The organism is Pannonibacter sp. I15F10I1 (assembly GCF_900185665.1).
Classification (GTDB): domain Bacteria; phylum Pseudomonadota; class Alphaproteobacteria; order Rhizobiales; family Stappiaceae; genus Pannonibacter; species Pannonibacter indicus.
Map to the genome: position 1 here is coordinate 1 of NZ_FYAN01000016.1, position 100,663 is coordinate 100,663.

General features: G+C 63.4%; 94 protein-coding genes and 2 tRNA genes. 35 read left to right on the plus strand and 61 right to left on the minus strand.

What is annotated here, in order from left to right; translation table 11 throughout:
* Positions 1 to 346 precede the first annotated feature (346 nt).
* The 4 genes from IF10I1_RS11260 to IF10I1_RS11275 form a co-directional block, all read right to left on the minus strand.
* Positions 347 to 874, minus strand: coding sequence for a glycine cleavage system protein R (locus IF10I1_RS11260; protein WP_123193466.1), 528 nt, complete (start codon positions 872 to 874; stop codon positions 347 to 349).
* A 92-nt stretch (positions 875 to 966) separates the two neighbouring features.
* Positions 967 to 1,380 carry a carboxymuconolactone decarboxylase family protein gene (locus tag IF10I1_RS11265; protein ID WP_186392853.1) on the minus strand — a complete coding sequence of 138 codons (414 nt, stop codon included), beginning with the start codon at positions 1,378 to 1,380 and terminating at the stop codon, positions 967 to 969.
* Positions 1,381 to 1,501: 121 nt separating this feature from the next.
* Positions 1,502 to 2,932 carry a PepSY domain-containing protein gene (locus IF10I1_RS11270; protein ID WP_186392854.1) on the minus strand — a complete coding sequence of 477 codons (1,431 nt, stop codon included), beginning with the start codon at positions 2,930 to 2,932 and terminating at the stop codon, positions 1,502 to 1,504.
* Positions 2,933 to 3,016: 84 nt separating this feature from the next.
* Complete coding sequence (locus IF10I1_RS11275; RefSeq protein WP_186392855.1) at positions 3,017 to 3,436, minus strand: DUF2946 domain-containing protein; 420 nt, start codon at positions 3,434 to 3,436, stop codon at positions 3,017 to 3,019.
* 553 nt (positions 3,437 to 3,989) lie between these two features.
* On the opposite strand from IF10I1_RS11275, the gene IF10I1_RS23090 reads away from it, so the two are divergent.
* The 3 genes from IF10I1_RS23090 (at position 3,990) to IF10I1_RS11290 (ending at position 4,950) form a co-directional block, all read left to right on the plus strand.
* Positions 3,990 to 4,118, plus strand: coding sequence for a hypothetical protein (locus IF10I1_RS23090; RefSeq protein ID WP_256387916.1), 129 nt, complete (start codon positions 3,990 to 3,992; stop codon positions 4,116 to 4,118).
* Positions 4,115 to 4,552, plus strand: coding sequence for a cobalamin biosynthesis protein (locus IF10I1_RS11285; protein WP_186392857.1), 438 nt, complete (start codon positions 4,115 to 4,117; stop codon positions 4,550 to 4,552). Before IF10I1_RS23090 ends, IF10I1_RS11285 begins: the two co-directional genes overlap by 4 nt.
* 68 nt (positions 4,553 to 4,620) lie before the next feature.
* Positions 4,621 to 4,950 carry a hypothetical protein gene (locus IF10I1_RS11290; RefSeq protein ID WP_186392858.1) on the plus strand — a complete coding sequence of 110 codons (330 nt, stop codon included), beginning with the start codon at positions 4,621 to 4,623 and terminating at the stop codon, positions 4,948 to 4,950.
* A 21-nt stretch (positions 4,951 to 4,971) separates the two neighbouring features.
* Here the strand turns inward: IF10I1_RS11290 and IF10I1_RS11295 are convergent, their stop codons facing one another.
* The 5 genes from IF10I1_RS11295 to cyoA all read right to left on the minus strand — a co-directional run bounded on the left by IF10I1_RS11295 (position 4,972) and on the right by cyoA (position 10,415).
* Entirely contained in the window at positions 4,972 to 5,682 is a 711-nt protein-coding gene (locus tag IF10I1_RS11295; RefSeq protein WP_186392859.1) for an SURF1 family protein, read from the minus strand.
* 481 nt (positions 5,683 to 6,163) lie between these two features.
* Positions 6,164 to 6,565: a cytochrome o ubiquinol oxidase subunit IV gene (gene cyoD, locus IF10I1_RS11300; protein ID WP_186392860.1), complete on the minus strand. Its 402-nt coding sequence runs from the start codon at positions 6,563 to 6,565 to the stop codon at positions 6,164 to 6,166.
* On the minus strand, positions 6,565 to 7,188 hold the full coding sequence (cyoC, locus tag IF10I1_RS11305; RefSeq protein ID WP_186392861.1) for a cytochrome o ubiquinol oxidase subunit III: 624 nt from the start codon (positions 7,186 to 7,188) through the stop codon (positions 6,565 to 6,567). Before cyoC ends, cyoD begins: the two co-directional genes overlap by 1 nt.
* Positions 7,189 to 7,193: 5 nt before the next feature.
* On the minus strand, positions 7,194 to 9,197 hold the full coding sequence (gene cyoB / locus IF10I1_RS11310; RefSeq protein ID WP_186392862.1) for a cytochrome o ubiquinol oxidase subunit I: 2,004 nt from the start codon (positions 9,195 to 9,197) through the stop codon (positions 7,194 to 7,196).
* Positions 9,198 to 9,209: 12 nt separating this feature from the next.
* Positions 9,210 to 10,415, minus strand: a complete 1,206-nt coding sequence (cyoA, locus tag IF10I1_RS11315) for a ubiquinol oxidase subunit II (RefSeq protein ID WP_094463439.1) — start codon at positions 10,413 to 10,415, stop codon at positions 9,210 to 9,212.
* Positions 10,416 to 10,655: 240 nt separating this feature from the next.
* Between cyoA and IF10I1_RS11320 the strand changes: the two genes are divergently transcribed.
* Complete coding sequence (locus tag IF10I1_RS11320) at positions 10,656 to 11,984, plus strand: MFS transporter (protein WP_122519146.1); 1,329 nt, start codon at positions 10,656 to 10,658, stop codon at positions 11,982 to 11,984.
* A gap of 73 nt (positions 11,985 to 12,057) precedes the next feature.
* Here the strand turns inward: IF10I1_RS11320 and IF10I1_RS11325 are convergent, their stop codons facing one another.
* The 3 genes from IF10I1_RS11325 to IF10I1_RS11335 form a co-directional block, all read right to left on the minus strand.
* Positions 12,058 to 13,389 (minus strand): cobyrinate a,c-diamide synthase, encoded by a 1,332-nt coding sequence (locus IF10I1_RS11325; protein WP_208977348.1) that lies wholly within the window; start codon positions 13,387 to 13,389, stop codon positions 12,058 to 12,060.
* A complete protein-coding gene (gene cobA / locus IF10I1_RS11330) occupies positions 13,386 to 14,258 on the minus strand; it encodes a uroporphyrinogen-III C-methyltransferase (RefSeq protein ID WP_186424271.1) in 873 nt (290 codons plus the stop codon). Before cobA ends, IF10I1_RS11325 begins: the two co-directional genes overlap by 4 nt.
* Before the next feature lie 128 nt (positions 14,259 to 14,386).
* A complete protein-coding gene (locus IF10I1_RS11335) occupies positions 14,387 to 15,196 on the minus strand; it encodes a WecB/TagA/CpsF family glycosyltransferase (RefSeq protein ID WP_208977347.1) in 810 nt (269 codons plus the stop codon).
* A gap of 329 nt (positions 15,197 to 15,525) precedes the next feature.
* Between IF10I1_RS11335 and IF10I1_RS11340 the strand changes: the two genes are divergently transcribed.
* Positions 15,526 to 17,538, plus strand: coding sequence for a GumC family protein (locus IF10I1_RS11340; protein WP_186415307.1), 2,013 nt, complete (start codon positions 15,526 to 15,528; stop codon positions 17,536 to 17,538).
* The gene (locus IF10I1_RS11345) at positions 17,516 to 18,889 is read left to right on the plus strand and encodes a UDP-phosphate alpha N-acetylglucosaminyltransferase (RefSeq protein WP_186392865.1); all 1,374 of its coding nucleotides are present in this window, start codon (positions 17,516 to 17,518) and stop codon (positions 18,887 to 18,889) included. The genes IF10I1_RS11340 and IF10I1_RS11345 overlap by 23 nt, the downstream gene beginning before the upstream one ends.
* Before the next feature lie 14 nt (positions 18,890 to 18,903).
* Here IF10I1_RS11345 and IF10I1_RS11350 read toward each other — a convergent pair whose 3' ends face one another.
* Together IF10I1_RS11350 and IF10I1_RS11355 are read right to left on the minus strand one after the other, a co-directional pair.
* Positions 18,904 to 20,061 (minus strand): glycosyltransferase family 4 protein, encoded by a 1,158-nt coding sequence (locus tag IF10I1_RS11350; protein ID WP_186392866.1) that lies wholly within the window; start codon positions 20,059 to 20,061, stop codon positions 18,904 to 18,906.
* Entirely contained in the window at positions 20,058 to 21,143 is a 1,086-nt protein-coding gene (locus tag IF10I1_RS11355) for a polysaccharide deacetylase family protein (RefSeq protein WP_208977346.1), read from the minus strand. Before IF10I1_RS11355 ends, IF10I1_RS11350 begins: the two co-directional genes overlap by 4 nt.
* Before the next feature lie 226 nt (positions 21,144 to 21,369).
* Between IF10I1_RS11355 and IF10I1_RS11360 the strand changes: the two genes are divergently transcribed.
* Genes IF10I1_RS11360 through IF10I1_RS11375 form a run of 4 tightly spaced genes read left to right on the plus strand, consistent with a single transcriptional unit; the run spans position 21,370 to position 26,861 of the window.
* The gene (locus tag IF10I1_RS11360; RefSeq protein ID WP_186392867.1) at positions 21,370 to 22,602 is read left to right on the plus strand and encodes a glycosyltransferase; all 1,233 of its coding nucleotides are present in this window, start codon (positions 21,370 to 21,372) and stop codon (positions 22,600 to 22,602) included.
* A complete protein-coding gene (locus tag IF10I1_RS11365; RefSeq protein WP_186392868.1) occupies positions 22,599 to 23,975 on the plus strand; it encodes a lipopolysaccharide biosynthesis protein in 1,377 nt (458 codons plus the stop codon). Before IF10I1_RS11360 ends, IF10I1_RS11365 begins: the two co-directional genes overlap by 4 nt.
* Positions 23,975 to 25,129 carry a glycoside hydrolase family 5 protein gene (locus tag IF10I1_RS11370; RefSeq protein WP_186392869.1) on the plus strand — a complete coding sequence of 385 codons (1,155 nt, stop codon included), beginning with the start codon at positions 23,975 to 23,977 and terminating at the stop codon, positions 25,127 to 25,129. Before IF10I1_RS11365 ends, IF10I1_RS11370 begins: the two co-directional genes overlap by 1 nt.
* A 49-nt stretch (positions 25,130 to 25,178) precedes the next feature.
* Complete coding sequence (locus IF10I1_RS11375) at positions 25,179 to 26,861, plus strand: alpha/beta fold hydrolase (protein ID WP_186392870.1); 1,683 nt, start codon at positions 25,179 to 25,181, stop codon at positions 26,859 to 26,861.
* Here the strand turns inward: IF10I1_RS11375 and IF10I1_RS11380 are convergent.
* The 6 genes from IF10I1_RS11380 to IF10I1_RS11405 form a co-directional block, all read right to left on the minus strand.
* On the minus strand, positions 26,849 to 29,296 hold the full coding sequence (locus IF10I1_RS11380) for a glycoside hydrolase family 2 protein (RefSeq protein ID WP_186392871.1): 2,448 nt from the start codon (positions 29,294 to 29,296) through the stop codon (positions 26,849 to 26,851). The genes IF10I1_RS11375 and IF10I1_RS11380 overlap by 13 nt on opposite strands.
* Before the next feature lie 352 nt (positions 29,297 to 29,648).
* Positions 29,649 to 30,647 carry a DUF1839 family protein gene (locus IF10I1_RS11385; RefSeq protein WP_186415306.1) on the minus strand — a complete coding sequence of 333 codons (999 nt, stop codon included), beginning with the start codon at positions 30,645 to 30,647 and terminating at the stop codon, positions 29,649 to 29,651.
* Between the two features lies 1 nt (position 30,648).
* On the minus strand, positions 30,649 to 31,557 hold the full coding sequence (locus IF10I1_RS11390; protein ID WP_050474359.1) for an amino acid--[acyl-carrier-protein] ligase: 909 nt from the start codon (positions 31,555 to 31,557) through the stop codon (positions 30,649 to 30,651).
* A gap of 31 nt (positions 31,558 to 31,588) precedes the next feature.
* On the minus strand, positions 31,589 to 32,770 hold the full coding sequence (locus IF10I1_RS11395; RefSeq protein ID WP_186392874.1) for an acyl-CoA dehydrogenase family protein: 1,182 nt from the start codon (positions 32,768 to 32,770) through the stop codon (positions 31,589 to 31,591).
* Positions 32,770 to 33,018, minus strand: coding sequence for an acyl carrier protein (locus IF10I1_RS11400; RefSeq protein ID WP_050474357.1), 249 nt, complete (start codon positions 33,016 to 33,018; stop codon positions 32,770 to 32,772). Before IF10I1_RS11400 ends, IF10I1_RS11395 begins: the two co-directional genes overlap by 1 nt.
* A 251-nt stretch (positions 33,019 to 33,269) precedes the next feature.
* Positions 33,270 to 33,803, minus strand: a complete 534-nt coding sequence (locus IF10I1_RS11405; protein ID WP_050474356.1) for a cytochrome b — start codon at positions 33,801 to 33,803, stop codon at positions 33,270 to 33,272.
* 281 nt (positions 33,804 to 34,084) lie between these two features.
* On the opposite strand from IF10I1_RS11405, the gene IF10I1_RS11410 reads away from it, so the two are divergent.
* The gene (locus IF10I1_RS11410; RefSeq protein ID WP_208977352.1) at positions 34,085 to 34,942 is read left to right on the plus strand and encodes a RibD family protein; all 858 of its coding nucleotides are present in this window, start codon (positions 34,085 to 34,087) and stop codon (positions 34,940 to 34,942) included.
* Here the strand turns inward: IF10I1_RS11410 and IF10I1_RS11415 are convergent.
* The 12 genes from IF10I1_RS11415 to IF10I1_RS11470 all read right to left on the minus strand — a co-directional run bounded on the left by IF10I1_RS11415 (position 34,933) and on the right by IF10I1_RS11470 (position 44,691).
* Positions 34,933 to 35,736, minus strand: a complete 804-nt coding sequence (locus tag IF10I1_RS11415; protein ID WP_186392875.1) for a class I SAM-dependent methyltransferase — start codon at positions 35,734 to 35,736, stop codon at positions 34,933 to 34,935. The two genes, IF10I1_RS11410 and IF10I1_RS11415, sit on opposite strands and share 10 nt — an antisense overlap.
* A gap of 20 nt (positions 35,737 to 35,756) precedes the next feature.
* Positions 35,757 to 36,842 (minus strand): glycosyltransferase family 4 protein, encoded by a 1,086-nt coding sequence (locus IF10I1_RS11420; RefSeq protein ID WP_186392876.1) that lies wholly within the window; start codon positions 36,840 to 36,842, stop codon positions 35,757 to 35,759.
* Entirely contained in the window at positions 36,839 to 37,240 is a 402-nt protein-coding gene (locus IF10I1_RS11425) for a 6-carboxytetrahydropterin synthase (protein ID WP_186392877.1), read from the minus strand. Before IF10I1_RS11425 ends, IF10I1_RS11420 begins: the two co-directional genes overlap by 4 nt.
* A 4-nt stretch (positions 37,241 to 37,244) precedes the next feature.
* Positions 37,245 to 38,255, minus strand: a complete 1,011-nt coding sequence (locus tag IF10I1_RS11430; RefSeq protein ID WP_186392878.1) for a zinc-binding alcohol dehydrogenase — start codon at positions 38,253 to 38,255, stop codon at positions 37,245 to 37,247.
* A 189-nt stretch (positions 38,256 to 38,444) separates the two neighbouring features.
* Positions 38,445 to 38,912, minus strand: coding sequence for a PTS IIA-like nitrogen regulatory protein PtsN (gene ptsN, locus IF10I1_RS11435; RefSeq protein WP_050474443.1), 468 nt, complete (start codon positions 38,910 to 38,912; stop codon positions 38,445 to 38,447).
* Between the two features lie 79 nt (positions 38,913 to 38,991).
* A complete protein-coding gene (hpf, locus tag IF10I1_RS11440) occupies positions 38,992 to 39,597 on the minus strand; it encodes a ribosome hibernation-promoting factor, HPF/YfiA family (protein ID WP_082206083.1) in 606 nt (201 codons plus the stop codon).
* 261 nt (positions 39,598 to 39,858) lie between these two features.
* Positions 39,859 to 41,427: an RNA polymerase factor sigma-54 gene (rpoN, locus tag IF10I1_RS11445; protein WP_186424507.1), complete on the minus strand. Its 1,569-nt coding sequence runs from the start codon at positions 41,425 to 41,427 to the stop codon at positions 39,859 to 39,861.
* A gap of 72 nt (positions 41,428 to 41,499) precedes the next feature.
* Positions 41,500 to 42,282 (minus strand): LPS export ABC transporter ATP-binding protein, encoded by a 783-nt coding sequence (gene lptB / locus IF10I1_RS11450; RefSeq protein ID WP_050474349.1) that lies wholly within the window; start codon positions 42,280 to 42,282, stop codon positions 41,500 to 41,502.
* A gap of 96 nt (positions 42,283 to 42,378) precedes the next feature.
* Entirely contained in the window at positions 42,379 to 42,924 is a 546-nt protein-coding gene (gene lptA, locus IF10I1_RS11455) for a lipopolysaccharide transport periplasmic protein LptA (protein WP_186392880.1), read from the minus strand.
* Positions 42,921 to 43,580, minus strand: coding sequence for an LPS export ABC transporter periplasmic protein LptC (lptC, locus tag IF10I1_RS11460; RefSeq protein ID WP_186392881.1), 660 nt, complete (start codon positions 43,578 to 43,580; stop codon positions 42,921 to 42,923). The genes lptA and lptC overlap by 4 nt, the downstream gene beginning before the upstream one ends.
* A 254-nt stretch (positions 43,581 to 43,834) precedes the next feature.
* Positions 43,835 to 44,455: a ribonuclease D gene (locus tag IF10I1_RS11465; protein WP_186392882.1), complete on the minus strand. Its 621-nt coding sequence runs from the start codon at positions 44,453 to 44,455 to the stop codon at positions 43,835 to 43,837.
* Between the two features lie 150 nt (positions 44,456 to 44,605).
* Positions 44,606 to 44,691: transfer RNA gene (locus IF10I1_RS11470), tRNA-Leu, on the minus strand.
* A gap of 174 nt (positions 44,692 to 44,865) precedes the next feature.
* On the opposite strand from IF10I1_RS11470, the gene IF10I1_RS11475 reads away from it, so the two are divergent.
* Complete coding sequence (locus tag IF10I1_RS11475) at positions 44,866 to 45,840, plus strand: complex I NDUFA9 subunit family protein (protein WP_186392883.1); 975 nt, start codon at positions 44,866 to 44,868, stop codon at positions 45,838 to 45,840.
* A gap of 202 nt (positions 45,841 to 46,042) precedes the next feature.
* On the opposite strand, the gene IF10I1_RS11480 is transcribed toward IF10I1_RS11475, so the two are convergent.
* Positions 46,043 to 46,291 carry a DUF1127 domain-containing protein gene (locus tag IF10I1_RS11480; RefSeq protein WP_050474345.1) on the minus strand — a complete coding sequence of 83 codons (249 nt, stop codon included), beginning with the start codon at positions 46,289 to 46,291 and terminating at the stop codon, positions 46,043 to 46,045.
* A 155-nt stretch (positions 46,292 to 46,446) separates the two neighbouring features.
* On the opposite strand from IF10I1_RS11480, the gene IF10I1_RS11485 reads away from it, so the two are divergent.
* Positions 46,447 to 47,448: a YafY family protein gene (locus tag IF10I1_RS11485; protein WP_186392884.1), complete on the plus strand. Its 1,002-nt coding sequence runs from the start codon at positions 46,447 to 46,449 to the stop codon at positions 47,446 to 47,448.
* Between the two features lie 71 nt (positions 47,449 to 47,519).
* Here the strand turns inward: IF10I1_RS11485 and IF10I1_RS11490 are convergent, their stop codons facing one another.
* The gene (locus IF10I1_RS11490) at positions 47,520 to 47,813 is read right to left on the minus strand and encodes a response regulator transcription factor (protein ID WP_058898160.1); all 294 of its coding nucleotides are present in this window, start codon (positions 47,811 to 47,813) and stop codon (positions 47,520 to 47,522) included.
* A gap of 161 nt (positions 47,814 to 47,974) precedes the next feature.
* Between IF10I1_RS11490 and IF10I1_RS11495 the strand changes: the two genes are divergently transcribed.
* Complete coding sequence (locus IF10I1_RS11495) at positions 47,975 to 49,411, plus strand: short-chain fatty acyl-CoA regulator family protein (RefSeq protein WP_186392885.1); 1,437 nt, start codon at positions 47,975 to 47,977, stop codon at positions 49,409 to 49,411.
* Between the two features lie 283 nt (positions 49,412 to 49,694).
* Here IF10I1_RS11495 and IF10I1_RS11500 read toward each other — a convergent pair whose 3' ends face one another.
* On the minus strand, positions 49,695 to 50,402 hold the full coding sequence (locus tag IF10I1_RS11500) for a GntR family transcriptional regulator (RefSeq protein ID WP_058898161.1): 708 nt from the start codon (positions 50,400 to 50,402) through the stop codon (positions 49,695 to 49,697).
* Positions 50,403 to 50,506: 104 nt separating this feature from the next.
* On the opposite strand from IF10I1_RS11500, the gene uxaC reads away from it, so the two are divergent.
* The 9 genes from uxaC to IF10I1_RS11545 all read left to right on the plus strand — a co-directional run bounded on the left by uxaC (position 50,507) and on the right by IF10I1_RS11545 (position 59,660).
* Entirely contained in the window at positions 50,507 to 51,916 is a 1,410-nt protein-coding gene (gene uxaC / locus IF10I1_RS11505) for a glucuronate isomerase (RefSeq protein ID WP_123193436.1), read from the plus strand.
* A gap of 30 nt (positions 51,917 to 51,946) precedes the next feature.
* Complete coding sequence (locus IF10I1_RS11510) at positions 51,947 to 52,927, plus strand: TRAP transporter substrate-binding protein (RefSeq protein ID WP_186392886.1); 981 nt, start codon at positions 51,947 to 51,949, stop codon at positions 52,925 to 52,927.
* Between the two features lie 74 nt (positions 52,928 to 53,001).
* On the plus strand, positions 53,002 to 53,514 hold the full coding sequence (locus tag IF10I1_RS11515; RefSeq protein ID WP_208977344.1) for a TRAP transporter small permease: 513 nt from the start codon (positions 53,002 to 53,004) through the stop codon (positions 53,512 to 53,514).
* 1 nt (position 53,515) lies between these two features.
* Positions 53,516 to 54,796: a TRAP transporter large permease gene (locus tag IF10I1_RS11520; protein WP_122519122.1), complete on the plus strand. Its 1,281-nt coding sequence runs from the start codon at positions 53,516 to 53,518 to the stop codon at positions 54,794 to 54,796.
* 13 nt (positions 54,797 to 54,809) lie between these two features.
* Positions 54,810 to 55,124 (plus strand): cupin domain-containing protein, encoded by a 315-nt coding sequence (locus IF10I1_RS11525; RefSeq protein ID WP_094463429.1) that lies wholly within the window; start codon positions 54,810 to 54,812, stop codon positions 55,122 to 55,124.
* A gap of 27 nt (positions 55,125 to 55,151) precedes the next feature.
* Positions 55,152 to 55,976 (plus strand): 5-dehydro-4-deoxy-D-glucuronate isomerase, encoded by an 825-nt coding sequence (gene kduI / locus IF10I1_RS11530; RefSeq protein ID WP_186392887.1) that lies wholly within the window; start codon positions 55,152 to 55,154, stop codon positions 55,974 to 55,976.
* Positions 55,973 to 56,713, plus strand: coding sequence for a 2-dehydro-3-deoxy-D-gluconate 5-dehydrogenase KduD (gene kduD / locus IF10I1_RS11535; protein WP_186392888.1), 741 nt, complete (start codon positions 55,973 to 55,975; stop codon positions 56,711 to 56,713). The genes kduI and kduD overlap by 4 nt, the downstream gene beginning before the upstream one ends.
* Positions 56,703 to 58,124, plus strand: coding sequence for a mannitol dehydrogenase family protein (locus tag IF10I1_RS11540; protein WP_244284698.1), 1,422 nt, complete (start codon positions 56,703 to 56,705; stop codon positions 58,122 to 58,124). The genes kduD and IF10I1_RS11540 overlap by 11 nt, the downstream gene beginning before the upstream one ends.
* A gap of 12 nt (positions 58,125 to 58,136) precedes the next feature.
* On the plus strand, positions 58,137 to 59,660 hold the full coding sequence (locus IF10I1_RS11545; RefSeq protein WP_186392889.1) for a UxaA family hydrolase: 1,524 nt from the start codon (positions 58,137 to 58,139) through the stop codon (positions 59,658 to 59,660).
* A 192-nt stretch (positions 59,661 to 59,852) separates the two neighbouring features.
* Here IF10I1_RS11545 and lepA read toward each other — a convergent pair whose 3' ends face one another.
* Both lepA and IF10I1_RS11555 read right to left on the minus strand, forming a co-directional pair.
* Positions 59,853 to 61,658, minus strand: a complete 1,806-nt coding sequence (lepA, locus tag IF10I1_RS11550) for a translation elongation factor 4 (protein WP_186392890.1) — start codon at positions 61,656 to 61,658, stop codon at positions 59,853 to 59,855.
* Between the two features lie 101 nt (positions 61,659 to 61,759).
* A complete protein-coding gene (locus tag IF10I1_RS11555) occupies positions 61,760 to 62,686 on the minus strand; it encodes a LysR family transcriptional regulator (protein ID WP_186392891.1) in 927 nt (308 codons plus the stop codon).
* Positions 62,687 to 62,774: 88 nt separating this feature from the next.
* On the opposite strand from IF10I1_RS11555, the gene IF10I1_RS11560 reads away from it, so the two are divergent.
* Entirely contained in the window at positions 62,775 to 63,302 is a 528-nt protein-coding gene (locus tag IF10I1_RS11560; protein WP_186392892.1) for a GNAT family N-acetyltransferase, read from the plus strand.
* A gap of 67 nt (positions 63,303 to 63,369) precedes the next feature.
* Here IF10I1_RS11560 and phnE (IF10I1_RS11565) read toward each other — a convergent pair whose 3' ends face one another.
* The 4 genes from phnE (IF10I1_RS11565) to phnC all read right to left on the minus strand — a co-directional run bounded on the left by phnE (IF10I1_RS11565) (position 63,370) and on the right by phnC (position 67,459).
* Complete coding sequence (gene phnE, locus IF10I1_RS11565) at positions 63,370 to 64,701, minus strand: phosphonate ABC transporter, permease protein PhnE (protein WP_208994274.1); 1,332 nt, start codon at positions 64,699 to 64,701, stop codon at positions 63,370 to 63,372.
* Position 64,702: 1 nt separating this feature from the next.
* The gene (phnE, locus tag IF10I1_RS11570; protein WP_174235445.1) at positions 64,703 to 65,581 is read right to left on the minus strand and encodes a phosphonate ABC transporter, permease protein PhnE; all 879 of its coding nucleotides are present in this window, start codon (positions 65,579 to 65,581) and stop codon (positions 64,703 to 64,705) included.
* A gap of 77 nt (positions 65,582 to 65,658) precedes the next feature.
* A complete protein-coding gene (phnD, locus tag IF10I1_RS11575) occupies positions 65,659 to 66,558 on the minus strand; it encodes a phosphonate ABC transporter substrate-binding protein (RefSeq protein WP_186392893.1) in 900 nt (299 codons plus the stop codon).
* Between the two features lie 64 nt (positions 66,559 to 66,622).
* Positions 66,623 to 67,459, minus strand: a complete 837-nt coding sequence (phnC, locus tag IF10I1_RS11580) for a phosphonate ABC transporter ATP-binding protein (protein ID WP_050474329.1) — start codon at positions 67,457 to 67,459, stop codon at positions 66,623 to 66,625.
* 372 nt (positions 67,460 to 67,831) lie between these two features.
* On the opposite strand from phnC, the gene IF10I1_RS11585 reads away from it, so the two are divergent.
* Both IF10I1_RS11585 and IF10I1_RS11590 read left to right on the plus strand, forming a co-directional pair.
* On the plus strand, positions 67,832 to 69,553 hold the full coding sequence (locus IF10I1_RS11585; protein WP_186392894.1) for an FG-GAP-like repeat-containing protein: 1,722 nt from the start codon (positions 67,832 to 67,834) through the stop codon (positions 69,551 to 69,553).
* 335 nt (positions 69,554 to 69,888) lie between these two features.
* Entirely contained in the window at positions 69,889 to 71,073 is a 1,185-nt protein-coding gene (locus IF10I1_RS11590; RefSeq protein WP_186424508.1) for a helix-turn-helix transcriptional regulator, read from the plus strand.
* A 227-nt stretch (positions 71,074 to 71,300) separates the two neighbouring features.
* On the opposite strand, the gene IF10I1_RS11595 is transcribed toward IF10I1_RS11590, so the two are convergent.
* Positions 71,301 to 72,359, minus strand: a complete 1,059-nt coding sequence (locus IF10I1_RS11595) for an aromatic ring-hydroxylating dioxygenase subunit alpha (protein ID WP_186392896.1) — start codon at positions 72,357 to 72,359, stop codon at positions 71,301 to 71,303.
* Between the two features lie 130 nt (positions 72,360 to 72,489).
* A complete protein-coding gene (locus IF10I1_RS11600; RefSeq protein ID WP_058898172.1) occupies positions 72,490 to 73,086 on the minus strand; it encodes a hypothetical protein in 597 nt (198 codons plus the stop codon).
* Between the two features lie 132 nt (positions 73,087 to 73,218).
* Between IF10I1_RS11600 and IF10I1_RS11605 the strand changes: the two genes are divergently transcribed.
* From IF10I1_RS11605 to IF10I1_RS11620, 4 genes are all read left to right on the plus strand, one after another.
* Positions 73,219 to 73,596, plus strand: a complete 378-nt coding sequence (locus IF10I1_RS11605) for a tautomerase family protein (protein WP_050474326.1) — start codon at positions 73,219 to 73,221, stop codon at positions 73,594 to 73,596.
* Between the two features lie 224 nt (positions 73,597 to 73,820).
* Positions 73,821 to 74,639 (plus strand): class II glutamine amidotransferase, encoded by an 819-nt coding sequence (locus IF10I1_RS11610; RefSeq protein ID WP_122519115.1) that lies wholly within the window; start codon positions 73,821 to 73,823, stop codon positions 74,637 to 74,639.
* 64 nt (positions 74,640 to 74,703) lie between these two features.
* Entirely contained in the window at positions 74,704 to 75,276 is a 573-nt protein-coding gene (locus IF10I1_RS11615; protein WP_186392897.1) for a helix-turn-helix domain-containing protein, read from the plus strand.
* 136 nt (positions 75,277 to 75,412) lie between these two features.
* Positions 75,413 to 75,949, plus strand: a complete 537-nt coding sequence (locus IF10I1_RS11620) for a GNAT family N-acetyltransferase (RefSeq protein WP_186392919.1) — start codon at positions 75,413 to 75,415, stop codon at positions 75,947 to 75,949.
* A 16-nt stretch (positions 75,950 to 75,965) separates the two neighbouring features.
* Here IF10I1_RS11620 and IF10I1_RS11625 read toward each other — a convergent pair whose 3' ends face one another.
* The gene (locus tag IF10I1_RS11625) at positions 75,966 to 77,582 is read right to left on the minus strand and encodes a pyruvate kinase (protein ID WP_186392898.1); all 1,617 of its coding nucleotides are present in this window, start codon (positions 77,580 to 77,582) and stop codon (positions 75,966 to 75,968) included.
* A gap of 205 nt (positions 77,583 to 77,787) precedes the next feature.
* On the opposite strand from IF10I1_RS11625, the gene IF10I1_RS11630 reads away from it, so the two are divergent.
* Together IF10I1_RS11630 and mepA are read left to right on the plus strand one after the other, a co-directional pair.
* The gene (locus tag IF10I1_RS11630; protein WP_082675872.1) at positions 77,788 to 78,879 is read left to right on the plus strand and encodes a patatin-like phospholipase family protein; all 1,092 of its coding nucleotides are present in this window, start codon (positions 77,788 to 77,790) and stop codon (positions 78,877 to 78,879) included.
* A 147-nt stretch (positions 78,880 to 79,026) separates the two neighbouring features.
* A complete protein-coding gene (mepA, locus tag IF10I1_RS11635; RefSeq protein WP_058898175.1) occupies positions 79,027 to 80,040 on the plus strand; it encodes a penicillin-insensitive murein endopeptidase in 1,014 nt (337 codons plus the stop codon).
* A 35-nt stretch (positions 80,041 to 80,075) separates the two neighbouring features.
* On the opposite strand, the gene IF10I1_RS11640 is transcribed toward mepA, so the two are convergent.
* The 10 genes from IF10I1_RS11640 to phnG all read right to left on the minus strand — a co-directional run bounded on the left by IF10I1_RS11640 (position 80,076) and on the right by phnG (position 88,727).
* Positions 80,076 to 81,119 (minus strand): sulfate/molybdate ABC transporter ATP-binding protein, encoded by a 1,044-nt coding sequence (locus IF10I1_RS11640; protein ID WP_186392899.1) that lies wholly within the window; start codon positions 81,117 to 81,119, stop codon positions 80,076 to 80,078.
* Positions 81,116 to 82,021, minus strand: a complete 906-nt coding sequence (gene cysW / locus IF10I1_RS11645) for a sulfate ABC transporter permease subunit CysW (RefSeq protein ID WP_050474320.1) — start codon at positions 82,019 to 82,021, stop codon at positions 81,116 to 81,118. Before cysW ends, IF10I1_RS11640 begins: the two co-directional genes overlap by 4 nt.
* 3 nt (positions 82,022 to 82,024) lie before the next feature.
* Entirely contained in the window at positions 82,025 to 82,849 is an 825-nt protein-coding gene (cysT, locus tag IF10I1_RS11650) for a sulfate ABC transporter permease subunit CysT (RefSeq protein ID WP_019963628.1), read from the minus strand.
* 124 nt (positions 82,850 to 82,973) lie between these two features.
* On the minus strand, positions 82,974 to 83,981 hold the full coding sequence (locus tag IF10I1_RS11655; protein WP_186415304.1) for a sulfate ABC transporter substrate-binding protein: 1,008 nt from the start codon (positions 83,979 to 83,981) through the stop codon (positions 82,974 to 82,976).
* Positions 83,982 to 84,189: 208 nt separating this feature from the next.
* Positions 84,190 to 84,873 carry a phosphonate C-P lyase system protein PhnL gene (phnL, locus tag IF10I1_RS11660; RefSeq protein ID WP_122519106.1) on the minus strand — a complete coding sequence of 228 codons (684 nt, stop codon included), beginning with the start codon at positions 84,871 to 84,873 and terminating at the stop codon, positions 84,190 to 84,192.
* Positions 84,874 to 84,876: 3 nt separating this feature from the next.
* Entirely contained in the window at positions 84,877 to 85,638 is a 762-nt protein-coding gene (gene phnK, locus IF10I1_RS11665; RefSeq protein WP_208977349.1) for a phosphonate C-P lyase system protein PhnK, read from the minus strand.
* 14 nt (positions 85,639 to 85,652) lie between these two features.
* Positions 85,653 to 86,543 (minus strand): alpha-D-ribose 1-methylphosphonate 5-phosphate C-P-lyase PhnJ, encoded by an 891-nt coding sequence (locus IF10I1_RS11670; RefSeq protein WP_186415303.1) that lies wholly within the window; start codon positions 86,541 to 86,543, stop codon positions 85,653 to 85,655.
* Positions 86,540 to 87,640 (minus strand): carbon-phosphorus lyase complex subunit PhnI, encoded by a 1,101-nt coding sequence (locus IF10I1_RS11675; RefSeq protein ID WP_186424509.1) that lies wholly within the window; start codon positions 87,638 to 87,640, stop codon positions 86,540 to 86,542. The genes IF10I1_RS11670 and IF10I1_RS11675 overlap by 4 nt, the downstream gene beginning before the upstream one ends.
* Positions 87,640 to 88,266 carry a phosphonate C-P lyase system protein PhnH gene (phnH, locus tag IF10I1_RS11680; protein WP_186424510.1) on the minus strand — a complete coding sequence of 209 codons (627 nt, stop codon included), beginning with the start codon at positions 88,264 to 88,266 and terminating at the stop codon, positions 87,640 to 87,642. Before phnH ends, IF10I1_RS11675 begins: the two co-directional genes overlap by 1 nt.
* A complete protein-coding gene (gene phnG, locus IF10I1_RS11685; RefSeq protein ID WP_058898183.1) occupies positions 88,266 to 88,727 on the minus strand; it encodes a phosphonate C-P lyase system protein PhnG in 462 nt (153 codons plus the stop codon). Before phnG ends, phnH begins: the two co-directional genes overlap by 1 nt.
* A gap of 154 nt (positions 88,728 to 88,881) precedes the next feature.
* Between phnG and phnF the strand changes: the two genes are divergently transcribed.
* Together phnF and murJ are read left to right on the plus strand one after the other, a co-directional pair.
* On the plus strand, positions 88,882 to 89,592 hold the full coding sequence (phnF, locus tag IF10I1_RS11690) for a phosphonate metabolism transcriptional regulator PhnF (protein ID WP_055454415.1): 711 nt from the start codon (positions 88,882 to 88,884) through the stop codon (positions 89,590 to 89,592).
* A 116-nt stretch (positions 89,593 to 89,708) separates the two neighbouring features.
* Positions 89,709 to 91,244, plus strand: coding sequence for a murein biosynthesis integral membrane protein MurJ (murJ, locus tag IF10I1_RS11695; protein ID WP_094463416.1), 1,536 nt, complete (start codon positions 89,709 to 89,711; stop codon positions 91,242 to 91,244).
* A gap of 79 nt (positions 91,245 to 91,323) precedes the next feature.
* On the opposite strand, the gene IF10I1_RS11700 is transcribed toward murJ, so the two are convergent.
* Genes IF10I1_RS11700 through IF10I1_RS11710 form a run of 3 tightly spaced genes read right to left on the minus strand, consistent with a single transcriptional unit; the run spans position 91,324 to position 96,568 of the window.
* The gene (locus IF10I1_RS11700) at positions 91,324 to 94,416 is read right to left on the minus strand and encodes an efflux RND transporter permease subunit (protein WP_186392908.1); all 3,093 of its coding nucleotides are present in this window, start codon (positions 94,414 to 94,416) and stop codon (positions 91,324 to 91,326) included.
* Positions 94,413 to 95,498, minus strand: coding sequence for an efflux RND transporter periplasmic adaptor subunit (locus tag IF10I1_RS11705; protein WP_186392909.1), 1,086 nt, complete (start codon positions 95,496 to 95,498; stop codon positions 94,413 to 94,415). The genes IF10I1_RS11700 and IF10I1_RS11705 overlap by 4 nt, the downstream gene beginning before the upstream one ends.
* On the minus strand, positions 95,495 to 96,568 hold the full coding sequence (locus IF10I1_RS11710) for an efflux RND transporter periplasmic adaptor subunit (RefSeq protein WP_186392910.1): 1,074 nt from the start codon (positions 96,566 to 96,568) through the stop codon (positions 95,495 to 95,497). Before IF10I1_RS11710 ends, IF10I1_RS11705 begins: the two co-directional genes overlap by 4 nt.
* Before the next feature lie 108 nt (positions 96,569 to 96,676).
* Here IF10I1_RS11710 and IF10I1_RS11715 point away from each other — a divergent pair, with 108 nt between their 5' ends.
* Positions 96,677 to 97,288 (plus strand): TetR/AcrR family transcriptional regulator, encoded by a 612-nt coding sequence (locus IF10I1_RS11715; protein WP_186392911.1) that lies wholly within the window; start codon positions 96,677 to 96,679, stop codon positions 97,286 to 97,288.
* An 87-nt stretch (positions 97,289 to 97,375) separates the two neighbouring features.
* Here the strand turns inward: IF10I1_RS11715 and IF10I1_RS11720 are convergent, their stop codons facing one another.
* The 4 genes from IF10I1_RS11720 to IF10I1_RS11735 all read right to left on the minus strand — a co-directional run bounded on the left by IF10I1_RS11720 (position 97,376) and on the right by IF10I1_RS11735 (position 100,208).
* Positions 97,376 to 97,804, minus strand: a complete 429-nt coding sequence (locus IF10I1_RS11720) for a hypothetical protein (protein ID WP_186392912.1) — start codon at positions 97,802 to 97,804, stop codon at positions 97,376 to 97,378.
* 35 nt (positions 97,805 to 97,839) lie between these two features.
* The gene (gene tcmP, locus IF10I1_RS11725; RefSeq protein ID WP_186392913.1) at positions 97,840 to 98,982 is read right to left on the minus strand and encodes a three-Cys-motif partner protein TcmP; all 1,143 of its coding nucleotides are present in this window, start codon (positions 98,980 to 98,982) and stop codon (positions 97,840 to 97,842) included.
* Positions 98,982 to 99,749 (minus strand): DUF5131 family protein, encoded by a 768-nt coding sequence (locus IF10I1_RS11730; RefSeq protein WP_186392914.1) that lies wholly within the window; start codon positions 99,747 to 99,749, stop codon positions 98,982 to 98,984. Before IF10I1_RS11730 ends, tcmP begins: the two co-directional genes overlap by 1 nt.
* A 369-nt stretch (positions 99,750 to 100,118) precedes the next feature.
* Positions 100,119 to 100,208 (minus strand) — tRNA-Ser (locus tag IF10I1_RS11735).
* Positions 100,209 to 100,663 lie beyond the last annotated feature (455 nt).

A 100,663-nucleotide genomic window follows, 5' to 3' on the forward strand; every position in this document is an offset into this window, starting at 1 on the left:
CGCACGTTGCTGCTGCGCGGATCAGGCAAAGCTTCAAAACAAGCGGCAAATCTACTCATCGCAACCTCCCGGGACGGAGAACTCATGAATCGATTTGCCTCAGTAAAACAACCCCTTATTCGACATATGCGATTCCCCTGCCCTGGTGGGGAGGGGTGAGGGGTGGGGGGCTCTGACCTTGCAAATATCTGAAGCATCGATGTTTTTCTGAAGAGATATCGACAGGAACGGGCGTCCTGAAACAATGAGTTCCCTGCCAGACGGAAAGGCTTTCCCCCCACCCCTCACCCCTCCCCACAAGGGGGAGGGGGGCTGAAACGCCGTGCCGTGGTGCCCAAACAGCCTCTCAGTCCTCCGTGTCCTCGCTCATCTCGATGTCCGCCATGATGTCGGCGGCAATCGCCTGGATGGCGGCTTCGAGGCTGGCGATGCTGGTGCTGTCCGGAAGGATCAGGTCGGCGCTGGCACGGAAGAGCAGTTCACCCGACATGGAGCCCGGGGAGACGATTGTTTCCAGCGTCTCGATGCTGGCGCCTTGCGCGGCAATCACCTGCGTGACTGCACGCAGGATGCCCGGCTGGTCCTGACAGACCAGATCCAGCCGCAGACGGCGCCCGATGGCGCCATTGCCGCCACCGCCGCGAACCACACTGACGGAAATGCCTTGTTCCGACAGCGCAGCAAGAGCTGCTTCCAGCTCCGCCGCCCGGTCTTCCGGCACATCGACGCTGACGATGCCCGCAAATTCGCCGCCGAGGCGCGCCATGGAGCTTTCCAGCCAGTTGCCGCCTGCTGCGGCGATGACACCGGCCAGCGCATCCACAAGGCCCGGCCGGTCCTTGGCAATGGCAGTCAGAACGATATGGCGGCCCATGGCTTTTCTTCCTCTCGATGTGTCCGGCAGGCCGTCATACGGCCCACCCCTTCTGCTCGCACCTTAGGCATGCTCCGGGCTGGAGGCAAAGCCTATCGGGCGTCTGCGCCCGCATCAAACGCAGGATCAACGGGAACCTGCAGCGCCGTCACCAGATGGTTGGTCTTGGCGGCAAGGCCGATGACGGACAGCAGCTCGCCATATTGCGCCTCGCTCATGCCCTTGGCGCGGGCGGCAGCGGTGTGCGAGTGAACGCAATAGGAGCAGCCGTTGGCCACCGATACGGCGATGTAGATCATCTCGCGGGTGAGCGGATCAAGGCTGCCTGGCGCCGCCATGACCGCCTTCACCTCGGCCCATGTGCGCTCCAGTGCGGCCGGGTCAGCCGCCAGTGCCCGCCAGAAATTGTTGATGAAATCGGTGCCGCGCGTCTTGCGGATATCGGCAAAGACCGCCGCCACCTGCGGCCCGGCCTCTGCATCGGAAATCAGTCTGACTGTCGCCATGTCGGTCCTCCCTTGGACGGTCAGACTAGACCGCTTTATGGCGGCAGGGAAACACCTGCTGACAAAGACAAAAGGGCGCGGCAATCCCCTGCCGCGCCCTTTCATCATCATGCCCTCAGGCTCAGCGCAGGGCGCGGGCCAGCGGCGAAATGCGGGAAATGACCAGAATGTCCAGCGCCAGCACCGCGATCAGCGTCAGGCCGACCAGCGGGAAGAACAGGGACACGGCCAGCATCACCAGCATGGCGCTGCGCCAGTGCGGCAGGTTGGCCGGCACCTGCGGCGCGAACAGACGGGCACCGCCGCGCGCCGGGCGGCGCTTCCACCACAGAACCACCGAGCTGAGGGACAGGAAGATCACCGACAGGCAGATCACCGTGTTCAGGGCAAGGTTCCACAGGCCCGTGAGCCCCATGTGCAGCGGAACACCGACGGCCATCACCTTGCCTGCAACCGAGTAGTCCTCGAAGCCGACGCTGGCGAGAATGCGGCCCGTATAGCGGTCCACATGCACGGTGCGGTCGGAGAAGGGATCAGCCGCGTCCGAGCTCATGGTGTCCTGGTTGATGGTCCAGACGCCGGTTTCGCCCTTCGGATAGGAGATGCGATAGCGGGCGTTGAAGCCCACGGCCCTGGCCAGCGAGGCAAGGCTGTCGATATCGACGGCAACGCCCGGCGCCACACCGATCACGCCGCCGGTGGAACCGGAGGCAGGCATCATCGTCTGTTCCAGAGCCCAGGGCACATTGGCAACGCCGTCATGGTTCAGGGCTTCGGCATGGGTGATATCAGACAAGGGCACGTTGTCCCACTTGGCAGCGGGGAATGTGCTCCAGGCCTGTGTCAGCTTCGAGCCCCAGACGCCCGTCCAGGACATGCCGGAGAGAAGGAACAGCAGCAGGAAGGCGGAGAGATAAAAGCCCACGGTGCCATGCAGCGTCTTCCAGAAGGCACGGCCCTTCTGATTGAAGCGCGGCAGCAGAACGGCGCCGAGCCCGCCCTCGCGCGGCCACCACATGTAAAGGCCGGTGATGATCAGGATGATGCCGAAACCGGCGGCGATCTCCAGCATCCGGTCTCCGGGCGTGCCCAGCAACAGGTCGCTGTGGATGTTGTCGGCCATGTCGTACCAGCCGGCCCGGCGGCCCCAGGTCTCCACCACATCGCCCGTGTAGGGGTTGATTGCCACCATCTCCTGTCCGGCATCGGTGCGGATACGGAAGACGCCCACCCGGTCTTCAGCCTGCGGGCTGAGCCATTCCACCATGGTGCCGCCGCCAAGCGCGGCAACGGCCTTGTCCGCCTGTTCGGAGACAGCCAGCGCCACCGCACCCTGCGGCACGTTCACGCGGATGTTCTCGCCATCCCGGCCATCGAAGTAGCCGATGTACATCATCATCATGCCGGTGACGGCCAGAATGCAGAAGAAGGGCACGACAAACAGGCCCGCATAGAAATGCCAGCGCCAGGCGGCACGGTAGAAAGCTGCGAGAAGAGAAGCATCGGCGGCGCGGTCTGCGTCCTGCGCGGTGCCGGAAACAACATCGGTCATGGTCTGATCCTCATGGCCGGAGACGCGCGCTTCAAGGCACGCAGCATCAACCGGTAGGGTGTTCTGGAATGAAAGGTGAGGGGATCAGATCAGAACGGGCGGCGCGCGCGCCCCGGCACCGGCATATATGCCCGCCGTGTGGCCTGCATTGTCGAATACAGAGAGAAGACGCCCCCCGGAGAGAACCGGCAGAGGCAGGGCGGGAGAGGCTTCAGGAGTGGCCAGTGCCAGAACGGCAGAGAAGGAACAGGGCGCAGCCTGCCCCTTGCCCTTGCGCTGGTCTTCCGGGCCTGCGGGCTTTTCCTCGCCAGACGCATCCATCGTCATGGTCTGCAGCCCTTCCATCATGGATGGAGAGCAGATGACGATCGTAAACTCGCCGCCGCTGGAACGGCCGGGCATGAAACCGGCTGGGATGAGAGCATGAAACAGCACGGCGAGCAGTGCAATCCACACCGCCAGCACGCGCGCATCATGGCGCAGATCTGTCCATAGGGAAGACAAATGCGTAAGCCCCCAGCCTGCCCGGTGCAAGCTTTCCTCTCTTGCTGTCTAGCCGATCACCTCCTTTGGAACAATAGGGGAAACCCGGACCTTGCGAGGACAGGATGGCTCAACTAGGGTCGGGCCTGACGGCGCGCAGGGGCTCTTGCGCGCTCTTTTTCCGGTGTGTGACCTATCCGGCGCGGCTTCTGGCGGCGCCCCGCCAGCAGGAGAGACTGACGTGAAGGGACTGGGAAGCAGGCAGGGCAGAGGACTGGGCAATGGCCCTGATGGCTCCGGTCTGCCAGAGGGCGAAACAGGCACCCTGCCATCCAGACGGCGGGCGGGCGTATCTGCGCTTGCCAATCAGGCAGGGCCGCTGCCCCGGCAGGCTGCGCCCTCCCCCGCACCTGAAGCTCCGGCTCCCATGCGGTCAACCCGCAGCGCAGCAGCGGCGCCTCAAGGCGTGCAGGCAAGCAAGGCTGGCAACCCGAAGGGGCTGAGGTCCCTCGGTTTCCTGTCTCACGGCGGTTCGGCCTCCGGTGAGCCCCCCCGCAAGGCAAGGGGGCGCAAGATGCATACGCAGGTGGTCACGGCACCGCCCGCCCCTGACGAAGCCGCCAAGCCCGGCGATCTTTCCATAAGGCCCAAGCGCCTGCCTTCCCTGCGCGAGGAAAAGGCGCAGGACAAGCAGGACCCATGACCGCCGGAGCCGCATCCGGGCACCAGCCACACGGGGCCCGGCGGGTGATTGTTGGAGCAGGCTGCAGCCAGGGCTGCGCTTCTGCGGAGCTGATCAGTCTGGCGGGCGCCGCATTGGAGGAGGCAGGCCTTCCGGCGGAAGCTGTTGCCGCCGTCGCCACTCTGGACCTCAAGGCCGGGGAGACGGCCATCGGCGCGCTCGCGGCGCATTTCGGCGTGCCGCTGCTTGCTTTCGGCGCAACGCGGCTGGAGCAGGAAACGCCGCGTCTGGCCACCCCTTCGGCGCGTGCTTTTGCAGCTGTCGGCTGCCACAGCGTCTGCGAGGGCGCCGCGCTGGCCGCCGCAGGACCGGGCGGGCATCTGGTGCTTGCCAGACGCAAGTCAGCACGGGCGGCCATCGCTCTGGCTGCGGCCATGGCATTGCCACAAGAATAGGCAAGAGAAGGACTGCAAGTCCCTGTCCAGAAGGGCGGGACGCCTTGCGAATGATGGGAACCTCAGACATGTCTGCGACAAAATATGCCCTGATCGCCCTCACCCTCGCCTCTGGCGGCTGCGCCGCAACGACAGGCGAGAAGCGGGCGGAAGGCACGGACCAGCCGGTTGCGATCACCAGCACCGCCTTCGACCGCCAGTGCCCTGCCAATGCCGGCGGCATCGTGATCCGCAACAACACGGCGCAGAAGCAGAGGGTGACCTACGAGCGCTCAGGCAACCGCAAGAAGCCGCTGCGGGTCGCCGTCAACATCGCGCCGGAGCCGGGCAGCAAGTGGATCGGCTGCGAGGGCGACGGCTACAGCTACCGCGTTCTGCGCCACGCACCGCGCAAGTGAGCCGCCACGGCAGGGGAAGCGTCAGTCTTCCCCGCTCCTGCGGAACGCCCAGAACAGCAGGAAGGCAAGGCCGCCGGAGAGGGCGAACCAGGTCAGCGCATATTGCAGGTGATTGTTGGGGAAGCTGACGACGGTGAGCCCGCCAATGGGCAGGCTGCCAGCCGCCCCCTCCGTCACACCCGCATCGAGGAAGTAAGGCGCGGCCTCGCCAAGCCCGAGGCTTTGCGCCATGGCTGCCGTATCGCGCGAGAACCAGCGCCCGCCTTCAGGATCATTGGAACGCAGGAAGGCGCCATCCGGCTGGCTGAGGCGCAGAAGGCCTGAAACCTCAACCGCTCCCTCGGGGCGCGGCCGGTCTTCCGGGTTCTGCCGGTCCTGCGGCACGAAGCCCCGGTTCACGAACAGCCGCCAGCCGTCCTGCGTCTCGAAGGGTGACATGACCCAGAAGCCGGGTCCGCGCGCCGTGACCGCCATCACCAGCAGGTCGGCTTCCGGCAGGTAATGACCGCGCGCGGTGATGCGGCGGTATTCGGCGCTGTCGAAGGTGATTTGCGGCCAGTCTGCCGGACCGGGCGCGGCAACGGGCTGCGCCGCAAGACCGGCCTCAACCCGTGCGATGAGCGCATTCTTCCAGCCAAGCCGTTGCACCTGCCAGATGCCAAGGCCGGCCAGGATGACCACGGCCAGAAGGCCGGGGCCAAGAAGCAGCCATTTGCGCGTTCCGGCAGACATCACGCCTCCTCTGGCTGGCGTTTTACGGGCACTCGACAAGAACCGCAGAACCCCTCTCCCTGTTGGTCTACAGCATGCACACATCGTGTTTGAAGCCAAAGACGGTTTGGGGACAGGCAGCAGTCTGGTTACTCTGGTGCGGCGTTTCAGCCCCCCTCCCCCTCGTGGGGAGGGGTTAGGGGTGGGGGGTAAGCCTTTCCGGCTGGCAGGGTGTCCATTGATTTCAGACAGCTGCTCCTCGTGAGGCCTTTTCAGCTATCTATCTGTTTTTCATATAGTTTTCTGCTAATTCCCCCCACCCCTCACCCCTCCCCACCAGGGGGAGGGGGGCGGCACGCGTCCCCCCGAAAAGCAAACGTCTCATTGCGGGCAGTTTCCAGACCTGATGTGTGAATCTGGTAGCCCTCGTGGTGGAGGAGGAAGGGTCCCTTTACCAGAGGTAATGCAGATGCCTCTTGCAGGCATCTGCATCATATCAGGATCAGGAGCCGAAGCCCTGCATCTGGGTGTGGTCCATCTGCGGCATCATGTTGGTGTTGAGGTTGTACATCACCCACAGGGAGCCAGCGAGCATGATCACCACCACGATGACGGTGAAGATCATCGACAGCATGGTCCAGCCCTCATCCGAACGGCTGTTCATGTGCAGGAAGTAGACCATGTGCACGAGGATCTGCACGACGGCGAAGCCGATCACGATCACCGCCGTCACCGCGCGGCTTTCGAAACCGCCGGTCATGACGATGGCGAACGGGATCGCCGTCAGGATGACCGACAGAATGAAGCCGATCAGATAGGACTTGTAGCTGCCGTGGTCATGGCCAACGTTGCCCTGCCCATGATCGCCATGATGGCTGTGGGGTTTGATGGAATGTGCGGACATCAGATCATCCCCAGAAGATAGACGAAGGTGAAGACACCGATCCAGATCACGTCGAGGAAATGCCAGAACATGCTGAGGCATTCCATGCGCCGGGTGTTGGCCGGAATGAGACCCTTCCGGTTCACCTGAACCATCAGCGTCACAAGCCAGATGGAGCCGAAGGCAACGTGCAGGCCGTGGGTGCCGACCAGCGCGAAGAAGGCCGACAGGAAGGCAGAGCGCTGCGGCCCGGCCCCCAGGTGGATCAGATGGTGGAACTCGTAGATTTCCAGCGCAAGGAACGCCAGACCCAAGACCAGCGTTACCGCCAGCCACATCTGCATGCGGGCCTGACGGCCCTCATACATCGCCAGCATGGCAAAGCCGAAGGTGATGGACGACACGAGCAGGAAGCCCGTGTTGATCGCGATCAGGGTCAGGTCGAACAGGGCCTTGGGGCCGGGACCGGCCGCATAGCTCTGCCCCAGCACGCCGAAACAGGCGAAGAGGACTGCGAACATCAGGCAGTCGCTCATCAGGTAGATCCAGAAGCCGAGCTTGGTCGACGCGCCTTCCGGATGATGATGCGGCTCGGTTTCCCAGTAGGTTGCGGCAGCGCCTGCCGAATGGGCCGTGGTGCTCATCGGATTCAGGCTCCAATCTTCGCAAGTTCGAGATCACGGGCACCTTCCACCCGCTCGACCTCATCGACCGGCACGTAATAGTCGCGGTCATAGTTGAACGTATGGGCAATCGCCACGGCGATCAGCGCCAGGAAGGACAGGGCCGCCAGCCACCAGATGTACCAGACGAGGGCAAAGCCGCAGAGCGTGGCAAGACCCGAAAGGATGACACCCGTGCCGGTGTACCGCGGCATGTGGATCGGCATGTAGGCTGCCTTCGGGCGCGTCTGACCGGCCTGCTTCATGTCATGCCAGGCGTCCATGTCATGCACCACCGGGGTGAAGGCGAAGTTGTAGGCCGGCGGGGGCGAAGAGGTTGCCCATTCCAGCGTACGGCCATCCCAGGGGTCGCCCGACAGGTCCATGTTTTCCTTCCGCTTCCAGATGGATACACCGATCTGGACAAAGAAGGCGGCGATGCCGGCGGCGATCAGCGCAGCACCTGCGGCGGCGAGGATGAACCAGATCTGCAGGTCCGGATCATCGAACACCCGCATGCGGCGCGTCACGCCCATCAGGCCGAGGATGTAGAGCGGCATGAAGGCCAGCCAGAAGCCGACAACCCAGCACCAGAACGACACCTTGCCCCAGAACACATTTAGCTTGAAGCCGAAGGCCTTGGGCCACCAGTAGGCGATGGCGGCAAAGCAGCCGAACAGCACACCGCCGATGATGACGTTATGGAAATGCGCCACCAGGAACAGCGAGTTGTGCAGCACGAAGTCGGCCGGGGGAACGGCCAGCAGAACGCCCGTCATGCCGCCGACCGTGAAGGTCAGCATGAAGGCGACAGTCCACATCATCGGCAGTTCGAAGCGCACCCGGCCCTTGTACATGGTGAAGAGCCAGTTGAAGATCTTCGCGCCTGTCGGCACGGAAATGATCATCGTGGTGATGCCGAAGAAGGCATTCACCGAGGCGCCCGAGCCCATGGTGAAGAAGTGGTGCAGCCAGACGAGGTAGCTGAGAACCGTGATACAGACCGTGGCATAGACCATGGAGCTGTAGCCGAACAGCCGCTTGCCGGAGAAGGTGGACGTGACTTCCGAGAAGACGCCGAACAGCGGCAGGATGAGGATGTACACTTCCGGGTGACCCCAGATCCAGATGAGGTTGATGTACATCATGGCGTTGCCGCCAAGGTCATTGGTGAAGAAGTTCGTGCCGATGTAGCGGTCAAGCGTCAGCAGGATCAGCGTCATCGTCAGCACCGGGAAGGAGGCGACGATGAGCACGTTGGTGCAGAGCGAGGTCCAGGTGAACACGGGCATGCGCATCAGGGTCATGCCGGGGGCGCGCATCTTGATGATGGTCACCAGCAGGTTGATGCCCGATAGCGTTGTTCCCACACCGGCAACCTGCAGGCCCCAGATGTAGTAATCGACACCCACCCATGGACTGTAGCCAATGCCCGACAGTGGCGGGAAGGCCAGCCAGCCGGTCTGCGCGAATTCACCCACGAAGAGCGAGGCCATGACCAGCACGGCGCCGCCGACCGTCATCCAGAACGAGAAGTTGTTCAGGAAGGGGAAGGACACATCGCGCGCCCCGATCTGCAGCGGCACCACATAGTTCATCAGGCCCGTGACGAAAGGCATCGCCACGAAGAAGATCATGATGACGCCATGAGCCGTGAAGATCTGGTCATAGTGGTGGGCGTTGAGATAGCCCTCCGAGCCGTTGAAGGCCCAGACTTGCTGGATGCGCATCATGATGGCGTCGGCAAAGCCGCGCACCAGCATGATCAGCGCAAGGATGATGTACATGATGCCGATCTTCTTGTGATCGACGGTCGTGAACCATTCCTTCCAGAGATAGCCCCAGAGGCGGAAGTAGGTCAGGCCCGCAAGAAGCGCGATGCCGCCCACCGCCACAACGGCGAAGGTTGCCCAGACGATGGGGTCCTGGGGGATTGCACTCCAGTTGAGGCGCCCCAGAAGAAATGTGGTCGAGTGATCTATCGTGGCCATGCCCGGATCCTGTCAGAGCTGGGGCGCAGAGCCGGAGAACGGCAGTGCGTAAGTGATGGAACGGTCATCGCGCTGACCGAAGAGCGAAGCAGGCTGGGAGAGCCCGTGGCCGCGCAGCGGGCCGGAGATGACGGGGCGTGCATCTGCCCAGGCCGGCTTCACCGACAGCATCTGCTGCAGTTCTTCGGTGGAGCAGAAGCCAACCACCTGGAACGGCGCCCAGCCCAGCACCGGCGCGCGGGTGCCGCGGCGGTCATACTTGTCATAGATGAGCGAGGACATGTTGACGGTGCCGGCAAGACCGGTGCCGCCCTGTGCATCCAGCGCCATCATCTCGGCCATGCAGATCTTGCCGTTTTCGACGCACATGTTGACGATGCGCGGGAAAAGCTCCGGATCGACGCTGGCGAAGGTGGCCGGTGCCACGTTCTCGCTGGGGCGTTCCAGCTCCAGATAGGACGGGCGGTCAAGCGTCTGGTCCCCTGCACGTGCAGCCTCGACCCAGGCCTCGAAACCGGCGGCATCACTCGCCAGAGCCTTGAAGCGCATGCCGGAGAAGCCGGCGCCGGAGTAGTGCGAGGCGAGACCCTGATAGGTGCCCTCTTCGTTGAAGACGCCGTGCAGCGTCGTCTGCATGCCCGGCATCGCATAGATCATGCCGGCCATGGCGGGAATGTAGAAGGCGTTCATCACTGAGGAGGAGGTCAGCGTGAACTGGATCGGCCGGTCCACCGGCGCCGCCAGCTCGTTCACCGAAGCCACGCCATATTGCGGGTAGATGAAGAGCCACTTCCAGTCGAGAGCTACCACCTGCACCTGCAGCGGCTCCACGTCCGGGCTCACCGGCTGACCCTTGGCGATGCGGTCGAGCGGGCGGTAGGGATCAAGAAGATGGGTGCCAACCCAGGTGATCGCGCCCAGCGAGACGATGATCAGCAGCGGAATGGCCCAGATGACCAGTTCCAGCTTGGTGGAATGCGACCATTCCGGCTCGTAGGCCGCCTTCCTGTTCGCAGAGCGGAAGTGCCAGGCGAACCAGCAGGTCAGCAGCATCACCGGAATGATGATGATCAGCATCAAGAGCGTGGAGATGACCAGCAGGTCGCGCTGTTGCGCTGCAACATCACCGGATGGTGCAAGGACCTCGGCCTTGCATGCGGACAGCAGCAGAAAGGCGCCGCACGCAGCGAGTATTCTCGGGAGGCGAAGCTTCGACATGGTTTACCCCGACAGTTTGCCGCACCCGTCAGCTGCCTCCCCCCGAACGCAAACTGACGCGATTTGATCTTGCGCAATGCACCTAGAGCGATTTTGTGCGTGCGCACATACGACAATTTGTCACCTGTAAAAAAATTTCGCACTGCGGCATTGAGCCCTAAATACGTATTTACCGGTGCAGCAACAGGCCGCAGGCTTGCAGCCGCACTCCGTCAGTCCTCATGAAAGTGGCCGGATCCGATGGCGAACACAGCCGATATCTCATCCACGAATTCCTCTTCGAGCGGGCGCGGCACGTCGGAGCATGATGTCTCCCCGTCCGATATCGCGGTCGGCGTGATCATCGGGCGCACGTCGGAGTTCTTCGACTTCTTCGTTTTCGCCATCGCCTCGGTCATCGTGTTTCCGGCACGGATTTTCCCGTTCGTTGATCCGCTGACCGGCACGCTCTGGTCTTTCGCCCTCGTGGCGCTTGCCTTCGTCGCCCGTCCGCTGGGCACGGCGATGTTCATGGCGCTCGACCGGCGCCATGGCCGTGTCACCAAGCTGACGGTGGCGCTCTTCCTGCTCGGCACCTCCACGGTGGCCATGGGCCTCGTGCCGTCCTATGAGACGGCGGGCTGGTGGGCCGTCGGCATGCTGGTGCTGCTGCGCTTCGGCCAGGGCCTGGCTCTGGGCGGCACGTGGGACGGTCTGGCGCCGCTGCTGGCCATTACCGCCTCGAAGAGCAGCCGTGGCTTTTACGCCATGATCCCGCAGCTTGGGGCCGTCGCCGGCCTTGCGGTTGCGGCAGTCATGTTTGCCTATCTGGTGATGACGCTGTCTTCCGCCGACTTCCTCGACTGGGGCTGGCGCTATCCGTTCTTCGTGGCCTTCGCCATCAACGTGGTGGCGCTGTTTGCCCGCCTGCGCATTGTCGATACGCCGGAGTTCACCGAGCTGTTCAAGTCGAACGAGCTGACGCCGACGCGGCTTTCCACCACCCTGTCGCAGGATGGGCGCACGATGCTGGTCGGCATTTTCGTGCCTCTGGCGAGCTTTGCCATGTTCCACATGGTCACGGTTTTCCCGCTGTCGTGGATCTTCCTCTACACCGATGAGACCCTTGGCTCGTTCCTGCTGATCGAGGCTGCCGGAGCCGGGCTTGGCATCCTCGCCATGCTGTTCTCCGGCTGGCTGTCCGACCGTATCGGCCGCCAGAAGATCCTCGTCTGGGGCGCCTGGGCCATCGCAGCCTTTGCCCTCAGCGCGCCGCTGCTGCTGAATGGCGGATCGGCCGGTGTCACGGCCTATCTGATGATCGGCTTCCTGATCCTCGGCTTCAACCTGGCCCAGTCCTCCGGCGCCGTGGCATCGCTCTTTGACCAGCGCAACCGCTACACGGGTTCGGCCTATGTTTCGGCCCTGTCGTGGATGTTCGGCGCAGGCTTTGCGCCGCTCTGCGCGCTGCTGCTCTCCACCTGGTTCGGCCTCTTTGCCGCTGGGCTCTATCTGCTCTCGGGTGCTGTCTGCACGCTGCTGTCGCTGGCCGTGGCCCGGCAGATCGCCCTGCAGCCGCGCGAAGGCTGAGCGGCGCACCATTGAAACAGAAAGGCCGCCGGTTCATGCCAGAACCGGCGGCCTTTTGCATGTCCGGGAGGGATCAGACGCGGGCGATCAGATGGGCATATGAGCCCGAAACCGTTCCGCACCGCAGCCCCATTGCAGGAAGTTCATCCCCCAGCGCATCACGGGCGGCAAACAGCCGCTCAGCCTCGCCCTCATGGATGATGCTGGCGTAGTGGAATTCGTGCCCGGCGAGCGCCGCGCCTTTTTCCACTCCCCCAAAGGGCAAGCCACCCAGCGCGGTCAGCCGCCGGTAGCCCAGATGCAGCTTGCGCGCGGCAAAGCTGGTGACGAGCGGCAGCAGGCCTAGCATCGCATGCCTGTCACCGCCTGCATCGATCAGGCCCTCGCCCAGCACCATGTAGCCGCCGCATTCGCCGTAAACCGCAGCGCCGCGTTCCGCCGCCTGCTGCATCCCGGCCTTGAAGCGGGAGGCTGCCGCGAGCCGGCCTGCATGAAGCTCCGGATAGCCGCCCGGCAGATAGACCGCATCGGCCCCTGCGTCCGGCGCCTCGTCCGCAAGGGGCGCGAAGGACAGGATTTCAGCCCCCGCCGCCTGCCAGCCTTTCAGAAGGTGCGGATAGGCAAAGGCAAAGGCAACGTCACTGGCAACGGCAATGCGCTGCCCTGGAGGCGGCAGCAGAATGGGCCAGCCGGACGGCACACCCTCAGCTACCGCAAGCGGACGGGCAAGCGCGGCCAGCGATGCAAGGTCAACGGAGCGGGAAGCGGCATCCGCTGCTCCTGCAAGAAACTGCGTCAGATCCTCCCGCTCGGAGGCCTGTACCAGCCCCAGATGCCGTTCGGCCAGAACCAGCGCCCCGCTGCGCGGCACCTCGCCCAGCACCGGCAGGCCAAGTGGGGTGAGCGCCGCCCGGAGCATGGCACCATGCCGGGCAGAGCCCACCTTGTTGAGGATAACGCCCGCCACCTCCACATCGGCGCGGTGATCGCGGAAGCCGCGCACAACAGCGGCCACCGACTGCGCCTGACGGCCGCAATCGATCACCAGCACCACCGGCACACCCAGCGCAGCCGCCACATCGGCGGCACTGCTGGAGCCATCGGAAGCGCCATCGAAAAGGCCCATGGCCGCCTCGATCAGCAGCAGATCTGCCCCCTGCCCGGCTTGCGCTGCAAGCTGGCGCAGCACGGGCGGCGGCATGGAGAAGGGGTCGAGATTGACGGAAACCGCGCCTGCGGCTGCCTCATGGAACTTCGGATCGATGTAATCCGGCCCGCATTTGGCCCCGCGCACGGCAAGGCCGTTGCGCCGCAGGGCGGAGAGCAGGGCAAGGGTCAGTACCGTCTTGCCCGAGCCGGAGGACGGCGCAGCCAGCATGAGTGCAGGCGGAAGAGGCGGGCTCATACGCCGTTGCCTGCAGCCTGCTGCGGATCGCCGGACAGGCCCAGCGGATCGGACACGAGCACCCGCCCCGCCATGGCGCCGATCCAGTCGAGCCCCTCACGCAGGCGCACCACTTCGCCGACACAGACGATGGCGGGCGGCTCCAGCCCGGCAGCCTCTGCATCCTGCGCGCAGCGGCCCAGCGCTGTCACCAGAACCTTCTGGTCCGGCTGCGACGCATTGCACACGATAGCCACAGGCTCATCCACAGGCCGTCCAAAGGTTATCAGCGCCTGCGAAATCTCCGGAAGATGCTTCATCGCCATATACATGATGATCACCGGCGAGCCTTCGGCGATGCCCTTCCAGTTGATCGCCTCCGGTGCAAGACCTGTCTGGTCGTGCCCGGTCAAGAAGGTGACCGCCTGATTGGTGTCGCGGTGCGTGGCCGGAATGCCCGCATAGGCCAGACCGCCGATGCCGGCGGTGATGCCGGGAATGATGCGGAAGGGCACATGCGCGCCGGCAAGGCCCAGCGCCTCCTCCCCGCCCCGGCCAAAGACGAAGGGATCGCCGCCCTTCAGCCGCAGCACCCGTTTGCCCTCGCGGGCAAGTTCAATCAAACGCAGGGTGATGTCGCGCTGCTTTGGGCTCGGCTTTCCGCCGCGCTTGCCGGCATATTCCAGCAAGGCGCCGGGCCGGGCGAAATCGAGGATGCTGGTATCGACCAGTGCGTCATAGACCACGGCATCTGCCTGTTGCAGCCCGTTGAGGGCATGAAGCGTCAGAAGCCCCGGATCGCCGGGGCCGGCACCCGCCAGCCACACCCAGCCGGGTTCGAAAACCGGAAGGGCAAGCGGCAGCGCAAGGGATGTGGCAGAACGTGTCATGCCCCCGTTCTACCCGCCTTGCCGCCAGCGGCCAAGCCGGATGCACCGGCCTCCGCCGAATGTCTGATGCAGCGGCCACAGATGTCCGTGCGGAGGACCTTGCGCTCTCGTGCGAACCGGAGCGGGCGTTACAGCAGAGGCATGGCCCGGCCACCCGGCCGGTCACGGCGGGCTTCGGCGCGCAGCCGCAAGACAGCAGAAAGGAAACGGTAGATGCCGACCGTGTAGCGCTTGCCCAGGCGGCGCGGCTCCTGCATCAGGCGGAAAAGCCACTCGAGACCCGCAGCCTGAAGAAAGCGCGGCGCCCGCACCACTTCCCCGGACAGGAAATCGAACAGAGCTCCAACACCGATGCAGATGGTCGGATTAAGCTTGTCCCGGTTCTCGACAATGAAGCGTTCCTGCGCCGGATTTCCCATGCCGACGAGCAGCAGGTCCACATTGGCGGCGTTGATCCGCGCAATGACCGCATCCCTTTCTTCCCGCGCGAAGTAGCCGTCATGGAAACCTGCGACGTGATGCTGCGGGTAATGCGCAGCAATATACTCTGCCGCTCCTGCCACCGAACTCGGCTTTGCTCCCAGCAGATAGATCCGCAAGGGCAGCCCAATGTTCTCCAGAATCGCGGGCACAAGGTCGGTGCCGTTGAGATTTGCCGGAAACGCCTTGCCCGTGATGGCACGCGCAGCAATGTCTACGCCGATCCCGTCATTGAACAGCGTCATGCGGGATAAGGTCTCCGCATATTCCGGATGATCAAGAGCCTGCAGGACCGTGTGCGCGTTGCAGATGGCGACATCCATCTTGATCCGCAACAACTGGGATGTGCGCAGCATATCAATGGCCTGCGCGCGTGATAATCTATTGATACCAAGCGGACCAATTTGCGCGACCCCAGCCCCCAAAGGCATCCCCAAGGTCAATTCAGGCATCAACATCCCCAGCGCCCCACATCAACAGAGTTTTGCATGAGGGAAACTGGCTAAAACAACTCAACAACGCCTTAACTCCCAAGACAAAGGCATTTTATAGATTACTGGCCGTCAACGCCACCCCAAGAATTCTTACATTCTCGTCATGGTTTCATTTACCATGACGCCCCGGTCCGTTTGCAAACGCTAGGGTAGCCTCAATCCGGGATAGCACCGCATTTTCCAAATGTTAATCATATCTCTTCATCTTTTCTAACATTACGGCACGGGCATGCCCGCCGCCCCGGTCAGCTCCAGAGGTTTGCCGCCCATCGCCTCGCCAACGGTTTTCAGTCATGGTTGAAGTTTCTGACATTCCGGCAATTCTCGCGCGCCGCCTGCGGTGGATCATTGTTGTTCCCGCGCTGCTGACCGGCTTGGCTGTGCTTTTCGCGCTGACGCGTGCTCCAGCCTACACGGCGTCGGCCGAACTTCTCGTGGAACCGCCGAGCCTGCAGATCCTTGGGCGGGAGTTCTCCGGCCGGGAAGGTGCATCACCTCTTGAGGGTTTCGACGTGGACAGCCAGGCCTTCGTGCTGATGTCCACCCCGGTTCTTGACCGGGTGGTGTCCTCGCTTGAGCTGGAAAATGATCCGGCCTTCTCCGGCAAGGGGTTGCGGCAGACCTTGCTGCCTTTCCTGTTTTCCGCGCCCGATCCCGCAGGCCGGCGGATGGCGGTGATCGAGGCGCTGCGCAAGCGGCTGCAGGTGCAGCGGATCGAAAAGACCTTCATCTTCCAGATCGCCGCGACACATCCCAACCGGGACCGGGCTGCCGACATCGCCAATGCCACCGCTGCGGCCTATCTGGCGGAAGCCGCCAAAGCCCGGTCGGAAGGCTTCCAGCGCACCAGCCAGTCGCTGAAGACGCAGGCCGACCAGCTGCAGGCACAGGTGCAGCAGGCCGAGGCTGCGGTGGAGAAATACCGCGCCGAAAATGGCCTGATCTCCACCACACAGGGCGGCCTTGTGGTGAACCAGCAGCTGCAGGACCTCAACACCCAGCTGACACAGGCGCGGGTGGACCTGGAAAAGGCCAAGAACACCTTCGAACTGATCCGCCGCCTGAGCCCCTCCGACATCGAGGCGGGAGCCATTCCGGTGGATGTGGCCAACACGGTGCTGAGCTCGCTGCGGGTGCAATATGCGAATCTTGCCGAGCAGGAGGCCCGCGCTTCCACAACACTGGGCGCCAATCATCCGCAGATGCGTGAGATTGCAGCGCAGATGCAGAACACCCGCCGCCAGATCTCGGATGAGCTGTCCCGCGTCCAGCGCAATATCCGCAGCGACTTCGAGCGGGCGCAGGCCAATCTCAACGGACTTGAGGCCCGGATTGACCAGCTGAAATCCGCCAATTCCACCCAAAGCCGGGCGCAGATCGAATTGCGGCAGCTGGAGGCGGAGGCCGACACACGCCGGGGCGTCTATCAGCTCTTCATGAAGCGCGCGCAGGAACTGGCCGAACAGCAGAACGTGACGGCCACCAATTCCCGCATCCTCTCCGCTGCCCAGCCGCCGCTCTCGGCCAACGGGCCGTCTTCCGTGCTCATCATCGCCGCTGCAGCCATCTTTGGGCTTGTGCTGTCCGCAGGCGGGGCTGTCGGCGCCGAGATCGTCAGCGGGCGTCTCAACTCCGAGCGGGACCTCGTGGACTGGACCGGCGCTCCCGTCCTCACAAACCTGCCGGTTCTGGCAACCGCCCCCGCACGCAAGCTTCTGGGCAAAAGTAGCGGCAGCAAGCCGCTTGCCTTGCGCAACGAGGCGCAGATGGGCATGACCCGTGTCGCCTATGCCCTGCGCTATGCTCTGTCGGAAGAGCTTCCCGCCAATATTCTCATCCTGCGCACTTCTGACATGCTGGACACCCGGCCTGTCGCCCGGGGCATCGCCGAGGCGCTGCATGAGATGAACGAGGATGTGCTGCTGGCCCAGGCCCTGCCGCAGTCAGAACAGGGCACGCCGGACGACCGGCCCAAGCCGCGCAAGGGCGATCTGGCCAGGACAACCGGTGAAGCACCGGAACGCAATGCCGCCCTGTCGCGCTATCTCAGCGTCGAACGGGTCAATGAACGGCGCAAATACGCCGGGCCCGCCTCGCTGATGGACGAAGGCCAGGATTTCCTGCTGATCGACTGCGGCCCGTCCGAGAGCAATCCGATCCTGCCGGTGCTTCTGAAGAACTGCGATGCCATCGTGCTGGTGAGCCAGCTGGGCGCCACGCGGATGGCGGACCTCGACCGGGTGCTCGCCTATATCCAACCCTGGCAGGACCGGGTGATCGGCAATGTCGTCCTTGAAGCGGCCTGACGGAACGGCCCACGCCCGTTTCCGCCTGCCCCCGGCCGGCGCAAGGGCGCTCCCCGCACGTCCGCAGGAGCGCAGCCCCGCCTGGCTGATGGCGGTTTATGCCGTCATCTTCGGCACGCTGATCTTCAACCTTGGCCTTGCCTTCCTCAACACCCGGGTGATGGGCATCTCGCAGAACCATGTGGTGCTGAGCGAGCTGCTGCTGACCGCCTGCGCCCTGCTGCTGGCCATGACACGCCGGGTAAACCTCTATGTGGTCATCGGAGTCTACCTGGCCTACATGCTGATGATCATGGCCCTGCGCGGGGTCATTGATCCCAAATCGGTGCGCGATGCGCTGGTGCCGGTGATTTTCTATTTCATCGGCCGCCAGATCCATGACATCCGGCAGGTGGACCGGCTGGTGCTCTGGTCGGCCCTGCTCGTCATCGCCGTCGGCCTGATCGAGTACCTGTTCCTCGACCTGTTTCTCCAGAACATCAACATTTTCGACTATTACGTCGCACGCGGCACGATCACTGCAGACAGCAATTTCCTCGGTGAGGACAGTCCCCTGTTCCACAGCGGTGTGCGGCTTGGCGGGCGTAATTTCTTTGCCTTTCTTGGCACCCACCGTGTTTCGTCGGTGTTCCTGGAACCGGTGTCGATGGGCAACTTCGGTGCCTTTCTCGTCATGTGGGCGGTGTTCCGGCAGGACATGCAGGGCCGTCTGCTGCTGTTTGCACTGGCCTTTGCGGTGATCATCCTCGGCGATGCCCGCTTCGGCATGTTCGTGTCGCTGAGCTTCTTCCTCATCGCCCCGCTCAACCGCATCACCCCGCGCGCCGTGCTGGTGGCAGCGCCCATCCTGATCGTGCTGCTGCTCATCATTTATGCCGCTGCCAGCAACAGGCTCGGCTGGGACGACACGCTGACAGGCCGCTGGCTCTACTCTGGCCAATTGCTGATGAAGCTGGACTGGAAGGGCATTCTCGGCATTTCCACCATGGAGACCTATCTGTCCGACAGCGGCTATGCCTTTGCCCTGTTCCAGACGGGGGCCATCGGCCTTCTGGGCCTTTGGGTGCTCTATGTCTACGCCCCGGCCGAATCGGATGCGGGCTGGCGCTTCAAGGTGCTGATGGTCGCCTACATCTGCCTGCTGATGATCGTGTCCTACTCGCTTTCGACCATCAAGACCGGCGGTCTGCTCTGGCTCTGCGCCGGGGCTGCCGATGCCTGGAACGGCAAGCACCCTGCCGGAGCCAACCGCCTTGCCATGCCCGCCCTGTTCCGCCGCAAGCGGCCTCAGCCCGCCGTCTCCAGCCGCTGGAAGCTTCCGCCCGGCTTCGAGAAGGGCCGCAAGGCCTGAGCGGCCCTGGATCACTAGGCAAGTTTCAAGGCATCCGCATAAAGCCGCTCATAGGCGGCTGCCGTTTCCGCCCAGCCGTGCTGGGCCGCCGAGGCAATGGCCGCCTGACGCTGCGCCGAAGGATCAGCCATCAGCGCCGTCCACGCCTCTTCCACCGCCTGCGCCGCCCTGGCCGGATCGCCAAACCCTGCGAGGCGGACCATCGGATGCTTGCGGGCGAGTGAAACGAAGGCCGTATTGGGCTCCACCACCGGCAGGAGACCGGCACTCAGCCCCTCGATCATGGCAACGCCGAAGCCCTCGTAATTCGAAGCGCTGACGAACAGGCTGCAGCTGCCCATGACCTCGCGGATACGGGCGTTGGACGGATTGCCGTGCAGCGACACCGCAGCGTCAAGCCCGCGCTCCGCGATCATGCCCCGCACATCCGCCTCGCTCCAGTCCGAGCCGCTGCCCGCGATGTGCAGATGCCACGCGCCGTCTTTTGCCAGCAGCACCTTCATCATGTCGAGGAGCGCATCGAGCCGCTTGTTGTGGGAGAAGCGGCCGATGGTCATCAGCCCCTTCACCGGCACGGGCGAGGCAGCGCCGCCGAATTTTTCCAGATCCGCCGCATTCTCGATCAGCCGCACGCGGGAAGGCGCAATGCGGGAGAAGGTCGCCAGATCGCTTTCGCTGCAGCAGGCGATGCCCCGGTAACGGCTGGCGGAAAGCCGCGTGACGGTGTTGAACCAGAGCGTCTTCAGCCGCTTGTGATCAGCAGTATGAAAAAAGCCGCCATGGGTGGTTGCCACCATCGGCGTGCGGCGGAAGGGCGATGTCCAGGCAAGGCTGTCGAAGAAGAAATCGACCGCATGCACGTGGATGAGATCGGCTCCCGCAATTTCAGCGAAAACGGACGGTGCCACCGGATAGCGCGGCGAGCCCCGGAACGGAATGCGCCGCACCTCGAAGCCGTCAATCATCTCCTGCGCAGGCAGCAGACGGTCCGGCTCGATGAACAGGCGGTTCAGCGTCACCACCTTCACCCGGCCAAAGCGCCCGGTCTGGCGGCCTGCGAGATTGCGCACCACATCCTCCAGCCCGCCGATCATCGGGTAGAACTGGCGCACCACATGGACAATCGTCTTGCCTGCGAAAGGCGGAACAGACGCGGGAAGCTGTGCCGTCATGAAGAAGGTCCTGAAGTTGGGCGCGTGTGCACGGCGGGCTCGCCCCAGCCGCTGCGCAGCGCCCGGAAAACACCATGGGCACCGCTCAGCGCCTGCGGCACGGCATGAGCGGCGAACTCGCCATTCTGCCGTGGCCAGAGCCAGCGCGCCTGCGCATGTTGCGGAAAGAGGCAACCCGGTTCAGTGGTTACTGCGCCATGGAAGCCAAGCCTGCGCAGGATCTCCGCCTCCCGGGTGCCGCTGATCGACGGCGCGCCATAGGGATAGGCGAACCAGCGGACCTCATGGCCGAGCAGGGCTTCGAGATAGGTCTTGTTGGCGGCGATATCCGCCTCCGCTTCAGGCTCTGAAAGCAGCGCCAGCGCCCGGTGGGTGGTGGTATGGGCACCGATCTCGACGAGCGGGTGCCGGTCGATGGCCTTCACCTCATCCGTCGTCATCGCCAGCCGCTCCACGAGGCCCGGCATGTCCAGCCCGTGGGCCGCAAAGACATCCGGCAGCAGAGCGGCTCTGGCGAAATCCGCCCAGACCCAGGCGGTCATATGCTCCAGCGCCGCTGCCTTCTCAGCCCGGGTACGGCTCTCGATGATCTGGCCCATAGGCTCGATGGCGAGCCTGTCATGATGCAATGCCAGTTCGCGCAGGCCCAGCCACCAGGCATTGATGGACCGGTTGAGCATGTCCGTTGGCACGAAGATGGTGGCAGGCGCGCCGTGGCGCTCCATCACCGGCAGGGCCAGGTCCACGTTGGAGCGGTAGCCATCATCAAAGGTCAGCGCAGCGAAGGGGCGCGTATCCCCGGCCTCAAGCCGCCGCTGCGCCTCGTCCAGCGTAACAAACTCCCGGCCCTGACGCCGAAGTCCGGTCAGGATGGCTTCGAAATCATCGATCCGGCAGCCCTGCCCCAGCGTCTGTGCGCTGTCGCGGACGAATTCGTGGAACATCAGCACCACACCGCTGCCGCCATAGCGCCGCCCCACGGCGGCATCCAGACCAAGGCCATGCAGAAGGCGCGCGGTTCCCGAAAGAACCGACGCCCTGATCCTCGCCTTCAGGGGAATGCCGGGCACCACTGGTGTCATGAGGGCCTGTTTCCGTTTCCGATCTGCCGCATCCAGCTGCTGCCGTCATCTGCGGGAGACAATCGCACAGCTGTTTTAACAAGCGCTTGATCGCGCCCGTATTTACCGCAAGGTCAGATTTGGCCAATACGCGCGGCCTGTTCGTGTCTGCTCTGCGGCTGACCTTACGTTTCCTCAAGACTCCTCTGCTATCGAGGACCAACCGAAACGACGACGAGCCCAGACTATGCGCATCCTGATGGCCTGTGCCGCCTTCCCCCCCAACCTGCCCGGAGGAGCCCAGACGTCCTCCTTCATGCTGGCGAAGATGCTGCAGTCGCAGGGAGCGGACCTGACCGTCGTCAATGTGGGCGATACGGATGCGGAGGAAGAGGTGTCCGGCATCCGGGTGCACCGGATCGCCAGCCCGAATGTCTATTGGGACTACATGAAGCGCAAGGCAGGCTGGAAGAAGCCGGTCTGGCATGCTCTGGAGAACGGCAATCCCTTCGCCTTTGCTGCCATGCGCCGGCAGATTGCGCGCACGCAGCCGGATCTGTTTCTGACCGTCAGCATCGAAAACATCAATGTGGCAAGCTGGGCCGCGGCGAAGATGGCCGGCCTGCCGGTGGTGCATACGGCCTTCAATTCCTTCCTCATCTGCTGGAATTCGGTGATGCAGAAGCGGTCGGAAAATTGCGCACGCCAGTGTACCAGCTGCAAGCTGACCTCTGCGGGCAAGCGCGGCTTCACCCGCTTTGTCGACGGGGTGGTGGGAGAATCGGAGGATGTGCTGAACCGGCACCGGCTGGAGGGTTATTTCCCCAACGCGGAAATGCGCCGCATCCCCGCCGTGCTGCCCGGACTTCAGACCTCCGCGCCGCGCTCCTTTCCCAAGGGCCGGCCGCTCAGGGTCGGCTTTCTGGGGCTGCACAGCCACTTCAAGGGACTTGCCCATCTCGCCGGTGCCGCCCGCCTGCTGGCGGATGACCGCAGCATCGAGTTCCACATCGCCGGAGAAGGCGCCTCGCGGGACAATTACGCCGAAGAGGTCCGCGCCCGCTTTCCTCAGCACAATACGGTCTTTCACGGTTGGGTGAAGGCTGACGAGTTCCTTGCAGGCATCGACGTTCTGGCCTATCCGTCCATCGGGCGCGAGGCATTCGGCCGGTCATCGATCGAAGCCTTCGCCCATGCCATTCCTGTCATTTCGACCAATATAGGCGGCGTGGCCGAAAACATCGTAGATGGGATCAATGGGTTCCATGTTCCGCCGGCCGACGCAGCCGCCCTCAAGGAGGCAATCCTGAAAACTGCTGCTTGTGCAGACCGCTATGCCGCGCTGAGTGCCGGCGCGCTGGCCTCCGCCCGGACCTATCTGCCTGAGGTGATCGGACCGCAGTTCAGCGGCTTCCTGGACCATGTCCGCAGACGCAAAATGGCGGCGCTTCCGGTGCTGAAAGAGGCCGACGCCGAATGAATGCGCTTCGCCAATTGCTGTTGCGGGTCAATGTGAAGGAATTTCTCTGGTCGCTGGTCAGCCGGCTGGCCTCACCCGTGCTCAGCTTTTCCGTGCTGCTGATGGCCAGCCGCATGCTGACCATCGAGGAATATGGTCTCTACAACTTCCTCTTCTCGGTCGGCTCTTCGCTGGGCCTTGTGCTGGTGCTCGGCCAGAACGTGCTGCTGCTCAAGCATTACCGCAACACCGGCAATCCGGAAGATGCGCCCGGCAACGCGGCCCTGTTGCGGATGAATGCGGTCTGGCTTGCCGGTGGCGCCCTTTTTCTGGCGGCCGCCACGGCCCTTATCTATCCGTTCCGGCAGGGTCTTGAGCTGCATTATCAGGCCCTGCATGTGGCCTTCGTGTTCGCTGCGGTTTTTTCCGTCAGCGAGTACATGCAGTATTATTTCCGGGTGAAAGGCAATGTCGGACTGGCCCTGACGCCGCGCGAGAACATCTGGCGCATCCTCACACTTCTCTGCTTCCCGTTCTTCACCTGGACCGGCTTCATGGATTCAGGGGCCAGAGCGATGGAGATCACCACGGTGCTTCTGGTGCTGGTGGTTGGCTATCAGGTGCTGCGCATGCTGGCGCTGGAGGGCCGGGGCTTCCTGCGCCAGACGCATATGGCGGGCGGCAGCAGCCAGAAGCGGGAATGGACGCATGAAAGCCTGTTCTTCACCGCCAACAGCTTCTTCGTCTCGGCTTCGCTCTATCTGGAAACCATCCTCATCGGCATCTTCCTGAGCCTTGAGGCCGCCGCTTTCTATTTCGTCGCCTTCCGCCTTGCCGCGCTGCTGATGCTGCCCGTCACCATCATCGACACCGTCGGCGTGCCCATGGTTTCTGCAAAGCTGCAGGAGCGGAACACAGCTGGCGCGCAACGTCTGACCTCGATCCTCTCCGCCGCCAGCTTTGCCGGAACGCTGCTCGCCTATGTGTTCATGATGCTGATCGGCAAGTTTGCGCTTGGCTTGTTCGAGCCGAGCTTTGCCGAACATTTCAATGTTCTGGCGATTCTCTGCCTGCTGCCGGTGCTGCACTCATTCTTCGGTCCCGGCACCAACCTGATGATGATCGGCGGCGGCGAGCGCTATTTCCTGGCCATGCGGTCTGTCGCCTTTGCTTTCTATATCGGCGCGCTGGCGCTGGCCGCTCCGGTTTATGGCATGGCCGGAATCGCGGCCATCGGCACGCTGCACGCCGTTGCCGTGCTCTATCTCTGCCGTAACTGGTCGCTGAAGCATATGGGGGTGGACAACATGGCCAGCACCATCATCACCGTGCTGCGCGACTGGCGGCAGGGCAGCGTGGCAGGCTCCACCTCCGGCCCCAGGGACGGACAGTGATGGCAGGGCGCGCAGCGGCCGGGCCTGCGCCCGCAAGGCTCATCACCAGCCTGCTGGCCACCCTCTTGTGGCTGCCTGCTGTTTCCGCCGCATCAGCCCAGACCCTCACCTGCCTGCGCGGCGCCAATGTGGCCGGGGCAGAGTTTGGCGACACGGTTGGAAAGCTCGGCACCACCCATTTCTATCCGACGCAGAAGACCCTCACCTATCTGGCCGGCAAGGGCATGAACATCGTCCGCTTTCCCTTCAAGTGGGAGCGGCTGCAGCCCGAACTCTACGGCCCGCTGGATGACCGGGAACTGACGCCGCTTCTGGCCAGCGTTGCCATGGCGCGGCAGATGGGCTTCACCGTCATTCTCGACCCGCACACCAACGCCCGCTTTGCCGGCAAGCAGATCGGCTCGCCGGAGGTGCCAACCGCCGCCTTCGTGGATTTCTGGCGCCGCATGTCCGCCTTTCACGCGGGCGATCCTCAAGTCATGTTCGAGCTGCAGAACGAGCCGGATTACATGGATGCGGCCTTCTGGCTGCCCTCCGTCAATGCGGCCATCGCGGCGATCCGGGAAAATGGCGCGGACAACATGATCCTGGTGCCCGGTACCATCTGGACCAGCGCCTATCACTGGTTCGCGGAGCAAAACGGCGGCAGCAATGCTGAGGTGATGACCGGCGTCATTGATCCTCTGAACAATTTCGCCTTCGACATCCACCAGTATCCCGACCACGATTTTTCCGGCACCAACCGCACCTGCCCGGCAACGGATACGGCGATTGAATCCCTCAGCCGGGTGACGGACTGGCTGAAGGCCACCGGCAACCGGGCGCTGCTGGGCGAATTCGGCGGCACCGCCAGCCCGGACTGTCTCGACGCCATCGGCCGCATGGCCGGTTTCGTCAATGACAACCCGGACACCTGGATCGGCTGGACCTATTGGGCCGCCGGTGACTGGTGGGGCGATTATCCGCTCTCCATCCAGCCCGATGACAATGGCATCGAGCGGCCGCAGATGCGGGTGGTGCAGCGCTATATCCTTGATCCCGTGACCGGGAAGATCCCGGCCTGCGCTTCGCTGGCTCCGGCTGATGCATGGCAGCTGCGCGGCCCGGACGGGCACCAGAAAGGGACCGGTTCCGCCGATGCCCCCGCACGCTGATACTGTGACGGCACAGACCCCGGTTGCCCTGACGCATGAACCCGCCCTGATGATGGGACCTCCCGCAGAAACGGGCGTGATCCTGATCGAGGACTGGGGCTACACCGGCCTCTGCGCCCGGCGCAGCATGCGGCTTCTGGCCGAGCGGCTGGCCGCGGCCGGCTATCCGGTGCTGCGGTTCGACCTGCCCGGCATGGGCGCTTCCTTGCGCAATCCGGAAGAGATCGACGGGCTGGAACAGGCCGCAACCGCCCTTGATGAGGCGGCCGAAGCCTTGAGCGCCGCCCGCGCCTGCAACCGTTTCATCTTCGCAGGGCTCGGCCTTGGCGCGCTTCTGGCGCTGGACCGGATGGCCCGTCAGCCGCAGAGTGCCGCCGCGCTGATCCTCATGGCCCCGCCCGTTTCGGGCCGCAGCTGGCTGCGGGAGAACCAGCTGAATGCGGCCATGATCGCGGAGCGCACGGGTGTTTCCACGCCGCCGTTGCCGGGCATCGCCTTTCATGTGGCCGGGATCGCCATGCCTGAGGGGCTGGCGGGCGCCATCCGCTCACGCCGGATGACTGCGCAGGACATTCCGGCCAGCCTGCCTGTCCTCGTCATGCCCCGTCCCGGACGGACGGCCGAAGAGGACTTTGCCTCGAATCTTGCCACCACGCATGCCAAGGCAACGCGGTTCGACTTTACCAGCTATGACGCCATGGTCACGGACCCGACCCTGTCGCAGGCGCCGCTGGATGATCTCGCCGGACTGGCCCTGTGGCTGGAGCAGGCCTTGCCGCCCGAGGCCCCCGCCCGCGCTGCTGCCCCGGCAAGTCCGGCGATCCTGTCCGCCGCCAGCTTCACCGAGGAAACCGTCATGCTGGGCCGGTACGGCCAGATGGCCGGAACCTGGTGCAAGCCTGTGAGCCAACCGGAAACAGCCGGCCCCGTGGTTCTGGCCTTTTCCGCAGGCGGCACGCCGCGCACCGGCTGGGCGCATGGCATGCGGGACATGGCGCGGGCTCTGGCCGCGCAAGGTATCGCCTCGCTGCGGGTCGATGCTTCCGGCATTGGCGACAGCGTGGCCGCACCCGAGGGGCTGTATCCTGTCCACTACAGCGCGCCCCAGATGCAGGATGTGACGGATGCGCTGGACTGGCTGAGTGCACACGGCTACTCCCAAGTCATCGCAACGGGTGCCTGCAGCGGCGCCTATCTCGCCCTTCGCGGGGCTGTGGCAGACACACGGATCAAGGCGGCTGTCTGCGTCAATCTGCAACGGCTGCTGTGGGACCGGCGCGAGGATATCGCCGACCTGCTGCATTTCGGCCATGACGATGCCGCCGGCTATGCGGGCAAGCTGCTGGACCCGGACAAGCTGCGCAAACTGTTCTCCGGTGGCGTGCCGGTGCTGCGGCTGCTGAAATACATGGCCGGACGGGCACTGCAAAAGGCCGAAGAGAAAACGGCGCCCTGGGCCATGGGCCTGACGCCCTCATCCCGCCTGCAACGGCAGATCGCCAGAGATCTGGCGCTTGTCTCCGGACGCGGACAGACCATAGACCTGATCTACAGCCCCAACGACCCCGGCCTGCCCTATCTGGAACAGGCACTTGGACCCGATGGCGCCAAGGCAGCCAGCCTGCCGGGTGTGTCCGTTAGCTTCCTCGAAAAGGCGGATCACAATCTGACACCGCCTGAGGCACGCGCTGTGTGGCTCGCTCACCTGCTGAAGGCGGCTCAGCCCTCGTAGCCCGCACCTGCCAGCGCATTGACCGCCGAGACCAGACCGCGCGGTGCCGCATCAGCCGGAGCAGAGTCTCGCCGCCTGAGGCGCACACGGCGCGGTGCTCCGGGCGCAAGGTGGAACCAGTTGTCTTCCGCGATGAAGCTGGGATCCTCCACATGCAGGCTTTCGGCAAGGCGGCTCGCCGTCACCTCCAGCGCCCAGTTGCCGTCCTCGCATCTCTCTGCCGCCACCGTCAGCCCCAGATCCTGCGGTGGCAGATTGCGGCCAGCGGGGAAATGGAACGCCTCGCTGAGGCATTCGCCCGTCTCCGCATCCGTGAGGCGCAGCACCGTGACGGAATGCGCCAGCGGGCCGAAACGGTAGGCATAGGTGATGTCGAAGAAGCTGCCGATGAGATCAACGGCAGGGATGATCTGCCCCGAACGGGCGGCAAGCTCCATCTCGCGGGCAGCACTCAGCACCGGCACATGGCCGTCCCGCAGAGCCTGCAAGGAGAGCTTCACCCGGCGCGGCTCTGCCGTCTCATTGAGAAGATGAACATCAAGGCCGTTGGTGCCCTCGTCCAGGGCCAGCACCTGAAGCGGGCGCAGCACATGCGCCAGGGCCTGCAACGCCGGCTTGGGCTCTCCGCCCGCCGCGATCAGACCCCAGCCGCAGCCGGGGGCAAGATCGCTCAGAGCCAGCACCAGCGCGCCCCGGCAGGAAGAGCCAACCCGCCGCCACTCGGCAAAGGTCTCCGCCATCACGGCACCACTGACAGCACGCGACAGTATAAGATAGCGCGCCAGGTCTTCCGCCGCGAGCGCCTGCGGGTCCACCCGGTAAAGCTCCCTGAGATAATGATCCCGCACATCCGCGAAATCCCAGTCTGCACCCCGGTCTTTGGGAGCCAGCGCCTTCCAGTCCGCATCTGACGGTTTGCGGCCTGCAAGGCCCGCGTCATCCGGCAGATTGGCGAAGGCAAGGCACTCTCCGGCAAAGCGCACATTGGCGCGGCGGACATCTTCCAGCGGGCGGCGGTAGGCCCCGGTGCCGTAGTAATGGCCGATGCCTTCCCCCGGATAGAACGGCAGGCTGCCGCCAGAAGGGGAGTTGGGCACATAAGGGATACCGGGCGCCTCTTCCGCCGCAAGGCGCGGCAGCAACTCTCCCGAAAGCGAACAGGCGCGCCGCTCTGCAGGCAGACCCATCATCGCCGCCTGCTGCTGCATTTCGCTGCCGCCGCACAGCACGGTGAGGCAGGGATGCGGGCTGAGACGGGCCAGCGCCTGCCGCGCCTCCACCTCGACGGAGGCGGCAAAGGCCTCGTCCGCCATCGGATAATCGAAATTGGCGAACTGAAAATCCTGCCAGAGCATCAGCCCCAGTTCATCGCACAGATCGAGCAGATCATCGCTGGCATAAACGCCCAGGCCCGGCACGCGGATCATGTTGAACCCGGCCGCCACCGCCGCCTCCAGATGCGGGCGGCAGACCTCGCGGTCATCGCGCAGCGCCAAGAGATCCGCACTGGTCCAGACCGCGCCACGGGCAAAAACCGGCAGGCCATTGAGGATCAGGCCGAAGCCCTTGCCATCCGCTCCCCGGTCCACCCCGATGCGGCGGAAGCCGGTGCGGCCAAGCCGGGTCTCAATGCCGCCCTGCTCCAGCACCACATCATGCAGAGCCGGGGTGCCATGGGTTACGGGCCACCAGGGGGCCACGCCGGGCAGATGGAGATGAGCCGTGAATGTGCCGGGGCCGGTCTGCTTCAGCTCCGCAGAGTGACCGGCACAGTGGATCACGGCGCCCGTCATCCGTCCAGCTGCGCACATGTGCACAACGAGATGCCCAGTGCCGTCTTCATCCAGATGTGCCGCCATGCTCTGCAGAACCGGCGCATCTGCATCCGCCCTTTCGATCCACACCGGCTTCCACGGTCCCACGGCCTCGATCTCCGGGCACCAGCCGGGCATATGGCCGAGCAGCGTGGTGCGGATGCCGCGCAGCGCAGGCTCATCAATCAGCATGGTCTTCCAGCGGGCGCGCGGCAGCTTGCGGGCCAGCAGCCCGGTCAGAGCCCGGAAGACGAGAACAAGCGTATTCCGGGCCTCAGCCTCCACCTCAACGGCGTAGCTTCGGAACATATTGTCCGTCTCCAGCACGCAGGTGCCGTTCCACCAGATCTCACAGAGCGTCGCCAGCCCCTCGAAGATGAGCCGGTGACGGCCGGGTTGGGCGGTGACCTCAGCGCTGTAGCAGACATCCCGGTCCTGCAGCGGCATGGGGACTGCCGGATCAAACCGCCCCGCCCGCGCAAGCGCTTCCGCCGCCGTTCCGGGCACGGGCGCGGGAATGCTCTCCAGCCCGGCAAGCTCTTCGGGCCTTGCAGCAGTGCCAACCGGCAGCACCACCATGCGCCAGTCTGCGGTGATCGGTTTCCGCCCAGCCAACTTCATGCGCCCTGGCCTCCATGGGTGGCCTCAAGGACCGTTTCCTTGGCACAGCCTCTCCGCTCCCCTCCCCCTCGTGGGGAGGGGGTAGGGGTGGGGGGATACGGCCTCTCCTGGCGGCAAGAAATTGCATGATTCCGAACCGCCATACCGCTTCCCCACCACTCAATAAAACAACGGTTCATCAGGTGATTGCGAGCTTAGAGCCCCCCACCCCTTACCCCTCCCCACGAGGGGGAGGGGGGCTGAAAGGCAGTGCCTGAATGACTTGGTGCCGCCTTGTCCTAGCCCACGACCGGCTTCAAACAAGGTGTTTACATGCCATGGCACACCAAGAACAGAACGGCAGCGCGTACCCTCAAACAGATGTATCACAAACCGCCACCAGCCCCGCCGCCAGCTCATCCCAGGCATCGGCAGCCGGCATCAGCGCCGGTGTCAGCCGGTCGAAGGATTTGCGCATCACGGCGCGGGCGAGCTGGAACTGCACCGACTTGGCACAGGCCGAAATGGTGCGGGCATGAGCGGCAAGCGGCGCCAGGCCGCCAAGCTGCGCGTGGTTGGCGGAAAGCCAATCGAGATGAGCAGCGAACAGCTCGAAATTCGCGCCCAGCTGACGCAGGGTGTTGAAGGCATAGAGGTGGAAGAAGCCGAAGGGCCGTTCCGCAATCGCCTCCACCTGCCCGGCAAAGACAGCGGCAAAGCTGCGCACCGGGTTGGCAGCGGGCCTTGCGGCAACATGGCGGGCGAGGATCTTAGCAGCGCGCTGCGCAATCTCCGGCCCCTGCGGCAATGCAGCCGGGAACTTGACGAACTCGGTATAGGGCAGCAGCGGCAAGGCGTCCGGCGCGGCATTGCGGTGGAAGATGCCGTCGAAATCTTCCCCCTCCAGCCGGTGCAGGCCAAGATTGTGGAAATAGTCCATCTGCCGGGCTTCAAGGTCGAGCCGGTTGATGGCCACCGTCGTCTTGCCATGCTCCTTGCGGTACGCGGTGCCCTGCGTGTCCGGCAGGAAGAAGCTGTCCAGCTCGACAAGGCACAGCCGCCCGCGGCGGATCTGCTCTGCCACATGCAGCTCCACCCGGTCGTAGATGGCAAGCTCCGTCACCCGCAGGCCGAAGAGCGTTTCCAGATCCTCCAGCGGCACCTTGAAGAAGGTGAACTGATCGCCCTCGAAATCCTGCGTGATGGCAAAGCCTAGCGCTGCCTCCGGCGGCAGGCCGAGCGCGGCCAGAACCTCGATCCATATGTCGAGATAGCAGTTGGTTTCCGGCCAGTCGCGCGACAGGTCATGCAAGGCATGGCGCTGATAGGTCTCGGGCGAGAGCGCCGGAAACACCTTGTCCGTCACGGCCATCTCAGCCCCACAGCACCTTGCGCACCCCGGCCGGCCAGCTGCCGGTGTCGAGGCCATGGTGAGCAAACAGCGCCAGCGCCACGCGCTCCAGGCCGAAGCCGACGCAGGCCGTATGTGCCACTTCGCCGTCCGCCGTGGTCAGGCCCCAGGTCTTGCCGAAATGGTCCTGATGGTAGTTGAAGGACAGGCATGCGGTCGGCTTTTCGGTGGAGGTCACCGGCACCAGCAGCTCGAACTTCAGGTTCTGGTCGCGCTGGTTGTTGGAGAGCATGCGCCCGGCGCGGCCGAAGAACGGGTCATTGGCCACATCGATGGCGACCGGCAGGCCGACGCTGGCAATCAGCTCCTGCCCGCGCTCCATCCACGACTGGCGGAAGGCCATTACTTCGTCCGGCGTGCCCATGCGCACATATTCGCGCATGCGGAACAGCTGCATGCGTGCCGGATCCTTCGACGGCTCATGACGGAAGCAGTAGGACTGAAGATCGAAGATGCCGCCGCGCTCCGGCAGCTGCCCGCGCCGCGCCACGGTGGGATAGAGCGGATAGCAGGCGGCCGGCGTCAGCACGATATCCGTTGCCTCCTGCCCCTTGGTCCAGTCACCGCCCTCGGCCATGCATTGCAGCAGGTTCACATGGTCCAGCTCGCAGCCGCAGAAACTGTGTACGGTTCCAGCCAGCTGCGGGAAGCTCTTCATATAGCCCGAGCCCTCGAAATGGGCGCGGTTCATGCCCGGCGGAAAGCGGATGACCTCGGCATGCTGGTCCGCCCCGAAGGCCGACACAAGCGCATCGAAGCGCTGGATCACATCCTCGAACACCCCGCCCCGGCCATAGAGGCCATCAACGCCCGTGTCGATGAGATGACCGGCAGCAAACAGCCGGTCGAGAAGGGAAGCCTGCATGTCCATGTGTCCCCCAGAGGTCTGTGTCTGGAATGTCTCAGCCGAGCAGGCTGGTGTCCTGCCGGTTCATCAGCAGAAGCGTGGAGGTATTGCCGAGAATGCGGTCGTTGGAAATCATCAGCTGCGCCGAATGCGCATCGCGCAGATGGCGGCCAAGGCTGTAGGGCGTGCCGTTCTTGTAGCCCATGATGCCGCAGACCAGCAGGCAGTGATTGATGATGTCGAGGATCGTCTGCGAGGAGGCGATCTTCACATTGTTCATGGAGACGGCAAAGCTGATGGAGGACAGCCGCGTCTCGTCTTCCCGCGCCGCCTCATACTGCTGCAGCGCCGCCAGAATGTTGGACTTCACCAGCTGCAGCAGGTTGGATGCTTCAGCCAGGCGCAGCGCACCGGGCGGCACGGTGCCGGGGCTCTTGCGCGCTGCGGCCTTCACGAAGGCCTGTGCCCGCGCAAAGGCATCGGCGGCAATGCCGAACCACACGCCGCTCCACAGAATGTGCGAATAGACCAGCATGGACTGGGCCGCGATCTCGGCAAAGGGCTTGGGCAGAATCTGGCAGGCCGGTGCCTCGCCCTTGAACAGAAACCCGTCGGAGCGGGTTCCGCGCATGCCCAGCGTGTCCCAGTGATGGGTCTTGTCGAGGCTGTACTGGCCCTTCAGAAACACGGTCATCACCTGATCGGACGGTGCGCTGTCGGCCTTTGCCCGCGAGGTGACGAGGATGGCATCCGCTGCCTCCGCATAGGAAATGACCGTCGCATCCTTCTCAAGCCGGCAGATCCCGTCCGCCACCTCGACGGCGCAGATGGAGTTGCGCAGGTTGCCGCCAATGCCGCCTTCGGTGGTGGCGGAGGCGAGCAGAAGCTGTTCGGCCGCGATCCGGCGCATGAAGCCTTCGTGCCACGCATCGCCCTGCCCGTGCGCCACAAGGCTCGACACCTTGATCTGGTGCATGGCGAAAATCATGCCCGCCGCTGCGCAGGCCTGACCGAGAACGGAGCAGACTTCCGCCAGCTCCGCCGTGGAGGCGCCTTCGCCGCCGAGGGCCACGGGGATCTGCAAGCCAAGCAGAAGCTCGGCCCGCATGGCATCCAGCGCCTCCTGCGGGAAGCGGCCGGAGGCATCCACATCATCCGCATGGGCGCCAGCCACGGCCGCAGCACGCTTTGCACGCTCCGCCAGGGCCAGGGCACGAACCGGCCGCAACTCGTTCATCACGCCACCTGTCCGGCTGTCAGCGAGGCAACGGCCGCAGAAATCGCCGCGATCGAGGCAAAGGTCTTGCGGTTCAGCAGCGTCTCGGGAAACTCTACATCGAAGGCATCTTCCAGCCCCAGCATCAGTTGCACGGAAGCAAAGGACGACAGGCCCGCTTCGTAGAGGTCATCCTCATCGCGCAGCGTATCGACGGGCACAGGCAATCCGCCATGCCGGGAAATCAGGTCACGGATCGTAGCAGTCATGAATTATCAACCCCAAACAACGCCAGCCCTACCCTCTCGCACCGGGCCAGTGATGGAACTTGGCGGTGAGGATAGGCAATCGCAGGGATCATGGCACGCGCAAAGATACAATACAGTTAAATCAAGACTGCAATTCGTCCGTTTTCATTAACCTGCGATAAACTTACTCTGCGTGCTTAGGTCTTTTCCCTTAGGAAACCGCCAAAGCAGCATACCCGCATGAGGCCTTCGAGCAGAACAGCAGCCTTGCCTCATCCCAGCATCCGGCGCAGCGTATCATCCCGCAGCACGAAATGATGATGCAGCGCCGCTCCGATATGCAGGAAGATGAGCGCGGTGAAGGCCAGCCCCAGCGCCATATGCAGGCGGAAGAGACTGGCCGCCAGTTCCCGGTCCTGCCCCGTCAGCGGCGGCAGGGTGAAGAGGCCGAAAACCTCTATCGCCGCGCCAAAGGCCGAGGTCGCCACCCATCCGACCAGCGGATTGAGCAGCAGAAAGCCATAGAGCAAGCCATGGACGATGCCCGCCGCCCGGCGCTGCCAGACAGGCATGGCATCAGGCAAAGGCTGCGGCGGATGGCGCAGCCGCCAGAAGAGGCGCGCCAGCGTCAGCACCATCAGCACGACGCCGACCGAGCGGTGAAAGTCGAACAGGCTGTTCTGCAGACTTCCGGGGCCGACACGGATCATGACAAACCCGGCGGGCACCATGGCGAGCACAAGCCCCGCCGTTACCCAGTGAAACAGGCGGGCACCGCCACCATACCGGAACGTATCCCTGCTCATCACAGCCTCTCCCTGCTGCCTTTGCGTCACACAGGATCGCATGCGGGACGCCGAAGGCAAGGCCTGTCACGATTACGTGAGCCTTGCATCGGAACGCCTCCGCCATGCGTAGTGTCGACAAAGGCAAGGTAAACCCTATTTACCTCTGCTAAAACTGGTTCGGGGGCGAACTTCGGGACAGCGTGTGCCAGAGCGGCGCTTGAGTATTTCAGGGCAGAATGCCGCAGCAGCACTGGCCCTGAAACCAGAGGGTGGAGAGGCGCAAGGTGAGGTCAACACGGATGCCAGCGGCCCTGACGGCAGGCCAAACGACGCAGACGGCGACGCAAGCGGCGACGCTTCGGCCTCAGCGTGATCCTGCTCTCCGCCTGACCGCCTTTGCCGATGACGAGGATTGGCGAGCCGTGCTGGCCGCCGCCCGCGCGCCCGGAAAGCCCCTGCCGCAACGGTGGGACAGCCTCTTCGGTCCGCTGGTCCACCTGAGACCGGATGAAACCCGCGTGGTGGGCCAGCTTGGCCAGTCCCTCGACGGGCGTATCGCCACGGTCAGCGGTCATTCCAAGTATATCAACGGCTCCGGCTGCCTGTCGCATCTGCACCGGCTGCGCGCGGTCTGCGATGTGGTGGTGGTTGGCGCCGGAACGGCCATTGCCGATGATCCGCAGCTGAATGTGCGCCTTGTGGAAGGGCCGAACCCGGCCCGGGCCATCATTGATCCAAGTGGCCGCGTGCCGTGCGGCCTGCGCCTGTTCGAGGATGACGGCGTGCGCCGTCTCGTCATCACGGCGGCAGACACGCAAGGAGACTGGCCCGAAGGGGTGGAGGTGCTGCGGCTGGAGCGCCTTGCCTGTGGCGGGCTCTGCCCCTCGGCCATCGTGCGGGCACTGGCAAAGGCGGGTTTGCGCCGTATCCTCGTCGAAGGCGGCAGCCAGACGATTTCCCGCTTCATCGCGGCCCGCACTCTCGACCGGCTGCACCTGCTCATCGCACCGATGATCATCGGCGCGGGGAAGATGGGGCTGGAGCTTTCGCCGATCCAGACCCTGCAGGAGGCCCTGCGCCCGCGCATGACGCCGCATCAGGCCGGTGACGAGGTGCTGCTCGACTGCGACCTGCGGTCCTGCCCGGTTTATTCCTGAGGCAAGGCAGCGATGTCGAGATGACCAACCTGAAGGGTTGAGCGGCCGGCGGCAATCTCCGCCAGCCGGAAGGCAAGCCAGCCCGCAATGCCCGCAGCATCGACGCCCATCTCGCCGGCGGCATCCGCCCAGCCGCGCACAAGCGCTTCCTGAAAGGCACCATGCTCCGGCCCGGCCTGCCAGTCGGATGTGCCCTGTACCACCCGGTAACCAGCTCTCTCGAAAGCACGCGCAGCATAAGGCGCAGCATCCGGGCCCAGCGCCGGGCCAAAGCCCTTGTCCGTCTGCTGATGCGCATTCATCGCAAGACGCACGGTTTCATCCAGCGGATGGGGCGGGAAACACACGGCCCGGCCATCATAGGTGAGACTGGCGAGAAAAGGCTTGCCCGCAGCGCTGACCGCAGCGGCAAGAGCATCGGCAAATCCGGCCGTGACCAGATCCAGAAAGGCCGAGGTCGTCACCCCATCCGTTGCAGTCAGATCAAGGCCTCCAAAACCTGCAGAAAGATCGGTTTCCCGGCACTCGATGGCAACTCCCGCCAGCCCCGAAAGCCGTGCCCTGGCCTGTGCCAGCAGGGCCGGATCATGATCGGTCAGCAGCCAGCGCTGCCCCTCGCCCAGCCTGGGCGCAAGCGCGGCCACGGTTGCGCCAGTGCCGCTGGCCAGATCCGTCAGATGCGGCAGCCGCCCCTCAGGCAGGGCGTCAAGAAACACCCCTTCCACAGCGGCGTTGCGCGCCGCCTCATCCAGGGGGAAGCGCAATGCCAGCCATTCAGCTGAAAATCCCGCCATCCGTCTTTCCTTTCTCCTGATCAGGCCGGGATGCGGATCGCAGCAGCGTCGAGCGCAGCCGAGAACTGGCGCGCGGCCTCTGTCCAGTCCGGCATGCGGTCAGCTGCTTCGCACGCCTCTGCGGCCAATTGCCGGCGCAAGGCGCTGTCCGCCATCAGCCTGCGCAGTGCTGAACGCAAACCTTCTACGCTGCCGGGCGGCACATAGATCCCGCCGCCACCGGACAGGCTGCGCTCCACCGCAGGGCCGCCACTGCCGATGACCGGCAGCCCGCGGGCCAGCGCTTCGGTGAAGGCCATGCCAAAGCCCTCATAGTGGCTGGCGAGCACAAAAAGATCTGCCGCTGCATAGGCGGCCTCCAGCACGGTGCTGGACAGTGCGCCGTGCAGGGTGATCCGCCGCTCCACCCCATGCGCCGTGATCTGCTGCACCAGCGCAGCGTGACAGGCTTCGTCCAGAACGCCGCCCGCCACGTCCAGCTGCCAGTCAAATTCCGTCAGGCCCGCCAGCGCCTCCACCAGCACGTCATGCCCCTTGCGCGGCACGATGGAGCCAACGGACAGGAGACGCAGGCCCGGCCCGCCGCTGCCCAGCGCCTGCGGCGCCCGGTCCGTGCCCGGCTCCACCACATGCAGATGCGCAGACGGCACGGCAAAAAGCTCACGCACCCGTGCCGCCGTCGCATGGCTGGTGACGATCACCTCATGGGCATGGCGCAAGGCCTCGCGTTCGGCGGCTTCCAGATGGCGGGCGAGTTGCGGGTCCAGACCGTTTTCGAGGCACAGCGGATGATGCAGCAGGCAGACGAGCGTGATGCGGGGTGCCAGCCGCGCCGCAACAGCCCCAAGCACCGCATAGGCAAGGCCATCCACCACCAGCAGCGTGTCGTCCGGCAGGGCCTCAAGGGCCGTTTCAGCTTTGCGCAGCACCTCCGGCTCCGGACAGGGAAACCCCTCGCCCAGTTCCAGCAGCTCCACGTCCCGGCCAAGCTCCCTCAGCCCGGCGATGATGCGCCGGTCATAGCCGTAACCACCGGTCGGCGTGTCGAGATTGCCCGGAAAGGCGAAGACAATGGGGACTTTGGGAGCAGAGGCCTCACGTGTCATGCCACAGGCGCCTCATACCAGGCGCGGGCCACATGCGACTCGGAGATGGTCACCCGGATCACCCGGATTTCGGCTCCGGGACGGCCCAGCCGGTTGTCCCTTGCGGCCTGTGCCAGATGGTCATGCACATGCTTGGTCAGGAACTCCGTCGTCGTGTTGATCCCGGCGAACTCCGGCACCTCATCGAGGTTGCGGTAGTTCAGCGGTAACAGCACTTCCTTCAGCGCCTCATGGGCCCGGCCGATATCGATGACAACGCCATTGGCATCAAGGCTGTCGGCCAGAAAGGCGGCATCGACCACAAAGGTCGCCCCATGCAGCGCCTGCGCCGGGCCGAACAGCTCCCCCTTGAAGGAGTGGGCAATCATCACGTGGTCGCGAACTTCAACGGCAAACATTCACTCACTCCGGTTGGTCATAAACAACAAGCGGCGCCAGAGCCGAACGGTCGTGCAACAACACATGCGGCAGGCGCTCGGGCAGGCTGGAAAAGGCAAGACGGGGGTATAGAAGTGCATCGAGGCGGTCATCAGCCAGCAGCGACAGCGCCGTCTCCAGCCTGCGGCGGAAGGTCCAGCGGTTGCGGCGCTGCGCCGGGATGCGCCCGACCTGCGTTGATTTCAGCACCAGACGGCGGCTGTGAAAATCCGCCCCCAGCGGCACGGATACCGGCTTTGCGCCATACCAGCTCAACTCCAGCACGGTGGCTTCATCCCCGGCGCAGGTGAGCGCGGTGGCAAGCCCTTCGGGCGAGGCGCTGGCGTGGATGACGAGATCCTGATCCCCCGGCGCCTCTGTGGGCAAGGCAAAGCCAGCCCCAAAGGACGCAGCAATCTCTGCACGGGAGGGATCGATGTCCACAAGCGTCACGCGGGTGCCGGGAATGCCTGCCGCCAGAAACACGCAAAGCAGACCCAGAACGCCACCACCCACCACGCAGATGTGATCACCGGGGGCGGGCGCACCGTCCCACAGGGCGTTGAGAGCGGTTTCCATATTGGCCGCCAGAATGACCCGCTCCGCCGGAATGACCTGCGGCACCGGCACCAGCATCTCCAGCGGCGCGTCGAACAGATCCTGATGGGGATGCAGGCAGAAGACGGTCTGGCCAAGCAGTTCCGGCGGACCAGCCTCCACCCGTCCCACGGCGGCATAGCCATACTTGACCGGATAAGGAAAATCGCCCTCCTGCAGTGGCGCGCGCATGCGCTGCCATTCAGCTTCCGGCACCAGCCCGCTCAGCACCAGCCGTTCCGTCCCCCGGCTGACACCGCTTGCCAGTGTGCGCAACCGTGCGCGGCCGGGTTCCAGAAGAGCAAGCTGCTCTCGGCGCAGCTCGCAGGCACCACTAGCCACATACCAGAGCGCCGTGGCTGCCCGCTGCCCGTTCCCGGCGTTCTCATCAGCTGTCATTGCTGCCTGTCCTGCAGTTGGCATGTCTTGCTTCTCATACGCAGGGTCGCACAGACTGGAGCAGTTCGCACAGGTCCTGAGGGCGCAAAATATAGATCATACAAAAACACCCCGCCTAGGATCCCAGGCAGGGTGTTTGAAAACTCTTCGGTGCTTGAGCGGGAGGTGCCCGCCCAAAGTGCCCGCCGGTCAGGCCGCGTTCGAGGACGACTGCGGCTGGGTCAGAAGCACAAAGGCCGCTTCCGCGTCGATGGCCGTGCGCAGGCCGCTCGCAATCTTGGTGTCGCGCAGCTGGCGGGCGATCCGGGCCAATGCCTTGAGATGGTCCGCACCTGCCCCTTCCGGGGCTAGCAGCAGGAAGATGAGATCGACCGGCTGGTCATCCAGCGCATCGAAGTCGACCGGCTTCTCCATCCTTGCGAAGACTCCGACCAGCTTGTCGAGTTTCACCAGCTTGCCATGGGGAATGGCCACGCCATGCCCAACGCCGGTGGACCCAAGCCGCTCACGCTGCAGCAGCGTGTCGAAGATTTCGCGTTCAGACAGGCCCGTCAGTTCCGCGGCCTTGGTGGCCAGCTCCTGAATAGCCTGCTTCTTGCTGCTCGCCTTCAACCCGACGACAACCGCTTCCTGAGATATCAGATCGCTCAGATCCATCATTCTTTTCCGTTTGGTCCTCAAAAACGCTCCCGGCAGGTTGCCCCGCCGGGAGTGCAGAACTTGAGGACAAGATGGCCTAGTTGGCCGCTTGCTGTCCAATCAAGGCTGGGTCAATCCAGCCGATATTGCCGTCCGGGCGCCGGTAAACGACGTTCACCCCGCCATTCGCGGCGCTCTTGAAGACGACGACCGGAGCTTCGGACAGATCCAGCTCCATGACCGCCATGCCGACGGTGAGGGTCTTGATCCGGGCCGAGGTCTCGGCAATGACCAGCGGATTGAAATCCGCCGGAACTTCCTCATCCTCCTCCGGCGAAGCCAGCACGTAGGACGGGGCTTCGTAGAACTCACGCGCACCATTGGCGCTGTTATGCGCCTTCAGTTTGCGCTTGTAGCGGCGAAGCCGCTTCTCAATCCTGTCCGCAGCGCGGTCGAAGCTCGCGCGCGGATCATGGTCCTCTCCGGACACCTGCAACACGATCCCCGTGTCGAGATGCAGCGAGCATTCCGTCTTGAAGCCCGCGCCTTCGCGCGTCAGCGTGACGTGCCCGTTAAAACCGCCGTCGAAATACTTCGACAAAGCGTCGGCGATCCGGTCGTTGACATGGACGCGCATTGCATCGCCAACATCAACGTTCTTACCCGAAATCCGCAGTGTCATGGGGACCTCTTCTTGTTTCATGGACCGTTTCCTGCCGGCGGGAGCCGGCTCACGGAGCTTTCGCCCCGGACGGAACAGCATGACCCAAACGGCACTTCGGCGCCACACCCCAGACATTGCTTTCGCGGGCGGTGCTATAGGCGGCACTGCCCATAAAGTCAATTGGCGGCTCTGACAGCCTCAGTGGCCGGGCGGATCAAACCTCCCGTCCAAAACATATAGGATCACAATTTGGCTTTGTGAGCACCTACTGGACGAGAGTCCGATTAATTTTTGCTGTCTTCAGGACAAGCCCTTCTTTTCCCTGCGTCTTTGCACGGAAGAGCCGAGGTGCATGGCCTCGCGGTATTTGGCCACAGTGCGGCGGGCGATGTCCACGCCGTCGTCCTTGAGGCGCTTCACGATCGTGTCGTCGGAAAGTATATCGTCCGGCGATTCGGCATCGATCATCTGCTTGATGCGGTGGCGCACGGCTTCCGCCGAATGGGCATCGCCCCCTTCCGTCGCCGAGATGGCGGAAGAGAAGAAATACTTCAGCTCGAAGATGCCGCGCGGCGTTGCCATGTACTTGTTTGAGGTGACACGGCTGATCGTGGATTCATGCATGCCGATGGCATCGGCAATGGTCTTGAGGTTCAGCGGCCGCAGGTGCTCGATGCCATAGGTCAGGAAGCCATCCTGCTGGCGCACGATTTCGGTCGCAGCCTTGAGGATGGTCTTGGCCCGCTGGTCGAGGCTCTTCACCAGCCAGTTCGCTGTCTGCAGGCAATCGGTCAGATAGCTGCGCTCGGTCTCGTTGCGAGCCGTGCGGGTGATGGAGGCGAAATAGGTCTGGTTCACCAGCACGCGCGGCAGTGTTTCGGTGTTCAGTTCCACCGTCCAGCCGCCGTCAGAGGCGGGGCGCACCAGCACGTCCGGCACCATTGGTTGCACGATCGACGAGCCATAGGCGCGGCCAGGCCTCGGGTCCAGCGCCTTGATCTCGGCGATCATGTCGGCAAGGTCTTCCTCATCCACGCCGCAGATGCGGCGCAGCGCCGGATAGTCATGGCGCGCCAGCAGCTCGATATGCGCGATCATGGCTTCCATCGCCGGGTCGAAGCGGTTGCGCTCCTTCAGCTGGAGGGCCAGGCACTCGGCCAGCGAACGGGCAAAGACGCCGGACGGCTCGAACCCCTGCATCACGGCAAGAACGGCCTCGATGCGGGCCGCAGGAATGCCGAGCTGCGCAGCAGCTTCCTCCAGATCGAGATGCAGATAGCCGTTCTCGTCGAGGCTGTTGATCAGGTGCTGGCCGATGATCTTGTCCACCGGATCGGCAAAGGCCAGATGCATCTGGTCCATCAGCACCTGAATGAGGGATTCTTCCTCCGCCACGAAGGCTTCGAGATTATAGTCCTCGGAGGAGGCTGAGCTGCTGGCCCGGTGGCTGTCGATGCCCAGAAGCGAAGCCGGTTCCGGCGCTGCGGAGACGCCGGGCTCATCGGGAAATACATTGCCGAGGTCGGTGTCCATCTGCGACGCGATGCTCTCGGCCTGCGGCTCAAGGTCGCTCTTCAGCCACTCGGAGGGGGCACCATCGCTGCTGCTGAACTCGCCGCCGCCGGCCTCGAAATCATCCCCGCCGGATGCATCGGAGGCGCCATCGTGGTCACCGCCCTGCCCGTCGGCCGCCCCAGAGCCGTCGCCACTTTCCGTGCGCTCCAGCAAGGGGTTACGCTCCAGCTCCGCCTCCACATAGGCAACCAGATCGAGATTGGACATTTGCAGCAGCTTGATCGCCTGCATGAGCTGCGGCGTCATGATCAGCGACTGGCTTTGCCGCATCTCAAGCTTGGTCGAGATTGCCATGGGCGGGGGGCGTTTCCTATCCTGGTGCTTTTTGGTCCGTTTCTTGCTTATAACCTAGCACCACCGCCCTGTTCAAAGCGTAAATTGCTCTCCGAGGTAAAGACGGCGCACATCCGGGTCCGCCACGATGTCATGCGGGGCCCCTTCCGTCAGCACTTCGCCCGACGCGATGATATAGGCGCGGTCGATGAGGCCAAGCGTTTCGCGGACATTATGGTCGGTGATCAGCACGCCGATGCCGCGCTGGGTGAGATGGCGCACCAGCTGCTGGATGTCGCCCACGGCGATGGGATCGATACCGGCAAAAGGCTCGTCCAGCAGCATGAAGGACGGGCGGGTGGCCAGCGCGCGGGCAATTTCCACGCGGCGGCGCTCGCCGCCCGACAGGGCGATGGAGGGCGACTTGCGCAGATGGGTGAGGCCGAATTCGGCCAGAAGCTCGTCCAGATCGGCTTCGCGCTGGCGCTTGTCCGGTTCCACCACTTCCAGCACCGCGCGGATGTTGTCTTCCACGTTGAGGCCCCGGAAGATCGAGGCCTCCTGCGGCAGGTAACCGATGCCGAGGCGGGCGCGGCGGTACATGGGCAGGCTGGTGATATCGAAGCCGGACAGGGTGATCTGCCCCTGATCCGGGCGGATGAGACCCGTGATCATGTAGAAGGTGGTCGTCTTGCCCGCCCCGTTCGGCCCCAGCAGCCCGACGGACTCGCCCGGGTTGACGGTCAGCGAGACGTATTTGACCACCTGGCGCTTGCGGTAGCTTTTGCCGATGCCTTCGACCGTCAATGCGCCGCCGGCATAGGCTTCGTCGGATACAGGACCGGCGGCGTCACGGCCGGAGAAGGGGAAGGGCAACCATTTCACGCGGGAAGCATCCTGACGGTAAGAGACAGCTCTTGCACACACCCTGGGCCAGCCGGCCGCCGCTCTCCCTTGCGGCGGAAGACAGGCTCAGTTTCCGGCGGGCGGAGTGTTGTTCAGGCTGTTGGGCTGAATGAGGACCTTCACACGGCCCGACTTGGGCGCTTCAAGATCCGCCTGACCGGTGGTGAGATTGACCGTCAGCTTGTTGCCGACAACCACATTCGGCCCCTGGCTGAGCACGACCTCACGGCCGGTCATCACCATTCTATTGGTCTTCATGTCGAAGTTGGCTTCATCACCCGTTGCCGTCTGATCCTTCGAGGAGATGAAAACACGGCCGGAGGCCTCGAGGCGGGAAATGTTCTGTTGGGCACTCTGGGTAGCCGAGCCATCGTAGAACACCTTGAGGCGCTGGGTCTTCAAAGTGGTCTCCCCCTGCACCACGACCACGTCGCCGGTAAAGGTTGCCACCTTGGAATTGTCCTCGACCTGAAGCTCCCTGGCCTCGATCTGAATGGGCTTGTCATTGTCCTGACCAAAGCCCTGGAATGCATTATTGAAGGTCTGGGCGGAGGCCCCGACGGGTACAATCGCCAAAGTGGCGAGTGTCAGCAAAGTGCGGATACCCTTCATTGCGGTTTCTCCGTGTTCGAAGCACCGGGTCTCAATACCATCTTGATACCATCGGTGAATCGGGCAATGCCATTTTCCTGATCATATGTGAAGCCATTGGCGGCAATATCTCCGCCACTGGACACGACCTGCATGGATCTGTCTGTTACGACCTGTCCTGACTTCATGTCCACGTCAACGCTATTGAACTCAATCTGGTACTTGCCGCTCCAGTTGATCCGGACACCTTCGAACAATCTAAGCGTCTCGGCGCTGCTGTCGTATGTGCCCTTGTCGGACGTGATCTGTGCTTTTTCTTCCGGATTGGAGACGATCTCGGCCGTGATCATTTCCAGGTCAATGATGCGCGGATTGGTCAGGCGCTGGATCGCACGCTCGGCCAGAACCCGGTAGGTGCGTTCACCGTCATTCCCCGACAGCTCCGGCCGGTCCATGACCAGCCCCTCGGAAGTCAGCGTCACATTGCCAATGCCAAGGCTGTTGAGGAGATTGAAGACGAAGATCAGCCCGCCCATGCCCAGCAGCACGATCAGCCCGAGCACAGGCAGCAGGATGCGAAGGGCGCGCACACGGCCTGAGTGACGGCGCGCGTTTGCACGGGCCTTGTCGACCCGCCCGTCTGTCACATCCCCGGAGCGCTGTGTCGTCTGATCCATCTTCTCTCCCGGCTCACGGCCGCGTCACACCGTCATGCGAGCCCCGCCTGCAAGGGGCCGACCCCATTCACCTGGCGCAGACTTGCGCCGGATTCATGGCCGCACCCACAGGCTCACCGCACCGTGATCGCGCAACTGCACGCCATGCGGGGATTGCGTCACTCTGCCGTCCAAGCATGCATCCGCATATGGGGTATGCAGCGAACGTTAAAAAGATGCAACGCAGCGATAATCAGGCAGAAGGAGTCACCCGTTCAGCTATGTGCAAAAATATCCTGTTCTTCCCAGCCAAGCAGATCAAGCCTTGCACGGGTGGGCAGGAACTCAAAACAGGCCTGCGCAAAACCGGTGCGCTCTTCACGCTCCAGCATCATCTGCAGCTGGGCGCGCAGCGCATGAAGGTGCAGCACGTCGGAAGCCGCATAGGCAAGCTGCGCATCCGTCAGCGTTTCAGCCGCCCAGTCCGAGCTCTGCTGCTGCTTCGACAGGTCCACACCCACCAGTTCACGGGTGATGTCCTTCAGGCCGTGCCGGTCCGTGTAGGTGCGCACCAGCTTGGAAGCAATCTTGGTGCACCAGACCGGCGACACGGTGATGCCGAGATACTGGTAGAGTACCGCCAGATCGAAGCGGGCGAAGTGGAAAATTTTCACCTTGGCCGGATCGGTGAAGAGGCGGGCGAGATTCGGCGCCGAATTCTGGCCGCGGGCGATCTGCACCACATCCGCCGTGCCATCGCCGGGCGACAGCTGAACCACGCAGAGCCGGTCGCGGTGCGGGTTGAGACCCAGGGTTTCCGTGTCCACAGCCACGGCCTCCACACCCTCATAGTGGGACAGATCGGGCAGGTCGTGCTTATGGTAACGGATGGTCATCGGCGGAAATCCTGAAGTTGCGTCGGGTTCTTTCAGCACATTCCCCGGCACCGGGCAAGATCCGGCGCAGTCATTGGGAGGGCCTGAAAGCGAAAAAGGCCCGCTTTCGCGGACCTTTTCGATCTGAACCTTGGTAGTGATCCAGAAATTTGGTGCCCAGGAGAGGACTCGAACCTCCACGCCTTGTGAGCGCTAGTACCTGAAACTAGTGCGTCTACCAATTCCGCCACCTGGGCTGTGAGGAGGGCTTTTAGGGGTGCTCTGAGGGCTTGTCAATCGTCCTTTTGAGAGAAAAATGCATTTGCACACATGCCGCCTTCACAGGCGGGGAGCAAAGGGCTAAGAACCCAAGGTGCGCCGCCATCCGGGCGGCCCATTGCTTCAAGTGACGCGACAAGGAGCCGGCCGCTATGCATTCGGCGCTCAATGGAAAACTCGTTACCGTCTTCGGTGCTTCCGGCTTTCTCGGCCGCCATGTGGTGCTTGCACTGGCACGCCGCGGCTACCGGATTCGCGCAGCCGTGCGCCGTCCGGATCTGGCCGAGCACCTGCAGCCGCAGGGCGGCGTTGGCCAGATCATGCCGGTTCAGGCGAACCTGCGTTACCGCTGGTCTGTGGACCGCGCCGTCGAGGGGGCGGATGCGGTCGTCAATCTGGTGGGGATTCTCTATCAGTCCGGCCGCCAGAGCTTTGATGCCGTGCAGGGCTTCGGACCGCGCGCCATTGCGGAAGCCGCCCGCGCTGCAGGCCTGAACGGCATCGTCCATGTCTCGGCCATCGGCGCTGACGCAGCATCCCCCGCCGCCTATGCCCGTTCCAAGGCAGCCGGCGAGGCTGGTGTCCTGGAGACGCTGCCGGACAGCGTCATCCTGCGCCCGTCCATCGTGTTCGGCCCGGAAGATGATTTCTTCAACCGCTTCGCCGCCATGGCGCGCATGTCCCCGGTCCTGCCGCTCGTCGGCGGCGGGGGCACGAAGTTCCAGCCGGTCTACGTCGGTGATGTTGCCGCCGCGGTTGCCAAGGCTGTGGACGGCGGCTGCAAGCCGGGCACCGTCTACGAACTGGGCGGCCCGGAAGTGAAGAGCTTCAAGGAATGCCTTGAGCTGATGCTGGAGATCACCCGCCGCAAGCGCCTGCTGCTGCCGCTGCCCTTTGGTGCGGCCGAAATGCAGGCCCGGGTGCTGCAGCTGCTGCCCAAGCCGCTGCTGACGGTGGACCAGGTGAAGATGCTGCGTGTGGACAACGTGGTTTCGGCAGCTGCCGAAGCCGAAGGCCGCACTCTGGCAGGCCTCGGCATCAACCCGTCCTCGCTCGCCGCCATCCTGCCGTCCTACCTGACCCGCTTCCGCGAGCACGGGCAGTATGATGCCCACCGCGTGGCCTGAAGGGCCACGCAGAGAAAGGGTTTCTGGGTGGCCTGAAGGGCCACGCAGATAAAAGACTCTGGGTGGCCTGAAGGGCCACGGAACACGGTTGAATTTGCAGGGGCGTCATTTGGCGCCCCTCGTTTTTTGCCCCCATCGTCATCCCGGCTCGCGCTTCGCTCCGTCCGGTATGACGATCGAGAGGGGCGATTCTCTGGGGGCGTCATTTGACGCCCCTGTTCTTTTGGGTGCTCGCCCCCTTTTTCCGCCTCGGCTCCAGCCAGTGGCCCGATGGCGTCAGCCCGACGTCCTTGAGCAGCCGCTCGTCCAGATGCGCGATGTTGCGGCGGCGTATGCGGCGCAGGCGCTCCTCATGGAGCCAGTCTCTGAACTGTGCCAGAATGCCCGCCAGATACGGCAGGAACCCTGATGCTGCGGATGCCTTGCGGTCTGAAGTTTCGTTTCCATGCATCGTCCTGTCTCCTCTCACACGCCCGCTCAAGTCCCTTCTTGCCGGGCCAGTGAAAGCAAGGATGCCAGCCCAAACCTGACAGCTGCGAGTCAGGTTTGATCCTGTTATGTTCTCATTCTGATTCTTTTTTGTTACCTGAAAACCGGCAGGCCGACATGAACCCGATCGAACGTGCCCTTGGCATCCTGCTGCTGCTTGGCAGCGGCAAGCTGGTGACGGCCACCGCCCTGTCGGAGCGGTTCCAGGTGTCGCTGCGCACCATCTACCGGGATGTGGACCGGCTCATTGCGCTTGGCGTGCCGGTGGAGGCAGAGCGCGGGGCGGAGGGCGGTTACCGCCTTGCCAAGGGCTACATCCAGCCGCCCGTCGCCCTGACGCGCCGCGAGACGGCGGCGCTGCTGATCGTGCTGTCGGTGGCGCGCGGCCTGCGCACCACGCCGCTGGCGGCTGATCTTGAAACGGCGGAGCGCAAGCTCATCGCCTCCCTGCCCCGCCCGGCGCAGGAGCTGCTGACAAACGGCGAGCGGATCGTCGGGGTCGAGCCGCTGCCGCCGGACATTTTCCATGATTCGCCCTCGATCGAGCCCAATGCAGGCTGGCAGGAGGCGCTGGACCGGTTCATGGAAGGCCTGCTGGAAGGCCGCCGCGTGCGCTTCGAGCATCATAACCCCAGCCGGACGGAACCGCGCGCCCATGAGGTGGAGCCGCTGGGCGTCATCTTCGACCGGGATCTGTGGTATCTGGCGGGCCGCTCCGTCGAGGCGGATGACCTCAGGATCTACCGGGCCGACCGCATCTTCAACATGGAGGTGAGCGGCCTGCGCTTCCGTCCGCCGAAGGAGTTTTCGGTGCAAGCCCTGCTGAATGGTGCCTGGCTGTCCCGCGCCATGCGGCGCTGGCAGTCGGAAGACCCGTCCGGCATCATTCTGGTGAGTGATGAGCAGGCCCGCAGGCTGGCGCGGGACTGGTACTACCGGCATGCGGTGTTTTCACCGGCGGGAAACGGCAAGGTGAGAATCACCCTGACGGACACAACGCAGGCCCGGCTGTTCCCGCTGCTGCGCTGGCTGGGCCCGGGCGCCGAGCTCATCGAGCCCAGCGCCCTCCGGCCTCTTTTCGCGGCGGAACTCGCCGCGATGTCCGCGGCCCATCAGTGATGAGCGGCGGCTTCCTCCCAGAAGCTGTTTGCCTGGCGGCCCTGGCAAGGCTCAGGCGCCACGCGGGCTTGTCAGCAGCCCCCCTCGGCGCGAATCAGCATTGCCACCGCGTGAATGCGGTTCTTGGCGCGCATGCGGCGCACGGCGGCGGCGATGTGGGTCTTCACGGTGGCGACGCTGATGTCGAGACGGTGGGCGATCTGCTTGTTGATCAGACCGTCGGCCAGCATGCGCATCACGTCCTTCTGGCGCTCAGTGAGCAGGGCAACCCGCTCCTGCGATACCGTGAGCCCGGCAACAGGCTTCGGCATCATCGGATGCAGTTCGACCGGATGGTGCCAGCTCTCCACGACTTGATCCAGCATGTGCGCTCCCTTTCGTTGCAGGCCCGTCCGGCGGCGCCTCCCGGGCAACCACCTCCTCCCGGGCCTGTGTGATGCAAGGACCATAGCCATTTGGCGGGCCTTCTGCGATATGCAAAAGTGTGTCATGTTAAACTGTAAAATCTTCGCAATTTGAGAAACCGATGGCCAGAAAGCTTTTCGCCGGACATGTGCTGCGCAAGCTGCGCGAACGGGCAGGTCTCACGCAGGTGGCCTTTGCCAGCCGGCTGGATCTGTCGCCCTCCTATGTGAACCAGCTGGAGAGCAACATCCGCCCGGTTTCGGCCTCGGTACTGATTGCCGTCAGCCGCGAGTTCGGTGCCGATCTTGCCAGTTTCGAGGCAAGCGACCTGGACCGGCTGGTGGCCGATCTTGGCGAGGCTCTGGCGGATACGCGTTTTCATGACGGCAGTGTCGGGTTGCAGGACCTGAAGAGCGTCGCCACCCACACGCCGGACTTCGCCCGCGCCTTTCTGGATCTCTACGGCACCCTCCGGCGCATGAGCGAACAGCAAGCCTCGCTGGACGATGCCATTGACGCCCATGGGGAGAGCAGCGGCCGTGCCCCGCGCATGACGCCGCCCTATGATCAGGTGCGCGACCATTTCCACTACATCGACAACTACGTCGATGCGCTGGATGTGAGCGCCGAGGAACTGGCCAGCAAGCTCGGGCTTGCCTGGACCCCGGACCGTTTCGGCCGGCTCAGCGCCTGGCTGCGGGACACCCACGGCGTGCGGGTGGACGTCACCGAACGGCAGGCGGCAGATGGCGCCATCGTCGCCTTTGATGCCCGCGCAAGGCTCGTGACGCTGGACCGGGGCCTGCCGCGCCCGGCCATGGAATTCCAGCTGGGCTGTATCGTTGCGGACCTGACGGCGGAGAAGCTCATTTCCAGTCATATGGAAAAGGCCGGTTTCTCCACGCTGGCGGCACGGGAGATCTGCCGCCTCGCCTTGCGCAACTATTTCGCGGGCGCCCTGCTGCTGCCTTACGGCGCCTTCCTGTCCCTCGCCAAATCCTACCGGCATGACCTCGACCGGCTGATGGTGACGACGGGGGCAAGCCTTGAACAGATCTGCCACCGGCTCTCCAGCCTGCAGCGAACGGGGGAAAAGGGTGTGCCCTTCTATTTCCTGAAGGTGGACCGGGCAGGCAATGTCATCAAACGGCACAGCGCCACCCGCTTCCAGTTCGCCCGCTACGGCGGCTCCTGCCCCGTGTGGAACGTACATGAGGCCTTTGAGCTGAACGAGGGCCGCGTCTCGGCGCAGGTGGGCGAGATGCCGGACGGCACGCAGTATCTCTGCCTGGCCCGCAGCATTTCCAAGCCCGCCACCCGGTTCGGCGAGCGCGAGCGGCGCTATGCCCTCGGCCTTGGCTGCGAGCTGAAATATGCGGACATGCTGGTCTATGGCGATGAACTGGGCCTGACGGACCGGGTGAACCCGGCCCGCATCGGCATCAACTGCCGCATCTGCCCCCGCGCCAGCTGCCCGGAACGGGCCTTCCCCGCCCTCGACAAGGAAATCCAGGTGGAACGCGACTCCCGCGGCATCGTGCCGTTTTCGCTGCGGTGAAGCGGGAGAAGAGATGAAAGGCCGGTACTGTGGAGCACACACTGGCGGCAGGCACCGAGTCACCCCGGCCAAGCGGAGCGCGAGCCGGGGTCTACTCGTTTGCAGAGAGCTTCCGTTGTCTCAAGCCGCAGTGCAGAGCGAACTTAAGTTAGCCCCTGCGCCACGCTTCAGTTTCACCGCTCTGGAAGCGAGTGGCCCCCGGATCTCCGCTCCGCAGCGTCCGGGGCGACGCCGAGCCTGTGGCGGGGCAATTCCGTCTCATCCCCCCTGAAACCGCTTCCCCTCACGCCTCGCCCGTCTCGTGGGCGAAGTACTTCATGTGGCCGGCGCGGATGCGTTCCAGTTGCTGGCGGATGCGGGCAAGGTGGCTGCGCATCTGGGCAACCGCCGCATCGGCGTCGCGCTGGCGGATGGCCTCCAGCACCCGGCAATGATCGTCAAAGGCATCCTGCGAGGCGAAGGCCAGCGACAGAAAGCGCACCCGGTCCATATGCGCCTTGTTCTCGCGGATCATTTCCCAGGCATGGGCGTGACCGGAGCGTTCGCAGATCTCCTTGTGGAAGAGATCGTCCAGCGCATGAAAATCCAGCGGCCGCTGGCCTGTGACGGCTTCGCGCTGCTGCTCGATGATATCCACCAGCGCCTGATGATCTGCCTCCGTCAGCTGGGCACAGGCCACGCGCACGGTTTCCGCCTCGATGGCGGTGCGGATGAACTGCGCCTGAAACACGGCACGCTCGGAAATCACCGACACGGATGTGGCCCGCTGCGGCCGGATGTGCAGGAAGCCGAGCTTGGACAGACGGTAGAAGGCATCGCGCACCGGCTGGCGCGAAACACCCATGGCCCTGGCCACGTCGATCTCCGAAATCTTGGCGCCGGGCGGCAGTTCCAGCGACAGGATCTGCCGGTGGAGCTGCTCGAAAACCGCATCGGCGACGAGCGGCCGCCCGACAGGTTCCAGCGCTTGCAGGTGTAGCGAATCCGGCATTTTTTCCTCCCATTGACTCCTTTTGGATACTAGCATATTAGCTGAAATACGCGAAGAAAAGAGCCGTTCTCCGGCTTAAGTCATCATTCGGGAGGAGAGCAAGCGTGGCGCTGCTGGATTCTGACAGATTGTTCCCCGTTGAACCCGGCGTTCGCAGCATTGCGCGCGGCCTTTACGAAGGCGTGAAGGATCTGCCGATCATTAGCCCGCATGGTCATACGGACCCGCGCTGGTTTGCAGAAAACAATCCCTTCCCGGACCCGGCCCAGCTCTTCGTCACCCCGGATCACTACGTCTTCCGCATGCTCTGCTCGCAGGGCATCAAGCTGGAGAGCCTCGGCGTGCCGCGCGCCGACGGCGGCTGGACGGAGACCGATGGCCGCAAGATCTGGCGCATCTTTGCCTCCAACTATCACCTGTTCCGCGCCACTCCGTCGCGCATGTGGCTGGATCATGCTTTCCAGGACGTGTTTGGCGTGACCAAGCGCCTGTCGGCCGAAACCGCGGACGAGACCTATGATCACATCGCCGATTGCCTGCAGCGTCCCGAGTTCCGCCCCCGCGCCCTGTTCGAGCGCTTCGGCATCGAGGTGATCGCCACCACGGAAGGCGCGCTGGACGATCTGAAGTGGCACCGCATGATCCGCGAAAGCGGCTGGAAGGGGCGTGTCGTCACCGCCTACCGCCCGGATCAGGCCGTTGACCCCGAATATGCCGGCTTCACCGAGACCGTCGAGAAGCTGGGCGAGCTGTGCGGCACCGATGCCACCACTTGGTCCGGCTATCTGGAAGCGCACCGCATCCGCCGCGCCTATTTCAAGGAGCAGGGCGGCGCCACCTCGAGTGATCATGGCCATGCCACGGCCCGCACCGAGAATCTGAGCGAAGCTGAGGCGGCTCATCTTTTCGACAAGGCGCTGCGCGGCGCATGCACTGCGGAGGAGGCAGATGCATTCCGCGGCCAGATGCTGACCGAGATGGCCCGCATGAGCATTGACGACGGCCTCGTCATGCAGATCCACTGCGGCAGCTCGCGCAACCATTCCGGCCCGGTGCTGAGCACCTTCGGCCGCGACAAGGGCTTCGATATCCCGAGCCGCACCGACTATGTGCGCTCGCTCAAGCCGCTGCTCGATGCAGTCGGCATGCGGGACGATGTGTCCATCATCGCCTTCACGCTCGATGAAACCACCTACTCGCGCGAGCTTGCACCGCTCGCCGGCGTTTACCCGGCACTGAAGCTGGGGCCTGCCTGGTGGTTCTTCGACAGCCCGGAAGGGATGATGCGCTACCGTCAGCAGGTTACGGAAACTGCGGGCTTCTATAACACCGTCGGCTTCAACGACGACACCCGTGCTTTCTGTTCCATCCCCGCCCGCCACGATGTGGCCCGGCGCGTGGATTGCGCTTACCTCGCCCATCTGGTCGCCACAGGGCGGCTGGACCAGGACGAGGCGGGTGAGGTTGCCTATGACCTCACCTACAGGCTTGCCAAGCAAGCCTACCGGCTCTGAGGAGGGCCGTTCACTTGGGAGGAGAACCAAATGACATTCATGAAGATTGCGAAAGCCACACTGCTGGCAAGTATAATGATGACCGGGGCTGCAACGGCCTGCGAGGTAACGCTCCGGTCATCTGATACCCATCCGGACGGCTATCCGACCGTCGAGGCCGTCAAGGCCATGGGCAAGATGCTCGAGGAGCGCACCGGCGGCAAACTCTGCATCGAAGTGTTCCACTCGGCTCAGCTCGGCCAGGAGAAGGACACCATCGAGCAGACGAAGTTCGGCGTCATCGACATGAACCGCGTCTCGATGGGCCCCTTCAACAACCTCGTTGAAGAAACCAAGGTTGTCTCGCTGCCCTATATCTTCCGTTCGGTCGATCACATGCACAAGGTGATGGATGGCCCGATCGGCGAGGAAATCCTCACCGCCTTCGAACCGCATGGCTATGTCGGCCTCGCCTTCTACGACGGCGGTTCGCGCAGCTTCTACAATGCCAAGAAGCCGATCGAGACCATCGACGACCTGAAGGGCATGAAGGTCCGCGTCATGCAGTCCGACATCTTCGTCGACATGATGTCCGCCCTCGGCGCCAATGCCACCCCGATGCCCTATGGCGAGGTCTATTCCTCGATCCAGACCGGCGTCATCGACGGGGCAGAAAACAACTGGCCGTCCTATGAATCCTCCGGCCACTTCGAGGTCGCCGGCTACTACACGCTGGATGAGCACTTGATCGTTCCGGAAGTGCTGGTGATGTCCAAGGCATCCTGGGACAAGCTCAGCGCCGAAGACCAGGCCGCCGTCCGCCAGGCCGCCAAGGACTCCGTGCCGATGATGCGCGAGATGTGGCAGGCCCGTGAAAAGGCATCTGAGGACAAGGTGCGCGCTGCCGGTGCCACGGTCGTCACGGACATCGACAAGCAGCCCTTCATCGACGCGATGAAGCCGGTCTACGAGAAGCACGTGACGTCCGACAAGCTGAAGGATCTCGTTGCCCGCATTCAGGCAACCGAGTGATGTGAAGCCCAAACCCGTGCCGCGCCCTGCGGCACGGGCCTTCTTTTGCGTGGAGACGTCAGGTGCAGGACACCATGAAATCAATCGCGCAGGCTTTGGGCCTCATCGCTCGCCTCGCTCTCTGGCTGGCTGGCGCCGGTCTCGTCCTGATGACCGCCATTATCTCGGCTCAGGTTTTTTTCCGTTACGTTCTGAACGACAGCCTCATCTGGAGTGAACCGCTCGCGGTCATTCTCATGGGCTGGTTCATCTTCTTCGGCGCCGCAGTCGGCATCCGGGAAGGCTATCACCTCAGCTTCGACGTGCTGCTCTACGTCATTCCGGTGAAAGCCAAACTGGTTCTCTACACCGTGTCGGATTCCCTCGTCGCCCTCTTCGGGGCAGGCATGTTCTGGTACGGGCTGCAGCTTGCCCTGTCTGCCTGGAACGTGAAGCTACCGTCCATCGGCATCTCCGGTGCCTATGATTTCGCCCCGCTGATCGGCGGCGGAATTCTCGTCTTCCTGTTCTCGCTGGAGCGCATCGCCCGCCGGGCCGCAGGCCTGCCAACCGCCCGCTTCGGCGAAACCGACATGCAGGAGGCCTGAGATGGAACTCTGGATTCTGTTCGGCTCCTTTGCCGTTCTGCTGCTCATCGGCACGCCGGTGGCCTTCTGCCTCGGCATCTCGTCGCTGCTGACGGTGCTCTATCTCGGCATGCCGCCGGTCATCGTGTTTCAGCGGCTGAATTCGGGCGTCTCCGTTTTCGCGCTGATGGCAATCCCCTTCTTCATCTTCGCCGGCGAACTGATGGTGCGCGGTGACATCGCCCGCCGTCTCGTGGCCCTTGCGGGGGCTGCTGTCGGGCATCTTCGCGGCGGCCTTGGCCAGGTGAACATCACCGCCTCCGTCATGTTCGGCGGCATCTCCGGCTCCGCAGCGGCAGATGCCTCGGCCATCGGCGGGCTGATGATCCCGCAGATGAAGGAGCGCGGCTACGGCGTCGACTATGCGGTCAATGTGACGGTGGTGTCCTCCATCATCGCCCTGATGATCCCGCCTTCGCACAACATGATCATCTATTCGATCTCGGCAGGCGGGCGTATCTCCATCGCCGATCTGTTCACGGCAGGCATCATCCCCGGCTTCCTTCTGGCACTCAGCCTGATGATGGCGGCCTGGTGGGTGGCACGCAGCCGTGGCTATCCCACCGAAGCCTTCCCCGGCTGGCAGGCGCTTGGCTGGCTCTTCGCCAATGCCATTCCCGGCCTGCTGCTCATCGGCATCATCTTCTTCGGCGTGCGCTCGGGCGTCTTCACAGCCTCCGAAAGCTCGTGCATCGCCGCGGTCTATGCGCTGGTGGTGACGGTTCTGGCCTACCGGACCATGACCTGGGAAAATTTCACCGCCTCCACTTTCGCGGCGGTGCGCACCACGGCCATGGTGCTGCTGGTCATCGGCTGCGCGGCCTCCTTCGGCTGGCTGATGGCCTTCCTGAAGGTACCGGCGGAAATGGTCGCACTGCTGCGCGGCGTCTCCGACAATCCCATCATCATCCTGCTGCTGATCAACGTCGCCCTGCTGTTCCTCGGCACCTTCATGGACATGTCGCCGCTGATCGTCATCACCACGCCGATCTTCCTCCCGGTGGCCACCGCCTTTGGTGTCGATCCGGTGCATTTCGGCGTGATCCTGATCCTCAACCTCGGCATCGGCCTGTGCACCCCGCCCGTGGGCGCCGTGCTCTTCGTCGGCTGTGCCGTGGGGCGGATCTCCGTCTGGGATGCCATCAAGACCATCTGGCCCTTCTACGGGGCGGCCATGGCCGTGCTGATGCTGGTCACCTATGTGCCGGCATTCTCGCTCTGGCTCCCTTCACTCTTCCATTGAGGCTGACCGTCCCATGCTGAAGACCTATCCTGCCGTTACCGCAGATCCTGGCGTCACCCGCCAGGTTCTGTCCGAAAGCCCGGAACTCATGGTCGTTGCCTTCCGCTTCGGCCACGAGGGCGCCGAGGGCAAGCTGCACAACCACCCGCACATCCAGTCTACCTATGTGGAAAGCGGCCGCTTTCTGTTTCAGGTGGACGGCAAGGAGACCGAGGTGGGACCGGGCGACAGTTTCGTCATCCCCTCCATGGCCATCCATGGCTGCCGCTGCCTTGAGCCCGGCACCCTGATCGACACCTTCACGCCCCGCCGTGACGATTTTCTCTGAGTTTGAAGTTAAGGAAGGATCCGTTCCATGCTGACCGTCGAAACCCGCCACGCCATTGATCCGCAGACCGCAAAGCGGATGGACACGGAAGAACTGCGCAAGCATTTCCACATGGGCAGCCTGTTTGCTGCCGGAGAGATCCGCCTCGTCTACACCCACTATGACCGCATGATCGTCGGCGCCGCCGTTCCCTCGGGCGCGCCGCTGGTGCTGGATCAGGTCAAGGAATGCGGCACCGCCAGCATCCTCGACCGCCGCGAGATGGCCGTCGTCAACGTCGGCACCAGCGGCAAGGTCTCTGCAGCAGGCGAAACCTACGTCATGGAGCGCGGCGACGTGCTCTATCTGCCGCTGGGCTCGGGCAAGGTGACCTTCGAAGGCGAAGGCCGTTTCTACATCCTCTCCGCTCCGGCCCACGCTGCTTACCCCGCCCGCCTGATCCGCATCGGCGAGGCCGAGAAGGTCAAGCTCGGCTCGGCCGAGACCTCCAACGACCGCACCATCTACCAGTTCGTGCATCCGGCGGTGATGACTTCCTGCCAGCTCGTCGTCGGCTACACCCAGCTGCACAACGGCTCTGTCTGGAACACCATGCCTGCCCACGTGCATGACCGGCGCATGGAGGCCTATCTCTATTTCGACATGAAGCCGGAGCAGCGCGTGTTCCACTTCATGGGCGAGCCGCAGGAAACCCGCCATCTGGTCATGAAGAACGAGGATGCGGTGGTCTCCCCGCCCTGGTCCATCCACTGCGGCGCAGGCACCGGCAGCTATACCTTCATCTGGGCCATGGCCGGCGACAACGTCGACTACAAGGACGTGGAAATGGTCGCCATGGAGGATCTGCGGTGAACCCCTTCTCGCTTGAGGGCAAGACCGCCCTTGTGACCGGTGCCAACACGGGCATCGGTCAGGCCATCGCCATGGCGCTTGGCCGCGCCGGGGCGGACGTCATCTGCGCGGGACGCTCGTCCTGCGCGGAGACCGTTGCCCTCATCGCTGGCAGCAAGGGCAAGGCGCGCGAACTGGTGCTCGACTTCGCCGACCCGATGGCCGCCCGTGACGTGTTCGCCGCCGAACCGGTGGACATCCTCATCAACAACGCGGGCATCATCCGGCGCGCCGATGCAGTGGATTTCACCGAGGCCGACTGGGATGAGGTGATGGACGTGAACCTGAAGGCCGTGTTCTTCACCTGCCAGGCCTTCGGCAAGGCCGTTCTTGGCCGTGGAGGAAATGGCAAGATCGTCAACATTGCCTCGCTCCTGTCATTCCAGGGTGGTATCCGGGTGCCGTCCTACACGGCCTCGAAGCATGGTGTTGCAGGCATCACCAAGCTTCTGGCCAACGAATGGGCGGCGAAGGGCATCAATGTGAATGCCATCGCCCCCGGTTACATCGAAACGAACAATACCGAAGCACTGCGGGCGGACCCGGTGCGCAACAAGGCCATCCTTGAGCGTATCCCTGCCGGCCGCTGGGGCCAGGCCTCGGACATCGGCGAAGCCGCCGTATTCCTTGCCTCTCCGGCTGCCAATTACATCCATGGTGCAGTGCTGAATGTTGACGGAGGCTGGCTTGCCCGCTGATCTGGAAATCGAACGTGTCGTGAATGCCAAGGTGGGCATCGTCCACCTGGGGCTTGGTGCCTTCTACCGCGCCCATGGTGCCATTTTCATCGAGGAAGCCGTTGCCCGCTCCGGCGGCAACTGGGCCATCACCGGCGTTTCGCTGCAGAGCCCCACGACGCGCGACCGCATGGCACCGCGCAATTTCGAATACACCGCCGTGGAGCTGGGTCCCGATGGGGAGACCCGCCGCGACGTGCGCATCATCCGTGATGTGCTGGTGGCCCCGGAAAGCCCGGACGCCGTGCTTGCCGCCATGGCCAGCCCCGATGTGAAGATCGTCACCCTGACGGTCACCGAGAAGGGCTATTGCCACGAGCCGAGCACCGGCCGCCTGAACCAGTCCCATCCGGACATCCAGAAGGATCTGGTCAACGCCCTGCCCGTCTCCGCGCCGGGCTATCTCGTGCGTGCCCTGCAGCGCCGCTTTGCCGCTGGCCTTGCCCCCTTCACCGTCATGACCTGCGATAACCTGCCCCACAACGGCAAGGTGGTGCGCGGCGTGGTGCTGGATCTCGCCCGCCTCATCGACCCGGCCCTTGCGGACTGGATCGAGCGCGAAGGCCGCTTCCCCTCCACCATGGTGGACCGCATCGTCCCGGCGACCAAACCGGAAGACATCGAGCGCCTGTCCGCCGTCACCGGCCGTAACGAAGACGGCCTCGTGGTGCATGAGCCGTTCCGCCAGTGGGTGGTCGAGGACGACTTCGTGGGCGGCGAGCGCCCGGACCTCGGCGCCGTTGGCGTCGAGCTGGTGTCTGACGTTGCCGTCTACGAGCACATGAAGCTGCGCATGCTCAACGGCGCGCATTCCTCGCTCGCCTATCTGGGTTACCTCTCGGGCCACAAGACGATTGCCGACACCATGGCCGACGAGGCTCTGGCCGGTTTCGTCACCCGCCTGTGGAGCGAGGAGATCATCCCCGCGCTGACCCCGCCGCCGGGCGTGGATCTCGCCGGTTATGCGGCAGCCCTCAAGGCCCGCTTTGCCAACACCGGCATCCGCCACCTCACCTGGCAGATCGCCATGGACGGCAGCCAGAAACTGCCGCAGCGCATTCTCTCCACCCTGGGCGAGAACCTGAAGGCCGGCCGCAACAGCCCGCGCCTGATGCTCGCCGTGGCTGCGTGGATGCGCTATGTGGGCGGTGTGGACGAGACGGGCGCGCCGATCGAGGTGAAGGACCCGCTGGCCGCACGCCTGCGTGAGCTCTTCGACAGCGCCGCAACGGCGGAAGGCAAGGCGGCAGCCCTTCTGGGTGTGCGCGAGATCTTTGATCCCGCCCTTGCCAGCCAGCTGCAGGCCCCGGTGGCAGAGGCCCTTGGCCTGCTGCTGAGCCAGGGTGCCCGCAAGACCTTGCAGTCCCTGTAACCGAGGCAAGCCATGAGCCAGCTGATCGTTCTTCATCCCGACGACAATGTGGGTATCGTGAAGGAGCGCCTTGCCGCAGGCAGCGATCCTCTCGGGTTGGGTGTGGCACTCGCCACACCCCTCACTCCGGGCCACAAGGTGGCCCTGACCGCTATCCCCACAGGAGCGGAAATCCTCAAGTTCGGCCAGATCATCGGCCGGGCAAGCAAGGACATTGCCGCCGGGGAGCACGTGCACACCCACAACTGCGCCTTCGGGGACCACGATCAGCAGTATCAGACCGGTGCCGATCTGGAACGGGCGAAGGCCGCCGTGCCCTCGCCCGCCCCGCGCACCTTCGACGGCTATGTTCGCAAGGACGGCCGGGTGGGCACGCGCAATTTCATCGCCCTCTGCGCCACGGTGAACTGCTCTGCCACCGTGATCCGCCGGGCAGCCTTCGAGCTGGAGAACTCCGGCGTGCTGGAAGACTATCCGAATGTGGACGGCATCGTCGCCTTTGCCCATGGCACCGGCTGCGGCATGGCCTCCGAGGGGCGCGGCTTTGACATCCTTCAGCGCGTGCTGTGGGGCCATGCCACCCACCCCAACGTGGGCGCGGCCGTCTTCGTCGGCCTCGGCTGCGAGGTGATGCAGATCGCGCGCATGAAGCACACCTTCGGGGCGGAAGGCGCCGGCCATTTCCACGGCCTGACCATTCAGGACACCGGCGGCACCCGTGCCACCATCGCGGCCATCAAGGCCAAGGTGCTGGAGATCCTGCCCGAGGTGAACAAGGCACAGCGCCAGCCCTGCCCTGTCTCGGCCCTGCGCATCGGCTTGCAGTGCGGCGGCTCGGACGGCCTGTCCGGCATCACCGCGAACCCTGCGCTTGGCAAGGCATCGGACATGATCGTCGGCCTTGGCGGCACGGTGATCCTGTCGGAAACGCCGGAAATCTACGGTGCCGAACAGCTGCTGCTGCGCCGTGCTGCCACGCAGAAGGTGGCGGATGATCTCATCGGCTGCATCCGCTGGTGGGAGCATTACACCGAGATGAACGACGGCAGCATGGACAACAACCCGAGCCCCGGCAACAAGGCGGGCGGGCTGACGACCATTCTGGAGAAGTCGCTGGGGGCCGTTGCCAAGGCGGGCTCCACGCCGCTGACCGCCTTCTACGACTATGCCGCACAGGTGACGGAACCCGGCCTCGTCTTCATGGACACCCCCGGCTATGACCCCGTGTCGGCGACGGGCCAGATCGCGGGCGGCGCGCAACTGGTGGTCTTCACCACGGGCCGCGGCTCTGCCTTCGGCTCCAAGCCCGCCCCCACCATCAAGGTGGCCACCAACGACATCCTGTTCAACGCCATGCCGGAAGACATGGACCTGAACACCGGTGACGTGCTGTCGAAAGGCATCAGCCTTGAAGCCAAGGGCGAGGAAATCCTCGACATGATCCTCGCCGTCGCCTCGGGCCAGAAGTCGAAGTCCGAAGCCCTCGGCCTCGGCGACAACGAGTTCGTGCCCTGGCAGGTTGGTGCCGTGATGTAAAACCAACTCTTGATGAGCTTGACTTATCGAGAGTTGCTCAAGCCCGTGCGGCGCTTGGGCCTTTTCAAGGCGTGATGCGTCAGCATCGAGAGCTTGGTACAATAAAAAAGGCATGGCGCTGGCGCCATGCCTTGGCGGATCCTTGCGGACTAAAACAATACCCGGCAGAGCAGGCTCGCCGGGTATTTTGTTTTACTCGTCCATCTTCAGAGCCTTGATGAAGGCTTCCTGCGGGATCTCGACCTTGCCGAACTGACGCATCCGCTTCTTGCCTTCCTTCTGCTTTTCCAGAAGCTTGCGCTTGCGGGTGGCGTCACCGCCGTAGCACTTGGCGGTCACGTCCTTGCGCAGGGCAGCAAGGGTTTCGCGGGCGATCACCCGGGCGCCGATGGCGGCCTGGATCGGGATCTTGAACATGTGCCGCGGGATCAGATCCTTCAGCTTCTCGCACATGGCACGGCCACGGCGCTCGGCCTGGGAGCGATGGATCAGCATCGACAAGGCGTCGACCGGTTCCTCGTTGACGAGGATCGACATCTTGACGAGGTCGCCCTCGCGGTAATCTGACAAGGAATAGTCGAAGGAGGCGTAGCCCTTGGAGATGGACTTGAGGCGGTCGTAGAAGTCGAACACGACTTCGTTCAGCGGCAGGTCATAGGTGACCATGGCACGCGAGCCGACATAGGCCAGATCCACCTGCACGCCGCGCCGCTCCTGGCACAGCTTGAGGATGGCGCCGAGATATTCGTCCGGCGTCATGATGTTGGCGCGGATCCACGGCTCGCGGATCTCCTGGATCTTCACCACATCCGGCATGTCCGCCGGGTTGTGCAGATCCACTTCCGAGCCGTCGGTCAGGGTCATCTGGTAGACCACCGAAGGCGCCGTGGCGATGAGGTCGAGGTCGAACTCGCGCGACAGGCGCTCCTGAATGATTTCCAGATGCAAGAGGCCGAGGAAGCCGCAGCGGAAGCCGAAGCCCAGCGCCGCAGAGGTTTCCATCTCGAAGGAGAAGCTGGCGTCGTTGAGGCGCAGCTTGCCAACAGCAGCGCGCAGGTCCTCAAAGTCCCCCGCATCCACCGGGAAGAGGCCGCAGAACACCACCGGCTGCGCCGGCTTGAAGCCCGGCAGCGCCTCGGCGCAGGGCTTGCGCTCGTCGGTGATCGTGTCACCCACGCGGGTATCGGCGACTTCCTTGATGGAACCGGTCAGAACGCCGATCTCGCCGGGGCCGATCTGGTCCACCTGCAGGAACTTCGGCGTCATCACGCCGACGCGGTCCACTTCATAGGACGCATTCGTGCCCATCATGCGGATGCGCTGGCCGCGCTTCAGCGTACCGTCGATGATGCGCACCAGCACCATCACGCCCAGATAGGGATCGTACCAGCTGTCCACCAGCATGGCCTTCAGCGGCCCGTCCCTGTCGCCCTTCGGCGCCGGAAGACGGGTGACAATGGCTTCCAGCACGTCCTCGATGCCAAGACCGGTCTTGGCGGAGATCATCACCGCATCGGTGGCATCGATGCCGATCACTTCCTCGATCTGCTCCTTCACCCGGTCCGGCTCGGCGGCGGGCAGGTCGATCTTGTTGAGGACGGTAACGATCTCGTGGTTGTTGTCGATGGCCTGATAGACGTTGGCCAGCGTCTGGGCTTCCACGCCCTGGCTGGCATCGACCACCAGCAGCGAGCCCTCGCAGGCTGCGAGCGAGCGCGAGACTTCATAGGCGAAGTCCACGTGGCCCGGCGTGTCGATCAGGTTCAGGATATATTGCTGCCCGTCCTTGGCATTGTAGACGAGGCGCACGGTCTGCGCCTTGATCGTGATGCCGCGTTCCCGCTCGATGTCCATCGAGTCAAGAACCTGATCGGTCATCTCCCGGTCCGTCAGCGTGCCCGTCATCTGGATGAGACGGTCCGCAAGCGTGGACTTGCCGTGGTCGATGTGGGCCACGATGGAGAAGTTGCGAATATTGGAAATGGGCTGGCTCGTCATGCTTGCCCGTTTACCACTCCGTTTGGCTTCCGCAAAGGGGATTGCAGTGGTTGAAGCATGGGTTTCCGGCGTATTTTTTAACCCTGATGCGAAGACTTGACTCAAATCCCGGGCCGGGGCGGCAAATCACGGCGCAGGATGGTGCCGAACCGGGCTGCTTCGTCCGCAATTTCGAGGGCAAAGTCGAGCAGCATTTCCTGCTCGAGTGATTTGCGCGACTGCACCACCAGCGCAATGTCACGGGTCAGAGGCTCGAAGTCGGCAGGGCGGATTTCGACGAGACGCCCCGCCGCCAGCGATGCCTCGACGGATGAGCGGACAAAGAAGCCGATCCCCTCGCCCGCCTCCACCAGATAGCGCCCCGGCTCGGTTGGAAGCTCTACACAGGAGGGGGCCGCCAGCGTCAGCGACGTCATCCGCGCCGGTGCGATCTGCCACCAGCGCAGATTAAGGAAGCGCGGCGCAAGGCGCAGAGCCTCCTGCATGTCCGGCGCCTCACCGATCCGCTCCGCGACGGCAGGCGCCGCCACCAGCGGCAGATCCTCGCGCAGCACGAACAGCGGCTCAACATGGGTCAGCAACGGATCGATGTTGGGCCAGCACATGACGGCCAGATCCACCTCGCGCTCATGCAGCATGGTGGCCACATGTGTGTGGCGGCCATCGCGCACGATCACATCCACCCCGGCATGACGGCGCTGAAACCGTAGCAGCGCGCGGCTGACCAGCGGCATGATCATGGTGCTGAGCGTACCGATGGCGACACGTCCGCGCTCGGCGCGCTTGAGCGCCTCGCGCGCCTCCTGCATCACCCCCAGCATGCGCCGGCAATAGGGCAGGAAGCTGATGCCCACATCCGTCAGGCGCACATTGCGCCCGCGCAGGAACAATGACCCGCCCACCGCATCTTCCAGCGCCTTGATGCGCATGGAAACGGTCGCCTGCGTGACATTGAGCCGGGCAGCGGCGCGGGTGAAGCTGCCATCGCGCACGACACGGTCGAAGGTGTGGAGCTGATCGAAGTCCATCGATTGAATTTTCTTATGGAAGGGATAATTTCTTTTGCGTTGAGAGGGTATAGAAGACGAAAATCTAATGCAATCCGGAACCCGAGCCATGCAGCTGCGCCCCGCCACTCACGAAGATCTGCCCGCCCTTCTCGACCTGCACAACACCGCCGTGCGGGAGCTTCGGGCCATCTGGACCGACCGCCTCGACACTCTGGAAGACAGGCGCAAATGGCTGGAAGGCCGTCAGGCCGCAGGCCTGCCGGTGATCGTCGCGGTTGATGAGACGGACGGCTTGCTGGGCTATGCCAGCTACGGGCCCTTTCGCGCCAAGGAGGGCTACAACCTGACCATGGAGCACTCGATCTATGTCAGCAAGGCGGCGCAGGGCAAAGGCACCGGCAAGGCGCTTCTGGCAGAGCTGATCGAGCGGGCCAAGGCCGCCGGGCTGCATGCGCTGGTGGGCGCGGTGGATGCGGATAATGCCGCCTCCCTCGCCCTGCACGCCCGGTTCGGCTTCACCGAAACAGGCCGCCTGCCGCAGGTCGGCTTCAAGTTCGGCCAGTGGATGGACCTGATCTTTGTCGTCAAGGTGCTGTCAGACACCGCCGCCCCGCCGGCCGGCTCTGCAATCTGATACCCACTCCCGGTGAGGCTGCCTCACCGGGATCTTGTAGTATTCGCCCCTGCTCACTCGCCCCAGCTCACTCGCCCTTGATCAGCTTCTTGCGCAGCCAGCCGGACAGGCTGTCCATGGCCATGACCATCAGCACGATCAGCGTCATGTAATAGGCCACCTCTTCCCAGTCGCGCTGGGTCTGGATGGCCTGCGTCAGCAGCAGGCCGATGCCGCCACCCACGATGGCGCCGATCACCGTGGCACTGCGGGTGTTGGATTCAAGGAAGTAGAGCGCCTGGCTGAGCAGCACCGGCATCACCTGCGGGATGACGCCGAAGCGGGCGCGCTGCACCGCATTGGCGCCGGTGGAGCGCACGCCCTCCACCTGCTTCTCATCGATGTTTTCCAGCGCTTCGGAGAAGAGCTTGCCGAAGCTGCCCGTGTCCGTGATCATGATGGCCAGGGCACCGGTCATCGGCCCGGGGCCGAAGGCGCGCGACAGGATGATGGTCCAGATCAGGCCATCCACACCGCGGATGAAGTCGAACACGCGGCGGGCGGCAAAGCGGAACGGTCCCAGCGGGTTGAAGTTACGGGCCGCAAGGAAGCTGAGCGGGAAGGCGATCAGCGCGGCACCAGCCGTGCCGAGGAAAGCCATCAGCATGGTTTCAAACATGGCCCACATCACATCCCCATGCCGCCACATCCGGTTGGTCCAGAAGTCATGCAGCATGGCCGGCGCATTGGCCAGCTCCGGATTGAGCCGCTCGCCCCAGAGCGCAAGGTTCATCAGCTCAAGCGGGCCCTTGCCGTAGAAGGGGCTGTCGAGGGTGAAGAAGAACAGCTCCCAGCCGGGGAAATAGCGGAAGGTTTCCACCTTGGAGCGGGTATAGGCAAAACGGCCGGCCTTGGTCGTCACAGACACGCGGGTATCCGAGGCATTGATCCAGTCCGGCAGCGGCTGCGGGACCGTCAGTTTCAGGCCATTGCCTTCGGGCTGGATATCGATGACGCCATACCCCGGCACGTCATAACGCGCACCGGCCGCGTCATAGGTGACGAGATGGCCATCGCCCAGATCGACCACGGTGGTGGTGCCGTCACTGGTCACCCAGTCCGGCAGCATGCCTTCCGGATAGGTGCCCTTGTTTTCACCTTCGACGGCCACGGACAAGGCGCCGTTGCGGTTGTCGCGCGTCACATGCACCTTGTAGGACCAGAAGTCCGCCAGCAGGATGGCCGCATTGTCCAGTCTTGCCCGCTGCGCAAGGCCCGCCAGATCGAAGGCAAAGGCCGCATAGGCGAGATAGGCCAGGATCAGCCCCGGCACCGCGAAGGCTGCGATGCGGTGGTTACGGAAGCGGGTGAGGATGGTGCTGTTGAGGTCCGCCGTCTGCGGCATGTCCATGGTGGCCATGTCAGTGTCCTTTCACCAGCCTGTGACGGGCATGGTCCGACAGCCGGTCGATCAGCACGATTGTCACGAAGAGCATCAGGAAGATGGCCACCACCTCGTCGTAGCGGCCCTGGCCCCATTGCATGGCGATCTTCAGGTCATAGCCGATGCCGCCGGAGCCGACGAAGCCCAGAATGGCGGAAGCGCGGACGTTGATCTCAAAACGCATCAGCGCATAGGAGAGCCAGTTCGGCGAAACCTGCGGAATGATGCCGAGCCACATCTTCTGCATCCAGGAGGCACCCACGGAGGCGAGGCCTTCGACCGGCTTCAGATCGGCGTTTTCCGCCACTTCCGAGAAGAGCTTGCCAAGCGCGCCTGCCGTGTGCAGGGCGATGGCGATGACGGCCGGCACGGGGCCGCCACCGAGAATGAAGACAAGCATCAGTGCCACGACGATCTCCGGAATGGCGCGCAGGGCGTCCATCATCCGGCGGAACAGCGGCACAAGACGGGGCCAGCGGGCAAGGCTGCGGGTGGCCAGCAGCGCCAGCAGCATGGCGGCCAGCGCGCCCATGAGTGTTGCCGTGGCGGCGATGTTCACCGTTTCGATCAGCGAGGCAAAATGATCGGCCATCAGGCCGGGCAGGACCGCCCGCTTGGCCCAGGCCTCAGCCAGCACTTCGGAGGGAAAGTCGAAAACCTGCGACAGGCCGTTCCAGAAGCCGCCGGCATTGCGCCCGTCGGCCATGATCCAGCCGGAGGAGAACAGCATGATGAAGAACAGCAGCAGCACGCCGCCATAAAGGCGCTTGCGCCGCGTCATCTCCAGATAGGCTTCATGATGCGAGGCAACGCCCTTGCGGCTGCCGCCATCAGCTCCGTACGCGAGATTGGTCATGGTGCCCTGAAATGGTGCCCTGAAAAATGCGAGTGCCGGGCTCCATCACTGGAGCCCGGCATGGATATGCGGAAGGCTTACTTGGCTTCCTGCAGCTTGCGGGCTGCGATGATGCCGAGGTAGGCATCATGGGTCACCGGCACCAGATCCTTGGCGTCGCCATGCGACAGGGCATAGGCGCACTTGGGATCATCCTGCCACATGGTGTCGGCAATGGCGGTGACCTTGGCCTTCACGTCGTCCGGCAGAGCCTTGCGGATGACGAAGGGGCCTTCCGGGATCAGCTTGGACTTCCAGATCTCGACGAGATCGTTCATGTCCACGATGCCGGCGTCAGCTGCCTTGCGGAAGGCGCCCGAGTTGTAGCCGTCTTCCCACTCGCCAAGGCCGTCGGCCCAGCTCACAGCGGCGTCGAAGTCGCCGTTGGCGACGCCAACGATGGACTGCTCATGGCCGCCGGAGAAACGCACTTCACCGAAGTACTGGTCCAGCTTGCCATAGGTGTTCTGCAGCTCTGCGCCCGGAACCAGATAGCCGGAGGTGGAGTTCGGATCGGCGAAGGCAAAGCGCTTGCCCTTGGCGTCTTCGATCGAGGTGATGCCGCTGTCCTTGCGGGCAAAACCGATCGAGTAGTAGCCGGTGGAGCCGTCGAGATTCTGCTTGGTCAGAACCGGCTCAACGGCTTCAGCGTTGGTCAGGTAGATCTTGGCATAGGCCGAAGCGCCGAGGCCGGCGAAGTCGATCGAACCGCCGAGCATGCCCTGGATCACGCCGTCATAGTCGGCCGGGGTGAAGAGCTTGACCGGAACGCCGAGGGCTTCTTCCACCTTGACGCGGAAGCACTCGTTCGAGGTCATGCGGTCCTGGGCGTTTTCACCGCCGAGGATGCCGATGTTGAACTGGGTGATCTTTTCCTGCGCACCGGCAACGGTGGTGCAGGCAAGCGAGAGGGCAGTCGCCAGAAGCAGCTTCTTCATGAGAACTCCATTTTCACAGAATAGGGGCCTGAACCGGCTTGGGTCCGGAATCAGGCCGGGACCGTCAGGACACCATCGCGGCGGCGTAGGCGGGCTGGGACCACGCCGGGTCGTCAGCCTTTGCATCCGCCGGAATGCTTGTGGAGGTGGCAGCTTCGTTGAAGCTGTCATCGGCTCCGTAAATCTCGCGGGCAACGCTGGTAGTCAGTTCGTCCGCCGTGCCGTCAAACACCACTTCGCCGTCGCGCATGCCGATCACCCGGTCGCAGTAGCGCCGCGCGGTGTCGAGCGTGTGCAGGTTGGCGATCACCATGCGGCCGTCTTCCACGTTGATCTTCTTCAGCGTGTCCATGACGATCTGCGCATTCATGGGATCCAGGCTGGCGATCGGCTCGTCAGCCAGAATGATCTTCGGATCCTGCATCAGGGCGCGGGCAATGGCGACGCGCTGCTGCTGGCCGCCGGAGAGGGCCTCCGCCCGCTTCGGCGCCTGCTCGGCGATGCCAAGCCGGTCGAGAATTTCGAGCGCCTTGAGAATATCGGCGCGGGACCAGAGGCTGAACATCGTCTCGATCGTGGAGCGGCGGTTCAGGATGCCGTGCAGCACGTTGGAGGCCACATCCATGCGCGGCACCAGGTTGAACTGCTGGAAGATCATGGCGCACTGGGACTGCCAGGCCCGCGAGGCCGCCCCCTTCAGCGCCAGGATATTGCGGCCCTCAACCAGGATTTCACCGGCACTGGCATCCGTCAGGCGGTTCATCATACGCAGGAAAGTCGACTTGCCCGCTCCGGACCGGCCGATGATGCCGACGAAGGCGGGACCGGTGACTTCGAAACTGATCCGGTTCACAGCGGCCTTCTGACCGAACAGACGCGTAACTTCCCTGACTTCCAGCATTGGCCACCCCTTTTTGCTCGGCGTAACCTAGTGCTCCTGTGTGACAGTTTCTTGTAGGAAGCATGAAGATCATGCGAAACAAGAATTATTAAGAATAATAATAATTATGGTATTATATAATTGTTTTTAAAAAATAATTATTATTATCCGGCTAATTTATTCTGAACTCGCCGTACAGAGTTGCAACCAGAAACTGCACAAAACCGCGGAAGCCCGCTGAATTGCTGCTGCAACATGCTCAGTTAGAAGGACTACCCGGACTATTTCGTCACTCGAGCACACTTTTCCCCCTCGCGGGGGATATGCGACCTACCAGATCCAGCCCAAAGTTGAGCGACGGCGGCGTTCATTTTCTGAGGGAACAGGGCAGATATGGCAAAGGCATTTGAGACCATCTGGGGTGAACTGAACAATGGCCACCTCAGCCACAACGGATTGCGGCAGTGGCTCATCCAGGATGTGAACGGTGATGGACTGGAAGACCTCCTCTCGTTCGGACTCATTTTCCCTCCTGAGCCGATTGGCACAGCGCCTCTGCGCCTTTACCGACAGAATGCCGATGGCTCCTTCACAGTTACCAATCCCATGACAGACGGTTCCGACTTCCTGACGACTCATCCGCGTGGTTTTGCAAGTGGAGATTTCAACGGCGACGGTATTGCCGACCTGTTTATCGCAAGCCACGGCTACGACACCAACCCCTTCCCCGGCGAGCCGAACAGGCTGCTCTTAGGCACAGGAAATGGCACATTTATCGACGCCAGCTACCGGATACCGGCGCTGGCAGATTTCTCTCACGGAGCTGCGGCAGCTGACATCGACAATGACGGTGACCTCGATATTTACGTGGCGAATATTTACGGTCAGCAGCAGATCGGACCTTACCTTCTGCTGAACGACGGAAATGGAAACTTTGCCCTGGACACAGCACGATTGCCCGCTTCTGTCGTCAATGGAATCCCCAATAGGGAGAAGTTCCTAACTGTTGATTTCGCGGATCTTGATGGCGATGGCTATCAAGATCTTCTGCTCGGCGGTGAATTAATCCCAAGCAGGGTCTATTGGGGATCATCCACAGGACACTACTCGGATGACAACGTGACATTGCTGCCTTTTGAGACCAATTCTGTCCGGCTGCCGCACCAGTTCATTATCTACGACTTCAACAATGATGGGCGGGTCGACATTCTCAATGCTGGCGGAAAAGACCTTGCCCAACCTGGCGCTCTCCAACTTCTTATTAATGATGGAGCTCGCGGTTACTTGGATCGCACAACGGAATTTTTCCCCGGCGGCTTCGAGACTGAATCAGAAATATATGGCGCCCGGCTCGTCGATATCAACTCGGACGGCTGGCTCGACATAATTCGAACAACTGATTTTATACTACCTTCTCCTCAAGGCAACCCGTTGATATGGCTCAATGATGGAACAAACCACTTCCAAGCTAGGAGCCTTGAGCAATTAGGTATGACAGACGGATTGTTTCAGGCAAGTTTCCTCGGCGAGAATGGCGATATTCGTTGGCTATCCCACTTCCAGCACACTGGAGACGCAGATGGACGCGTCAATTACTTCTATTATAAACCATCAGAACACTTTAACAACTTGCTCCCAGCAGCCCCCAAAGAACTTCTAACTGGTGCCCATGATGGTTTGTCAGATGTCGCGCGCTTCTTCAACACCCTCACTGGCACTCATTTTTATACAGCGGTGCCAGCGGAACGCGATGGATTGCGGGGAGGAGGACAGGGCTTTGTATTTGAAGGCAATGCTTTTGACACAAACGCCAGTGCGGAAACGGGTACGGCCGTATTCCGTTTCTTTAATACCAGTACCGGCACCCATTTTTACACCGCCAGCTTGGAGGAACGCGATAGCGTAATCACAAATCTACCAGGCCTAAATTACGAAGGCATCGCTTACTATGCATATGCAGAAGCAAATCAAGGCCGTCTGGGACTGCACCGCTTCCTGAACACGCAGACCGGAACCCATTTTTATACCGCAAGTCAGGATGAAAAGAACCAAGTGGAGGTAACACTTCCTCAGTACCAATATGAGGGCATTAGTTATTACGTTGACATCGCATAAACTCATCTCAGCTAGCCGCTACATTTAAAGTGTAGTGCCACATGGCTGCGGGCTTGACCAATATTTTAAGGCATGATGCGTCAGCATCTCAGCTCCTTGGTATGATGAGGTCTCGCCCTGCAAACTTCCTCCTGTGCCTTGAGAGCGCCGCTAGGCCATCCAACCTCAGTTCCGGCAAGACACGCATTTTTACATGAATGAAGCGTCTGGCTCTGTTCAGAGCGAAGATGCGCCCTCATAATGCCGAACATAAAAGCTAGAGCAGGTAAAAAATCCGACAGCTTATACCAATGCCCGATGAGCTTGACTCATCGGGCATTGGTTAAGCCCGTGCGATGCTTGAGCATTTTCAAGGCGTGATGCGTCAGCATCTCAGCGCCTTGGTATTATGTGGAGTTTGGGCTTTGTGGGATACTGAAGATCTCGAAAACGAACTGATCGATACCATCTACGCGGCGCTGCTTGGCGAGGTTGATTGGCAAGTATTTCTCGACAGGATTTGCGCCTCTATTCCTGGCTCCCTAGCGACTTTCTTTTATCATGATTTCAGAAGCCAGACAGGTGATCTAGCATTTGTGGCAGGCCATCGAGGAAGAGAAAAGGCTCTTGAGGAATACACCCTGTATTACAACGAGAAAAATCCATGGATGAAAAAGGTAGCCGCTACACCTATAGGAAAAGGCATCATCGGCGAGCATATCGTGGACAGAGGGGAGTTTGTCCGCAGCGAGTATTATAATGATTACTTCAGAAATCACAAACTCGAAACAGGCATTGGCCTAACACTATTCTCAGACGATAAGTATTATTTTCTCTTGAGCTTACTTACTGAAGATACAAATACAGACAGAAATCTGCTTCGAGCCTGCACTTTAACTCGCCTGTCACCACACCTTCAGAGGGCTTTTAGATATTACAGATCTGAAGCATTTTATGATTCCGCCGCCGATTTTGCTGAAGGTGCCGCGCATGCGAACCGCATGGGCTTCATATTGATTGATGAAAATATGAGAATCATCAAAGCTTCAACTGAAGGGGAGCGCGCTCTTGCACGCGGCATACCGGCTGACCTTTGCCCACAGGGCAGGCTCCGTTTTCGGGAAAGCGAACTTCAGGACGCACTGGAGACTTTGATTCGGCGCAGTTTCGTAAAAAGCAGAACATTCACATGCCCCAGAACCGACCTCAGGATGGTCAGGCTTGGCGCAAGTAAAGCAGCAGAGTTTTTCGCTGGTCCTGTCGTTGCGATTCTGTTTGATGCGACAGCGGCAAATTTTAGACCTACACCGCTGGAAATTGCCGCCGCATACCGGTTATCGCCCGCAGAAATCAGAGTCTTATCCGGAATATTATCCGGCAACACCATAGCTAAAATCGCCGAAATACATAACGTAAAAAGAGAGACAGTACGAACGCAGCTAAAATCTATATTTTACAAAACGGGTACATCATGCCAAATAGACCTTTTTCGAACTGCGCTGGGCATGAAAAACTCGAAAGAAAATCCTGTTAAATATTGAAATAAGCAGAAACATAATTATAATTTGATCTATAATATTATTACCTGATACAAAGTCGGTCAAATGTTAATCTATAGACTAATATCGGCTCTCGATGAGCTTGACTCATCGAGAGCCGGTCAAGCCCGTGCGGCGCTTGAGCAATTTCAAGGCGTGATGCGTCAGCATCTCAGCGCCTTGGTATAAATCTGGCGTTCGCGAAGTCATGAGTAGATGCCAGCTGCCTCTCAGCTCATCCAGCGCAGCTCACGGCCACGCACCGGATTGACGAATGCGCGCCCCTCGGCCTGTGAGGCGGACCATTCCCGCTTCAGCTGCATCCACCAGCGCCCTTGCGTATCTGCATCATTGATCAGCATGAGCTTGGGATTGTACTCCAGCCCCTCACGCTGCTGGATGACGACACGGCGGTCCTGACCGAGGAAGACATTCATCAGGTGGCGGATCAGCGGCTTGAACGGCCCGATCCAGCCCATGCTGGCCCAGAACATCTGCCGCACTTCCGTCTCGTCCTCGCTCACCGGGGTGATGGTGGTCAGGCCGACGACGGAGTGCTTCGAGCCCTTGATATGCTCGATGCGCAGGCCCGGCAGCATGTAGCGGATTTCCGTGGTCACATCATCGCCCAGCAGCTTGTAGGCAATGTTCTGCGGCGGCAGCTTGTGGCGCACCATGGCCCAGCCCAGTTCGGACGGCTCGAACAGCTTGCGCTTGGGGCGCAGCTTCGCAGCGTTCTTCTTGAACCACCAGGAGGTATGCACGAAGGCCGCGTGGGTCGGGTCCATCAGGCCGAGGGCCGCATGGTCCACCGAACAGACGAAGTGCTGCATGATGTGCAGGGCCGGGCCCTGCTCCACCGCAAAGTCCGGCAGCATCGGCGGCTGCGGCTGACGGCCTTCCGCCGGGCTTTCGCCATTGGCGGCGAAATAGACCCAGATCAGCCCCTGCTGCTCCACGACGGGATAGGCGCCGCAGGTGATCTTGGAAAAGTCGATGGTCTGGTCTTCGTGGGTGGAGGGGATATCGACACAGACGCCATCCGTATCAAAGCGCCAGCCGTGATAGCAGCATTGCACGGTCTCGCCGTCGAACTTGCCGTGGCGCAGGGGGATGCCCCGATGCGGGCAGATGTCGCGCAGGGCGAACACCTTGCCGGCCTTGTCCCGGCCCAGCAGCACCATGTCGCCCATCAGCTTCTTGCCGGTCATCGCGCCGGGTTTGATCTCCGCACCCGGACAGGCCACGTACCACAGACCGCGCAGAAGTTCCGCCTTGAGATTATCCACCTGAAGTCACCCTGAAACCGGCCGCCGAAGCCTCTTTTGTCCGGGTGTACCCGAGCAGGACGGCAGGCTCAAGGCTTCGATGCAGCGGCCCGGTCCGCAGCATTACGGATGCTGGCCGGGCAGGAAGGCCTCAGGCGGCGCTGGAGAGAAGCGTGCCGATCTGTTCGCGCGTGCCGGCATAGAGCGAGGAAACCGACGCGCTCTGGTAGCTGGAGGAGACGCCGTTGCCGCTGACATTGATGCTGCCTGAGCTGGCGGAACGGGCCGAAAGGCCGGTCGCGCTGTCATAGGAAACGCGGTCATAGGACACGAAGGAGGCAGAAATCTTCTGGCCGCCGATCTCGCCTTCGATCAGGGTCTCCGTAATGGTTGCGCTTTCGTAGGCAACAGACGCGGAACCGGAGCTGCCGCTCGCATTCTCACCGATGGCCGAACGGATCTTGTTGGCGGTATCCGTATAATCTTCAATGCTGGCGAGAGATTTTTTCCCGCTTTCCTTTTCGTCAGTTTTGCCCTTCTGCGCAGCGTCGCGCAGGGCATTGATGACGACAGCATCTTCTTCAGCTTTTTTGGCTGCAGCTTCCAGAAGAGAAGTACTTGCGCTATCTTTGGTTGAAGGTCCGGAGCCAGCCTTGCCTGCCGCCGGGTTGCCGGACGCACCAGCGGAGGACTGGGTCACGGAAAGCAGGCTGGCGGAGGTTGTCGTCGTCTGGATCGAAAGCTGCATTCCGGGCTCCATCCTGGGCTGCGGGCGGCGAATCTGAAGTGGAGTTTCGGGGGAAAAGATTAACGCATCATTAACCAATCTTTCGGGGGCTGGGGGGCCGGGCCGGGGAGGATTGAAACGGAGGAAACGATTATGCCGGTCACACAGATCTTCTCGCTTCCCGGCCGCAGCGCCGAGGAAAAACAGCTCATCATGGAATGCATCCATGAGGCGCTGATGACCCGCTTCGACATCCCTCATGACGACCAGTACATGGTCTTCAATGAAAAGACGCGGGAGGACTTCTTCTTTGGCTCGTTCCCCGAGATGGAGCGCAGTGATGCCTTTCTGCTGATCCAGATCACCGTCAGCAACACCCGCAGCGTCGAGATGAAGAAGAACCTCTACAAGGCCATCTGCGACAAGCTCGGCCGCAAGGCCGGCGTCCTGCATGACGATGTGATGGTCTCCCTCATCGAAGTGCCGCGTGACTGCTGGTCCTTCGGCCGGGGCATTGCGCAATACACCTGACCCATTCCGCTCTGGAACGCGCGGCCCAATCTCCCCGCGGGGGCGAAAAATATCGAAGTGTTAATGCTTGGGTGGGACGATTCCCCAGGATAGGACGGATCCTGACGGAAAATCCGTATCCAATCCCGGCTCAGTGTCCTTAATCTTGCCGGGATTGGAAGGTTGCTTCGCTGGCTGCCGCCCATTCCCTCCCTGTCGCAACAGTTTACAGGCCGTCCCCAACCATGTGCCGTCTGGCTGCCTATCTCGGAACCGAGATCCCGCTCGAAAACATCATTGCCAAGCCCCGGCATTCCCTGCTCGTGCAGAGCCTGGATGCGCAGGAGGCAAAGCTCAGGGTCAATGGCGACGGGTTCGGCATTGCCTGGTATGGCCATGCAGCAGAGCCCGGCCTGTTCAAGGATGTGCTGCCGGCCTGGGCCGACACCAATCTGCAGAGCATCTGCCGGCTGGTGACGTCGCGGCTGTTTCTGGCGCATGTGCGCGCAGCGACGACAGGAGCGACGTCACGGGACAATTGCCATCCCTTCGCCCATGGCCGCTGGGCCTTCATGCACAATGGCAACATCGGTGATTTCGCCCGCATCCGCCGCGAGATGGAAATGCTCATCAATGAGGATTTCTACGCGCTGCGCCGTGGCACGACGGATTCCGAACTCTTCTTCCTGCTGCTCCTGACCAACGGCCTGGAACAGAACCCGCGCGCGGCGCTGGATCTGACGCTCTCGCAGGTGCTGGATATAGCCGCCCGGCGGACCACGGGCGAAAAGCCCATCCGGCTCACCTGTGTCTTCACCGAAGGCACGGAGCTTTTCGCCTTCCGCTACGCCGACGATGCGGCAGCGCCCACGCTTTACATCTCCGAATGCCTGGACCATGGCGGCCGCGCCTTTGCCTCGGAGCCGCTGGAAGGCGCCTGCGCGCGCTGGCGGCCGGTGGAACAGGGGCATCTTTACCGCCTGTCTTCGACCGGTGTTGAGCAAACGCCGCTGGCCGTGCCCCTGAGCGGCACGGCAGAGCGCGTTCTGGAAGCGGCCTGCTGAGTTTTTTCAAGCCGGCCCTCATCCCTGCTTGACGATTTTCCATATTTGGGATTTAATCCCGAATATGGAAAACAAGAAATCAGACCAGGCTGAACTTGATCAGCAGATTGCCCAGCGCCTGCGCCAGTTGCGCCAGGAAAAGGGGTTTTCGCTTGATCAGCTGGCGGCCCTCAGCGGCGTCAGCCGCGCCACCCTGTCACGGCTGGAAAATGCCGAAGTCAGCCCGACCACGGCCGTTCTGGCCAAGCTCTGCACGGCGCATGGGCTGACCCTGTCGCGGCTGATGCAGATGGCGGAGGATGCCTTTCCCGCCGTGGTGCGGCGGGAGGCCCAGCCCGTCTGGACGGACCCGGAAACCGGCCACCGCCGCCGTGTCATCTCTCCGCCCACCAGCGCATTGTCGGGTGAGGTGCTGGAATCCGTTCTGCCGCCCGGCACCTCCATCACCTATGAGGCCCCTCCCCGCCCCGGCCTTGAGCACCATCTGGTGATGCTGGATGGCAAGCTGACCGTGACACTCGAAGGCGAGGCGCATGAGCTTGCGCCGGGGGATTGCCTGCGGTTCCAGCTCTATGGCGGCAACAGCTTCGAAACGCCGGCAGACACCGGCGCCTGCTACCTGATTTTCATGGTTTGAGACCAACTCCCGATGAGCTTGACTCATCGGGAGTTGGTCAAGCCCGTGCGGCACCTGAGCAATTTCAAGGCGTGATGCGCCAGCATCGAAAGCCTTGGTACAAGCCCCCCTACGTAGGAGATCTTCCTTGTCCGGTATGACCCTTGACCTGCGCCGCAGCCCGGCGCAGCTGGATGATGCATGCCTTGATGGCCTTGCAGACGTGCTTTTCGGCTGCGTCAGCGGCGGGGCCAGCGTCAGCTTTGTGGAACCCTTCACGCGGGAGGACGCCCGCCGTTTCTTTGAACAGAAGGTGGCCCCGTCCGTCGCCAGCGGCGACAGCGATCTGCTGCTGGCCGTTGTGGAGGGCCGCATTGCCGGCACGGTGCAGCTGGCCTGCGACACCCCGCCCAACCAGCCGCACCGGGCCGATGTGCGCAAGCTGCTGGTTCATCCGGACTTCCGCCGCCGTGGCATCGCAGAAGCCCTGATGCATGAGGTGGAGCGGCTGGCCCGCGAGCGGGGCCGCAGCCTCATCACCCTCGATACCCGCGAAGGCGATTCAGCCGAACAGCTCTATCTCAAGCTCGGCTACCAGATCCTCGGCCGCATTCCTGCCTATGCCAATCACCCGCAGAGCGGTGAGCCGGAGGGCTGCACCTTCTTCTACAAGGTGCTGGCGTCTCCAGGCTGATAACCCAAGATGAAGCCTACCAGCTCTGCAGGCTGCGCAGCAGGTGGGCCTTCTTGTGCATGTGCCCACCCATGCGCGTCAGCAGCCCTTCCAGCACGGCAATGCCCCGGAAGAGATGCGGGCCTTTGTTGAGCATGACGCATTCGGCGCGTGCGGCCATGGCGGCGTCGGTCATTTCCCCGCGTGAGGCGATCCCGGTCTTCATCAGGCTCTCCATCACCTGCGTCGCCCAGATCACCGGCACATGCGCGGCCTCGCAGAGCCAGAGGATTTCCTCCTGCATCTCTGCCAGCCGGGCAAAGCCGATTTCCACCGCAAGGTCGCCGCGGGCGATCATCACGGCGGTGGGCTGGCGCCCGGCTGCGCGCACCAGCATGTCCGGCAGGTTGCGCACGGCGCGGCGGGTCTCGATCTTCAGGACAAGGCCGATGCTGCGCCAGTCTTCCGGGCGTTCCCGGGCAAGCACTGCCTGCAGCTCTTCCACGTCTTCCGGGGTCTGCACGAAGGAGAACTCCACCCCGTCCGCATGACGCGCCACAAAGGGCAGCAAGTCCCGGTCATCGGCGGTCAGGGCCGGCACCAGCACATCGCTGTCGGGGAAGTTGATGCCCTTCTCGGGCTTCAGCTTGTAACCTTCGATTTCAGGACCGGTGTCGATGCCCAGCACCAGCCCCCAGTCCTGTGCCGACAGAACGGTTGCGGCCAGCTTGCCGTCATCGATGAAGACACGGTGCCCCGGCTCGGCCGCTTCCAGGGCCTGACCCAGCTCGCATTCGATCGCCGGCAGCTTGCGCGGCGCCGCGTCAAGGTGGCCCGGACGCACCACAGCCAGTTCACTTTCCGGGAAGACCCGGCTGCCGTTCTTGCCTTTCTTCAGGGCTCCCGTGCGGATTTTCGGGCCCGGCAGATCCATCATCACCTTCATCCGGCGGCCGGTGGCATGGGCGGCGGCCTCCACATGGGCGATCATCGAAGCCCAGGCGCTTTCCCCATCATGGGCGCAGTTGATGCGCACCGCTTCCACACCAAGATTAGCCAGCTTAATAAAGAAGGAGGGATCACCGGCAGCTTCACCCGGAACCGTGACGAGCAGCCGTGCCGGGCGCGTTTCCTGCAAGGCGCCCAGCAGAGCATCGGCCCTTTCCCGGATGCGCTCCTCACCGGCGAAGAAGTGTTCAACCTGCGCCGCGGAAGAGGCGGATGCCGCCAGCCCCTGTCCCGTGGCAGCGCCCAGCAGGCGCTCCACCGCATGGAGCGTTGGCATCACGCGGCTCTCCGCCCGGCCGAGGGAGGACAGGCCCGCCGCCATCAGCCGCCTTTGCAGCGACCGCAGATCCCTGTGCCGCAGGGCAAGATAATGCGAGAGGTTCGCCGCGCTCGGGGCAAATTCCGGCGTCTCCACCCAGCCGTCCCAACGCGTGGCCAGTGCAGCGCCATCTGCGGCGACGGAGGCGGCAAGCTGGGCCACATCTGCCTGCAACTCCACCAGTGCAGGATCTGCGGGCGGCACCGTGCCCTCTGACGCCTTCGGCTTTGACGCCGCAGGCTTGCGTGTCCGGGCCGGGCTCTTGCGGGCAGTTGCAGGCTTTGCATCAGCGGCAGATTTTACGGCGGTCATATCATGCTCATCCATGGCGCACCTCCGCCGTTTTGGTAGCATCCGCCCATGACAGAACCTTGACCTTGCGCAAGCGGCACGGAAAACACGCCGTCTTCCGCCTTCCCTTCGTCGCAATCCTCGTCAACACTCACCGCCGGGTACGGGACAGCGCCCGGCAGTGATCTTCACTCGGGGGAGAGGGATCTGTTGGCCGGGGAGAAGACCAAGGAGGCCTGCGGTGAGCAGAAAGGCGAAGCATTTCATCCTGTCCATGGACGGCGGCGGCATCAGAGGCATCATCCCCTTGCGGATTCTTGAGGCTCTCGACGGGCGCCTGCGCCGTGCGGGCGTGACCCGGCCCCTGCACCAGATTTTCAGCCTGATTTGCGGCACCTCTGCCAGCGGCCTTGTTGCTGCGGCCCTCGCCGCGCCGCGCAACGGCGGCGCCGGGGGAGAAGCGGCGGGCACCCTGTCGGACCTGCGCCATTTCTTCGAGGTCGAGGCGCGCGAGCTGTTCACCTACAGCTTCAGCAAGCGCCTTGGCCGCTTTGTCACCAACCCGCTTGGCCTCTTCGACGAGCGCTATGATGCCCGCCCGCTGGAGCGGATGCTGAAGGACCGGTTCGGCTGGACCTCCATGGCCAGCGCCCTCACCCATGTGATGCTGCCGGCCTATGACATCGAACGGCGCAATCTGGTGATGATGTCCAGCGCGCCGGGGACCGATGGGGCGCGGCCGGATGATTATTACTTCTGGGAAGCGGTGCGCGCCTCCATGGCCGAGCCGTCGTTCTTTGAGCCTGCCCGCATCGACAATCTCACCCGGGGCTGCAACGAGGCGATGATCAGCGGCTCGGCCATGCTCGGCAATCCGGCGCTGGCCGCCTATGCGCAGGCCCGCCGCATGGGCTGGGCTGCAGAAGATATCGTGGTGATTTCGCTGGGCACCGGCCATGCCGGCGGACGGGCCTTCGAATTCGGGCCTGCCTGCCGCTGGGGCGCGCTCGGCTGGATGCTGCCGTCGAACGGCGCACCGCTGCTCTCGGTGCTGCAGGACGGGCATGCGGCCGCCACCGCCGGTCTGGCGGAACAGGTTTTCGCCGATCTCGACGGCCCCGCCTATTACCGCTTTGACGGCGAGTTGCCGCCGGAAGCCGAGGAGATGGACAATGGCCGGCCCGGCAATCTCATCCTGCTCAACGGCGCGGCCGACCGGATCATCCGCGATCAGACGCTGGTGCTGGATGAACTGGCGGCACTGATTGCAGCCAGCTACGAAGAGGCTGAGGAGGCCGGCACGACTGCCGGAAAGGAGCGGGAAGCGGCCTGAAAAGGGGGCTAAAAGGACACATGAAAGACCGGCCCGAAAGCGGTCGCTGACATGTCCGTGATCGCGGCAGGCTTGCCCTCAGCGCCCGACTCTGTTGAGATTCACCGGCAAGGGTCATCATGGCCCGCGCCACGGATTTCAGTGCTCATGGCTTATCTTTCCTGTGTTCCCCGGCCAACTGCGGCCCGGCGTCTTGCTTTTGCCCTCGCCGCTTTGGGGCTTTCCGGCCTGTTTGACGCTGCCCAGGTGGTGGAAGCCTCCGGCACGCCTGTGGCAAAGCCGGCCGCACGCGAGGCGGCGGCGTCACGGCTGCCGCGCAATCTGGATCCCAATGCTCCGGCCAAGGATTATTTCGGTGCCATGAGAGACCCGGCGCCGCTCGCCTCCCGCGCCATCGGCTCCTATGCCAAGGGCTGCCTGGCAGGGGCCTCGGCCCTGCCCATCAATGGCCCCTCCTGGCAGGTCATGCGCCTGTCGCGCAACCGCAATTGGGGCCATCCGGCGCTGATCAGCTTTCTGGAAGACTTCGCGACGAAGGCCCCGAAGGTGGGCTGGCGCGGGCTGCTGGTGGGCGATCTGTCCCAGCCGCGCGGCGGGCCGATGACCTCCGGCCACTCCAGCCACCAGATCGGCCTGGATGCGGATATCTGGCTGACGCCGATGCCGGACCGGGTCTTGAGCCGAGACGAGCGGGAAAACATCTCCGCCATCTCCATGGTCAAGCAGCCGCAGGATGTGGCAGGCGCAGACCGCAGCGTGGACCCGAAGCGCTGGACGGATACCCATGCCGCACTGATCCGCCTTGCGGCAAAAGACCGGCGCGTTGCGCGCATCTTCGTCAATCCGGCGATCAAGAAGGCGCTGTGCCAGTTCGAAACCGGCGACCGGGCCTGGCTGCGCAAGGTGCGGCCCTGGTGGGGCCACGACTATCATTTCCACGTGCGCATGTCCTGCCCGGCGGGCAGCGTGGGCTGTGCCGATCAGGACGAGCCGCCGCAGGGCGACGGCTGCGGCACGGAACTGACGTCCTGGCTGGCGGACGGCCCCTGGGTGCCGAAGATCGATCCGGAAACCGGCAAGCCGCCCCCCGTACAGAAGAAACGCCCGCTGGCCCTTGCCGCCCTGCCGAAGACCTGCGGCGAGGTTCTGACCGCCCGTTGAAGGCTTGGGCCGCTGAGGCCCGGCGGGTCTGAAGCTCAGAGCCCGGCCAGCGGAAAGATGTCGGCCTTGCGGATGGTGAGGCGTCCGGTTTCGCCGGCGTTGACATCCGTAGTCGACGGCACTTCCAGTTCCAGAGCCTCTTCCGGCGCACCGTTGCCGGTGGCGCGGACGATCAGACGGCGGCCGCCCGGATGGTCGATGACGCGCTGCACGGTGGCGGGGATGCCGCCGTCCGCTTCCCTCTGCCAGCCAAGATCCGCAGGGCGGACGTAGATTTCCACCGGCCCGCTCGCCTCTCCGCTGGTGCCCACCGGCTGGCCATCCACCAGCAGCGCGCCATCGCGGGCCTCGCCGGTGAAGCGGTTGGCATCGCCGAGGAAGCGGGTGACGAAGGGCGAGGCCGGGGTGCGGCAGACATCGCGCGGGGTGCCCTGTTGCTCGATGCGGCCTTCATTGAGGATGACCACCCGGTCGGCCAGATCCAGCGCCTCTTCCTGATCGTGCGTGACGAACAGCGTGGTGATGCCCAGCTCGTCATGGATCTCGCGCAGCCAGCGGCGCAGGTCGCGGCGCACATTGGCGTCGAGCGCGCCGAAAGGCTCGTCCAGCAGCAGCACCTTCGGGTCAACGGCGAGCGCCCGGGCCAGAGCGACGCGCTGGCGCTGGCCGCCGGAAATCTGCGAGGGGAAGCGGTCGCCAAGACCGGCAAGACGCACCAGCGACAGCAGTTCCGCCACCCGGTCCGCGATTTCCTGACGGCTGCGTCGGGTCTTGGAGACCTTCATGCCGAAGGCGATGTTTTCGGCGACGGTCATATGCGGGAAGAGGGCGTAGTGCTGGAACACGAAGCCCACACCCCGGTCGCGCACGGGGATGTTTGTGGCATCTTCCGTGCCGAAGAGGATGCGGCCCTCATCGGCATATTCCAGGCCCGCCACCATGCGCAGGATCGTCGTCTTGCCGGAGCCTGAAGGTCCGAGCAGGGCGACCAACTCGCCGCTTTCGATTTCCAGCGAGACACCGCGCACCGCGCGGAAGGTGTTGAAGGTCTTCACCACAGTGTCGAGGACGATTTTCATGGCTTTTCACCCTTGGCCTGATCACCGGAAAGCGGAGCACCGGCAAGCGCCGGGCGAGAGGCACGGCCTGCACCAACGCGTTCCAGAAGCAGCTTGGCGATGATTGTGACCAGCGCCAGCACCGTGAGAATGGCGGCCGCCGCAAAGGCGCCAGCCGTGTTGTAGTCGTGGTAGAGCAGTTCCACATGCAGCGGCAGCGTGTTGGTCTGGCCGCGGATATTGCCCGACACCACGGAAACCGCGCCGAACTCGCCCATGACGCGGGCGTTGCACAGCACCACGCCATAAAGCATCGCCCAGCGGATGTTCGGCAGCGTCACCGTCAGGAAGGTGCGCCAGCCCGAAGCGCCCAGCGAGGTCGCCGCCTCTTCCAGATCACGCCCCTGCGCCTGCATCAGCGGGATCAGTTCGCGCGCAACGAAAGGCGCGGTGACGAACATGGAGGCAAGCACGATGCCCGGCAGGGCAAAGAGGATCTTGACGTCTGCCGACTGCAGCATCGGCCCGAACAGGCCCTGAAGCCCATAGACGAACATATAGGCGACGCCCGCCACGATGGGCGAGATGGAGAAGGGAATCTCGATCACGACGATCAGCAGCCGCTTGCCGGGAAAGTCGAACTTGGTGACGGCCCAGGCGGCGGCAATGCCGAAGGCCGTGTTGATGGGCACGGCGATGAGCGCGGTCAGCACCGTCAGGCCGATGGCATGCAGCGTGTCCGGCTGGGCGATGGTGGCCGCGAAGAAGCCGAAGCCCTTGCTGAAGGCCTGCGCGAAGATGACGAGCAGCGGCGCCAGCAGCACGATGGCGCCAACGCCCAGCACGATGCCGATCAGCGTGCGGCGGATGGCCGGGCTGTCGCCGACGCGGGGCGGCTTGCGGGAGGTATGGGCATAGGCCATGGCTCAGCCCCTCGACATGTAGCGCAGGGCACGGGCCTGCAGCAGGTTGGTGATGGCCAGCATGACAAAGGCGGTGATCAGCATGACCGAGGCGATGGCGGCGGCGGCCTGATATTCGTATTCCTCCAGCCGGATGAAGGCGAGAAGCGCCGTGATCTCGGTCTGGAACGGCTGGTTGCCGGCAATGAAGATGATGGCGCCGAATTCGCCAAGGCTGCGGGCAAAGGCGAGCGAGGTGCCCGCCAGCAGCGCCGGGGTCAGCAGCGGCAGGATCACATTGCGGAAAATCCGCGCATCCGAGCCGCCGAGCGACTGGGCCGCTTCCTCCAGTGCCGGATCAAGATCCTCCAGCACCGGCTGCACCGTGCGCACGATGAAGGGCAGGCTGGTGAAGGCCATCGCCACCATGATGCCGAGCGGCGTGTAGGCGACCTTGATGCCGAAAGGCGCAAGGAACTGCCCGATCCAGCCGGTTTCCACGAAGAGCGTGGTCAGCGCAATGCCGGCCACCGCTGTCGGCAGGGCAAAGGGCAGGTCCACCATGGCATCGATCAGCCGCTTGCCGGGAAACTCGTAGCGCACCAGCACCCAGGCCAGAATGAGGCCGAAGACCAGATTGAACAGCGTTGCCGCCAGCGCGGAACCGGCCGTGACCATGTAGCTCGCCACCGCCCGTTCGGAGGAGACGATCTGCCAATAGGCCGTTGGGCCGAGGCTGGCGGCCTTGTAGACCAGCGCGCCCAGCGGCAGCAGCACGATCAGGCTGACATAGAACAGCGTGACGCCGAGCGATAGCGGCAGTCCCGGCAGGACGCGGCGGTGCCTCATCCGGCTTCTCCTGGTGTGGCGGTCCTCAGGTGACGGTCCTCAGGTTACGGGGCGCGGCCCCTTTCAAGCCGAAACCGGCAGGCACGGGCCCGCCGGTCTCAGATGCTGTGATTGCGCTGGGAAATCAGCGGTTTCCGAACAGCTTGTCAAGCTTGGCGCCGGAGGCAAAGTGCTCTTCCTGTGCCTTGTCCCAGCCGCCGAAGACGTCTTCCACGGTGACGAGGCGCACTTCGGGGAAGCTGTCCTTGAACTCGGCCTTCACCGCTTCATCATGCACCCGGTTGCCGCGGGTGGCCACGATGCGCTGGCCTTCCGGCGCATAGAGGAAGTCGAGATAGGCCTTGGCGAGATCGCGGGAGCCGCGGGCATCGACCACACGGTCAACGATGGCCACCGGGAACTCGGCCAGAATGCTGACGGACGGGGTGACGAGATCAAACTTGTCTTCGCCGAATTCCTTGGCGATGCCCTTGGTCTCGGCCTCGAAGGTGATCAGCACGTCGCCGGTGCCGCGCTCCACGAAGGTGGTGGTGGAGCCGCGCCCGCCCGTGTCGAACACCGGCACATTGGCGAAGAGTTTTGCGATGAATTCGTCCACCTTGGCCTCGTCGCCGTTGAAGGCTTCACGGGCATAGGCGGTGGCCGCCAGATAGGTATAGCGGGCGTTGCCGGAGGTCTTCGGGTTCGGGAAGATCACCTTCACGTCGTCGCGGACGAGATCGCTCCAGTCCTTGATGTTCTTCGGATTGCCCTCGCGCACCAGGAAGGCCGGCAGGGAGTAATAGGGAGACGCGCGGTTCGGGAAGTCTTCCACCCAGTCCGCCGACACGGCACCGCCCTTGACCAGGGCGTTGATGTCCGTGGTCTGGTTGAAGGTCACCACGTCTGCTTCCATGCCTTCCAGAATGGCGCGGGCCTGCTTGGAAGAGCCGGCGTGCGACTGGTCGATGGAGACATCCTTGCCCGTCTTTGCCTTGTAATCGGCAATGAAGGCCGTGTTGACCTCGACGAAGAGTTCGCGGGCAATGTCATAGGAGGCATTGAGCAGCTTGTCTGCGGCAGAGGCCTGCAGCGGCGCGGTCAGAAGTGCAGCGGCGGCAGCACCGGCTGCCAGAAGAGCCTTGAACGTCATGATGGGAACCCCCGTTTGATGTTGCCCAAAGCATAATCAAGGCAGGGCAGGACACGAGGCATGGCGGTCTTCGGCAGGCGCCAAGAGGAAAAACCTATGCCAAATTGCTGCCAATCCGGGGTGTGCTGTTCCTGTTGACAGCAAAGGACCGGGAGGAGGACGCAGGATGGCCTGCGTCCTTAAAGAATGCGCGGAAGGTGCACCCGGATCACGCTGCCGCTTTGGGCGTGAAGCCGGTCACATCCACCAGCCGGGTGCAGATGCGGGCGCGGGCTTCCTCGTCGTGGAAGATGCCGACAATAGCCGCACCGCGCGCCTTGGCTTCGCTAATGAGCGAGAGCACCACTTCCCGGTTGGCGGCATCAAGGCTTGCGGTGGGCTCGTCCAGCAGCAGGGCCGGATAGGCATGGGCAAAGCCACGGGCAATGTTGACGCGCTGCTGCTCTCCGCCGGAGAAGGTGGTGGGGGAAAGCTGCCAGAGCCTTTCGGGGATATTGAGCCGCCGCAGCAGATCCGCAGCCCGCGCCCGGGCCTCGTCCAGCGGCGTGCCCAGTTGCAGCAGCGGCTCGGCCACCACATCCAGCGCAGGCACGCGCGGCACCACGCGCAGGAACTGGCTGACATAGCCCAGTGTCTCGCGCCGCAGGCGGATGATCTGGCGCGGCTCGGCCTTCGTCACATCGGTGCTGCCCACGAGGATCTGCCCGCCGGCAGCCAGATAGTTGCCATAGATCATCCGCATCAGCGTGGACTTGCCCGCACCTGACTGGCCGGTGAGGCCGATGCACTCGCCCGGCTCGACGGTGAGGCTCGCCCCTTCCATCACCGGGATCACGGCGCTGCCCTGATTGTGCAGGGTGAAGGACTTGGACAGGTTTTCAATCCGGATCATGGGCTACACCTGCAGGACGGAGGAAACGAGAAGCTGGGTATAGGCATGCTGCGGATCGTCCAGCACCTGATCGGTGAGGCCCTGTTCCACCACACGGCCGGATTTCATCACCATCAGCCGGTCGGCGAGAAGCCGCACCACGGCAAGGTCATGGGTGACGATGATCACCGACAGGCCGAGGTCGCGCACCAGCCCGCGCAGCAGATCGAGAAGCCGGGCCTGCACGCTCACGTCCAGCCCACCGGTCGGCTCGTCCATGAAGACGAGGCGCGGGCCGGTGACCAGATTGCGGGCGATCTGCAGGCGCTGCTGCATGCCGCCGGAAAAGGCGGAGGGGCGGTCATCGATGCGGTCGGCGGCGATTTCCACCCGTCCCAACCAGTCCGTGGCCTTGTCGCGGATCGCGCCGTAATGCCGGGCGCCGACAGCCATCAGCCGCTCGCCCACATTGCCGCCGGCGGATACCCCCATGCGCAAGCCGTCACGCGGGTTCTGGTGCACATAGGCCCATTCGGTGCGCGATAGCCGCCGTCTTGCGGTTTCCGCCATGGCCAGCACGTCGCGCCCGTCATAGAGCACGGCGCCTTCATCCGGCTGCTGGTGTCCGGCAAGGCAGGACAGCAGGGTGGACTTGCCCGAGCCGCTTTCCCCGACGATGCCCAGCACCTCGCCGGGATAAAGATCGAAGGACACATCGGCGCAGCCGATGCGGGCGCCATAGCGCCGGGTGAGGCCGGACACCTTCAGAAGCGGTGTGTCCGTGATGGTCTGGTGAAGGCTCATCGCACCATCTCCCCTGCCCCGGCAACCGGGCTTGCACTCAGCCGCCCGGTGTGGCCGCAGGCCTGCCGCTGGCCACAAAAGTCAGTGTCGGAACAGACGAACATCCGGCTGCCCGCGTCATCGGTGATCACCTCGTCCAGATAACTGTCTTCCGCCCCGCAGAGGTCGCAAGCATGCGGCGCCTTGCCGGGAACAAAGGGGTGATCGTCAAAGTCGAGGCTGACCACCTGCGTGTGGGGCGGCAGGGCATAGATGCGCTGCTCGCGCCCCGCGCCGAAAAGCTGGATCGCCGGATTGCCCGAAAGCTTCGGATTGTCGAATTTCGGGATCGGCGAAGGGTCCATCACATAGCGCCCTTCCACCTTCACCGGATAGTCATAGGCCGTGGCGATCTCGCCATGGCGGGCGATATCCTCATAGAGCTTCACATGCATGAGGCCGTATTCCTCCAGCTCATGCATCTTGCGCGTCTCGGTTTCGCGCGGCTCCAGAAAGCGCAGGGGCTCGGGGATCGGCACCTGATAGACGAGGATCTGGCCTTCGGTCAGCGGCGTTTCCGGGATGCGATGGCGCGTCTGGATCAGGGTTGCCTCATCAGTCCGCTCGGTCACGGCAACACTGGCGGTGCGCTGGAAAAAGCGGCGGATGCTGACCGCGTTGGTGGTGTCGTCCGCCCCCTGATCGATCACCTTCAGCCGATCCTCCGGCACAAGGCAGGCCGCCGTCACCTGAACACCGCCCGTGCCCCAGCCATAGGGCATCGGCATTTCGCGGCTGGCAAAGGGCACCTGATAGCCGGGAACGGCAATGCCCTTGAGGATGGCGCGGCGGATCATCCGCTTGGTCTGCTCGTCCAGATAGGCGAAGTTGTAGGCATCGTCGGTCATTCGGCGGCCTCCCTGTCGGCGGTTGCGTCGCGGGCGGCTTCCGCTTCCGCCCGCAGGCGGCGCACCAGTTCCAGCTCCGCCTGGAAATCGACGTAATGCGGCAGCTTGATGTGCTCCAGAAAGCCCGTGGCCTGGATGTTGTCGCAGTGGGAAAGCACGAATTCCTCATCCTGCGCGGGGGCGCCGATGTAATCCTCGCCCAGCTCCTGCCAGCGCAGCGCCCGGTCCACCAGCGACATGGCGATGGACTTGCGCTCCGACTGGCCCAAGACGAGGCCATAACCACGAGTGAACTGCGGTGGCTCGGTGCGCGAGCCGGTGAACTGGTTGACGGTCTCGCATTCCGTCAGCTCGATTTCGCCAATTTCGATGGCAAATCCCAACTCCGGAATGTCCATCTCCACCGCCACCGTGCCGATGCGCAATTCGCCGACGAAAGCATGGGTGCGCCCGTAGCCGCGCTGGGTGGAATAGGCGAGCGACAGGATGAAGCCCTCATCCCCGCGCGTGATCGCCTGCAGACGCAAGGGGCGGCTGGCGGGCAGTTCCAGCGGCTCGCGGGTCAGGTCCGGCGGGGTGGCATCGCTCAGCGGCTCCTCCTGGATCAGCCCGTCACGGCCAAGAAAGCCGGTGACATGCGGCACCGGCCCGCCCTCCGCCGGGGCCTGCGGGGCCGGGTCAACGTCCCCTTCGGCGGCCAGTTTGAAGTCGATCAGCCGGTGGGTGTAGTCGAAGGTCGGCCCGAGGATCTGCCCGCCCGGCAGGTCCTTGAACGTGGCCGAGACCCTGCGGTCCACGGCCATGCCGGCCGTTTCCACCGGCAGCGAGGCGCCGAAGCGCGGCAGGGTGGTGCGGTAGGCGCGGATGAGGAAGATGGCTTCGATCAGATCGCCGCGCGCCTGCTTGATGGCAAGGGCTGCAAGATCGGGATCATAAAGACTGCCCTCCGCCATCACCCGGTTGACGGCGAGCTTCAGCTGCTCGCGGATCTGCGGCACGGTGAGTTCGGCGACGGAGGTGTCTCCGCGCCGCTCCTCCGCCAGCCATTCATGGGCATTGCCGATGGCGCGTTCGCCACCCTTGACGGCGACATACATCAGCAAGCCTCCACGATGGTTGTGCGCGGCAGCCCGGCGATCTGGCGGCCTGCGGTCAGGAAGAAGTCGAGCCCAAGCGGAAAGAGTGCATGGTTCTGCCGGAACAGCTCCGGATCGGGCAGGTTCAGCCGGGCTTCATCCGCAATGCCCGGCCCCCTCAGGCGGCAGCCTTCGGCAGCAAGCCGCTCCACTTCCAGCACCAGCGTCGCAGAGCGGTCCGGATAATCCGGGTCGCCAATGGAGAACTGCTCCATGAAGGGCTTCAGGTCCTCAAGGCGTCCGAGGGCAAAGCGGATGCTGGCGGCATCAGCCCCTGCCTCAAGGCTGGCCGCCGTCAGCACCGGAGCGCCGGTGTGGAAGGTGATCCAGCCGCGCATCGCCTCGCAATCCGCGTCACCCGCCAGAAACACCGGCGTCGTGGTGTCGGCAAGGGTCAGGAGCACGGTTCCGGCGGCTGGAGAAACGGGCAGCGGCGGCTGGGCCGCGTCCAGCGTGTGGATGGTGCCGGGGCGGGCGAGGGCTTCCAAAAGGCAGCGGAAAGCGCGCGCAGCCTCGATGGGCGCTTCGGCAAAGCCGCCAGTCAGGGCACCGGTCAGGGCACCGGTCTGGTCGTTGTTGGGCGTCATCAGTCCTCTCCGCGCACGAGGGTGAAGAAATCGACCTTGGTGGCGGCGGCCTTTTCCGCCCGCAGCTGCCGGGCGCTGGCTGCCTCTGCGGCCAGCACATCCAGCACGCGGGCCTGAAGATCTGCGGCGGCCTCTGTCTGCATCAGCGCATCCACACAGGCCGCGCGGGTGGCATGGGCCTTGTCGCGCCCCTGCACATAGGCATGGCCCACCTCGCCGCCGGGGAGCTGGACGGAGCAGCGGGTGATGGTCATCTCACCCAGATTGAAGGGCGCGCCCGTGCCGCCCATCCGCCCGCGCACCATCACCGCCCCGACTTCGGGACGGCGCAGCAGCGTGTGGTCCGGCAGATCCGGAAACAGCACGGCCAGACGCGCCGGATTGGCCTTGGCCAGCAGCGACAGCCAGACCTTGCGCTGGCTGTGCGGCTCGTCCTCCTGGGGGGAAACGGCGGGCTTCATCGGCACCTCGACATCTTTGGATCCTGTCTATATAATAGTAGACAACTAGACATATTGATATCGCAAGGGGCCATCCGGCTCAACCGCCGTCTTGTGAAATTTTTGCGACGGGCGGCTTTCAGCATCGGGCAGGCAGAGACTTCGGGGCAGGGCAATGGCGCGCAGCGCAATCTGGAAATCCATCGTGGACACGCTTTCGGCGGAGATTGCCGAAGGCCACTACAAGCCGGGGGACAAGCTGCCGACGGAAGCGCAGCTGGCCGCCCGCTTTGGCGTGAACCGGCATACGGTGCGCCATGCCCTGGGCGCGCTGGCGGAGGCGGGCACCGTGCATTCGCGGCGCGGGGCGGGTGTCTTCGTCACCATCCAGCCGACGGACTATGCCATCGGCCGGCGGGTGCGGTTTCAGCAGAACCTAGCCGCCAGCGGCCGCCTGGCCTCGCGCCGCATCAGCCTGATGGAAACCCGGGCCTGCGGCGAAAAGGAAGCCGAAGCACTGCAACTTGCTCCCGGTGACCCGGTGCATGTGGTGGAGGGCGTATCCCTGGCCGATGGGGTGCCGCTGGCGCTGTTCCGCTCGGTCTTTCCGGCTGCGCGCGTGCCCGGCTTCCTGCAGGCCATGGCGGGGCGGCAGTCGATTACCGAGGCGCTGGCCGACTGCGGCATCGCCGACTACACCCGCGCCCAGACGCGCCTGACAGCCAAGCTGGCCCGCCCCGTGCAGGCCCTGACGCTGCAGATCGCCGAAGCCGCGCCGATCCTGCGCTCCGTCTCGGTCAATGTGACGGAGGATGGCAAACCCATTGAATATGGCATCACCTGGTTTGCCGGGGACCGGGTGTCCCTCACCATGGCACCGGAATAGGCCGCCGGAGAACAGAAGACCCCCAGCGGCCGCGGCGTGACGGCGGCGCGGATATGGGGTAAGCAGCACGCCGCAGCCGGGCGCGGTGTCCGGCCTGATGTGCGGAACGTTAAGACATGCTGCGTCGCCTTGGCCTTATCGGCGGACTGACCCTTCTGAGCCGGCTGCTCGGCTTCATCCGCGACCTCATCATGGCTGGCGTGCTTGGGGCAGGCCCTATTGCCGATGCCTTCATGCTGGCCTTCCGCCTGCCGAACCACTTCCGCGCCATCTTCGCCGAAGGGGCCTTCAACGCAGCCTTCCTGCCCACCTATGCGGCGACGCTGGAAAAGGACGGGCCGGACAAGGCACGCCATTTCGGATCGCAGATCCTGTCCTGGCTGATGCTCGCCAATCTGGCGCTGCTCGCCTTTGCCTGGGTGGCAACGGGAACGCTGATCACCCTGCTGGCGCCGGGGCTGGGCGCAGAAGACCCCGCCCGGCCCATGGCCATCGAGCTGACGCGCATCACCTTCCCCTATCTCCTGTGCATGTCCATCGTGGTGCTGCTGTCGGCGGTACTGAATGCGGAGCGGCGCTTTGCTGCGGCCGCGGCTGCGCCCGTGCTTTTGAACATCGCCATGATCGGCACGCTGCTGGCCGTCAGCCAGTTCCCCGATGCAGGCAGCGCGGCGGCCTGGGGTGTGCTGGCGGGCGGCATTGCGCAGGTTCTGCTGCTGACGGCAGCCACCTTCCGCAGCGAATTCTCCGTCAGCTTCTGCCTGCCGAAGCTTGATCCGGGCGTGCGCCTGTTTTTCCGCCGCCTCGGGCCGGCGCTGCTTGCTTCCGGTGTCGTTCAGATCGCCATCTTCGCCGACACGATCCTCGCCAGCTTCCTGCCCTCCGGCGCCCTCTCCCACCTCTATTATGCCGACCGGCTGTATCAGCTGCCGCTGGGTGTCATCGGCATCGCGCTGGGAACGGCACTGCTGCCGGAGGTGAGCCGGGGCGCAGCAGCCGAGACGGACGAAGCCCGGCAGAAGCTGCGCGCCACCATGGATCAGGCCTTCAACATCTGCCTTGCCGTCGGGCTGCCGGTGGCGGTGCTGATGGCGGGGCTCGGGGAACTGGCCATTGCCGCCTTCTTCCAGCGCGGGGCCTTTGATGCCGCCGCCACCGCAGGTGCGGGCGCAGTGCTGCTGGCCTATTCGCTCGGTCTGCCTGCGGCTCTGGCTGTCCGCTCCCTCGTTGCCTCCTTCCACGGGCGCGGCGACATGGTGACGCCGCTGAAGATCCTCGCCGTGGCAACGCTGGTGAATGTCGCGCTGAAGGCCACCCTCTCCGGCCCCTGGGAAGCAGCTGGCCTTGCGGCCGGCACCTCCGCAGGCGTGTGGATCTACGCCATGGGGCTTTATCTGACGGCACGCCACCGCGACTACATGGGCACCCCGCCCGCCCGGCTGACCGTTCTGCTGCTCACCGGTACCGTGCTGATGGCGGGCCTGATGCTGCTGCAGGACCAGACGCTGGTGCTGTTCTCGAGCCTGCTGCCGCAAAGCCTCGGCGCGCTTGTGCCCTTTGCCACGCTGACGCTGCTGGCAGGTGCCGCCCTTGGCCTCTACGCCGTCATGCTCTACCCGGCCCGCGGGTTCCTGCGCCGCCGCAGGCGCTGATTTCCTTCTCCCTTGAATTAGAAAACGGGCGGCCAGTCTTCCGATTGGCCGCCCGTCTTCTTTCATCTCACCCCTGACCTCAGGCGTGTGAGGCTCCACCCTCGTGCGCGTCACCATGCGGCTCTGACGGGCTGTCATCGCGCGGAATGCGGAACCAGGCCACATAGAGCGCGGGCAGGAACAGGAGCGTCAGAACCGTGCCCACCACGATGCCGCCCATCATGGCATAGGCCATCGGCCCCCAGAACACCTCGCGGGAGATCGGGATGAGCGCGAGCGTCGCTGCCGCTGCCGTCAGCATGATCGGCCGCATGCGGTGCTCGGTTGCCTCGATCACCGCCTTCCACGCCGGCATGCCCTCCTGCCGCAGATGCTCGATCTGCACCACAAGGATGACCGAGTTGCGGATGAGGATGCCGATGAGGGCAAGGATACCGAGGATGGCGACGAAGCCCATCGGTGCATTGCTGAGCAGCAGCGCCGCCACCACCCCGATGAGGGCAAGCGGTGCCACGGCGAACACCAGAAACAGGCGGCTGAAGCTCTGCAGCTGGATCATCAGGATCGTGGCCATGATGAACAGCATCAGCGGAGCCACGGCCGCAATCGGCCCCTGCGCCTCGGCGCTCGATTCCACCGAACCGCCGATCTCGATGTTGTAGCCAGCCGGAAGCTCCTTCTGGAACTGCTCCAGCTGCGGCTTCAACTGATTGACAATCGTCGCCGGCTGGGTCGATCCGATCACCGCTGCCTTCACCGTGATGGTGGGGATGCGGTCACGGGTGGCGATCAGCGGCTGTTCCACCTCATTGCGGAACCGGGCGACCGTCGACAGCGGGATGGACTTGCCGCTGGTGCTGGGCAGCTGCAGGTTCTTCAGCGTCTCGACGGAGCCCCGCTCGGAGGCCTGGGCGCGGCCGATGACATCAATCAGGTAGATATCGTCCCGGACCTGCGTTGCCGAGGAGCCCTGCACGATGCTGCCCAGTGCCGAGGCAATATCCTGCGAGGAAATGCCGAGCTGGCGGGCCTTGTCCTGCAGCACATCCACCTTCACCACACGCGTGGGCTCGTTCCAGTTATAGGCGACGTTTGAAAGCAGCGGATGGGCGTTGAAGATGGTGCCGAACTTCTGCGCCAGCTGGCGCACCTGCTGCACGTCCGGGCCGCTGATGCGGTACTGGACGGGCTTGCCCACCGGCGGCCCGATGTCGAGCAGCTTCACGAAGACATCGCTGCCGGGAAAGGTCTTCGCCGCATAGGCCTGCAGATCCGCGCGCAGCCGGTTGCGGGCCTCCAGATCCTTCGTGACGATGACGATCTGGCCGAACCACGGGGCCGCCGCCTGTACGTCATAGGACAGGATGAAGCGCGGCGCGCCCTGGCCGACATAGGTTGACCAATGGTCGATATCCGGATTGCCGGCCAGCTTTTTCTGCTCCAGCTGGGCCATCTGACGGTTGGTTTCGGCAATCGTGCTGTTCTGAGGCGTGTTCCAGTCGATGATCAGTTCGACGCGGTCGGAGGCTGGGAAGAACTGCTGCTGGACGAAGTTCATGCCGCCAACCGAAAGGCCGAAGGCCGCAACAGTCAACATGATGGTGACCCAGCGCCAGCGCATGGCAAGCTTCAGCATCCAGGCAAAGGCCGCAGCGGTGCGGCCCTTTTTCTCGTGATGCGCCTTCATCGTCTTCGGCAGGATCGTCACACCAAGGAGGGGCGTGAACAGAACCGCCACGATCCAGGACACGATCAGCGACACGGCAATGACGACAAAGAGCGTGAAGGTGAACTCGCCCGCCGCACTGCTGTTGAGCCCCACCGGGATGAAGCCCGCAACCGTCACCAGAGTGCCGGTGAGCATCGGGAAGGCGGTGGACGTGTAGACGTGGGTGGCCGCTTTCCTGAGGGTGTCACCCGCTTCCAGGCGCGACACCATCATCTCCACGGCGATCATGGCATCATCCACCAGAAGGCCCAGCGCGATGATCAGTGCGCCCAGCGAAATGCGCTGCAGCGAGATGCCGGTGTATTCCATGAAGACGAATGTAATGGCCAGCACCAGCGGAATGGAGATCGCCACCACCAGGCCGGCGCGCATGCCAAGGCTGATGAAGCTGATCGCCAGAACGATGGCCACCGCCTCGAACAGGGCCTTGGTGAAGCCGGAGACAGCCTCCTCCACCACTTTGGGCTGGTTCGACACCAGCTCCACAGTCACCCCGACCGGCAGATCCCGGACGACGCGCTGCAATTCGGCTTCCAGCTCCTCACCGAAGGTCAGCAGGTTTGCCCCTGCCTTCATGCCGATGGCAAGGCCGATGGCAGGCTGGCCCTTGAAACGGAACAGTGAAGACGGCGGGTCCACATAGCCGCGGCTGATCGTGGCAATGTCCGTCAGCGGGAAGTAACGGTCATTCACACGCAGGTTGATCGCCTTCAGGCTTTCTTCCGAGGTGAACTGGCCGTTGACGCGCAGGGCGATCCGCTCGGCTCCGGCCTCGACGAAACCGGACTGGGTGACAGCGTTCTGCGCCTGCAGGGTCTCGACGATGGCCCGCTGGTCGATGCCCAGCGCCGCAATCTTGCGGGTGGAGAACTCCAGAAAGATCACTTCGTCCTGCGCACCCAGAATGTCGATCTTGCCGACATTTTCCACGGTCAGCAGCTTGGCGCGGGCATCTTCCACCAGATCGCGCAGCTGGCGCTGGGTCAGGCCATCCGACGTGAAGGCAAAGATGTTGCCATACACATCGCCGAAGGAATCGTTGAAGAACGGCCCGAGCACACCGCTGGGGAACTCACCCTTGATGTCATTGATCATGTTGCGGACGCGCAGCCAGTTGCCGGTCACGTCCTTCGCCTTTGTCGTCGGCAGAAGCTCCACGAAGACCGTCGTCTGGCCGGCCCGCGTTTCGCTGCGGGTGTAGTCCAGCGCCTCCAGCTCCTCGAGCTTGCGCTCGATCCGGTCCGTCACCTGCAGCCGCATTTCCTCCGCAGAGGCGCCGGGCCACTGGGCGCTGACGATCATGGTCTTGATCGTGAAGGCCGGATCTTCCTCGCGGCCAAGGTTGATATAGGAGAAGACGCCCGCCAGCAGGAAGACGATCATGAAGTACCAGACGAGGGAACGGTGCTCCAGCGCCCAGTCCGAGAGATTGAACTTCTTCACTTGACCGTCTCCTGATCAATTCGAATGGCCTGGCCTTCCGTGAGCATGTTCACACCTGCCACGACCACGCGGTCGCCCGCCTCAAGCCCTTGCAAAACTGCAACCCGGCCGCCTTGAGCGGCCGTTTCATCCACGCTCACCTTACGGGAGACCACCTTGCCGGCGGCCTCGTCCACCACCCACACCGACCGCGCATCCCCTTCCGCGCGGATGGCGGATGCCGGAAGCCAGAACCGGGCTTCGGAGTGGACATCGGCAAAGGCCATGATGACGGCACCCAGCCGCAATGCCTCGGGCGGGTCCACCAGTGTCAGCCGCACGCGCCGGGTGCGGGTCGCCCCGTCAGCCTCCGGGCCGATTTCGCGCACGATGCCTTTTGCCTGCACCCTGGGGTCGAGCTGCAGGGCCACACCAAAGACGGCCCCCGGCTTCAGCGTGCCGCTGGCTTCCTCGGGCACGTCGATCACCGCATCGCGCTCGTCCGGCTTGGCAACCGTCACCACGGTCTGCCCGTCGGTGACGACCTGCCCCACTTCCGCCGAGGTGCCTGTGACAACTCCGTCGAACTCGGCCAGCAGGCGGGCATAGCCCAGCTGCTCCTGCGCCTTGTCCAGATTGGCTTTGGCCCTTGCCACGGCCGCCTCGGCAATCTTGCGGTCCTGCTCGGCCGTCTCGAAAGTGGCCAGAGCACCGGACTGGCGCTCGAACAGGGTCTTCTGCCGCGCTTCGGTGGTGATGGCATTGCTCAGCTGGGCATTGGCATTGACCAGATCGGACTGGGCGCTTTTCACCGCCAGTTCCAGTGACACCGGATCGATGGTGGCGAGCACATCGCCCTTGCGGACGATATCGGCCGTCTGCACATCGCGGGTGACGATGCGGCCGAGCACGCGGAAACCGTAGTCCGTCTCGACACGGGCCGCGACGGTGCCGGGCAGGGTCAGACGGGTGGCGGGCGCTTCCTCCACCCGCACGGACAGCACCGGGCGGACCGGCGCAGCCTCTTCGGCCTCATGCGGCTCGCATGCCGCCAGAGAAAAGCCGGCGAGCAACAGGAATGAAAGACTGGCAGCGCGTCTCATTGGGCGGCCTCCTCAAAACTGACGGTTTCGCCGGGGCTCAGAAATTTGGTGCCGTTGATGACCACCAGTTCCCCCGCCGTGACGCCTGAGGCGACCGTGAAGGCACCGCTGCTATAGGCCAGCACCTCGACCGGGCGCAGCAAGACCTTGCGCTCTGCCGGGTCCACCACCCAGACAGCCGTGCGCCCGGCATCCGAGGCCATGGCCGCTGCGGGAAGTTCGATCACAGGCACGGGCTGATAGCTCAAGGTGGCGGTCACCGGACTGCCAAGGCGCAGGGAGGCGGTGTCCTCAAGCTGCATCTTCACCCGGATCGTGCCGGTGGACGGGTCAATCGCCGGGGAGATTTCGCGGATGACCGCCTTGGCAGGCGTGCCCCCGCTGAGGGGCGAGACCAGCACCAGCGGTTCCAGCTTGCGGTCCAGAAAGACCGATTCATCCAGATTGAGCACCACGTCGAGCGGGCCGTCATGAGCAAGGGAGAAGACCTGCTGCGAGGCCTGCGCCACCTGCCCCACCTCGGCGCTGCGGGCGGTGATGACCCCATCAGCATCGGCCTTGAGGCTGGTCCGCTCCAGCGCATCGCGCGCCCGGCCGGCCTGCGCCCGCGCGGCTTCCACATTGGCCTGCGCGCGCGTCAGCTGCTCCTGGGCGCTGTCCAGCGAGGCCCGTGTGGTCACCCCGCTTTCGAACAGCCGCTGCTGCCGGTCAAAGGCCTGCTGCGCCTGCGTGCGTTCGGCCATGGCGGAATTGAGCGAGGCAACCGCTACGTCCAGATCCGCCTGCTGCTCGCTCGGATCGATCCGCGCCAGCACCTGTCCGGCGGTGACGCGGTCGCCCACATCCACCAGCCGCGCGATGATCCGGCCCGTCACCTGAAAAGAGAGGTTCGACTGCACCCGGGCGCGGATTTCCCCCGTCGCCGTCACCGTGTCCGGCACGGAGACCTCGTGCACCTTCGTCACCTGAACCAGCCGTTCAGGCTTCTGTTGCGGCTCACCCTGCGGTCCGCAGGCGGCCAGAAGAACGGCAGCGAGCGCCCCGGGAAAATGTGTGGCTATCCGTCGCATGATTGCCCCTTCGTAGAAAGATGCGGCAAATTATTATTGACTGACTCGAAGGTCAATGAAAAAACAGCAATCAGGTAAATGCCGCGCCCAGAACAGGAATAAGGACAAATGAAGGCCAAGCTCACCCGCGCCGAACGCAAGGCCCTGCGCCCGGCCCAGATCCTGGATGCGGCCTTTGAGGAATTTGTGACACACGGCTTCACCGCCGCACGGGTGGAAGACATCGCCGAGCGCATCGGCGTGACCAAGGGCACGGTCTATGTCTACTTCCCCACCAAGGACGAGCTGTTCACCGCCATGCTCAATCACATTGCGGTGCCGCTGGAAGATCTGGCAGCAGAGACCCGCAGCCTCACCGGCACCTGTGCGGAGCGTCTGCAGCGGCTGATCCTGCTCAGCTATGAAAAGGTGGTGGAGGACCGGCGCATGCGCGAGCTGATGCGCTTCGTCGTTTCGGAGAGCAGCCGTTTTCCGCAGGTCATCGATCTGCACCATACCCAGTTCGTCGAGCCGCTGATGGACCAGATCCAGCGCCTTCTCGACGAAGGCATTGCCTCAGGCGAATTCCGCAAAAGCCCCGCCGCCACCGCCAGCGTCATCGCAGGTCCCGTGCTGGCCATGATGGTCGAACACCTCATCTTCGCCGGCCGCCAGCCCATCGGCCTCGACACCCACATCGCCGGGCATCTGGATCTGGTGATGACGGGGCTGAAAGCGTAGAGGACACGCCGCTGCAAGCACTGGCCGTTGTGGGGCTGCTGCTAAGGGGAGTTTTGAATTGCCCTGCGTTTCGTCGGCACCTCCGGGTTAGGTTTCCTGCAGTCGTATGAACTCGATGAAGGGCTGCCGCCGAGATTGCAGTTGGACGAGCTCCTGCCACCATTCCCGAAACACGACGTGGTCGTCGTCAATTTCATCAATCGCAAGAACGAGGCGGATCAGCGAGTCTACCAGCTTCTTTCCGAGAAGTTCCGGCTTTTCGAGGGCGTTTTCGGCGCCAGCGACAAAGTCCTGGGCACCATCGAGTCCGGCGTCGATTTCGAGAAGCGGATCGCAGGCATCTATCAGGAGTGCCGCCAAAACGATGTTAAGGAAATTGCATTTGCGGCGCTTGACGAAGAGCAGGAGCGCATACGGCGGGAGCTCCAGCACCTCGACATTGAATATGTTTACAGGGCCGGCGAGGCCAGTGCCAGTTTCAATCCTAGACGTATATTGGTAGCGGAAGCAATCCAAGCGTTGGCCGTGCTCGAACTAGACGCCCAACCTTCTTATTGCCCGTCAGACCAGAGCTTTGTCTCGGGCACCGGCGTCCGTTTCCCGTCAGGCAGGTCGTAACGCAGCAAGCCAGCCTTCCGGCTTGCCGCTGCGATCTTGTTCAAATGGGTCGTGCGCACCGGAACCTGCTCCATGACCTGACTGGCGACTGCTGCGAACGCGATCCCTGGCCTCTGTGACACCGCTCGCAGCAACAGTTCCGTGGCACAGCCGACATGGGCCGAACAGCCCACCCCGTCGCGATCAGTCTCGAAAGCAATGATCTGATCCTCGGGGAAGAGCTGGGGCTGCCCGCTTTCCTCGGTCCGGATGTTGTGACGGGTACGAACCGCCTCCTTTTCCACCTTCTCTTGAACGGTCCGGAACACCTCAACACCGAAACCGCTGTGGGTGCCGAGGATCAGACGCATCTTGATCCGTTCTTCGCGAGGCTTCCGGATGGCCATATCCGTGAGATATGTCGCGACCCTTGCTTCCTTCATCTTTGCTTTCAGAAGCTGCAGAATCTTCGTCTCATTTGAGCCTTCGGTCATCGCCTCGAATGACGCCTTCCAGGCCGGGTCAGCCAAGAATCGGCCCACAGACTCGGCAACGCCGTCCCAGCCGGCATGGCGGTTCACTTCCTCGGCCATGAAGTTGAACAGAAACTCGCCGTTCAAGGCTCTGAGGAAATCGAAAACCTTGCGGGACTCAACATTCCATCCGGTCGGATCGATGAACGTGAACGTGAAGCCATCGCGACAGGCTGAGCGGATGGCATCAAGGTTGTCTTCGAAGGCGCCCGAAAAGACCTGGATGTCGAATGCTGGTTTCTGGGCCGCAAACTCCTCTAGCTTGGCGACCGAAGCCGGGTTCCGCTCACAGAAGCGGAACCGCACCTTGAGGCCGGTGCGACCCATGCCAATGAGCGAGCTGCGTACGGTTTCGAGTGTTTCGATCGCCTGTGAGAACGAGGCATCGGAGTACATGTTGGTGTCCGATACCCGCCAGGGGCCTGCAAATGCGTCAACGAAGTTGAAGACCGGCGATCTGCCTTGAAAAAGCTTGTAGGCTGCGGCCTCAAGATACTTGTTGAGGAACAGGTGCTTGATGAAGGACTGCTCGCGTCCCTGGTAGTCTTCGATCCGAGGCGGCATCAAGCATCCTCGGGCTGCAAAGCGCGCATGATTGGCTCAGGCACGATCTGCCACGGAAAGCCGTTCCATTCCTCCCCATCGAGCAGCCGTCCGCCCGACTTCGGACGGGCGCCACCCCATTGCTTGAAGAAAAAGGCTACCTCGTCACGGTCGCAGATGTCCCGGATCTGTCTGGCCCAGCTTTCGTCCATGGGGCGAGCCCGCGGCCCGCTCTCGCCGCCGACGATGGCCCATGCGATACCGCTTAGATCGACGTCGCCGATGGGCCCCAGTAGTGGCTCGAACGATATAAAGCGCGCATCGGAGTTGATCTGCTTCAGATGCTCGATCCGGCTCGTGTGAGCGGCGTCCTCAACCGATACGCCAAGCCAGATATGGCGCGGAACCGACCTGCCATCATACCGCTTCCGGACATAGTTGCGCATCAGGGAGCTGCGCTTGGTCAGCACCTGATAGACATGCCAGTTCGCCTGCTCCATGGCATCGAACACCTTGTCGATGAACATGCGGTCGATGTCCTTGTGGAACAGGTCGCTCATCGAGTTCACGAAGATCATCCGCGGCTTTTTCCACTGCGCGGGCTGCATCAGCCGTGAAGGCCAGAGCGTCAAGTCGAAGCCTTGTTCGTAGGGGTGTCCAGCAACCCCGCGCCAACGTTCCGCAAAGCGCTCGGCGTAACAATTGTCGCAGCCAGGGCCGACCTTGGTGCAGCCCGTCACCGGGTTCCAAGTTGCGTCAGTCCATTCGATTTCCGACGTTTGCGCCACGGAGCTGCCTCGTAATTGGACCTCATCCTATCCGAGGTTCGACGCAGAACAAAGAACGAACCTGCGACCTTCGAACAAGAGTTTGCTGCTTCGATTCAACAGCCTATTTGAAAGCGATTGAGGTTTCGTTAACCAAAGAAAACTCGAACTCCCGCCCCTGCCTGATCGTCTAACCGCATGAAGAAGCGAGGGTTTCTGTCCGCATTGTGCGGGCTTCAGCCCTCAGGTCGGGAGAGAAACGGGCCATTCGGAGAATGTGGCCCGGAGTTCGCGGGCGACGAAGTGCAGAGGTCGACCCTGCAAAGCCTTTGAAAGGTTGCGCTATCTGCTGCCGCGCAGTGCGCTGGGAGACGCTTCATTTGAAAGTAATGGCGGAGAGGGTGGGATTCGAACCCACGGTACGGTTGCCCGCACAACGGTTTTCGAGACCGTCCCGTTCAACCACTCCGGCACCTCTCCGCGGCACACGTCAAACGTGGTCTCAAGTGGCGCGGAACATAGACAAGGGTTCCGACCCCCGCAAGAGGCAATTTCGGCTTTTGCCGGTTTTTTTGCCATGCACAGCCGGGACCGGCAGAAAGCCTTGAGCGGCAAGGGCTTGAGGGTGTTTTCAGGAGCAGCAGGCTTCACTTGTGTGTCCTTTGCCACTCAGCCGCCTGTCTCCCGGTGATGCAGCAGACCGTTCCGGTCAAAGCCGCCATGCGCCAGGCTGTCACCCTGGTTTGCCGCAAAGCGGCGAGACCGGGAACCAGTAACCCCGGCCTTCACCGGCATGACTTCCGGGGATACTGTTGGGTTGGACGGCCCCTACGGCATCGATGTGCCAGAATGAGGTTGTTAGCGATCTCAAACGAAGGAGCCGTCCATGAGTGATATTATTCGAATTGGTATGGATACGTCCAAGACCGTTTTTC

What these genes read in the sequence shown, in the direction of transcription:
- IF10I1_RS11260 (WP_123193466.1), bottom strand. Translation starts at nt 874, where the DNA reads ATGGGCCGCCATATCGTTCTGACTGCCATTGCCAAGGACCGGCCGGGC.
- IF10I1_RS11265 (WP_186392853.1), bottom strand. Translation starts at nt 1,380, where the DNA reads ATGGCGACAGTCAGACTGATTTCCGATGCAGAGGCCGGGCCGCAGGTG.
- IF10I1_RS11270 (WP_186392854.1), bottom strand. Translation starts at nt 2,932, where the DNA reads ATGACCGATGTTGTTTCCGGCACCGCGCAGGACGCAGACCGCGCCGCC.
- IF10I1_RS23090 (WP_256387916.1), top strand. Translation starts at nt 3,990, where the DNA reads ATGCATACGCAGGTGGTCACGGCACCGCCCGCCCCTGACGAAGCCGCC.
- IF10I1_RS11285 (WP_186392857.1), top strand. Translation starts at nt 4,115, where the DNA reads ATGACCGCCGGAGCCGCATCCGGGCACCAGCCACACGGGGCCCGGCGG.
- IF10I1_RS11290 (WP_186392858.1), top strand. Translation starts at nt 4,621, where the DNA reads ATGTCTGCGACAAAATATGCCCTGATCGCCCTCACCCTCGCCTCTGGC.
- IF10I1_RS11295 (WP_186392859.1), bottom strand. Translation starts at nt 5,682, where the DNA reads ATGTCTGCCGGAACGCGCAAATGGCTGCTTCTTGGCCCCGGCCTTCTG.
- cyoD (WP_186392860.1), bottom strand. Translation starts at nt 6,565, where the DNA reads ATGTCCGCACATTCCATCAAACCCCACAGCCATCATGGCGATCATGGG.
- cyoC (WP_186392861.1), bottom strand. Translation starts at nt 7,188, where the DNA reads ATGAGCACCACGGCCCATTCGGCAGGCGCTGCCGCAACCTACTGGGAA.
- cyoB (WP_186392862.1), bottom strand. Translation starts at nt 9,197, where the DNA reads ATGGCCACGATAGATCACTCGACCACATTTCTTCTGGGGCGCCTCAAC.
- cyoA (WP_094463439.1), bottom strand. Translation starts at nt 10,415, where the DNA reads ATGTCGAAGCTTCGCCTCCCGAGAATACTCGCTGCGTGCGGCGCCTTT.
- IF10I1_RS11320 (WP_122519146.1), top strand. Translation starts at nt 10,656, where the DNA reads ATGGCGAACACAGCCGATATCTCATCCACGAATTCCTCTTCGAGCGGG.
- IF10I1_RS11325 (WP_208977348.1), bottom strand. Translation starts at nt 13,389, where the DNA reads ATGAGCCCGCCTCTTCCGCCTGCACTCATGCTGGCTGCGCCGTCCTCC.
- cobA (WP_186424271.1), bottom strand. Translation starts at nt 14,258, where the DNA reads ATGACACGTTCTGCCACATCCCTTGCGCTGCCGCTTGCCCTTCCGGTT.
- IF10I1_RS11335 (WP_208977347.1), bottom strand. Translation starts at nt 15,196, where the DNA reads ATGTTGATGCCTGAATTGACCTTGGGGATGCCTTTGGGGGCTGGGGTC.
- IF10I1_RS11340 (WP_186415307.1), top strand. Translation starts at nt 15,526, where the DNA reads ATGGTTGAAGTTTCTGACATTCCGGCAATTCTCGCGCGCCGCCTGCGG.
- IF10I1_RS11345 (WP_186392865.1), top strand. Translation starts at nt 17,516, where the DNA reads ATGTCGTCCTTGAAGCGGCCTGACGGAACGGCCCACGCCCGTTTCCGC.
- IF10I1_RS11350 (WP_186392866.1), bottom strand. Translation starts at nt 20,061, where the DNA reads ATGACGGCACAGCTTCCCGCGTCTGTTCCGCCTTTCGCAGGCAAGACG.
- IF10I1_RS11355 (WP_208977346.1), bottom strand. Translation starts at nt 21,143, where the DNA reads ATGACACCAGTGGTGCCCGGCATTCCCCTGAAGGCGAGGATCAGGGCG.
- IF10I1_RS11360 (WP_186392867.1), top strand. Translation starts at nt 21,370, where the DNA reads ATGCGCATCCTGATGGCCTGTGCCGCCTTCCCCCCCAACCTGCCCGGA.
- IF10I1_RS11365 (WP_186392868.1), top strand. Translation starts at nt 22,599, where the DNA reads ATGAATGCGCTTCGCCAATTGCTGTTGCGGGTCAATGTGAAGGAATTT.
- IF10I1_RS11370 (WP_186392869.1), top strand. Translation starts at nt 23,975, where the DNA reads ATGGCAGGGCGCGCAGCGGCCGGGCCTGCGCCCGCAAGGCTCATCACC.
- IF10I1_RS11375 (WP_186392870.1), top strand. Translation starts at nt 25,179, where the DNA reads ATGATGGGACCTCCCGCAGAAACGGGCGTGATCCTGATCGAGGACTGG.
- IF10I1_RS11380 (WP_186392871.1), bottom strand. Translation starts at nt 29,296, where the DNA reads ATGAAGTTGGCTGGGCGGAAACCGATCACCGCAGACTGGCGCATGGTG.
- IF10I1_RS11385 (WP_186415306.1), bottom strand. Translation starts at nt 30,647, where the DNA reads ATGGCCGTGACGGACAAGGTGTTTCCGGCGCTCTCGCCCGAGACCTAT.
- IF10I1_RS11390 (WP_050474359.1), bottom strand. Translation starts at nt 31,557, where the DNA reads ATGGACATGCAGGCTTCCCTTCTCGACCGGCTGTTTGCTGCCGGTCAT.
- IF10I1_RS11395 (WP_186392874.1), bottom strand. Translation starts at nt 32,770, where the DNA reads ATGAACGAGTTGCGGCCGGTTCGTGCCCTGGCCCTGGCGGAGCGTGCA.
- IF10I1_RS11400 (WP_050474357.1), bottom strand. Translation starts at nt 33,018, where the DNA reads ATGACTGCTACGATCCGTGACCTGATTTCCCGGCATGGCGGATTGCCT.
- IF10I1_RS11405 (WP_050474356.1), bottom strand. Translation starts at nt 33,803, where the DNA reads ATGAGCAGGGATACGTTCCGGTATGGTGGCGGTGCCCGCCTGTTTCAC.
- IF10I1_RS11410 (WP_208977352.1), top strand. Translation starts at nt 34,085, where the DNA reads ATGCCAGCGGCCCTGACGGCAGGCCAAACGACGCAGACGGCGACGCAA.
- IF10I1_RS11415 (WP_186392875.1), bottom strand. Translation starts at nt 35,736, where the DNA reads ATGGCGGGATTTTCAGCTGAATGGCTGGCATTGCGCTTCCCCCTGGAT.
- IF10I1_RS11420 (WP_186392876.1), bottom strand. Translation starts at nt 36,842, where the DNA reads ATGACACGTGAGGCCTCTGCTCCCAAAGTCCCCATTGTCTTCGCCTTT.
- IF10I1_RS11425 (WP_186392877.1), bottom strand. Translation starts at nt 37,240, where the DNA reads ATGTTTGCCGTTGAAGTTCGCGACCACGTGATGATTGCCCACTCCTTC.
- IF10I1_RS11430 (WP_186392878.1), bottom strand. Translation starts at nt 38,255, where the DNA reads ATGACAGCTGATGAGAACGCCGGGAACGGGCAGCGGGCAGCCACGGCG.
- ptsN (WP_050474443.1), bottom strand. Translation starts at nt 38,912, where the DNA reads ATGGATCTGAGCGATCTGATATCTCAGGAAGCGGTTGTCGTCGGGTTG.
- hpf (WP_082206083.1), bottom strand. Translation starts at nt 39,597, where the DNA reads ATGAAACAAGAAGAGGTCCCCATGACACTGCGGATTTCGGGTAAGAAC.
- rpoN (WP_186424507.1), bottom strand. Translation starts at nt 41,427, where the DNA reads ATGGCAATCTCGACCAAGCTTGAGATGCGGCAAAGCCAGTCGCTGATC.
- lptA (WP_186392880.1), bottom strand. Translation starts at nt 42,924, where the DNA reads ATGAAGGGTATCCGCACTTTGCTGACACTCGCCACTTTGGCGATTGTA.
- lptC (WP_186392881.1), bottom strand. Translation starts at nt 43,580, where the DNA reads ATGGATCAGACGACACAGCGCTCCGGGGATGTGACAGACGGGCGGGTC.
- IF10I1_RS11465 (WP_186392882.1), bottom strand. Translation starts at nt 44,455, where the DNA reads ATGACCATCCGTTACCATAAGCACGACCTGCCCGATCTGTCCCACTAT.
- IF10I1_RS11475 (WP_186392883.1), top strand. Translation starts at nt 44,866, where the DNA reads ATGCATTCGGCGCTCAATGGAAAACTCGTTACCGTCTTCGGTGCTTCC.
- IF10I1_RS11480 (WP_050474345.1), bottom strand. Translation starts at nt 46,291, where the DNA reads ATGCATGGAAACGAAACTTCAGACCGCAAGGCATCCGCAGCATCAGGG.
- IF10I1_RS11485 (WP_186392884.1), top strand. Translation starts at nt 46,447, where the DNA reads ATGAACCCGATCGAACGTGCCCTTGGCATCCTGCTGCTGCTTGGCAGC.
- IF10I1_RS11490 (WP_058898160.1), bottom strand. Translation starts at nt 47,813, where the DNA reads ATGCTGGATCAAGTCGTGGAGAGCTGGCACCATCCGGTCGAACTGCAT.
- IF10I1_RS11495 (WP_186392885.1), top strand. Translation starts at nt 47,975, where the DNA reads ATGGCCAGAAAGCTTTTCGCCGGACATGTGCTGCGCAAGCTGCGCGAA.
- IF10I1_RS11500 (WP_058898161.1), bottom strand. Translation starts at nt 50,402, where the DNA reads ATGCCGGATTCGCTACACCTGCAAGCGCTGGAACCTGTCGGGCGGCCG.
- IF10I1_RS11510 (WP_186392886.1), top strand. Translation starts at nt 51,947, where the DNA reads ATGACATTCATGAAGATTGCGAAAGCCACACTGCTGGCAAGTATAATG.
- IF10I1_RS11515 (WP_208977344.1), top strand. Translation starts at nt 53,002, where the DNA reads ATGAAATCAATCGCGCAGGCTTTGGGCCTCATCGCTCGCCTCGCTCTC.
- IF10I1_RS11520 (WP_122519122.1), top strand. Translation starts at nt 53,516, where the DNA reads ATGGAACTCTGGATTCTGTTCGGCTCCTTTGCCGTTCTGCTGCTCATC.
- IF10I1_RS11525 (WP_094463429.1), top strand. Translation starts at nt 54,810, where the DNA reads ATGCTGAAGACCTATCCTGCCGTTACCGCAGATCCTGGCGTCACCCGC.
- kduI (WP_186392887.1), top strand. Translation starts at nt 55,152, where the DNA reads ATGCTGACCGTCGAAACCCGCCACGCCATTGATCCGCAGACCGCAAAG.
- IF10I1_RS11545 (WP_186392889.1), top strand. Translation starts at nt 58,137, where the DNA reads ATGAGCCAGCTGATCGTTCTTCATCCCGACGACAATGTGGGTATCGTG.
- lepA (WP_186392890.1), bottom strand. Translation starts at nt 61,658, where the DNA reads ATGACGAGCCAGCCCATTTCCAATATTCGCAACTTCTCCATCGTGGCC.
- IF10I1_RS11555 (WP_186392891.1), bottom strand. Translation starts at nt 62,686, where the DNA reads ATGGACTTCGATCAGCTCCACACCTTCGACCGTGTCGTGCGCGATGGC.
- IF10I1_RS11560 (WP_186392892.1), top strand. Translation starts at nt 62,775, where the DNA reads ATGCAGCTGCGCCCCGCCACTCACGAAGATCTGCCCGCCCTTCTCGAC.
- phnE (WP_208994274.1), bottom strand. Translation starts at nt 64,701, where the DNA reads ATGGCCACCATGGACATGCCGCAGACGGCGGACCTCAACAGCACCATC.
- phnE (WP_174235445.1), bottom strand. Translation starts at nt 65,581, where the DNA reads ATGACCAATCTCGCGTACGGAGCTGATGGCGGCAGCCGCAAGGGCGTT.
- phnD (WP_186392893.1), bottom strand. Translation starts at nt 66,558, where the DNA reads ATGAAGAAGCTGCTTCTGGCGACTGCCCTCTCGCTTGCCTGCACCACC.
- phnC (WP_050474329.1), bottom strand. Translation starts at nt 67,459, where the DNA reads ATGCTGGAAGTCAGGGAAGTTACGCGTCTGTTCGGTCAGAAGGCCGCT.
- IF10I1_RS11585 (WP_186392894.1), top strand. Translation starts at nt 67,832, where the DNA reads ATGGCAAAGGCATTTGAGACCATCTGGGGTGAACTGAACAATGGCCAC.
- IF10I1_RS11590 (WP_186424508.1), top strand. Translation starts at nt 69,889, where the DNA reads ATGCTTGAGCATTTTCAAGGCGTGATGCGTCAGCATCTCAGCGCCTTG.
- IF10I1_RS11600 (WP_058898172.1), bottom strand. Translation starts at nt 73,086, where the DNA reads ATGCAGCTTTCGATCCAGACGACGACAACCTCCGCCAGCCTGCTTTCC.
- IF10I1_RS11605 (WP_050474326.1), top strand. Translation starts at nt 73,219, where the DNA reads ATGCCGGTCACACAGATCTTCTCGCTTCCCGGCCGCAGCGCCGAGGAA.
- IF10I1_RS11610 (WP_122519115.1), top strand. Translation starts at nt 73,821, where the DNA reads ATGTGCCGTCTGGCTGCCTATCTCGGAACCGAGATCCCGCTCGAAAAC.
- IF10I1_RS11615 (WP_186392897.1), top strand. Translation starts at nt 74,704, where the DNA reads ATGGAAAACAAGAAATCAGACCAGGCTGAACTTGATCAGCAGATTGCC.
- IF10I1_RS11620 (WP_186392919.1), top strand. Translation starts at nt 75,413, where the DNA reads ATGACCCTTGACCTGCGCCGCAGCCCGGCGCAGCTGGATGATGCATGC.
- IF10I1_RS11625 (WP_186392898.1), bottom strand. Translation starts at nt 77,582, where the DNA reads ATGGATGAGCATGATATGACCGCCGTAAAATCTGCCGCTGATGCAAAG.
- mepA (WP_058898175.1), top strand. Translation starts at nt 79,027, where the DNA reads ATGGCTTATCTTTCCTGTGTTCCCCGGCCAACTGCGGCCCGGCGTCTT.
- IF10I1_RS11640 (WP_186392899.1), bottom strand. Translation starts at nt 81,119, where the DNA reads ATGAAAATCGTCCTCGACACTGTGGTGAAGACCTTCAACACCTTCCGC.
- cysW (WP_050474320.1), bottom strand. Translation starts at nt 82,021, where the DNA reads ATGGCCTATGCCCATACCTCCCGCAAGCCGCCCCGCGTCGGCGACAGC.
- cysT (WP_019963628.1), bottom strand. Translation starts at nt 82,849, where the DNA reads ATGAGGCACCGCCGCGTCCTGCCGGGACTGCCGCTATCGCTCGGCGTC.
- IF10I1_RS11655 (WP_186415304.1), bottom strand. Translation starts at nt 83,981, where the DNA reads ATGACGTTCAAGGCTCTTCTGGCAGCCGGTGCTGCCGCCGCTGCACTT.
- phnL (WP_122519106.1), bottom strand. Translation starts at nt 84,873, where the DNA reads ATGATCCGGATTGAAAACCTGTCCAAGTCCTTCACCCTGCACAATCAG.
- IF10I1_RS11670 (WP_186415303.1), bottom strand. Translation starts at nt 86,543, where the DNA reads ATGACCGACGATGCCTACAACTTCGCCTATCTGGACGAGCAGACCAAG.
- IF10I1_RS11675 (WP_186424509.1), bottom strand. Translation starts at nt 87,640, where the DNA reads ATGTATGTCGCCGTCAAGGGTGGCGAACGCGCCATCGGCAATGCCCAT.
- phnH (WP_186424510.1), bottom strand. Translation starts at nt 88,266, where the DNA reads ATGACGCCCAACAACGACCAGACCGGTGCCCTGACCGGTGCCCTGACT.
- phnG (WP_058898183.1), bottom strand. Translation starts at nt 88,727, where the DNA reads ATGAAGCCCGCCGTTTCCCCCCAGGAGGACGAGCCGCACAGCCAGCGC.
- phnF (WP_055454415.1), top strand. Translation starts at nt 88,882, where the DNA reads ATGGCGCGCAGCGCAATCTGGAAATCCATCGTGGACACGCTTTCGGCG.
- murJ (WP_094463416.1), top strand. Translation starts at nt 89,709, where the DNA reads ATGCTGCGTCGCCTTGGCCTTATCGGCGGACTGACCCTTCTGAGCCGG.
- IF10I1_RS11705 (WP_186392909.1), bottom strand. Translation starts at nt 95,498, where the DNA reads ATGAGACGCGCTGCCAGTCTTTCATTCCTGTTGCTCGCCGGCTTTTCT.
- IF10I1_RS11710 (WP_186392910.1), bottom strand. Translation starts at nt 96,568, where the DNA reads ATGCGACGGATAGCCACACATTTTCCCGGGGCGCTCGCTGCCGTTCTT.
- IF10I1_RS11715 (WP_186392911.1), top strand. Translation starts at nt 96,677, where the DNA reads ATGAAGGCCAAGCTCACCCGCGCCGAACGCAAGGCCCTGCGCCCGGCC.
- tcmP (WP_186392913.1), bottom strand. Translation starts at nt 98,982, where the DNA reads ATGCCGCCTCGGATCGAAGACTACCAGGGACGCGAGCAGTCCTTCATC.